Source organism: Streptomyces sp. NPDC048278 (assembly GCF_040652195.1).
In the GTDB taxonomy this organism is placed as follows: domain Bacteria; phylum Actinomycetota; class Actinomycetes; order Streptomycetales; family Streptomycetaceae; genus Streptomyces.
This window is the reverse complement of the sequence record NZ_JBEZLP010000022.1, coordinates 1-115,343: the sequence shown is the minus strand read 5'-3', so window position 1 is coordinate 115,343 and position 115,343 is coordinate 1. Positions and strand designations below refer to the sequence as shown.

At 71.4% G+C, this 115,343-nt stretch carries 90 protein-coding genes and 1 pseudogene (1 of these 91 running past the window's edge); 47 read left to right on the top strand and 44 right to left on the bottom strand.

Annotation, left to right across the window (positions count from 1 at the left end; all coding sequences use genetic code 11):
- Positions 1-366, top strand: partial view of a TIM barrel protein gene (locus AB0D74_RS32000; protein ID WP_362594725.1) — the end only. 1,416 nt of this gene lie to the left of the window's left edge; only the last 366 of its 1,782 coding nucleotides appear in the window; the start codon falls outside the window, past its left edge; its stop codon occupies positions 364-366.
- A 175-nt stretch (positions 367-541) separates the two neighbouring features.
- Entirely contained in the window at positions 542-2,413 is a 1,872-nt protein-coding gene (locus tag AB0D74_RS31995; protein ID WP_362594723.1) for a glycosyltransferase family 39 protein, read from the top strand.
- Between the two features lie 13 nt (positions 2,414-2,426).
- Here the strand turns inward: AB0D74_RS31995 and AB0D74_RS31990 are convergent, their stop codons facing one another.
- The 13 genes from AB0D74_RS31990 to tkt all read right to left on the bottom strand — a co-directional run bounded on the left by AB0D74_RS31990 (position 2,427) and on the right by tkt (position 20,925).
- Complete coding sequence (locus tag AB0D74_RS31990; protein ID WP_362594721.1) at positions 2,427-5,294, bottom strand: glycoside hydrolase family 2 TIM barrel-domain containing protein; 2,868 nt, start codon at positions 5,292-5,294, stop codon at positions 2,427-2,429.
- Between the two features lie 26 nt (positions 5,295-5,320).
- Positions 5,321-6,187, bottom strand: a complete 867-nt coding sequence (locus tag AB0D74_RS31985; RefSeq protein WP_362594719.1) for a carbohydrate ABC transporter permease — start codon at positions 6,185-6,187, stop codon at positions 5,321-5,323.
- On the bottom strand, positions 6,184-7,152 hold the full coding sequence (locus tag AB0D74_RS31980; RefSeq protein WP_362594717.1) for a sugar ABC transporter permease: 969 nt from the start codon (positions 7,150-7,152) through the stop codon (positions 6,184-6,186). Before AB0D74_RS31980 ends, AB0D74_RS31985 begins: the two co-directional genes overlap by 4 nt.
- 20 nt (positions 7,153-7,172) lie before the next feature.
- Positions 7,173-8,438, bottom strand: a complete 1,266-nt coding sequence (locus AB0D74_RS31975) for a sugar ABC transporter substrate-binding protein (RefSeq protein WP_362594715.1) — start codon at positions 8,436-8,438, stop codon at positions 7,173-7,175.
- Between the two features lie 260 nt (positions 8,439-8,698).
- Positions 8,699-10,549 (bottom strand): glycoside hydrolase, encoded by a 1,851-nt coding sequence (locus tag AB0D74_RS31970; RefSeq protein ID WP_362594713.1) that lies wholly within the window; start codon positions 10,547-10,549, stop codon positions 8,699-8,701.
- A gap of 11 nt (positions 10,550-10,560) precedes the next feature.
- Positions 10,561-11,808: an ROK family protein gene (locus tag AB0D74_RS31965; protein WP_362594711.1), complete on the bottom strand. Its 1,248-nt coding sequence runs from the start codon at positions 11,806-11,808 to the stop codon at positions 10,561-10,563.
- A gap of 222 nt (positions 11,809-12,030) precedes the next feature.
- Positions 12,031-12,624, bottom strand: coding sequence for a histidine phosphatase family protein (locus AB0D74_RS31960; RefSeq protein WP_362594709.1), 594 nt, complete (start codon positions 12,622-12,624; stop codon positions 12,031-12,033).
- A gap of 7 nt (positions 12,625-12,631) precedes the next feature.
- Complete coding sequence (gnd, locus tag AB0D74_RS31955) at positions 12,632-13,507, bottom strand: phosphogluconate dehydrogenase (NAD(+)-dependent, decarboxylating) (protein ID WP_362594707.1); 876 nt, start codon at positions 13,505-13,507, stop codon at positions 12,632-12,634.
- A 1-nt stretch (position 13,508) separates the two neighbouring features.
- Complete coding sequence (gene pgi / locus AB0D74_RS31950; RefSeq protein ID WP_362594705.1) at positions 13,509-15,155, bottom strand: glucose-6-phosphate isomerase; 1,647 nt, start codon at positions 15,153-15,155, stop codon at positions 13,509-13,511.
- Positions 15,148-16,083: a glucose-6-phosphate dehydrogenase assembly protein OpcA gene (gene opcA, locus AB0D74_RS31945; RefSeq protein ID WP_362594703.1), complete on the bottom strand. Its 936-nt coding sequence runs from the start codon at positions 16,081-16,083 to the stop codon at positions 15,148-15,150. The genes pgi and opcA overlap by 8 nt, the downstream gene beginning before the upstream one ends.
- Positions 16,080-17,648 (bottom strand): glucose-6-phosphate dehydrogenase, encoded by a 1,569-nt coding sequence (gene zwf, locus AB0D74_RS31940; RefSeq protein WP_362594701.1) that lies wholly within the window; start codon positions 17,646-17,648, stop codon positions 16,080-16,082. The genes opcA and zwf overlap by 4 nt, the downstream gene beginning before the upstream one ends.
- Positions 17,648-18,790: a transaldolase gene (tal, locus tag AB0D74_RS31935; protein WP_362594699.1), complete on the bottom strand. Its 1,143-nt coding sequence runs from the start codon at positions 18,788-18,790 to the stop codon at positions 17,648-17,650. The genes zwf and tal overlap by 1 nt, the downstream gene beginning before the upstream one ends.
- Positions 18,791-18,822: 32 nt before the next feature.
- Positions 18,823-20,925, bottom strand: a complete 2,103-nt coding sequence (tkt, locus tag AB0D74_RS31930) for a transketolase (protein ID WP_362594697.1) — start codon at positions 20,923-20,925, stop codon at positions 18,823-18,825.
- 145 nt (positions 20,926-21,070) lie between these two features.
- Here tkt and AB0D74_RS31925 point away from each other — a divergent pair, with 145 nt between their 5' ends.
- On the top strand, positions 21,071-21,967 hold the full coding sequence (locus AB0D74_RS31925; protein WP_362594695.1) for an AraC family transcriptional regulator: 897 nt from the start codon (positions 21,071-21,073) through the stop codon (positions 21,965-21,967).
- 80 nt (positions 21,968-22,047) lie between these two features.
- Here the strand turns inward: AB0D74_RS31925 and AB0D74_RS31920 are convergent, their stop codons facing one another.
- Positions 22,048-23,457 (bottom strand): glycoside hydrolase family 16 protein, encoded by a 1,410-nt coding sequence (locus tag AB0D74_RS31920; protein ID WP_362594693.1) that lies wholly within the window; start codon positions 23,455-23,457, stop codon positions 22,048-22,050.
- Positions 23,458-23,645: 188 nt separating this feature from the next.
- Positions 23,646-24,893, bottom strand: a complete 1,248-nt coding sequence (locus tag AB0D74_RS31915) for an Ig-like domain-containing protein (RefSeq protein WP_362594691.1) — start codon at positions 24,891-24,893, stop codon at positions 23,646-23,648.
- A gap of 356 nt (positions 24,894-25,249) precedes the next feature.
- Here AB0D74_RS31915 and AB0D74_RS31910 point away from each other — a divergent pair, with 356 nt between their 5' ends.
- Together AB0D74_RS31910 and AB0D74_RS31905 are read left to right on the top strand one after the other, a co-directional pair.
- A complete protein-coding gene (locus tag AB0D74_RS31910) occupies positions 25,250-27,919 on the top strand; it encodes an FAD/NAD(P)-binding protein (RefSeq protein WP_362594689.1) in 2,670 nt (889 codons plus the stop codon).
- Between the two features lie 319 nt (positions 27,920-28,238).
- On the top strand, positions 28,239-30,026 hold the full coding sequence (locus AB0D74_RS31905; protein WP_362594687.1) for a sulfatase-like hydrolase/transferase: 1,788 nt from the start codon (positions 28,239-28,241) through the stop codon (positions 30,024-30,026).
- Between the two features lie 50 nt (positions 30,027-30,076).
- Here the strand turns inward: AB0D74_RS31905 and AB0D74_RS31900 are convergent, their stop codons facing one another.
- Together AB0D74_RS31900 and AB0D74_RS31895 are read right to left on the bottom strand one after the other, a co-directional pair.
- A complete protein-coding gene (locus AB0D74_RS31900; RefSeq protein WP_362594685.1) occupies positions 30,077-30,850 on the bottom strand; it encodes an IclR family transcriptional regulator in 774 nt (257 codons plus the stop codon).
- Positions 30,847-31,266, bottom strand: coding sequence for a MarR family transcriptional regulator (locus AB0D74_RS31895; RefSeq protein WP_362594841.1), 420 nt, complete (start codon positions 31,264-31,266; stop codon positions 30,847-30,849). The genes AB0D74_RS31900 and AB0D74_RS31895 overlap by 4 nt, the downstream gene beginning before the upstream one ends.
- A gap of 230 nt (positions 31,267-31,496) precedes the next feature.
- Here AB0D74_RS31895 and AB0D74_RS31890 point away from each other — a divergent pair, with 230 nt between their 5' ends.
- Genes AB0D74_RS31890 through AB0D74_RS31875 form a run of 4 tightly spaced genes read left to right on the top strand, consistent with a single transcriptional unit; the run spans position 31,497 to position 35,272 of the window.
- Positions 31,497-32,414, top strand: a complete 918-nt coding sequence (locus AB0D74_RS31890; protein ID WP_362594683.1) for an SDR family oxidoreductase — start codon at positions 31,497-31,499, stop codon at positions 32,412-32,414.
- Positions 32,414-33,289: an amidohydrolase family protein gene (locus tag AB0D74_RS31885; protein ID WP_362594681.1), complete on the top strand. Its 876-nt coding sequence runs from the start codon at positions 32,414-32,416 to the stop codon at positions 33,287-33,289. The genes AB0D74_RS31890 and AB0D74_RS31885 overlap by 1 nt, the downstream gene beginning before the upstream one ends.
- A gap of 11 nt (positions 33,290-33,300) precedes the next feature.
- Positions 33,301-34,803 carry a long-chain fatty acid--CoA ligase gene (locus tag AB0D74_RS31880; protein WP_362594679.1) on the top strand — a complete coding sequence of 501 codons (1,503 nt, stop codon included), beginning with the start codon at positions 33,301-33,303 and terminating at the stop codon, positions 34,801-34,803.
- 13 nt (positions 34,804-34,816) lie between these two features.
- The gene (locus AB0D74_RS31875) at positions 34,817-35,272 is read left to right on the top strand and encodes a MaoC family dehydratase (RefSeq protein ID WP_362594677.1); all 456 of its coding nucleotides are present in this window, start codon (positions 34,817-34,819) and stop codon (positions 35,270-35,272) included.
- Between the two features lie 70 nt (positions 35,273-35,342).
- Here AB0D74_RS31875 and AB0D74_RS31870 read toward each other — a convergent pair whose 3' ends face one another.
- The 8 genes from AB0D74_RS31870 to AB0D74_RS31835 form a co-directional block, all read right to left on the bottom strand.
- Positions 35,343-37,010, bottom strand: a complete 1,668-nt coding sequence (locus AB0D74_RS31870; RefSeq protein ID WP_362594675.1) for a histidinol-phosphatase — start codon at positions 37,008-37,010, stop codon at positions 35,343-35,345.
- A 23-nt stretch (positions 37,011-37,033) separates the two neighbouring features.
- On the bottom strand, positions 37,034-38,878 hold the full coding sequence (locus AB0D74_RS31865; RefSeq protein WP_362594673.1) for a LamG-like jellyroll fold domain-containing protein: 1,845 nt from the start codon (positions 38,876-38,878) through the stop codon (positions 37,034-37,036).
- A 77-nt stretch (positions 38,879-38,955) separates the two neighbouring features.
- A complete protein-coding gene (locus AB0D74_RS31860) occupies positions 38,956-41,898 on the bottom strand; it encodes a glycoside hydrolase family 2 TIM barrel-domain containing protein (RefSeq protein WP_362594671.1) in 2,943 nt (980 codons plus the stop codon).
- Positions 41,895-42,824, bottom strand: coding sequence for an alkaline phosphatase family protein (locus AB0D74_RS31855; protein WP_362594839.1), 930 nt, complete (start codon positions 42,822-42,824; stop codon positions 41,895-41,897). The genes AB0D74_RS31860 and AB0D74_RS31855 overlap by 4 nt, the downstream gene beginning before the upstream one ends.
- Positions 42,825-42,954: 130 nt before the next feature.
- Positions 42,955-43,740, bottom strand: a complete 786-nt coding sequence (locus tag AB0D74_RS31850) for a carbohydrate ABC transporter permease (RefSeq protein ID WP_362594837.1) — start codon at positions 43,738-43,740, stop codon at positions 42,955-42,957.
- 104 nt (positions 43,741-43,844) lie between these two features.
- A complete protein-coding gene (locus tag AB0D74_RS31845) occupies positions 43,845-44,852 on the bottom strand; it encodes a sugar ABC transporter permease (protein ID WP_355713869.1) in 1,008 nt (335 codons plus the stop codon).
- Positions 44,853-44,854: 2 nt separating this feature from the next.
- Complete coding sequence (locus AB0D74_RS31840) at positions 44,855-46,132, bottom strand: extracellular solute-binding protein (protein WP_362594669.1); 1,278 nt, start codon at positions 46,130-46,132, stop codon at positions 44,855-44,857.
- A gap of 141 nt (positions 46,133-46,273) precedes the next feature.
- Positions 46,274-47,293 carry a carbohydrate kinase family protein gene (locus AB0D74_RS31835; RefSeq protein ID WP_362594667.1) on the bottom strand — a complete coding sequence of 340 codons (1,020 nt, stop codon included), beginning with the start codon at positions 47,291-47,293 and terminating at the stop codon, positions 46,274-46,276.
- Between the two features lie 128 nt (positions 47,294-47,421).
- Between AB0D74_RS31835 and AB0D74_RS31830 the strand changes: the two genes are divergently transcribed.
- From AB0D74_RS31830 to AB0D74_RS31810, 5 genes are all read left to right on the top strand, one after another.
- Positions 47,422-48,186: a DeoR/GlpR family DNA-binding transcription regulator gene (locus AB0D74_RS31830; RefSeq protein ID WP_362594665.1), complete on the top strand. Its 765-nt coding sequence runs from the start codon at positions 47,422-47,424 to the stop codon at positions 48,184-48,186.
- A 286-nt stretch (positions 48,187-48,472) separates the two neighbouring features.
- Entirely contained in the window at positions 48,473-49,810 is a 1,338-nt protein-coding gene (locus tag AB0D74_RS31825; protein WP_362594663.1) for a 6-phospho-beta-glucosidase, read from the top strand.
- A 45-nt stretch (positions 49,811-49,855) separates the two neighbouring features.
- Positions 49,856-52,906 carry a glycoside hydrolase family 38 C-terminal domain-containing protein gene (locus AB0D74_RS31820; protein WP_362594661.1) on the top strand — a complete coding sequence of 1,017 codons (3,051 nt, stop codon included), beginning with the start codon at positions 49,856-49,858 and terminating at the stop codon, positions 52,904-52,906.
- Between the two features lie 4 nt (positions 52,907-52,910).
- Positions 52,911-54,161 carry an alpha-L-fucosidase gene (locus tag AB0D74_RS31815; protein WP_362594659.1) on the top strand — a complete coding sequence of 417 codons (1,251 nt, stop codon included), beginning with the start codon at positions 52,911-52,913 and terminating at the stop codon, positions 54,159-54,161.
- A 191-nt stretch (positions 54,162-54,352) separates the two neighbouring features.
- Complete coding sequence (locus tag AB0D74_RS31810; protein ID WP_362594657.1) at positions 54,353-55,228, top strand: sulfotransferase; 876 nt, start codon at positions 54,353-54,355, stop codon at positions 55,226-55,228.
- A gap of 37 nt (positions 55,229-55,265) precedes the next feature.
- Here the strand turns inward: AB0D74_RS31810 and AB0D74_RS31805 are convergent, their stop codons facing one another.
- Positions 55,266-56,945, bottom strand: a complete 1,680-nt coding sequence (locus AB0D74_RS31805) for a carbohydrate binding domain-containing protein (RefSeq protein ID WP_362594655.1) — start codon at positions 56,943-56,945, stop codon at positions 55,266-55,268.
- A 198-nt stretch (positions 56,946-57,143) separates the two neighbouring features.
- Positions 57,144-58,265, bottom strand: a complete 1,122-nt coding sequence (locus AB0D74_RS31800) for an ATP-grasp domain-containing protein (protein WP_362594653.1) — start codon at positions 58,263-58,265, stop codon at positions 57,144-57,146.
- Positions 58,266-58,631: 366 nt separating this feature from the next.
- Between AB0D74_RS31800 and AB0D74_RS31795 the strand changes: the two genes are divergently transcribed.
- Together AB0D74_RS31795 and AB0D74_RS31790 are read left to right on the top strand one after the other, a co-directional pair.
- Positions 58,632-59,537, top strand: coding sequence for a metallophosphoesterase (locus AB0D74_RS31795; RefSeq protein ID WP_362594651.1), 906 nt, complete (start codon positions 58,632-58,634; stop codon positions 59,535-59,537).
- Positions 59,485-60,165, top strand: coding sequence for a 4'-phosphopantetheinyl transferase superfamily protein (locus AB0D74_RS31790; RefSeq protein ID WP_362594649.1), 681 nt, complete (start codon positions 59,485-59,487; stop codon positions 60,163-60,165). Before AB0D74_RS31795 ends, AB0D74_RS31790 begins: the two co-directional genes overlap by 53 nt.
- A gap of 13 nt (positions 60,166-60,178) precedes the next feature.
- Here the strand turns inward: AB0D74_RS31790 and AB0D74_RS31785 are convergent, their stop codons facing one another.
- Positions 60,179-60,406, bottom strand: a complete 228-nt coding sequence (locus AB0D74_RS31785) for a hypothetical protein (protein WP_362594835.1) — start codon at positions 60,404-60,406, stop codon at positions 60,179-60,181.
- A 244-nt stretch (positions 60,407-60,650) separates the two neighbouring features.
- Here AB0D74_RS31785 and AB0D74_RS31780 point away from each other — a divergent pair, with 244 nt between their 5' ends.
- A complete protein-coding gene (locus AB0D74_RS31780) occupies positions 60,651-61,673 on the top strand; it encodes an alpha/beta fold hydrolase (protein WP_362594647.1) in 1,023 nt (340 codons plus the stop codon).
- 14 nt (positions 61,674-61,687) lie between these two features.
- Here AB0D74_RS31780 and AB0D74_RS31775 read toward each other — a convergent pair whose 3' ends face one another.
- On the bottom strand, positions 61,688-62,251 hold the full coding sequence (locus AB0D74_RS31775) for a toxin-antitoxin system, toxin component (protein WP_362594833.1): 564 nt from the start codon (positions 62,249-62,251) through the stop codon (positions 61,688-61,690).
- 116 nt (positions 62,252-62,367) lie between these two features.
- Positions 62,368-63,024 carry a helix-turn-helix transcriptional regulator gene (locus AB0D74_RS31770; RefSeq protein WP_362594645.1) on the bottom strand — a complete coding sequence of 219 codons (657 nt, stop codon included), beginning with the start codon at positions 63,022-63,024 and terminating at the stop codon, positions 62,368-62,370.
- Positions 63,025-63,274: 250 nt separating this feature from the next.
- On the opposite strand from AB0D74_RS31770, the gene AB0D74_RS31765 reads away from it, so the two are divergent.
- Positions 63,275-63,943 (top strand): hypothetical protein, encoded by a 669-nt coding sequence (locus AB0D74_RS31765; RefSeq protein WP_362594643.1) that lies wholly within the window; start codon positions 63,275-63,277, stop codon positions 63,941-63,943.
- Positions 63,944-64,040: 97 nt separating this feature from the next.
- Here AB0D74_RS31765 and AB0D74_RS31760 read toward each other — a convergent pair whose 3' ends face one another.
- Positions 64,041-64,820, bottom strand: coding sequence for a cache domain-containing protein (locus AB0D74_RS31760; protein ID WP_362594641.1), 780 nt, complete (start codon positions 64,818-64,820; stop codon positions 64,041-64,043).
- 46 nt (positions 64,821-64,866) lie between these two features.
- On the bottom strand, positions 64,867-65,607 hold the full coding sequence (locus AB0D74_RS31755; protein WP_362594639.1) for a GntR family transcriptional regulator: 741 nt from the start codon (positions 65,605-65,607) through the stop codon (positions 64,867-64,869).
- A 123-nt stretch (positions 65,608-65,730) separates the two neighbouring features.
- Here AB0D74_RS31755 and AB0D74_RS31750 point away from each other — a divergent pair, with 123 nt between their 5' ends.
- From AB0D74_RS31750 to AB0D74_RS31735, 4 genes are read left to right on the top strand one after another with little or no spacing between them, the layout of a single operon-like run.
- A complete protein-coding gene (locus AB0D74_RS31750) occupies positions 65,731-66,762 on the top strand; it encodes an ABC transporter ATP-binding protein (RefSeq protein WP_362594637.1) in 1,032 nt (343 codons plus the stop codon).
- Positions 66,763-66,791: 29 nt separating this feature from the next.
- The gene (locus AB0D74_RS31745) at positions 66,792-67,982 is read left to right on the top strand and encodes an ABC transporter substrate-binding protein (protein WP_362594635.1); all 1,191 of its coding nucleotides are present in this window, start codon (positions 66,792-66,794) and stop codon (positions 67,980-67,982) included.
- A 3-nt stretch (positions 67,983-67,985) separates the two neighbouring features.
- Positions 67,986-68,849: an ABC transporter permease gene (locus AB0D74_RS31740; protein ID WP_362594633.1), complete on the top strand. Its 864-nt coding sequence runs from the start codon at positions 67,986-67,988 to the stop codon at positions 68,847-68,849.
- Positions 68,850-68,877: 28 nt separating this feature from the next.
- Complete coding sequence (locus AB0D74_RS31735) at positions 68,878-69,693, top strand: ABC transporter permease (RefSeq protein ID WP_362594831.1); 816 nt, start codon at positions 68,878-68,880, stop codon at positions 69,691-69,693.
- A gap of 74 nt (positions 69,694-69,767) precedes the next feature.
- On the opposite strand, the gene AB0D74_RS31730 is transcribed toward AB0D74_RS31735, so the two are convergent.
- Positions 69,768-70,511 carry an SDR family oxidoreductase gene (locus AB0D74_RS31730; RefSeq protein ID WP_362594631.1) on the bottom strand — a complete coding sequence of 248 codons (744 nt, stop codon included), beginning with the start codon at positions 70,509-70,511 and terminating at the stop codon, positions 69,768-69,770.
- 99 nt (positions 70,512-70,610) lie between these two features.
- Here AB0D74_RS31730 and AB0D74_RS31725 point away from each other — a divergent pair, with 99 nt between their 5' ends.
- The 6 genes from AB0D74_RS31725 to AB0D74_RS31700 all read left to right on the top strand — a co-directional run bounded on the left by AB0D74_RS31725 (position 70,611) and on the right by AB0D74_RS31700 (position 77,623).
- A complete protein-coding gene (locus AB0D74_RS31725) occupies positions 70,611-71,513 on the top strand; it encodes a LysR family transcriptional regulator (protein WP_362594629.1) in 903 nt (300 codons plus the stop codon).
- Between the two features lie 87 nt (positions 71,514-71,600).
- Positions 71,601-72,596 (top strand): LacI family DNA-binding transcriptional regulator, encoded by a 996-nt coding sequence (locus tag AB0D74_RS31720; RefSeq protein WP_362594627.1) that lies wholly within the window; start codon positions 71,601-71,603, stop codon positions 72,594-72,596.
- A 141-nt stretch (positions 72,597-72,737) separates the two neighbouring features.
- Positions 72,738-74,090, top strand: coding sequence for an extracellular solute-binding protein (locus tag AB0D74_RS31715; RefSeq protein ID WP_362594625.1), 1,353 nt, complete (start codon positions 72,738-72,740; stop codon positions 74,088-74,090).
- Between the two features lie 5 nt (positions 74,091-74,095).
- Complete coding sequence (locus AB0D74_RS31710) at positions 74,096-75,052, top strand: sugar ABC transporter permease (protein ID WP_362594623.1); 957 nt, start codon at positions 74,096-74,098, stop codon at positions 75,050-75,052.
- On the top strand, positions 75,049-75,930 hold the full coding sequence (locus tag AB0D74_RS31705) for a carbohydrate ABC transporter permease (protein ID WP_362594621.1): 882 nt from the start codon (positions 75,049-75,051) through the stop codon (positions 75,928-75,930). The genes AB0D74_RS31710 and AB0D74_RS31705 overlap by 4 nt, the downstream gene beginning before the upstream one ends.
- Before the next feature lie 148 nt (positions 75,931-76,078).
- A complete protein-coding gene (locus AB0D74_RS31700) occupies positions 76,079-77,623 on the top strand; it encodes a glycoside hydrolase family 13 protein (RefSeq protein WP_362594829.1) in 1,545 nt (514 codons plus the stop codon).
- A gap of 13 nt (positions 77,624-77,636) precedes the next feature.
- Here the strand turns inward: AB0D74_RS31700 and AB0D74_RS31695 are convergent, their stop codons facing one another.
- The 4 genes from AB0D74_RS31695 to AB0D74_RS31680 are packed head-to-tail and all read right to left on the bottom strand — an operon-like array spanning position 77,637 to position 81,024.
- Entirely contained in the window at positions 77,637-78,455 is an 819-nt protein-coding gene (locus AB0D74_RS31695; RefSeq protein WP_362594619.1) for an ABC transporter ATP-binding protein, read from the bottom strand.
- Between the two features lie 24 nt (positions 78,456-78,479).
- On the bottom strand, positions 78,480-79,256 hold the full coding sequence (locus AB0D74_RS31690) for an ABC transporter permease subunit (RefSeq protein WP_362594617.1): 777 nt from the start codon (positions 79,254-79,256) through the stop codon (positions 78,480-78,482).
- Positions 79,253-80,026, bottom strand: a complete 774-nt coding sequence (locus AB0D74_RS31685; protein WP_362594827.1) for an ABC transporter permease — start codon at positions 80,024-80,026, stop codon at positions 79,253-79,255. Before AB0D74_RS31685 ends, AB0D74_RS31690 begins: the two co-directional genes overlap by 4 nt.
- Before the next feature lie 32 nt (positions 80,027-80,058).
- Complete coding sequence (locus AB0D74_RS31680) at positions 80,059-81,024, bottom strand: ABC transporter substrate-binding protein (RefSeq protein WP_362594615.1); 966 nt, start codon at positions 81,022-81,024, stop codon at positions 80,059-80,061.
- A gap of 199 nt (positions 81,025-81,223) precedes the next feature.
- Here AB0D74_RS31680 and AB0D74_RS31675 point away from each other — a divergent pair, with 199 nt between their 5' ends.
- A complete protein-coding gene (locus tag AB0D74_RS31675; RefSeq protein ID WP_362594613.1) occupies positions 81,224-81,949 on the top strand; it encodes a helix-turn-helix domain-containing protein in 726 nt (241 codons plus the stop codon).
- Here the strand turns inward: AB0D74_RS31675 and AB0D74_RS31670 are convergent.
- Genes AB0D74_RS31670 through AB0D74_RS31660 form a run of 3 tightly spaced genes read right to left on the bottom strand, consistent with a single transcriptional unit; the run spans position 81,900 to position 84,075 of the window.
- Positions 81,900-82,838 carry a PDR/VanB family oxidoreductase gene (locus tag AB0D74_RS31670; protein WP_362594611.1) on the bottom strand — a complete coding sequence of 313 codons (939 nt, stop codon included), beginning with the start codon at positions 82,836-82,838 and terminating at the stop codon, positions 81,900-81,902. The two genes, AB0D74_RS31675 and AB0D74_RS31670, sit on opposite strands and share 50 nt — an antisense overlap.
- Entirely contained in the window at positions 82,835-83,014 is a 180-nt protein-coding gene (locus AB0D74_RS31665; protein WP_362594609.1) for a hypothetical protein, read from the bottom strand. Before AB0D74_RS31665 ends, AB0D74_RS31670 begins: the two co-directional genes overlap by 4 nt.
- Positions 83,011-84,075, bottom strand: coding sequence for an aromatic ring-hydroxylating dioxygenase subunit alpha (locus tag AB0D74_RS31660; protein ID WP_362594607.1), 1,065 nt, complete (start codon positions 84,073-84,075; stop codon positions 83,011-83,013). The genes AB0D74_RS31665 and AB0D74_RS31660 overlap by 4 nt, the downstream gene beginning before the upstream one ends.
- A 1,078-nt stretch (positions 84,076-85,153) precedes the next feature.
- Between AB0D74_RS31660 and AB0D74_RS31655 the strand changes: the two genes are divergently transcribed.
- The 4 genes and pseudogenes from AB0D74_RS31655 (at position 85,154) to AB0D74_RS31640 (ending at position 87,186) form a co-directional block, all read left to right on the top strand.
- The gene (locus tag AB0D74_RS31655) at positions 85,154-85,699 is read left to right on the top strand and encodes a hypothetical protein (protein ID WP_362594605.1); all 546 of its coding nucleotides are present in this window, start codon (positions 85,154-85,156) and stop codon (positions 85,697-85,699) included.
- Between the two features lie 685 nt (positions 85,700-86,384).
- Positions 86,385-86,505, top strand: a pseudogene (locus tag AB0D74_RS31650) (IS30 family transposase); the annotation flags it as partial.
- Positions 86,499-86,768, top strand: a complete 270-nt coding sequence (locus AB0D74_RS31645) for a hypothetical protein (protein ID WP_362594847.1) — start codon at positions 86,499-86,501, stop codon at positions 86,766-86,768. The pseudogene AB0D74_RS31650 and the gene AB0D74_RS31645, both read left to right, overlap by 7 nt.
- A gap of 133 nt (positions 86,769-86,901) precedes the next feature.
- Positions 86,902-87,186: a WhiB family transcriptional regulator gene (locus AB0D74_RS31640; RefSeq protein ID WP_362594825.1), complete on the top strand. Its 285-nt coding sequence runs from the start codon at positions 86,902-86,904 to the stop codon at positions 87,184-87,186.
- 392 nt (positions 87,187-87,578) lie between these two features.
- Here the strand turns inward: AB0D74_RS31640 and AB0D74_RS31635 are convergent, their stop codons facing one another.
- Positions 87,579-87,743 (bottom strand): hypothetical protein, encoded by a 165-nt coding sequence (locus AB0D74_RS31635; RefSeq protein ID WP_362594603.1) that lies wholly within the window; start codon positions 87,741-87,743, stop codon positions 87,579-87,581.
- 342 nt (positions 87,744-88,085) lie between these two features.
- Complete coding sequence (locus AB0D74_RS31630; RefSeq protein ID WP_362594601.1) at positions 88,086-88,637, bottom strand: DUF308 domain-containing protein; 552 nt, start codon at positions 88,635-88,637, stop codon at positions 88,086-88,088.
- A 444-nt stretch (positions 88,638-89,081) separates the two neighbouring features.
- Here AB0D74_RS31630 and AB0D74_RS31625 point away from each other — a divergent pair, with 444 nt between their 5' ends.
- Together AB0D74_RS31625 and AB0D74_RS31620 are read left to right on the top strand one after the other, a co-directional pair.
- The gene (locus AB0D74_RS31625; RefSeq protein WP_362594599.1) at positions 89,082-91,613 is read left to right on the top strand and encodes a lysylphosphatidylglycerol synthase transmembrane domain-containing protein; all 2,532 of its coding nucleotides are present in this window, start codon (positions 89,082-89,084) and stop codon (positions 91,611-91,613) included.
- Between the two features lie 128 nt (positions 91,614-91,741).
- A complete protein-coding gene (locus tag AB0D74_RS31620) occupies positions 91,742-94,483 on the top strand; it encodes an AAA family ATPase (protein WP_362594597.1) in 2,742 nt (913 codons plus the stop codon).
- 58 nt (positions 94,484-94,541) lie between these two features.
- Here AB0D74_RS31620 and AB0D74_RS31615 read toward each other — a convergent pair whose 3' ends face one another.
- Positions 94,542-97,313, bottom strand: coding sequence for an AAA family ATPase (locus AB0D74_RS31615; protein ID WP_362594595.1), 2,772 nt, complete (start codon positions 97,311-97,313; stop codon positions 94,542-94,544).
- A 141-nt stretch (positions 97,314-97,454) separates the two neighbouring features.
- Here AB0D74_RS31615 and AB0D74_RS31610 point away from each other — a divergent pair, with 141 nt between their 5' ends.
- Positions 97,455-100,190 carry an AAA family ATPase gene (locus AB0D74_RS31610; RefSeq protein ID WP_362594593.1) on the top strand — a complete coding sequence of 912 codons (2,736 nt, stop codon included), beginning with the start codon at positions 97,455-97,457 and terminating at the stop codon, positions 100,188-100,190.
- On the opposite strand, the gene AB0D74_RS31605 is transcribed toward AB0D74_RS31610, so the two are convergent.
- A complete protein-coding gene (locus AB0D74_RS31605; protein ID WP_362594591.1) occupies positions 100,121-100,510 on the bottom strand; it encodes a hypothetical protein in 390 nt (129 codons plus the stop codon). The genes AB0D74_RS31610 and AB0D74_RS31605 overlap by 70 nt on opposite strands.
- Before the next feature lie 264 nt (positions 100,511-100,774).
- Between AB0D74_RS31605 and AB0D74_RS31600 the strand changes: the two genes are divergently transcribed.
- The 11 genes from AB0D74_RS31600 to AB0D74_RS31550 all read left to right on the top strand — a co-directional run bounded on the left by AB0D74_RS31600 (position 100,775) and on the right by AB0D74_RS31550 (position 115,241).
- The gene (locus AB0D74_RS31600; RefSeq protein ID WP_362594589.1) at positions 100,775-101,254 is read left to right on the top strand and encodes a hypothetical protein; all 480 of its coding nucleotides are present in this window, start codon (positions 100,775-100,777) and stop codon (positions 101,252-101,254) included.
- 66 nt (positions 101,255-101,320) lie between these two features.
- Positions 101,321-103,210 carry an amidohydrolase gene (locus AB0D74_RS31595; protein WP_362594587.1) on the top strand — a complete coding sequence of 630 codons (1,890 nt, stop codon included), beginning with the start codon at positions 101,321-101,323 and terminating at the stop codon, positions 103,208-103,210.
- Positions 103,211-103,291: 81 nt separating this feature from the next.
- On the top strand, positions 103,292-103,954 hold the full coding sequence (locus tag AB0D74_RS31590; protein WP_362594585.1) for a hydrolase: 663 nt from the start codon (positions 103,292-103,294) through the stop codon (positions 103,952-103,954).
- Positions 103,955-103,990: 36 nt separating this feature from the next.
- Positions 103,991-104,515 (top strand): DoxX family protein, encoded by a 525-nt coding sequence (locus AB0D74_RS31585; protein WP_362594583.1) that lies wholly within the window; start codon positions 103,991-103,993, stop codon positions 104,513-104,515.
- Positions 104,496-105,233, top strand: a complete 738-nt coding sequence (locus AB0D74_RS31580; protein WP_362594582.1) for a DUF1275 family protein — start codon at positions 104,496-104,498, stop codon at positions 105,231-105,233. The genes AB0D74_RS31585 and AB0D74_RS31580 overlap by 20 nt, the downstream gene beginning before the upstream one ends.
- Positions 105,234-105,319: 86 nt before the next feature.
- Positions 105,320-107,269, top strand: a complete 1,950-nt coding sequence (locus tag AB0D74_RS31575; RefSeq protein WP_362594581.1) for an amino acid transporter — start codon at positions 105,320-105,322, stop codon at positions 107,267-107,269.
- 203 nt (positions 107,270-107,472) lie between these two features.
- Positions 107,473-110,160: a LuxR family transcriptional regulator gene (locus tag AB0D74_RS31570; RefSeq protein ID WP_362594579.1), complete on the top strand. Its 2,688-nt coding sequence runs from the start codon at positions 107,473-107,475 to the stop codon at positions 110,158-110,160.
- Between the two features lie 115 nt (positions 110,161-110,275).
- Complete coding sequence (locus AB0D74_RS31565; protein WP_362594577.1) at positions 110,276-112,942, top strand: ATP-binding protein; 2,667 nt, start codon at positions 110,276-110,278, stop codon at positions 112,940-112,942.
- Positions 112,943-113,086: 144 nt separating this feature from the next.
- Positions 113,087-114,052, top strand: a complete 966-nt coding sequence (locus AB0D74_RS31560; protein ID WP_362594575.1) for a LysR family transcriptional regulator — start codon at positions 113,087-113,089, stop codon at positions 114,050-114,052.
- A 154-nt stretch (positions 114,053-114,206) separates the two neighbouring features.
- On the top strand, positions 114,207-114,860 hold the full coding sequence (locus tag AB0D74_RS31555) for a BON domain-containing protein (RefSeq protein ID WP_362594573.1): 654 nt from the start codon (positions 114,207-114,209) through the stop codon (positions 114,858-114,860).
- Positions 114,861-114,971: 111 nt separating this feature from the next.
- On the top strand, positions 114,972-115,241 hold the full coding sequence (locus tag AB0D74_RS31550) for a hypothetical protein (protein ID WP_362594571.1): 270 nt from the start codon (positions 114,972-114,974) through the stop codon (positions 115,239-115,241).
- The last annotated feature ends 102 nt before the right edge of the window (positions 115,242-115,343 follow it).

The following is a 115,343-nucleotide window of genomic DNA, read 5'->3' as shown; positions in this document are numbered from 1 at the left end:
ATCGCCCTCGGGGTCGGCGCGGCCCCGGCCGACGACACCCTGCACGCCCAGCACATCGCCCTGGCCGTCCCGGACGTCGTCGCCGCGGCCCGTGCCTTCCGGGCGGCCGGCGGCGGCCTGCTGCCCATCCCCGCCAACTACCACGACGACCTCGCCGCCCGGTACGAGTTCGCCGACGGCGAGCTGGAGACGTACCGCGACCTCGGCATCCTCTACGACCGGGAGACGGGCGGGGTCTTCCGGCACTGCTACACGCGGACCGTCGGACGGGTCTTCTTCGAACTGGTCGAGCGGGACCCCGGATACCGCGGATACGGCGCCCAGAACGCCCCGGTGCGCCTCGCGGCCCAGCACACCCGGCGGTGAGACACAGGCGGGGTTCAGGATTCTTACAGCTTCCATGAGCAATACTCACGAACATCCTGAATGTTCCTTGACAACCCGGACGTGACGTTCGCCGGAATCCAGTCGTCCTACAGGCCGTAGCACTCCGGGGCGCTCTGGAAGCCCCGGACACCGGGAGTCCTGGAGGCCGTCCGCGATGCCGAGCCCTGTCAGCGCCGAGCCGCTCGTCCGAGTCGAGGGGCCGCCGCCCCCGCCGGCCCCGGCACGCAGCCGCACCCAGCGCTACGAGCGCCCGATCCTCGCCGGCATCGCCACCGTCGCCGCGCTGCTCTTCTTCTGGGGCATCTGGCACAGCGCGTACCACTCCTTCTACGCGAGCGCGGTCCGCAGCATGACCGACAACCCGGTCGCCTTCCTCTACGGCTCCTTCGACCCGGGCAACTCCATCACCCTGGACAAGCTGCCCGGCTTCCTGTGGCCGCAGGCCCTGTCGGCGCTGGTCCTCGGCTTCCACCCGTGGTCCCTGGTGGTCCCGCAGGCCCTGGAGGGCGTGGCCTCGGTGGTCCTGCTGCACGTGGTCGTACGGCGCTGGGCCGGCGTACCGGCCGGGCTGCTGGCCGCCGCCTTCCTCACCCTCACCCCGGTGACCGTGGGCCTGGGCCGCTCGGTCACCGAGGACGCGCCGTTCGTCCTGCTGTTGCTGCTGGCCGCCGAGGCCACCCAGCGGGCCACCGCCCGCGCCCGGCTGCGCACCCTCGTCCTCGCGGGCGTCTGGGTCGGGGTGGCGTTCCAGTGCAAGATGCTGGAGGCCTGGGCGGTGCTGCCCGCGCTGGCCGTGACCTACCTGGTGGCCGCGCCGACCACCCTGCGCCGCCGGATCCGGGACCTCGCCGTGTCCGGGGCGGTCACACTCGCGGTGTCCCTGTCCTGGATGCTGGTCGCCGGCCTCACCCCGGCCGCCGCCCGCCCCTACCTCGACGGCACCACCGACAACTCGCCGGTCGCCCTCGTCGTCGGCTACAACTTCCTCACCCGCTTCCAGGCGCTGGGCGTCGACGCGGCCGGCACCGGGAGCATCGTCGCCGGCCGGGCCCACGGCAGGGCCTCGGCGGGGATGGGGGAGACCGTCTGGAAGATGTTCAGCCCCGGACTGGCCAGTCAGACGGGCTGGCTGTACCCGCTGGCGGCACTGGGCCTGGCCGCCGGGCTGTACGGCCTGTGGCGCCGCCGCCCGCAGCGCACCGATCCCTTCCTGGCCGGGTATCTGCTGTGGAGCGTCTGGCTGGTGACGTTCTTCCTGGTCTTCAGCTTCGGCAGCGTGACCGGACACACCTACTACATGGGTGTGGTCGCGGTCGGCCTGTCCGCCCTGGCCGCGACGGCCGTGACCCGGGTGCGGCGCCGGGGCGTGCTGTGCGCGGTCCTCGCCGTCAACGTCGGCTGGTGCGCGGCCCTCACCCTGTACTACCCGGGCTTCTTCACCTGGTCGGTCGGGGTCGCCGCGGTGCTTGACCTGCCGGCGCTGGTCCTCTTCGCCGTCGGCGGGTCACGTCCGCGCAGGACCGCCCTGGCCGTCGCCCTCGCCGCGGTCCTGGTCGTCCCCACCGTCTGGTCCGCGTCCGCGACCTCCCTGCGCTACAACCAGCCCGGCGGGTTCGGCCGGATCGGCCCCGGCAGCATCGCCACCCGCAACGGCGCCTCCGCCCTGACCCGGGACCAGCAGCGGGTCCTCGCCTACCTCACCGCCCACCGGGACGGCGCCCGCTACCTGGCCGCCGTGCCCCGCTGGCAGATGGCGGCGCCGTACATCCTCTCGGACAACGCCGCCATCCTCCCGCTCGGCGGCTTCACCGCCCATGTGCCGTACCCCGCGCCCGGCACCTTCCACCACCTGGTCGACACCGGCCGGCTCCGCTACGTCCTGCTCTCCGCGGCCGACCTCACCCACCGCGCCCGGGGCGCGAAGACCCCGGGCCGGGCCCTGGTCCGCTGGGCCATCGGCCACTGCGCACCCGTGCACGTCTCGCGATACACGCTGTACCGCTGCGGACCGGGCCACGGCGGGTGACCGCGCCGAAGGATCAGCCGGTCTCCGTGAACACGAAGGAGAACTCGGCCGGTCCGGCGTGCAGTTGGTACTGCGGCAGGACGCCCGGCCCGCAGGACTGCGAGCCGATGCCGTGCTGGCCGTGGTCCAGGGTGACCCAGACGGTGTCACCAGGCGTCAGATCGGTGCGGTGAGCGGCGGCGTCCAGCTGCTCGGTGGTCCAGCGGCGGGCCGTGAACCAGAACTCCGGGTCGCCCTCGATCCGCAGCCCGCCGAGCTCCGCCCAGCGGACGTCCGCGCGGGCGCCGTTCTCCTGCGGACGGAGGTACGGCGTCTGCAGGCCGTCCACCGTCGACTCCCAACGGCCCACCACGGAAGCCGACCTGGTGTCCGGGTACGCCTCGCCAGGTCCGCCGCCGAACCACCGCACGCGGTCGGCCGCCGTCAGCCCGAGGCGGATACCGAGCCGGGGCAGCGGCACCGTCCAGTCCCCGTCCGGGGTCACGGACACGGTGAGCCGGAGGCGGCTGCCGTCCGTGGTCCACCGGTAGACCGTCCCCAGCCCGAACTCCCAGGCGGCCGGCGCCACCCGGGTCCGCACGGTCAGCGCGTCACCGGTCTGCTCCACCGCGTCCAGGCGGTGCCGCATCCGGTGCAGACCGAACTTCCGCCACAGCGCGCCGTAGCGGATGTCGCTCTGCCAGGCGGCACCGTCGTCGTTGTCGGTCGTCGCCCGCCACACGTCCAGCCGCAGTCCGGTCAACGCCACCGAGCCGATGCTCCTCAGCGCGCCGCTGCGCGCGTCGAAGACGGCCGGGCCGAGGGCGATCGACCCGTCGCCGGACACCACCGGCACGGTGGCGGCGGCGAAGGCCGGCAACTGCCGCCCCGAGACGGGGAACTGGCCCCAGGCCACCACGTGACCGCGCGGTCCCCAGCCCGCGTCGGCTCCCAGAACCGCGCGCACCGTCCACTGCGTCTCGCCGCTGCCGGCCGCGACCGGCGGTTCCGGCAGCTTCACCTCCGCCGACTCGCCGGCCGCCAGAGCCGGTACGGCCAGCGGGCCCGACTCGACGGTCTCGCCGCCGACCTGGTACGACCACTCGAAGTCCAGCGGCGACAGATCGGCGAAGTCGTACCTGTTGGTGACGCGCACCGTCCCGTCGGCGCCGTCGCCGTCGATCCGGACGGGCTCGATCACCTTCTTGTACTCCACCAGCCCGGGGGAGGGCTCCCGGTCGGGGAAGACCAGCCCGTCGCAGACGAAGTTCCCGTCGTGCAGCTCCTCACCGAAGTCGCCGCCGTACGCGTACCCGTACCGCTCGTCCTTGATGCCGTGGTCGATCCACTCCCAGATGAAGCCGCCCTGAAGCCGGTCGTACGACTCGAAGATCTCCTGGTAGTCGGCGAGGCCACCGGGGCCGTTGCCCATCGCGTGCCCGTACTCGCAGAGGATGAAGGGCAGTCGACGGCGCTTGTGGGTGCCCCCGTCCAGCTCGCGGCCGATCCGCTCGACCTCGGCGTGGCCGGCGTACATCCGGGAGTACACGTCCGTGTCACGGCAGTCGATGTCACCCTCGTAGTGCACGAGCCGCGACGTGTCCCGGCCGTGGATCCACTCGGCCATCGCGGTCAGGCCGCGCCCGGTGCCGGCCTCGTTGCCCAGGGACCAGATCACCACCGACGGGTGGTTCTTGTCGCGTTCGACCATCCGGGCGGCCCGGTCGAGCAGCGCCGGGGTCCAGCGGTCGTCGTCGACGGGGTTGTCCCGCCAGGCCTGCTCGGTGAAGCCGTGGGTCTCCAGGTCGCACTCGTCGATCACCCACAGGCCGTACTCGTCGCACAGGTCGAGGAAGGCCGGGTGCGGTGGGTAGTGCGAGGTGCGGACCGCGTTGATGTTGTGCCGCTTCATCAGCAGCACGTCCGCGAGCATGGTCTCCCGGTCGAGGGCCCGGCCCTTCTCGGGGTGCCACTCGTGCCGGTTGACGCCCTTGAGCAGGACCGCCTTCCCGTTGACCTTGATCAGGCCGTCGTCCAGGGCGACGGTCCGGAACCCGATCCGCAACGGCACCCGCTCGCCCCCGGTGGCCAGCACCCCGTCGTACAGCCGCGGGGTCTCCGCCGTCCACGCCTCCACCGGGACGGTGACCGGCTCGCCGGTGGCGACGTCGATCCCCAGCTCCGGCACGGTGACCCGGCCGGCCACGTCGGAGTCGACGCGCAGCGTGCCCGTACCGCCGACGTGGTCGTAGGAGGCGTGCACGAAGAAGTCGAGGGCGCTGCCGGCCGGGCGGTGCAGCAGGGTGACGTCCCGGAAGATGCCGGGCAGCCACCACTGGTCCTGGTCCTCCAGGTAGGAGCCGGCCGACCACTGGTGGACGCGGACGGCCAGCACGTTCCCGGCCGGCTTCAGCAACTGCCCGACCGCGAACTCGTGCGGCAGCCGGGAGCCCTTGAACTCGCCGATGTCCGTGCCGTTCAGCCACACCCGGGCGCAGGACTCGACCCCGTCGAAGCGCAGCACCGCCCCGCCGCCCGCCAGGTCCCAGCCCTCGGGCAGGTCGAAGAACCGCAGGTGGTCACCGGTGGGGTTCTCGGTCGGGACCCTGGGCGGGTCGACCGGGAACGGGTAGAGGTGGTTCGTGTAGATCGGCGCGCCATGCCCCTGGAGCACCCAGTGCCCCGGGACCGAGACCTCCGCCCAGCTTCCGGCGTCGTACCCCGGCTCGGCGAACGCGTCGTCCTCGGCGTCGGCCGTGGGCGACAGCCGGAAGCGCCAACTGCCGTTCAGGGAGAGGGACTCGGCGTCCGAGACGGGGTACCAGGCGCGGGGCGGCAGGGCCCCGGAGCCCGGTGAGACGTCCTCTACGTAGTCGACAGCCGTGGCAGAGCGGAAAGACATCGGTCTCCAGGTCGTGAGAGTGCGGCTCAGCCCTTGATGCCGGTCTGCGCGATCCCCTGGACCAGCCAGCGCTGGAGGAAGAGGAACACGAACACCAGGGGCAGGATGGAGATGGCGGTGGCCATGAAGATCAGGTGGAAGTTGACGGTCTGGTTGGTCATGAAGGAGGAGAGCGCGATCTGCACGGTCCAGGAGCTCGGGTCCTGGCCGATGACGAGCGGCCACAGGAAGGAGTTCCAGGCGCTGATGAACGTGATCGTGGCGATCGCCGCGAAGAAGTTCAGCGAGTTGGGCACGACGATCCGCCAGTACGCGCCCCAGTAGCCGAGCCCGTCCACGCGTGCCGCCTCCTCCAGTTCCTTCGGGAATCCGAGGAAGTACTGCCGGAAAAGGAAGCAGGTGAAACCACTGAACAGGCCGGGGATGATGAGTCCGCGGTAGGTGTCCACCCAGCCGAGGGACGAGACCAGCACGAAGCTGGGCACGAAGGTGACGGCGGTGGGGACCATCAGGGTCGCCAGGACCGCGTAGAAGACCTTGTTGGCGTGCCGGTACGGGATGCGGGCCAGGCCGTAGCCGGCCAGGGAGCACACCAGGAGCGTGCCGCTCGTGGTCAGGACGGCGACGACCAGCGAGTTCACCATGGACGTGCCGAAGTCGACCGTGGGGTCGCTGAACAGCTCGCTGATGTTGCCCCACTGGAAGGAGGGCAGCACCTTCCAGTTCTCGCCGGTGATCTCCAGGTCCGTGGAGAGGGCGTTGCGGACGATCAGGTAGAAGGGGATCAGGAAGAGCAGGGCGGCGATGCCGACGGCGACGTACAGCCCCGTGTTGCCGAGGACGCCCCCGCCCTTCCTGCGTCGCTTGCCGACCTGGGGCGTGGTGGTGGTCACTTGGACTCCTCCCCCCTTCCGAATCCCATGAACTTGCCCTGGACCAGGGTGACCAGGCAGATGAGCAGCGACAGGATGACGGCGCCTGCGCTGCCGGCGCCGTAGTCCTGGCTGGTGCCGAGGGCCGTCTTGTAGAGCTCCATGAGCGGTGTCTGCGCCCAGGTCGCCTTCTGCCCCACGATGTTGAAGAACTCGTCGAAGGCCTGGTACGCGGCGATGAGCAGGAGCAGGATCACCGCGGTCGACGTGGCGCGCAGCTGGGGCAGCGTGATGTACCGGAAGGTCTGCCAGCCCCGCTTGGCGCCGTCGATGGCGGCGGCCTCGTACAGCTCGCCGGGGATGTTCTGGAGCGCCGCCAGGAACAGGATCATGTAGAAGCCCGACTGGATCCACAGCCGCAGGGTCACGATGACCAGCCAGTACCAGGGCGGGGTGGGGTCGGACATCCAGGCGACGGTGTCGGCGCCGAACCAGCCGATGACCGTGTTCGCGAGTCCGAAGCGGACACCGCTGAAGATGGACATCTTCCAGATCAGGGCCGCCGCCACGTAGGAGACGGCGGTCGGCAGGAAGAACACCGACCGGAAGAACGCCCGCATGAACCGCAGCTGGTTCACGAGCAGTGCGAGCCCGAGCGACAGCGCCCAGGTGGTCGGCACGATGAACGCGGCGAACACGGTGAACGTCACCAGCGAGTCGGGGAACTCGCTGTTGGTCAGGATCTGCTTGTAGTTGTCGAAGCCGACGAAATGGCTCGGCGTGACGGTGTAGCGGGCGTCGAAGAAGCTGAGCCAGACGCTCCAGCCGATCGGCACGAAGACGAAGATCGCCAGGCCGATGAGGAAGGGCCCGGTGAAGAGCCAGAAGTTCACGGTCGGGTTGCCCCGCAGGCCCCGCCGCGGCCGGGCCTGGGAGGCCTTGGCCGGGGCGGGCTGGGCGACCCCGCGTGTGGTGGTGGTCGACATGTCGTGGTCTTCCCGGGGGCCTATCCGAACAGCTTCTTGAGCTCGACGTCGACCTTCTTGTCGCAGGTGTCGAGCGCCGCCTCGGGGTTGCCGTTCTTACGGACGGAGGAGGCGATCACCTCGGCGAACGCGGTCTGCATGGTCTGGTCGTAGGCGATGTTGTCGAAGTGGCCGTAGTCGGTGAAGAGCTTCACGCCCTCGGCGGCCAGGCCGGACTTGAGCTTGGTCGCCCCGCTGGCGATCGACGTGCGCGGCGGGATGTGGAAGCCGTACGAGGTGGCCCAGTCCTCCTGGTACTGCTTCTGGTCGATCCACAGCCACTTGACGTATTCCTTGGCCGCGTCGACGTTGCTGCCCTTGGCGTTGACGAAGATCGACCAGCCGCCGTTGTAGACGGACGGCTTGCCCGCGCTGCCGATCTTCGGGAACGGGAAGATGCCGAGGTCGTCGCCGAGCGCCTTCTGCATGGCCGGCATGGACCACATGCCGCCCCACTGGATGGCACACAGGCCCTGGTTGAGCGAGGACGGGTCCCAGAAGTCGGTCGGGGCGTCGAGCAGCACGTTGCCGCTGGTGAACAGCTTCCGGAGCGTCTTGAGACCCTCGACGACGCCGTCCGTGTGGTAGGCGATCTGGTTCTTGTCGTCGATGGTGTCGGCGCCGGCGGACCAGATGATGGGGTTCTGGATGGCGCTGAAGTCGTTGCCGAGGAAGGCGCCCTTGACCTTGCTGGTGGTCAGCTTGGCGGCGGCCTCGACCAGTTCGTCGAGGGTGGTGGGCACCTCGACCTTGGCCTTCTCCAGCATCGACTTGCGGTAGTAGAAGAACTGCGGGTCGTCGATCATCCGGATCCCGTAGATCTTCCCGTCGACCGTGTGGGACTTGATGTCGTTCGGGTTGAAGTCGTCCTTGACCGGGTCGATGATGTCGCTCAGGTCCGCCACCTGGCCGCTCTTGACGAGCTGGAGCTGCGGGTGGAACTCGAAGACGTCGGGCGCCTTCTTGGTGAGCAGGGCGGCGAAGAGCGCGGACTCGAAGTTGTTGCCGGTGATCCAGTTGGTGCTCACGTCGGCCTTCTTGTACGCCGCCGCGTAGCGCTTGAGGGCCTGCTCCGTGCCCGCCTCGCCGTAGGCGTGGAAGTACTGGGTGAGCTGCGTGCCCGACCCGCTGCCCCCGCCTCTGCCGTTGTTGCTGCCGCACGCGGCCAGCGTGCCGGCGGCGGCCATGCCCGCTGCCGCCCGGAAGAGCGACCGGCGAGACCAGTTGTTGTTGCTGAGTGCCGACATGGTGACGTCCTTGTCTGTCGAGTGCGGCTGTGGCGCTGCGGCTGTGGAAGGCCCTGAAAACCTCGCGAGCCGACTGGCTGAAAATGCGTCGCGGAGCGGGACGTTAACCTTCGGCTAATGCTTCGGCAAGAGGTTGGACGAAGTCTGCGCGAAACGTTGTACCCGGTTCGGGATGACGAACAGGTGGGAAAGCAGAGCAAGTTGAGGGCCGCCGGGTCAGGGGGTGGCCGGCGGCCCTCGGATGGGGTGGAGCCGGGCGGCTACTGCCTGGTCCAGGCCTCGTTGGCGCCGCCGTTGCAGCTGTAGAGGATCACTTTGCTGCCGTCGGCGGTGGCCTGCCCGCTGACGTCGAGGCACTTGCCGGACGCCTCGCCGAGGATCTGCCCGTTGGCGTTGAGCAGCCAGCGCTGGCTCGCGTCACCGGTCGGGTCCGCGGTGGCCGTCAGGCCGGAACCGGACGCCGTCAGATAGCCGTTCGGGCCCTTCAGGGTGCCGTCGGCGCTGTACGACCAGGACTGGTCCGCGGCACCCGTGCAGGTGGCGATCGCGGCCCCGGAGGCGTCCGCCGTCAGGCACTTGCCGGACTGCCGGCCGGCCAGCGCACCGGTGACGGCCGAAGTGCCGTGGCCCTTCCGGTCGAAGACGTACGTCGTGATCGAGCGGGCGGCGAGGGTGGCGGACACCGTCCCCGCGGTCACCGACGGTTTCGGCACGTCGGCCCAGTCCTCGGTGGCCGAGGTGCGCACCGCCTGCCTGGCCTTCACCGGTGTCGCGCTGTTGAAGTGCAGACTCAGCGGGGTGTCCGTGGTGTTGTGGTTGTTGACCACGACCACCCACCGGCCGCCGCTGTCGTACGCCGACACCTCGACCCCGTCCGGCGCCCCGGTCACGTTGTGCGCGACCGAGCCGGGCCTGACGAACTTGCTGTACTGGCCGAGCGCGTAGTACCGCTTGGTGAAGTACAGCGTCTGATTGCCGTTGGCCGCGTAGTCGGGGTCGTAGTAGACCAGGCCGTCGTTCCAGCCGACGTCGTTCTTCGCGTACGGGTCGGTGCCGTAGCCGCTGGCCAGCGCCACCCACCACTGGAAGGCCGAGTCGTGGGCGCTCGCGAAGTCCTTGTAGATGATCCGGGACATCAGCAGGGCGTTGTCGATGGACGGGTCGTACTCCTGGTTCCAGCCCGTCGAGCCCTTGCCGAAGCAGCAGATCTCCGAGGCCCAGGACTTCGTGCCGACCGACCTCGACGTCTCGTAGACGTTCCCCAGCTGGCCGTCGTTCGGGTTGTTGTACGTGTGGTGGGCCAGCGCGGACACGTACTGCGCGGTCCCGGGCTGTGAGATCCACTGCGGGAGCTCGGAGACGAACTGGGTGGTCTGGCTGGACTCGTCCGCGATGATCGACGTCTTCTGGTGCCTGGCCTGCTGCTCGGCGCCCAACGCACGCACGATGTCGTCGCGTTGGTCGACGGTGACCTGCATGCCCTCCTGGCCGCACGAACCGAAGTCGTTGTCCGGTTCGTTGAAGGGGCTGATGTAGTCCAGTTTCACGCCCTGGCGGGCGAAGTGGTCGGTGACGTCGGCGACGTACTTCGCGTAGTCGGTCTCGTTCTCCGTCTTCAACCGGCCGCCGCAGCTCTGCCCGTTGGTGGTCCATCGGGCGGGCGCGCTGTTGACGAAGCCGATCAGGTCCTGGACGCCGTACTTCGCCGCGTACGTCAGGAACGTCCGGCCGCCCTTGTCCCTGCTCCAGTCGTACGAGCCGTCGGCGGCCAGGAAGTCCTCGGCGACCCGGGCCGGGGTGGTGACCGCGGCCCCGCCACCGCCGATGTTGTAGCGGTACGAGCTGAGGTCCAGGCCCTGCTTGGAGAAGAGCAGTTTCGCCACCCGGGCCTGCACCTTGGGGGAGAAGTGCTGGAGGTCGTTGACCCACCAGGCGCCCGAGGCCCCGATGTCGTCGATGGTCTGGGCGGCGTGCGGGGAGACCTCGGCGGCCGGTGCCGTGGCGGTGGCGGCCGAGGTGGGCGGGGCGGACATCAGCGGTCCGGCGACGGCCAGCGCGGCTGCGGCCGTCAGGAGGACCGATCTCCTGCGAGGGGGGTGTGACACGTGCATCCCTTCCGTCGTCATGAAGGTGGTGCGGTACGGCTCCGTGCGGAGCCGGCGGTGCGTCTCGGGGTCCGCTGTCCCACCGACTGCAGGGCGCCCTCCAGCGCGAACGTGGCGGCGCCCAGGCAGACCGGGTCGGTGGGGACGGGGGAGAGGACGATCTCGGTGGCGGCGAACGGCCGCCGCAGCGCGTGCCGCCGGACGGCCTCGCGCACCTCGTCGAGCAGCGGTGCGCCCAGCCTCCTGGCGACCCAGCTGCTGAGCACGACCACTTCGGGGTTGTACAGGTTCACCAGGTCCGCGATGCCCGCGCCGAGATAGCGGGCGGTGCCGCGGACCACCTCGACTGCCAGCGGGTCCCCCGCGGCCACCCCGTCGGCCAGCGCGTCGATCGTGGCCGTCTGGTCCTCGGGGTGCAACAGCGGGGAGCGGGGGCTGAGTTCGCGCAGGTTGAGCATGATCCCGGGGGCGCCGACGTACGTCTCCACGCAGCCGTGGTTGCCGCAGTGGCAGAGCCGGCCGTCGAGCACGAGTGTCGTGTGCCCCCATTCGCCGGCGCTGTTGCTGACCCCGCGGTACAGCCCGCCGCCCAGGACCAGCCCGGCGCCGACCCCGGTGCCGAGGTTCACCACCACGGCGTCCTCGCGCCCGCGCACGGCCCCGAACCACAGCTCGGCCACCGCGCTCGCTCGCAGCGGGTTGTCGAGATACAGCGGATAGGCGATGTGGTCGGCGAGCAGGTCGAGCAACGGCACGTCGTGCCAGTCCCAGTTGGGCGCGTACTCGGCGATCCCGGTGGCCCGGTCCACCTGGCCCGGCACGCTCACCCCGACGCCCAGTACCCGGGCGCCCTCCACGCCGGCCTGGGCGACCACCGAGCCGACGGCCGTGGCCACCTGGCCGACCGCCTGCTCGGGCCGGCTCTCCCCGGGGCGCATGTCCTCCACCGCCCGGACCAGCACGTTCAGCCCCAGGTCGAACAGCTCCACCCGGACGTACGTCTCCGCCATGTCGACACCGATCAGCGCGCCGCCCGCCGGGTCGACGGCGACGAGCCCCCGGGGACGGCCGCCCGCCGAGTCCTCGAAGCCGACCTCCGTGATCATCCGGAGGTCGAGCAGCTCCCCGACGAGGGTGGCGACCGTGGCGACGCTCAGTCCGGTCGCGGCGGCCAGCGTCTGCCGGGAGGTGGGGGACCGGGCGATGATCTGGCGCAGCACCTCGTAGCGGTTGGCGGTGCGGATGTCACGCGATGTGCGCTTCACGCGGCTGCCCCTCCCATCCCATCCCGTCCCGGCCGGGCCGGGGCGTACGACGGCACCGGCGCGGCGTCAGGCTATGGGCTTCACAGGACTTTCGACAAGGGGTTAGGAAATGGGCCGTAGAAACAGTCCCGGCGGCCGCCCGGGGGCCACCCGTCGAGCCACCGGGGGCCAACACGGCAGAACGGCCCGCCAGTTGTCACTGGCGGGCCGTCGCGGCAGGCGTTACGGCAGTTCGTTCCACTCGGCGATCACGGGCCACCCGTGCTCGGTGGAGAGCCGGCTGACCGTCCCGGTCGCCAGCTGGAACAGCCGGCCCTCGGCGGGCGGCAGCCCCAGGCGGCGGGCGGTCAGCACGCGCAGGAAGTGGGCGTGGGCCACCAGGATCACGTCACCCGTGCCGGTGGTGAGCGCCGTCTCGACCTTCCTGAGCACCCGGTCGGCGCGTGCGCCGATCTGCTCCGGCGACTCGCCCGGGTGTCCCTCCGGGCCGGGCGGGACGCCGTCGGTCCACAGGTACCAGTCGGGGCGGCTGCGGTGGATCTCCGCCGTGGTGACGCCCTCGTAGCCGCCGTAGTCCCATTCGTGCAGGTCGGGGTCTGGTGCGACCCCGGTCAGACCGGCCAGTTCGGCCGTGCGTATCGCACGGTCCAGCGGGCTGGCCAGCGCCAGTGCGTAGGTCCGGCCGGTGAGCAGCGGGGCGAGGGACTTGGCCTGTTCCTCGCCGTGCTGGGTGAGGGGCAGGTCGGTCCAGCTGGTGTGCTGGCCCGACACGCTCCACTCCGTCTCACCGTGGCGGACCAGGAGGAGGTCCCCCACGGCACACCTACTTCGACTCGACGGCGTGGCCGCCGAACTGGTTGCGCAGCGCCGCGATCATCTTCATCTGCGGGGAGTCGTCCTGGCGGGACGCGAACCGGGCGAACAGGGACGCCGTGATCGCCGGCAGCGGCACCGCGTTGTCGATGGCCGCCTCGACGGTCCAGCGGCCCTCGCCGGAGTCCTGCGCGAAGCCCTTCAGCTTGTCCAGGTGCTCGTCGTCGTCCAGCGCGTTGACCGCGAGGTCGAGCAGCCAGGAGCGGATGACGGTGCCGTCCTGCCAGGAGCGGAAGACCTCGCGGACGTTGTCCACGGACTTGACCTTCTCCAGGAGCTCCCAGCCCTCGGCGTACGCCTGCATCATGGCGTACTCGATGCCGTTGTGGACCATCTTGGAGAAGTGCCCGGCGCCCACCTTGCCGGCGTGGACGTAGCCGTAGGGGCCCTCCGGCTTGAGCGCCTCGAAGATCGGGTGGAGCCGCTCGACGTGCTGCTTGTCGCCGCCGACCATCAGGGCGTAGCCGTTCTGGAGGCCCCACACACCGCCGGAGACACCGGCGTCGACGAAGCCGATGCCCTTGATGGCGAGTTCGGCGGCGTGCTTCTCGTCGTCCGTCCAGCGGGAGTTGCCGCCGTCGACCACCGTGTCGCCCTCGGACAGCAGGTCCTTGAGCTCGTCGACGACGGACTGGGTGGCGTGGCCCGCCGGGACCATCACCCACACCACGCGCGGCGCGTCGAGCTTCTCGACCAGCTCTTCCAGGTTCTTGACGTCGGAGACGTCGGGGTTGCGGTCGTATCCGATGACGGTGTGGCCGGCGCGGCGGATCCGCTCGCGCATGTTGCCGCCCATCTTGCCGAGGCCGATCAGTCCGAGCTGCATGTCACTTCACTTCCTTGAGCGTGCGGTACGTCGAGACGAGGGCGGTGGTGGACGGGTCGAGGCCGGGCACGTCGGTGCCCTCGGTCAGGGCGGGCTCGATGCGCTTGGCGAGCACCTTGCCCAGCTCCACGCCCCACTGGTCGAAGGAGTCGATGTTCCAGATCGCGCCCTGGGTGAAGACCTTGTGCTCGTAGAGGGCGACGAGCTGGCCGAGGACCGACGGGGTCAGCTCGCGGGCCAGGATCGTGGTGGTGGGGTGGTTGCCCTTGAAGGTGCGGTGGGCCACCTGCTCCTCGGCGACGCCCTCCGCGCGGACCTCCTCGGCGGTCTTGCCGAAGGCCAGCGCCTGGGTCTGGGCGAAGAAGTTCGCCATCAGCAGGTCGTGCTGGGCCTTGAGTTCACCGCTCAGCTCGGCGACCGGCTCGGCGAAGCCGATGAAGTCCGCCGGGATCAGCTTGGTGCCCTGGTGGATCAACTGGTAGTAGGCGTGCTGGCCGTTGGTGCCCGGCGTGCCCCACACCACCGGACCGGTCTGCCACTGCACCGGCCGGCCCTCCCGGTCCACCGACTTGCCGTTGGACTCCATGTCCAGCTGCTGGAGGTAGGCGGTGAACTTGGACAGGTAGTGGCTGTACGGCAGCACCGCGTGCGACTGGGCGTCGAAGAAGTTGCCGTACCAGATGCCCAGCAGGCCCAGCAGCAGCGGGGCGTTGGCCTCGGCGGGGGCGGTGCGGAAGTGTTCGTCGACCAGGTGGAAGCCGTCGAGCATCTCGCGGAAGCGGTCCGGGCCGATGGCGATCATCAGGGAGAGGCCGATGGCGGAGTCGTAGGAGTAACGGCCGCCGACCCAGTCCCAGAACTCGAACATGTTGTCCGGGTCGATGCCGAACTCCGTCACCTTGCCGGCGTTCGTGGAGAGGGCCACGAAATGCTTGGCCACCGCCTTCTCGTCGCCACCCAGTCCGTCGAGCAGCCAGGTGCGGGCCGAGGTCGCGTTGGTGATCGTCTCGATCGTGGTGAACGTCTTCGACGCGACGATGAACAGCGTCTCCGCCGGGTCCAGGCCGCGGGTCGCCTCGTGCAGGTCGGCGCCGTCCACGTTGGAGACGAACCGGAAGGTCAACTCCCGTGCGGTGAACGCCCGCAGGGCCTCGTAGGCCATCGCGGGACCCAGGTCCGAGCCGCCGATGCCGATGTTGACGACGTTCCGGATCCGCCTGCCGGTGTGGCCGGTCCACTCGCCCGAGCGGACCCGCTCGGCGAAGGCGCCCATCTTGTCGAGCACGGCGTGCACCGCCGGGACGACGTTCACCCCGTCGACCTCGACCACCGCGTCGCGCGGGGCGCGCAGCGCGGTGTGCAGCACCGCGCGGTTCTCGGTGACGTTGATCTTCTCGCCGCGGAACATGGCGTCCCGCAGCCCGGACACGCCGGTGGCGGCGGCCAGTTCCTGGAGCAGGGCGAGGGTCTCGTCCGTGATCAGGTGCTTGCTGTAGTCGATGTGCAGGTCGCCGACCCGTACGACGTACCGCTCGGCGCGCGCCGGGTCGGCCGCGAACAGCTCACGCAGGACGGGCTGTCCTTCGGCCCGGTGGTCCTCCAGGGCGGCCCACTCGGGCCGCCGGGTGAGCTCGGGGGTGTCAGGCATGGGAAGCGGTCTCCTTGGTGGCCTCGCCCCGCAGGGCGACGGCGTACATCTCGTCGGCGTCGAGGCGGCGCAGTTCCTCGGCGATGAGTTCGGAGGTGGGGCGGACCTTCAGGGCGAGGGTGCGCGGCGGCTGGCCCGGCAGGGTCAGGCTCGCCAGGGGGCCCTCGGGGCGGTCGATGCGGATCTCGCCGTTGGCGGTGCCGAGCCGTACGGCCGTGACCACCGGGCCGGGCGAGACCACGCGGTCCACCTTGACCTTCAGGCGCGCCTCCAGCCAGCGGGCGAGGAGTTCGGCGCTCGGGTTGTCCGCCTCGGCCTCGACGGCCGCCGAGGTCACGTCGACCCGGGCCTGGTCGAGGGCGGCGGCCAGCATGGACCGCCACAGGGTCAGCCGGGTCCAGGCGAGGTCGGTGTCGCCGGGCGCGTAGTTGCGGGCGCGGGTCTCCAGGACCTGCATCGGCCGGTCGACCGCGTACAGATCGGTGATCCGGCGCTGGGCGAGCGCGCCCAGCGGGTCCTTCGAGGGGGTCTCGGGGGCCTCCACCGGCCACCACACGACCACCGGGGCGTCCGGCAGCAGCAGCGGCAGCACCACCGAGTCGGCGTGGTCGGAGACGTCGCCGTACGTGCGCAGCACGACCGTCTCGCCGGTGCCGGCCTCGGAGCCGACCCGGACCTCCGCGTCGAGGCGGGAGGTGGTGCGGTCGCGCAGGGTGCGGGCGTGCCGCTTGATGACGACCAGGGTGCGCGAGGGGTGCTCGTGCGAGGCCTCCTCGGCCGCCTTGATCGAGTCGTAGGCGTTCTCCTCGTCCGTGACGATCACCATCGTCAGGACCATGCCCACGGCGGGCGTGCCGATGGCGCGGCGCCCCTGCACCAGCGCCTTGTTGATCTTGCTTGCCGTGGTGTCGGTCAGGTCGATCTTCATGGCCTGCGCCAGCTCCGTCCGTCTCGTGCGAGCATCTCGTCGGCTTCCTGCGGTCCCCAGCTGCCGGACTCGTACTGTGCGGGCTTACCATGCTTTGCCCAGTACGTCTCGATCGGGTCGAGGATCTTCCAGGACTCTTCCACTTCCTGGTGACGAGGGAACAAATTGGCGTCGCCGAGCAGCACGTCCAGGATGAGCCGCTCGTACGCCTCCGGGCTGGACTCCGTGAACGACTCGCCGTACGCGAAGTCCATCGTCACGTCCCGGATCTCCATCGAGGTGCCCGGCACCTTGGAGCCGAACCGGACCGTCATGCCCTCGTCGGGCTGGACGCGGATGACGATCGCGTTCGCGCCGAGCTCCTCGGTGGCCGTGGAGTCGAAGGGGGAGTGCGGGGCCCGCTTGAACACGACCGCGATCTCGGTGACCCGGCGGCCGAGCCGCTTGCCGGTGCGCAGGTAGAAGGGGACGCCCGCCCAGCGGCGGTTGTCGATGCCGAGCTTGACGGCCGCGAAGGTGTCGGTCTTCGACTTGGGGTCGATACCGTCCTCCTGGAGGTAGCCGATCACCTTCTCGCCGCCCTGCCAGCCCTCGGCGTACTGCCCGCGCACGGTGTGCCGGCCCAGGTCCTCCGGCAGCCGCACCGACTTGAGGACCTTCAGCTTCTCGGTGAGCAGCGCGTCCGCGTCGAACGCGATCGGCTCCTCCATCGCGGTGAGGGCCATCAGCTGGAGCAGGTGGTTCTGGATGACGTCACGGGCCGAGCCGATACCGTCGTAGTACCCCGCACGGCCGCCGATGCCGATGTCCTCGGCCATGGTGATCTGCACGTGGTCGACGTACGACCGGTTCCAGATCGGCTCGTACATCTGGTTGGCGAAGCGCAGCGCCAGGATGTTCTGGACGGTCTCCTTGCCCAGGTAGTGGTCGATGCGGAACACCTGGTCCGGGTCGAACACGTCGTGCACGACCGCGTTCAGGTCCTGCGCCGACTTGAGGTCGTGGCCGAACGGCTTCTCGATGACCGCCCGCCGCCAGGCCCCGGGCGGCGGGGTGGCCAGGCCGACCTTCTTCAGCTGCCGTACGACCTTCGGGAAGAACTTCGGCGGCACGGAGAGGTAGAACGCGAAGTTGCCGCCGGTGCCCCGGGAGCCGTCCAGCTCGTCGACGGCCGCCTTCAGCTGCTTGAACGCGGTGTCGTCGTCGAAGTCGCCGGGGATGAACCGCATGCCCTCGGCGAGCTGCTGCCAGACCTCCTCCTGGAACGGGGTCCGGGCGTGCTCGCGCACCGCGTCGTGGACGACCTGCGCGAAGTCCTGGTCCTCCCAGTCCCGGCGGGCGAAGCCGACGAGCGAGAAGCCCGGCGGCAGCAGGCCGCGGTTGGCCAGGTCGTAGATCGCCGGCATCAGCTTCTTGCGGGACAGGTCACCGGTCACGCCGAAGATGACCAGGCCCGACGGGCCCGCGACCCTCGGCAGCCGCCGGTCGCGCGCGTCGCGCAACGGGTTGTCCCAGTCGGCGGCGGGCACCACAGGTGCCCGCACCTCCTTGGCGGTCTCGCTCATCACACCTCAACTCCCTTGCTGTCCAGGGACTTCGCGACGGCGTCCAGCAGGTCCTGCCAGGCCACCTCGAACTTGGCGACGCCCTCGTCCTCCAGCTTGCCCACGACCTCGTCGTAGGAGATCCCGAGCTGCTCGACGGCCGCCAGGTCGGCGCGGGCCTGCGCGTAGCCGCCGGTCACCGTGTCGCCGTGGATGTCACCGTGGTCGGCGGTCGCGTTCAGCGTCGCCTCCGGCATGGTGTTGACGGTGCCGGGGGCCACCAGCTCGTCGACGTAGAGGGTGTCCTTGTACGCCGGGTCCTTCACGCCGGTGGAGGCCCACAGCGGGCGCTGCCTGTTGGCCTTCGCGGCGGCCAGCGCGGCCCAGCGGTCGCCGGTGAAGACCTCCTCGTACGCCTCGTAGGCCAGCCGGGCGTTCGCGAGCGCGGCCCGGCCCTTGAGCGCGAGCGCCTCGTCCGTCCCGATGACGGTCAGCCGCTGGTCGATCTCGCTGTCGACGCGGGAGACGAAGAAGGAGGCCACGGAGTGGATGGTGGAGAGGTCCAGGCCCTTGGCGGCGGCCTGCTCCAGGCCGGCCAGGTAGGCGGCCATGACCTCGCGGTAGCGCTCCAGGGAGAAGATCAGCGTGACGTTGACGCTGATGCCCTCGGCGACGACCGCGGTGATCGCGGGGAGGCCGGCCTTCGTCGCCGGGATCTTGATCATCACGTTGGGGCGGTCGACCAGCCAGAAGAGCTGCTTGGCCTCGGCGACGGTGGCGGCGGTGTGGTGGGCGAGGCGGGGGTCGACCTCGATGGACACCCGGCCGTCCGCGCCCCGTGATGCATCGTATGCAGAATGCAGGATGTCGGCGGCGGCCCGCACGTCCTGCGTCGTCATCATCCGCACGGCCTCCTCGACCGTGACCCCCCGCACGGCAAGGTCGGCGAGCTGCTCCTCGTAGCCCTCGCCGGAGCCGATGGCGGCCTGGAAGATCGACGGGTTCGTGGTCACGCCCACGACGTTGCGGTCGGCGACCAGCTCGGCGAGGTTGCCGGTGCTGATCCGCTTGCGCGACAGGTCGTCCAGCCAGATCGAGACACCCTCGTCGGAGAGGCGCTTGAGTGCTCCCGCGGTGGCGGTTGCTTCGGTCACAGTGATCATCTTCCCTTACTGAACTGTTTCTGGCTGGTGGATCAGGCGGTGCGGGCGGCGGCGAGGGACTCGCGGGCCGCGGCTGCCACGTTCCCGGCGGTGAAGCCGAACTCCGCGAACAGGGTCCCGGCGTCGGCGGAGGCGCCGAAGTGCTCCAGGGAGACGATCCGGCCGGCGTCGCCGACGAAGCGGTACCAGGTCAGGCCGATCCCGGCCTCGACGGCGACCCGCGCCTTCACGGCCGGCGGCAGGACGCTCTCGCGGTACTCGCGGGACTGCTCCTCGAACCACTCCACGGACGGCATCGACACCACGCGGGTGCCTACCCCCTCGGCTTCGAGCAGGTCACGGGCCTCGACGGCGAGGTGCACCTCGGAACCGGTGGCGATCAGGACCACCTCCGGGGTCTCGGTCGACGACTCGCGCAGCACATAGCCGCCCTTGGCCGCGTCCGGGTTCGGCGCGTACGTCGGCACGCCCTGGCGGGTCAGCGCGAGCCCGTGCGGGGCGGGGTGCGTGGCGTGCCTCTTCAGGATCTCGGCCCAGGCCGCCGCGGTCTCGTTGGCGTCGGCCGGGCGGACGACGTTCAGGCCCGGGATGGCGCGCAGCGAGGCCAGGTGCTCGACCGGCTGGTGGGTGGGGCCGTCCTCGCCGAGGCCGATGGAGTCGTGGGTCCAGACGTAGGTCACCGGGAGCTGCATGAGCGCGGCCATCCGGACGGCGTTGCGCATGTAGTCGGAGAACACCAGGAAGGTGCCGCCGTAGATCCGGGTGTTGCCGTGCAGGGCGATGCCGTTCATCTCGGCGGCCATCGAGAACTCGCGGATGCCGAAGTGGACGGTACGGCCGTACGGGTTCGCCTCGGGCAGCGGGTTGCCCTTCGGCAGGAAGGAGGACGTCTTGTCGATGGTGGTGTTGTTGGAGCCCGCGAGGTCGGCGGAGCCGCCCCACAGCTCGGGCAGCACCGGGCCGAGCGCCTGGAGCACCTTGCCGGAGGCGGCGCGGGTGGCGACGGCCTTGCCCTCCTCGAAGACGGGGAGCGACGACTCCCAGCCCGCGGGGAGCTGACCGGCCACGACCCGGTCGAAGAGCCGGGCGTGCTCCGCGTTCCCGGTGCGCCACTCGGCGATCCGCTTGTCCCAGGCCGCGTGGGCCTCGGCGCCCCGGTCCAGGGCCCGGTGGGTGTGGGCCAGGACGTCGGCGTCGACCTGGAAGCTCCGCTCCGGGTCGAAGCCGAGGACGCGCTTGGTGGCGGCGACCTCGTCGGCGCCGAGGGCGGAGCCGTGGGAGGCCTCGGTGTTCCGGGCGTTCGGGGCGGGCCAGGCGATGATCGTGCGCATCGCGATGATCGACGGCCGCTCGGTCTCGGCCTGTGCCGCCTTCAGGGCCGCGTACAGGGCGTGAACGTCGACGTCACCCTCGGCGGTCGGCTCGATGCGCTGGGTGTGCCAGCCGTAGGCCTCGTACCGCTTCAGGACGTCCTCGGAGAAGGCGGTCGCGGTGTCGCCCTCGATGGAGATGTGGTTGTCGTCGTAGACGAAGACCAGGTTGCCGAGCTTCTGGTGGCCCGCCATCGAGGAGGCCTCGGCGGAGACGCCCTCCTCCAGGTCGCCGTCGGAGACGATCGCCCAGATCGTGTGGTCGAAGGGGGAGGCGCCCTCGGCGGCCTCCGGGTCGAAGAGGCCGCGCTCGTAGCGGGCGGCCATGGCCATCCCGACGGCGTTGGCGACGCCTTGCCCGAGGGGGCCGGTGGTGGTCTCCACGCCGGCCGTGTGGCCGTACTCCGGGTGACCCGGCGTCTTCGAACCGTGCGTGCGGAAGGCCTTGAGGTCGTCCAGCTCCAGCTCGTACCCGGCGAGGAACAGCTGGGTGTAGAGGGTGAGCGAGGTGTGCCCGGGGGAGAGGACGAAACGGTCCCGGCCGGTCCACTCGGGGTCCGCCGGGTCGTGGCGCATCACCTTCTGAAAGATCGTGTACGCGGCCGGGGCCAGGCTCATCGCGGTGCCGGGGTGCCCGTTGCCGACCTGCTGCACGGCGTCGGCCGCGAGGAGGCGTGCGGTGTCCACGGCACGGCGGTCGAGGTCGGTCCACTCGAAGCCGTCGTCGGAGCCGTCGTCGAAGCCGGCTGCTGTCTGCGTGCTCATCTTCAAGAAGTCCTCGTTCGAAGCGTTCTGGCTGGCCTGACGCGTTCAAAAGTAAAAGTCTGACTTTTGGGAGGGAAGGTCGGAGTGTGTCAGCCTGTGGTGAAAGTGGGACACGGATCTTCGACAGGGACGGCACGAGAAGGACATGGCGGACAGAACGCCCAACGGGTCAGGCGACGGTGACGGAATCAGAACCTTCCCCTTCCCGGTGGATCTGAGCGTCGGCGGCGTCGGCATCCAGGTCGGCCCCATGGGCACGGAACGCCTGTGGCACGCCGACGCCCCCCTGGAGCGCGTCCACCGCATCGACTTCCACGTGGTCATGCTCTTCACCGAGGGCCCGGTCCGCCACATGATCGACTTCGCCGAGTACGAGGCACACGCCGGCGACCTGCTCTGGATCCGCCCCGGCCAGGTGCACCGCTTCTCACGGACCTGCGAGTACCGCGGAACCGTCCTGACCATGCAGCCCGGCTTCCTGCCCCGGGCCACCGTCGAGGCGACCGGCCTCTACCGCTACGACCTGCCGCCCCTGCTCCGCCCCGACGCCCCGCAGCTCGCCGCGCTCCGGGCGTCGCTCGCCCACCTGCAACGCGAGTACGAGGACACGGCGACCCTCCCCCTGAGCCTGCACACGGCCGTGCTGCGGCACTCCCTGACGGCGTTTCTCCTGCGCCTCGCCCATCTCGCGGCCAGCTCGGCGGAGGCGGCCCGCCGCCAGGCCGACACGACCTTCACCCTCTTCCGGGACGCGGTGGAGAAGGACTTCGCCGCCAACCACAGCGTCAGCGCCTACGCGGACGCCCTCGGTTACTCCCGCCGCACCCTGGTCCGCGCGGTCCGCGCCGCGACCGGCGAGACCCCCAAGGGCTTCATCGACAAGCGGGTCGTCCTGGAGGCCAAACGCCTCCTCGCCCACACGGACCTCCCGACCGGCCGCGTCGGCGCGGCGATCGGCTTCCCGGACGCGGCGAACTTCTCCAAGTTCTTCCACCTGCACACCGGACAGACACCGGTGGCGTTCCGGGCGGAGCTGCGCTGACCCGGAAGGGCCGGGCAGCGCGACGGCGCCGGAGGGGATCCCCCCCCGGCGCCGCCCGCCCGGTTCCGTGTACTCCGGTGTCAGTGACCGAAGTCGAACCAGTTCACGTTCACGAAGTCCGCCGACTGGCCGCTGGAGAAGGTCAGGTAGACGTCGTGGGTGCCCGTCACCGAGCTGATGTTGGCCGGGACCGTCGTCCAGGTCTGCCAGCCGCCGGTGTTGGCCACCGAGAAGCTGCCGACAGGGGCGTTGGAGGGGCTGTCCAGCCGGACCTGGACCAGGCCGCTCACCCCGGAGGCCGCGCCGCTCGCCACTCTCGCGTAGAACTGGGTGGCCGCCGTGGAGCCGAAGTTCACGCCCTTGTAAAGCGCCCAGTCGCCGTTGGCGACGTACCCGATGTCCTGGCCGCCGCCGGTGTCGGTGGTGGTCTCGGCGGTGACGCCGGACTGGCTGTCGTAGGACTCCGCCTGGATGGCGCTGTACGCGTCCCGGTTGCCGGTCGGCGGGGTGGTGGTACCGCTCCCACTGGCCGACAGCACCTGGACGTAGTCCACGACCATCGGGTGGCCGGACTCGGTGGCGCTGGTCGGGCCACCGCCGAACGCGGCCGGGAAGCCGCCGCCCATCGCCACGTTCAGGATCACGAAGAAGCCGTGGTTGGTGGCGTTCGCCCAGGTGGTGGCGTCGACCTGGCTGGCCGTCACCGTCTGGTAGTTGACGCCGTCGACGTAGAAGCGGATCGCCTCGGGGCTCACCGAGCGGTCCCACTCCATCGTGTAGGTGTGGAAGCCGGACTGGCAGGTGGTGTCGGGGCAGGCGGTCGAATTGCCCAGGCCCGTCGTCTCGTTGCAGGGGCCGCCCGGGTTGGTGCCGCAGTGCATGGTCGCCCAGACCTTGTTCAGGCCCTGCACGTTCTCCATGATGTCCAGCTCGCCGACGCTCGGCCAGTTCTGGTAGTTGCCCCGGTAGGGCGCGCCCAGCATCCAGAACGCCGGCCAGTAGCCGAGGGCGGCGTCGCCGGTGACGTTCGGCATCTGGATGCGGGCCTCGACGCGCAGCTTGCCGCCGGCCGGGGGCTGGAAGTCGGTGCGGGTGGTCTCGATCCGGCCCGACGTCCAGTTGCCGGCCGAGTCCCGCACCGGCGTGATCTTCAGGTTGCCGCTGCCGTCCAGGGCGACGTTGGCGGTGGACGAGGTCATCGTCTCGACCTCGCCGGTGCCCCAGTTGGCGGCGCCTCCGGGATACGAGGTCCCGGTGTCGTACTGCCAGTCGGACGTGTTGACGCCGGTGCCGGCGCTGCCGTTGAAGTCGTCGAGGAAGACCTGGCTCCAGCCGGACGGGACGGAGGGTGCCGAGGCGCTTGCGGGCAGGGTGGCGGTCGTGGCGGCTGCGACCGCCAGGCCCATGGTGGCGAGCGCGGCGAGGAGGGCGCGGCGGAACGAGCGCCCCCGTCTGTGGTCCGCGGGGGGTATACCGGAGGTTTCACTCATGGGGGTGCCTCTCGGGTACGGAGGGGGGTGCGCGGGTGGGTCTCCGAGAGCGCCGGGAGTGGCCGAGACCGATTGAGAGCGCTCTCAAAGTGGGCCCAATGTGCTCTCCGTGCCTGCGGCCGTCAAGAGTTAAAACAAAGAATCTCCTTGTTTCACAGGGGAGTTCACGCCCTGAAGCCGGCTGCTCGCTAGACCGCGCTGCCGGCCTTCCAGTCCGCCCAGGACAGGTTCCAGCCGTTGAGGCCGTTGGAGGCCTCGACGGTCTTCTCGCCGGAGTTCCTGACGATCACCACGTCGCCGAGGATCGAGCTGTCGTAGAACTTGTAGCCGTCCACCGAGGAGTCGCTCGCGCCCTTGGCGTCGTGCAGGCCGACACAGCCGTGGCTGGTGTTCTCGTGGCCGAAGACCGAGGTGGACGCCCAGTAGTTGCCGTGCACGAAGGTGCCGGAGGTGGTCAGCCGCTGGGCGTGCGGGACGTCGGAGATGTCGTACTCGTCGCCGAGGCCGACCGTGGAGGACTCCATCCGGGTCTGCTTGAACCGCTCGCTGATCACCATGATCCCGGACCAGGTGGTGTGCTGGGCGTTGCCGCCCGAGACGGGGTAGGTGGCCAGGGTGGCGCCGTCCCGCTTCACGACCATCTCCTTGGTCGACAGGTCGACGGTGGAGATCTGCTCGCGGCCGATGTGGAAGGTGACGTCCTTCGCCTGCACGCCGTAGACGCCGTCCGAGCCCTCCACGTCCTTCAGCTGCAGACTCAGCGTGATCTTGGTGCCCTTCGCCCAGTACGTCTCCGGGCGGAAGTCGAGGCGCGTGTCGCTGAACCAGTGCCCGACGATCTCGACCTCCGGCTCGGCGGTCACGGTGATCGCCTTCTGCACCGCCGCCCGGTCCGCGACCGCGTGCGTGAAGTTGATCGACACCGGCATGCCGACGCCGGAGGTGGAGTCGGCCTCGGGCGTGAAGTAGCCGATGAACGTCTCGCCGGGGGACTTGGTGGTGAAGGTGGCCACCGTCTCGTCGGTGGCGCCCTGCGCCTTCGCCGTCACCGTGTACTTCGTGCCGGAGTACGGGTTCTTCGCCGACGTCCACTTCGTCTTCGCGTCGTTGAAGGTGCCCGCCAGCGTCGACCCGTCGTTGCCCGCGACGGTCACCGAGGCCAGCGTGCCGTCGGCCACCGTGACCTCGACCGGGGTGGTGAAGTCGGCCTTCGCGGTGCCGGAGACGGGCGTGACCGTGATCGTCGCCTTCTTGGTCGCGGACTTCACGGAGGCCGTGGCACCCTTGCCGCCGGTGGTGGCCGAGGCGTCCGCGGAGGAACTGCATCCGGCCAGCGCCGCCCCCGCGGGCACCGCGCCGAGAACCGCGAGGATCCCGCGCCGGGACCACTTCCCCGGCTGCCGTCCGGACCCGTTCGATATGTGCTGGACGCCCACGACACGCCTTCCTGACTTGTCCACCTGTGTCAGGGCATCCTGCGCCGGTTGTATGGGTGGCTCCTTTGAATCACGGGGGTGCCCGCTGAGATTCCGATGAGGAGCCGGAGCCCACCCTGCGCGGTCACGGTCAATCCGGCGCGGACCGGGGCGAGTCGGCCGGAACCCGGGTTGCCCCGCCCGCCGATCGTGAACAGAGTATGAACGCCCGACCGGCGGCCTGAGTTTCCGGTGAGATCACCTGCCCGGCCTGGCTTCCCCACCTGCCCGATCGGAATAGTTCGGAATAGTTCGGAACAGTGCAGAGCAGTTCGGAACAGTGCAGAACCAGTAGGCCGACCCGCCGGAGGTATTCCGTGACCGACGTCCGCAAGCGGCACAACGTGGCCATCGTGGGAGCAGGGGCGGCGGGCACCCTCACCGCCGTCCAGCTCTGCGAGACGGCGCACCGCCGCCGGACTCCGCTCGACCTCGTCCTGATCGACCCGGCCCCGGAGGCGGGCCGCGGCACCGCCTACGCCACCCGCGACCCCCGGCACCGGCTCAACGTGCCCGCCGGCAACATGAGCGCCTACCCGGACGACCCCGGGCACTTCGTCCGCTGGCTCTGCCGGCACGGCGAACCCGCCGTCACCGGCGCCGACTTCGCCACGCGTTACCGCTACGGCGCCTACCTCGCCGACACCCTCGGCCAGGCCGTCGTCCGCGCCCACGGCACGGTCGCCGTGCGCCGGCTGCGCACCCTCGCGGAGAGCTGTACCGGCACCCCCGACGGCCGGGTGGCACTCCACCTCGCCGACGGGGGACCCCTCGCGGTGGACAGCGCGGTCCTGGCCACCGGCCCCGCCGCGGCGAGTGCCGGCTGGGCCCCGCCCGCCCTGCGCACCTCGCCCCGTTTCATCGCCGCCCCGTGGGTGCCGGACGCCCTGGACCCGGTCCGGGACAGCCCCGACGACGTCCTCCTGGTGGGCACCGGCCTGACCGCCGTCGACCTCGCCCTCACCCTCGACCGCCCCGGCCGCACCGTGCACGCCCTCTCCCGCAGCGGGCTGCTGCCCCAGCCGCACGCCCTCGGCCCGGCCGGCACCATGCCCGCCCCCGACGGCCTCGACGACACCTCGCTCGGCCGGCTCCGGCGCGCCGTCTACCGCCACGTGAGCCGCTCGGTACGCACCCACGGCGACTGGCGCCCCGGCCTGGACAGCCTCCGCCCGCACACCGCCCGGCTGTGGCGCAGCCTCACCCCCGAGGAGCGCGAGGAGTTCCTGGCCCGCGAGGGCGCCCTGTGGAACACCCACCGCCACCGCATGGCCCCCGCCACCGCCGAACACGTCTCCCGCGCCCGCACCGCTCGGCGCCTGCACGTCCGCACCGGCACCGTCGCCCGCGTCTCGGCCGCCGAGGACGGCTCCCTCGCCGTCGAGTTGTCCGACGGGCAGGTGCTGCACGTCGGTTGGGTGATCGACTGCACCGGACCCGGCCGCCGCCCCGACAGCCCGCTGTGGCAGGCCCTGTTCACCGCCGGTCTGGCCGCCCCCGGCCCGCTGGGCATGGGCGTGGCCACCCGCGAAGGACAGCTCGCCGACGTCCGGGGCCGCCTCGCCGGACCCCTGTTCACGCTCGGTGCCCCGCGCCGGGGCGAGTTGTGGGAGACCACGGCGATCCCCGAGATCCGCGTCCAGGCCGCCGAACTGGCCCAGCGGCTGCTGCCGTTCCCGGAGCGCCGGCGCGGCGCGCGGCGGCCGGCCGACGGGCAGGGGCTGCCCCTGTCCACGCACGCCGAGGCCGCCGCGGCGTACCGCAGCGGCCTGGACCGGGTGCTCAAGGTGCGCTCCGGCGCCGAGGACGCCTTCGCCCGCGCGGTCGCCCTGGACCCCGGCTTCGCCCTCGGCCACGCGGCCCTCGCCCTGCTGGGCCACGAGTGCGCCGCCGCCGTCGACGTGCCGCGCGCCCTCGCCGACGCCCAGCGCAGCGCCCGCGAACGCGCGGACGACCGCGAGCGGTCCTTCGTGGACGTGATCACCCGCCGGGTGACCGGCGACGACGGCGACGAGGCGCTCGTACGGCACCTGCGCGGGCACCGGGGCGACGCGCTGGCGCTCGCGGCGGCCGTGCCGACCATCGCGTTCTCCGGGGTCAGCGACCTCCAGGACGACGACGCCCTCCGGCTGCTCGACCTGACCTCGCCCGCGTACGACGGGCACTGGTTCCACACCTCGCTGCTGGCCTTCCTGCGCCAGGAGCAGGGCCGGCTGCACGAGGCGGGCGAGCTGGCCCACCGCGCGCTGGCCGCCGAGCCGGCCTCCGGGCACGCGGTGCACGCCCTGGCGCACGTCCACTACGAGTCCGGGGCGCACGAGGCGGGCCGGGACTGGCTCGACGGCTGGGTGTCCGGACGCGGCCGGGGCGCGGTGCACCGGGCGCACTTCTCCTGGCACATCGCCCTGCACGAACTCGCCCTGGACGACCCGGCCGCCGTCCGCCGGCGGTGGTTCGCGCAGCTCGCGCCGGGCCGGGTGGTGAGCGGGGTGCGGGCCCTGGTCGACTCCGGTTCGCTGCTGTGGCGGGCCCGGATGAGCGACAGCTGGCGGGGTGACCTCCCGGTCGCGGGGGTGCTGGAGGCCGTGGAACGCGACGTACTGGAGCGCCCGCAGACCGCGTTCACCGCCCTGCACGCGGCCGTGGCCCTCACCGCCGCCGGGGACCTGGCCGCGCTGCGCCGGCTGCGCGACCACGCGGCCGGCGCCGACAAGGTGCAGCGCGAGGTGGTCGTCCCGCTGTGCGAGGCGTTCGCCGCGCTCGTCGAGGAGCGGTTCCACGAGGCGGCCCGGGGCCTCGACGCGCTGCTGCCGGTGCTGCGCCGGGTCGGCGGCAGCGCGGCCCAGCGGGAGGTGGTGGAGGAGACCCTCCTGTACGCCCTGGTGTCGGACGGGCGGGGCGAGGCGGCCCGGCGGCTGCTGGACGCCCGCCTCGACCGCACCCGGGCCCCACGCGACCGACGACTGCGCGCGGGACTGGCCTCCTGAGCGACCGGGACCCGGGGCCGGGGCCGTCTCAGCGTCGGCTCGGCGCTGCGCGCCCTGCGGCCCCTGCGGCCCCTGCGGCCCCTGCGTCCTGGCGTGTCCCGCGCGGGGCGCCCGAACCGGCACCCGTGTGAGCGCGCCCCGCATCCGTCTGTGATCATTCTGACGTCGTGGAGCGGGAACCTCCGAGCCCGGAATTCCCTCTCACGAGTCGAGTCACGACTCGAAACAGAGCGTTCACAGCGTGTGCATGGTCCTGGGCCGACGGCCGTGACCACCATCGGTCCAGGACCACGCGCAGTCGTCACACCGGGGGACCCGTATGCCCAGCCGCCGCCGCTTCCTCACCGGGGCCGCCGCCGCGCCCGTCGCGCTCGCCGCGGTCGCGGGGTGCGAGGACGGCGACGCGGCGCAGCCGGCCGCCGGGCATCCCGGGCCCACCGTCAAGCCCGCCGTCGCGGCACCGGCCGCGCAGCACCCGTCGAACCGGCCCAACTTCGTCGTGATCCTCGCCGACGACCTCGGCTACGGCGAACTCGGCTCCTACGGCCAGCAGTTGATGCACACTCCGCGCCTGGACTCGCTCGCTGCCGAGGGGCTGCGCTTCACCCAGGCCTACGCGCCCGCCCCGGTCTGCGCGCCCTCGCGCTGCTCGATGCTGACCGGCCTGCACGGCGGGCACGCGACCGTGCGCACCAACCCGTGGGGACCCGGCGGCCAGGGCGCCCTCACCGAGAAGGACTTCACGTTCGCGGAGGCGCTCAGGGCGCTCGGCTACCGCACCGGCCTGATCGGCAAGTGGGGCTTCGGACCCAACGCCCCGGACCAGCCGAGCCACCCCAACGCCCGTGGTTTCGAGGAGTTCTACGGCTACCTCACCCACCACCACGCCCACGACTACTTCCCCGACTACCTGTGGCACAACGGCACCCGCGAGGAGATCCCGGCCAACAAGGGCGGTGCCCAGCAGGTCTACGCCCCCGACCTCATCTCCGAGCGCGCCCTCGGCTTCCTGCACACCCACCGCGACGAGCCGTTCCTGCTCTACCTCGCCCCGACCGTGCCGCACGCCCCCAGCAAGGACCCGCACGTCGGGTCGTACGCCGACCGCCCCTGGACCGGGCCGAACAAGCGGCACGCGGCCCAGGTGACCACCTTCGACACCCTGGTCGGCGACGTCACCGACAAGCTCACCGCGCTCGGCCTCGCCGACGACACCGTCGTCCTCGTCACCAGCGACAACGGGCCGCACGAGGAGGCGGGCACCGACCCCGACCTCTTCGACGGCAACGGCCCGCTGCGCGGCTACAAGCGGAACCTGTACGAGGGCGGCATCCGCGTCCCGTTCATCGCCTGGTCCCCGCGGCACGTCAAGGCCGGCACCACCGACCGGCCCACCCCGCTCACCGACCTGCTGCCCACCCTCGCCGAGCTCGCGGGCGCGCCCGCCCCCGCGGACGTGGACGGCCTCTCCCTCGCCCCGCTGCTGCGCGGCTCCACCGATGCCGCCCGCCACGACAGCCTCTACTTCTACCGCAACCACAACGGTGTCACCGCCCGCCAGAACGCGGTCGACCACGGCCGTGGCGACCGGCTCGCCGAAGCCCTGCGGCAGGGCGACCTCAAGGCGATCCGGTTCGCGCCCGGCCAGAGCCGCCGCGTCCCGGACGACCAGTGGGACGTGGAGCTCTACGACCTCGCCCGGGACCCCGGCGAGGAGCACGACCTGGCCGCCGCCCGGCCGGCCCGGGCGGACGCGCTGGTGAAACTGATGCACGCGTCCTGGGCGCCGGTGTACCCGCGCAGCCCCTTCGGCGTGACCCTCGAAGTCAGCGGCCCGGAACCGGAGTTCACGGTGACCGCCACGCTCGCCAACGGCTCGGCGCGCCCCTGGAACGCCGCCCGGCTCGCCCTCGACATCCCGAGCGGCTGGACCGCCCACGCCCGGGACACGGCCACCGCGCCCCGCCTGGACCCCGGCGAACGCCTCACGGTCCGCTGGCGCCTCACCCGCCCCCAGGTCTCCACCGCCACGACCCTCACCTGCCGGGGCACGGCCCACCACGGGGACGACGAGGTGACCTACACGGCCACGGCGACGGTCGGCTGACCGGCCCCGCCCCGGGGCCGTCCGCCGCACCGGCTCCGGCAGTCAGGGCTCTACAGGGGCCGGGCCGCCGTCGGGTCCGGCTGCCAGCCCAGTGCCCGGGAGATCCCGCGGGCCGCCAGCCGTACCGCCGGGACCAGTACCGGCACCTGGGCGTCGGCCTCGGGTACCACCACGGAGACGGCCGCGACCACCTGTCCGGTGGCCCCGCGCACCGGCGCCGCCACCGACAGCGCGTCGTCGGTCACCTGACGGCTGCTCACCGCGGCACCGGTGCGCCGGACTTCGGCCAGGGAGCGGCGCAACCGGGCCGGATCCGTGACGGTGTACGGCGTGAAGGACGCCAACCCGCCCGCGCAGTAGTCCTGCTGGAAGCCGGGCGCCTCGTGCGCGAGCAGGGCGAGCCCCACCCCGGTCGCGTGCAGGGGCCAGCGGGCGCCCACCCGGATGTGCACGCCCACCGCCGAACGCCCCGACAGCCACTCGATGTAGACGACGTCCGACCCGTCCCGCACCGCCAGCTGCACGTTCTCGTGCGTCGCCTCGTACAGGTCCTCCAGGTAGGGCAGCGCGATCTGGCGCAGCGCGAGACCGCGCGGTGCCAGCGCGGCCAGCTCCCAGAGCCGCAGCCCCACGTGGTAGAACCCGTCCGCGTCCCGTTCCAGCGCGCCCCAGGCGGTCAGCGCGCCGACCAGACGGTGCGCGGTGGTGAGGGTGAGCCCGGCCCGGCGGCCGATGTCCGTCAGGCTCAGCGCCGGATGCCCGTGGTCGAACGCGGCCAGGACCGCGAGCAGCCGGTCGGGTGCGGAGCGGGCGGCGGTGGTCATGGCCGGTCGGCGACGCGCAGCAGCAGGGCGTGGAGTGCCGCCCGCTCGGCGGGGTCGAGCGGGTCGAGGAGTTCGTTGGTCACGCGCCGGCCCGCCTCGTTGGTGTCCCGCAGGAACGCCCGGCCGGCCTCGGTCAGGACGACGATCCGGCTGCGGCGGTCGTCGGGGGCGGGGCGCCGCTCGGCGAAGCCCAGCTTCTCCAGGTCGTCGACCAGGCCGACGATCGCGCTCGGGTCGTAGCCGAGCCGGGTGCTCAGCTCCCGCTGGAGCGAGCCCGCCGAACCGGCCAGGAAGCGCAGCACCGCGTAGTGGCGCAGCCGCAGCCCCGACTCCTGGAGGAAGGTGTTGAAGACCTGCCCCGAGCGCAGCCCCAGGCGGTACAGCAGGTAGCCGGTGTCCGCGTGCAGCCCGCGCATCCACGGCTCGTCCGCGTCGATCGAGGTCGGGTTCTCGGTGTGCTGGCGGGTGATGGCGGTCTCCCTGGTCCGGGCCCCGGCGGCGGGGCGGTCTGTGGGACAGATTCCAGCATGAGGCACCCGTGGGTCGACAACAACTATTGACGACAACAATTATTGCTCTTAGCTTCGATCTCGAAAGCCGCAGGTGGCCCCACGGGCCGCCGCCGTCGTCTGCGAAGGGACCGACCGTGCCCACCATCGATCTCACCGGCAAGGCCGCCGTCGTCACCGGCAGTGGCCGGGGCCTCGGCCTCGCCTACGCCCACGCCCTCGCCGCCCACGGCGCCTCGGTGGTCGTCAACGACGTGGACGAGACCGTCGCCGAGCAGGCAGTGAAGTCCATCACCGCGGCCGGCGGCACCGCCGTCGCCGAGGTGGTCCCGGTCGGCACCGCCGAGGCCGCGGACCGGCTCGTGAACCGGGCCGTCGAGGAGTTCGGCGGCATCGACATCCTGGTCACCAACGCGGGCATCCTGCGCGACAAGGTGCTGTGGAAGATGACCGACGACGACTTCGACGCCGTGCTCACCACCCACCTCAAGGGCACCTTCACCTGCGCCCGCGCCGCCGCCGTCCGGATGCGCGAACAGGGCGGGGGCGGCACCCTGATCCTGGTCGGCTCCCCGGCAGGACAGCGCGGCAACTTCGGCCAGACCAACTACTCCGCCGCCAAGGCCGGCATCGCCGCGATGGCCCGCACCTGGTCGATGGAGCTGGGCCGGGCCGGGATCACCGTCAACGCGATCGTCCCGGTGGCCGCCACCGCCATGACCGAGACCATCCCCGCCTTCGCGCCGTACATCGAGGCCATGCGCAACGGCGAGCCGCTCCCGGGCTTCCTGCGCAAGGGCGAGGGCTTCGGCACCCCCGAGGACTGCGCGGCCCTCGTCCCCTTCCTCGCCTCCGAGGCCGCCCGGGGCATCACCGGCCAGGCCATCGGCATCGGCGGCGACAAGGTGGCACTCTGGTCGCATCCGCAGGAGATCAGCGCGGCCTACGCCGACGGCGGCTGGACCCCGGAAACCCTGGCCGACGCCTTCCCCACCTCGGTCGGCGCCGAACTCCAGACGGTCGGCATCCCGGCGCCCAAGCTTCCGGAGGCGTGATGGACATCGAGACCCTCACCGCGATCGACGTCCACACGCACGCCGAGGTCTCCTCCCGCGGGCACTCCTCCCTCGACGACGACCTGCACGACGCCTCCGCCGCCTATTTCAAGGTCGAGGGGAAGCGGAAGCCGACGATCGAGGAGACGGCCGCCTACTACCGGGAGCGGAACATGGCCGCCGTGATCTTCACGGTGGACGCCGAGTCCGCGACCGGCACCGCGCCCGTCCGCAACGAGGAGGTCGCCGAGGCCGCCGCCGCCAACGCCGACGTCCTGATCCCCTTCGCCTCCGTCGACCCCTTCCGCGGCAAGGCCGGCATCCGGCAGGCCCGCCGTCTGGTCGAGGAGTACGGGGTCAAGGGCTTCAAGTTCCACCCCAGCATCCAGGGGTTCTTCCCGAACGACCGCGCGGTGGCCTACGGCCTCTACGAGGTGATCGAGGAGACCGGCGCCATCGCCCTCTTCCACACCGGCCAGACCGGCATCGGCGCCGGCGTCCCGGGCGGCGGCGGGATCCGGCTGAAGTACAGCAACCCGCTGCACGTGGACGACGTGGCGGCCGACTTCCCGCACCTGAAGATCATCCTGGCGCACCCGTCGTTCCCCTGGCAGGACGAGGCCCTCGCGGTCGCCACGCACAAGCCGGGCGTGCACATCGACCTGTCCGGCTGGTCGCCGAAGTACTTCCCGCCGCAGCTGGTGCAGTACGCCAACACGCTGCTCAAGGACAAGGTCCTGTTCGGCTCCGACTTCCCCGTCCTCACCCCCGACCGGTGGCTCGCCGACTTCGCGAAGCTGCCGATCAAGGACGAGGTCCGGCCGAAGATCCTCAAGGAGAACGCCGCCCGCCTGCTCGGGCTGACCAAGCCATAAGGGGGCCGCAGATGCGCAACGAGGGACTGGGGTCATGGCCCGCACGCCGGGCCCGCAAGACCCCGCACCGCACGGCACTGATCTCCGGCGGGCAGCCGACCGACTACGCCACCCTGCACGCCCGCACCACCCGCCTGGCCCACGCCCTGCGCGCCCTGGGCATCCGCCGCGGCGACCGCGTCGCCTACCTCGGCCCCAACCACCCCGCCTACCTGGAGACCCTGTTCGCGGCCGGCGTCCTCGGCGCGGTCTTCGTCCCCCTCAACACCCGCCTGGCCGGCCCCGAGATCGCCTACCAGCTCGGCGACTCCGGCGCCAGGGCCCTCCTCTACGGCCCCTCGCACGCCGGACTCGTCGCGGGCCTGCCCGGCACCACCGACGTCCGGACGTACGTCGAGGTCGGCCCGGAGTACGAGGAGCTGCTGTCGGCCGCGCCCGACGACCCGATCGACGAACCGGTCGCCCCCGACGACACCTGCATCATCATGTACACCTCGGGGACGACCGGCCGCCCCAAGGGCGCGATGCTCACGCACGCCAACCTGACCTGGAACGCGTTCAACGTCCTGGTCGACACCGACCTGATCGCCGACGAACGCGCCCTCGTCTCGGCGCCGCTGTTCCACACGGCGGGCCTGAACATGCTCACCCTGCCGGTCCTCCTGAAGGGCGGCACCTGCGTCCTGGTCGAGGCCTTCGACCCGGAGGCGACCCTCGACCTGATCGAACGGCACCGGATCACCTTCATGTTCGGCGTCCCGACGATGTTCGAGCAGGTGGCCAGGCACCCGCGCTGGGCCGACGCGGACCTGTCCTCCCTCCGCATCCTGACCTGCGGCGGCTCCCCGGTCCCGACGCCCCTGATCGCCGCGTACCAGGAGCGCGGCCTGACCTTCCTCCAGGGCTACGGCATGACGGAGGCGTCCCCCGGCACGCTGTTCCTCGACGCCGAGCACGCCATCAGCAAGGCGGGCTCGGCCGGTGTGCCGCACTTCTTCAGCGACGTACGGGTCGTGCGGCCCGACCTGACCCCGGTCGAGGCCGGCGAGCCCGGCGAGATCACGGTCCGCGGACCCCACGTCATGCCCGGCTACTGGGGCCTGCCGGAGGAGACCGCGGCCTCCTTCGCGGACGGCTGGTTCCGCAGCGGGGACGCGGCCACGGTCGACGAGGACGGCTACGTCTTCGTCGTCGACCGCCTCAAGGACATGATCATCTCCGGCGGCGAGAACGTCTACCCCGCCGAGATCGAGGACCTGCTCCTCGCCCACCCCGACATCGTGGAGTGCGCGGTCATCGGCGTACCGGACGACAAGTGGGGCGAGGTGCCGCGCGCGGTGGTCGTGCCCCGCGAGGGCACCGTCCTCGACCCCGACCAGGTGCTCGCCTCGCTGGCCGGGCGGCTCGCCAAGTACAAGCTCCCCAAATCGGTGGTGCTCGCCGACGAACTCCCGCGCACCGCCTCCGGAAAGCTCCTCAAGTCCCGGGTGCGCAAGCGCTACGGCAACCAGTAAGGAACGGAACCCCATGGGCATCACCGTCAACGGCCTCGACGAACTGAAGAAGCTCGCCGGCGGCGACCTCGGCACCAGCGACTGGATCGAGGTCACCCAGGACCGCATCGACACCTTCGCCGACGCGACCGGCGACCACCAGTGGATCCACGTCGACCCGGAGCGCGCGGCCGAGGGCCCGTTCGGCGCCCCGATCGCGCACGGCTACCTGACCCTGTCGCTGTTCATCCCCCTGTTCACCGAACTCCTCGACGTCCAGGGCGTCACCACGAAGGTCAACTACGGCCTGAACAAGGTCCGTTTCCCGTCCCCGGTGAAGGTCGGCTCCCGCATCCGGCTGGCCGCCCGGCTCACGGAGGTCGAGGACGTGCCGGGCGGCGTGCAGATCGCCGTCGACGGGACGATCGAGATCGAGGGCGGTGCGAAGCCCGCGGCCGTGCTGCAGAGCCTGTCGCGGTTCTACGCGTAGTGGGGAACTGCGGGCCGGTGGGGGCCGGTCGCGCAGTTCCCCGCGCCCCTGACGGGGCGCTTCACTCAGCTCAGTTCATCACGTCCACGAAGACCGGGTTCGAGTAGAACCAGGTGTCCGCCCACGGGTCGCCGTTGCCCGGCTCGTGCGGGATCGGGCCGTGCGGGTCGATCGACGCGCCCAGGTAGCCCGCGCCGTTGCGCTTGCCGTCGCTGCCGCGCAGCCGGACGTAGAACGACTCGTCGCCCGCGGTGACCGGGAAGCGGAGCGTGTACGTGCCCTTGCGGCCGGAGACGTCCTTCGTCCGGACGACCCTGGTGTCCGGCGCCTGCCAGGTGTCGCGGTCGGCGACCGGACCGCGCACCGCGCCCCGGATGACGTCGACGTGCGCCAGCTGGGGCAGGATGCCGTGGGTGTTGGCCCTCGACGCGCTCGTCACCGTCACCTCGAGGGTGAGGCGCTCGCCCTTGCGGACCCGCAGCCGCCCGCCGAGGGTGACGCCCCGGCCGTGGTCGCAGTCCCGCTTCAGCCGGACGTCGAGGCCGTCCAGCAGGTGGCCGTGGTCCAGCCAGACCCGGCCCGCGCGAAGACCCGCCATCACCGCGCGGTAGCCGTACCCGGTGACGCCGACATGGGTGCGGCTGAACTCGCCGGGCCAGAAGTCGGAGCCGGGCTGCGTGGTGTCGGTGTCGACCGGGTCGGGCAGCTTGCCGGTGTTGTCGAAGTTCTGCCCGGCCGGCCAGTCGCCGTTCTTCCAGGTGTCGAAGACCGTGCGATGGTTGTCGGAGTTGGTGGTGATCGTGAACAGGCGGCCCTCGGAGAGCATCGCGTCCCACAGGCCGCCGACCGTCGCGGTCGCCCAGTCGAAACCGCCGTACGTGACGTAGGCGCCCGCGGGGAAGCCCGCCCAGGACTGGGCCGACTGGCTGTTCTGGTACTCGCCGCGGATCGCGTTCGTACCGCCCCAGCCCGGGATCGCCGCGCCCTGGGCGCCGGGCGCGCCCTCCATGCCGATCATGATCTCGGAGGCCGCGTCCCGCCAGTTGCGGATCTCGTGCGGGGAGTCGATGCCGAGCCGCAGCGGGTGGTTGGCGAGGACGAGGACGTCGTCCACGTAGCCGGTGCGGCGCTGCTCGGCCAGCCACTGGATGGCCTTGACGGCGTGCGCCTCGTTGCGGGCGGTGTCCGTGGCGCCGGCCGAGCCCTCGGTGTAGCCGAGGAGCTTGCCGTCGTAGGCCAGCTCGAACTGCGTGAGCAGGTCGGTCTCGTGCGGTCCCGGCGCGGCGAAGACCGTGCAGTGCTCGGCGGCCGGGATGTACCACTCCAGGCCCTGGAAGATCAGCTGGCGCGGGTTCTCGGCACGCGCCTTCAGGATCTCGGCGTGCTCCATCTTCGCGCCGTAGTAGGCGTGCCCGAAGTTGGAGTGCTCGTTGAACACCATCCAGTCCAGGCCGTACTTGGCGGCGGCCCGGGCCTGCTGGGAGAACGTGTACTTGGCGTCGTGGCTGTACACGGAGTGCACGTGGTGGTCGCCGACCAGGTAGGCGAGGCGCGGGTCCTCGCCGCCCAGGCCGCGGCCGGACGCGGCGAACGCGGGGGTGGCCGCGGAGCCGAGCGCGAACGCGGCGCCGAACAGGCCCGCGCGGCGCAGGAGTCCACGCCTCGACATGCCCTGGGCGTCCAGGTCGGCGGGGGAGACGGCAGGGTCGGCCCAGGTGGGCAGCTGCTGCTCGGTCATGAAGATGATCCTCGTAACGGGGGTCAGTGGGTCATGAAGGAGGAGACGGGCAGGGCCCGGGAGACGATCCGGACGTCGCCGAGGCGGCCGTGCAGGATCTGGTCGATCTTGTCGGCGTACTCGTAGCCGCCGAGCAGCCAGGGCTTCCCGGAGGAGGCGATGCCGACCGCGGCGGCGTGCGGGTTGCGGGCCACCGGGCAGCCCTGCACGTACATCGTGGTGTGCTTGCCGTCGTTGACGACGGCGACGTGCCACCAGATCTCCGGGTCGGTCTCGTCGCCCCAGTTGGTGACCAGCTGCTGCTGGTTGAGCGGGTGCATCGCCCACTGCGGGCCCGGACCGTCGGAGAGGGAGAGGGTCGCGAGCGGCTCGTCGGGGTCGTCGGTCACCGTGCCGACGGAGCCGTTGCGGCCGGTACGGCTCACCAGGCCCGACCAGGCGTTGTGCGAGGCGTCCCAGTCGGCGGGCAGCCGGTAGAACGCCTCGATGGTGTAACCGTCCTTGAACGTCGCCGAGTTGAGCGGGGCGCCGTCGACCGTCTTCAGGTAGGCGCCCTTCAGGGGCGACTTGTAACCCGTGAACTCCAGGCTGCCGTGGCCCGGCTGGTCCGGGTGGTGGTCCGCCGACCAGCCGAGGGTGCCGCCGCCCACCGAGACCACGGTGAGGTCGTTGCCGTTGCCGGACAGGTCACGGACCGTGCCGGAGACCGCCGAGTCGAACCGCCAGTAGGCGGCCGTACCCCGGACCAGCAGCTGCGAGGCGGGCCGCGCCGGGCGCACCGGCACCGGGTCGAAGCCCTCGAAGCGGGCCGCGAAGTCGATGTCGACGGAGAAGCGGTCGCCGTCGCCGCTCAGCTCCATCTCCTGCCGCTCCAGCTCGTTCAGGCCCTTCTTGGCCCGGCCGAGGATCCACGGCGAGACCGTCTCCACGTCGATGACGTCGCGGTCCAGGTCGAAGTGGTAGAGACGGATCATCGCCGCGCCGCCGAAGTACCGGTTCTGGTAGTTCGTCAGGTGCAGGTGCACGTCGTTGCCGGCCGCGTTCTTGCGGGTCGCGCGACCGGCCGGCCAGTAGTGGCCGTTGAGGGTGAGGAAGATCTGGTCGTGCTCGTCGACCAGCTGGTCCCACAGCTGCTGCCCGTACGACGACAACTCGTCGTCGTCCACGACCAGTTCGTGCGTGGTGAGGATGACCGGCGTCTTCGGGTGCGCGGCGATGACGTCCTTCGCCCAGGCGTATCCCTTGGCCGACAGCCGCCAGTCCAGCGCCAGCACGAGCCACTCCCGGCCGCCCGCCCGGAACAGGTGGTAGGTGTTGTAGCCGTCCGCGGAGGCCCCGCCGAAGGTCGGCTTGCCCTTGAAGCGCTGCGGCCCGAAGGCGTCCAGGTACGGCGTGGCACCGCGCTGGTCGTCCGTGGACGACCTGATGTCGTGGTTGCCGGCCAGCACGCTGTAGCCGACCCCGCGCCGGTCGAGGATCTCGAACGCCTTGCCGATCGCGGCGAACTCCTCCGCCGCCCCGTTCTGGGTGAGGTCGCCGAGGTGGGACAGGAAGACGATGTTGTCGTCGGACTCGCCGCCGTGCTCCAGGAGGTAGCGCAGCGACGCCTCGATGGGCGCCGGGTTGATGCTCGGCCCGTCGAACAGGTACTGGGTGTCGGGCATCACCGCGAGGGTGAAGCGGCGGCTCTCCGGGTCGGGCCGCCGGCCGGAGCCGGAGGACGACGCCTCGGCGACGGCAGGCAGCGCGACCCCGGCGGTGGCGGCGGCGCCCAGGAGCGCCGTGGCCCTGAGGAAGTTGCGGCGCCCGGCTCCGGCCTGCGCGGCCTCGGCGGCCTCGCCCTGCGGGTGGTCATGCGAAGTACACACGTGTGCTCCGTGGGTAAGCGGAAGTGACGGCGAAGGGCGTGGGGGGATCTCGGCAGACGGATCTCGGCAGACGGTTCTCAGAGCACGCGCAGGGTCCAGCTCCAGCGGTGGAGACCCGGTGCGACGAGGTAGGACGGGAAGGTGTCGGGGCCGCACGACGCCGTGCCGAGGCCCCGGTGCGCGGCGTCGATGTGGACCACGCAGCCGGCCCGCGGCACGAGTTCGTCGTGGTGGGTGACGGCGGTGAGGTCCTCGGCGCGGTAGCGGCTGACGGAGACCTGGCGGGGTTCGTCCAGCTCGACCGCGAGTCCGGTGGCGTCCGGCGCCGACAGCGTGAACCGCCGTACGCCGTGCCGGCCGCCGCTCTCCTGGGGCCGCAGATACGGGGTGAACAACGCGTCCACCGGCAGGGAGTGGTGGCCGACCGGGGCTCCGGCGGCACGGTCCGGGTACGACTCCCAGGGACCCTGACCGAACCACTCCAGCAGATCGAGCCCGGCCACCGTCTCGAAGACCGAGCCGACCCGGGCCACGTCCGCGAACTCCTCGGGCAGCTCGGCCGACTCGTCGACCCGGACGCCGCCCGCGACCGGCGTGAACTCCTGCCGGTGCCGTACCACCCCGACCGTCCCGGCGTACTCCGCGAGCACGGTCACCCGGGCGCCGTCGCGGCGGACCGAGACCACCTTGCGCACCAGCTGGTCCAGGCCCCAGGTGCGCCAGCGCAGCGCCATCCCGCCCAGCTCGTCGTTGTCGGTGGGCGCCCGCCACAGCGACAGCGCCGGCGCGGCGGCCAGCAGCGGATGCAGCAGCAGCCCCTCGCCGTCCACCTCGACGGCCGGGCCCGCCGGCACCGGCGGCCCGAGCGGGTCCGCCGCCCGGAGCCGGATCTGCGGCGTGCAGATCTCCGTACCGGCCGGCGCCCACGCCTGGTCCTCGGCGACCGTCACCCGCAGCGTCAGCCACGCCTCGCCGCCGTCCGCCGGCACCTCGAACGGCAGCGGTACGGCCGCCGTCTCGCCGGGGCACAGCTCGGGCAGCTCGGCCGGGCCGGTCAGGGTACGGCCGTCGGCGAGCGCCAGCTCCCAGGTACCGGCGAGCCAGTCGAAGCCCCGGAAGTGCTGGTGGTTGGCGAGCACGATGCCCTCGTGCCGGAAGCACCGGATGCGGACCGGCGCCGCGATCTCCCGGTGCTCGTACATCGCGGGCTTCGGGGTGCGGTCGGGGAAGACGACGCCGTCCGCGACGAACGCCCCGTCGTGCAGGGCCTCGCCGAAGTCGCCGCCGTACGCCCAGCGGTGGCCGGGCGCGGCGACACCGTTGTCGTACAGTCCGGCGCCCGTGCGCCCGACCGGTCTTCCGTCGCTCACCCGCTGGAGAATTCCGTGGTCCCAGAACTCCCAGATGAACCCGCCCTGAAGCCCCGGAGTGGACTCGATGGCGGCCCAGTGGTCGGCCAGCGTGCCGTTGCTGTTGCCCATCGCATGGGAGTACTCGCACTGGATCAGCGGTTTCGTCTGCTCCCCGGACAGGGCGTGGGCGACACAGTCCTCCAGCGCCGCGTACATCGGGCAGGCGATGTCGGAGGCCACGTCCGGGTCCGCCCAGCCGAGTTTGGCGGCCCCCTCGTACTGGAGGGGCCGGGTCGGGTCGTGCCGCCGCACCCAGCCGGCCGCCGCGTCGTGGTTGGCGCCGTAGTCGGACTCGTTGCCCAGTGACCAGATGATGATCGAGGGGTGGTTCTTGTCGCGCAGCACCATGCGTGAGACGCGGTCCACGAAGGCGTTCAGGTAGCGCGGGTCGTCGGCGATCTCGTGGGCGTGGTCGTGGGACTCGATGTCCGCCTCGTCCACGACGTAGAAGCCGAGTTCGTCGGCGAGGTCGTACAGCGCCGGGTCGTTCGGGTAGTGCGAGGTGCGGATCGCGTTGAACCCGAACCGCTTCAGCACCGCCAGGTCGGCGCGCATGTCCTCGTACGACACCGTCCGCCCGGTGAGCGGGTGGAAGTCGTGCCGGTTGACGCCCCGGACGAACACCCGCTCGCCGTTGACGAGCAGGTCCCGGCCGGTGATCTCGACGTCCCGGAAGCCGATGCGGTGGTACGAGGTGTCGGCGACCGTGCCGTCGGCGCGGTGCAGCCGGACGGTCAGCCCGTACAGCTCGGGCTGCTCCGCGTTCCAGGTGCGCACCTCGGGCACGGTGGCGCGGATGCGGGCCTCGCCGAGGAAGTCGGAGACCCGGTCGTCCTCGGTGTTGAGCCGGTCGAACTCGGCGTCCTGCGCGAGGGGTTCGCCGTCGAGGTCCCCGGTGACGTACCAGTCCGCGGGCAGCGCCCGGTCGCCCGCCGCGTTCCGCACCTGGCAGTCCACCCGCAGCTCGCCGTCCCGCCGTGCCCGCACGGTCACGTCCGCGAGCCGGAACGGGTCGGTCGCGTACAGCAGTACCGACCGGGTGATCCCGCCGTGCCACCACTGGTCCTGGTCCTCGACGTGCGTGGCGTCCGACCACTTGACGGCGGTGAGCCTGAGGAGCGACCGCGTGCCGGGACGGACGGCGTCCGTCAGGTCGAACTCGGCGGCCAGGTGCGAGTCCTTGGAGACGCCGACGGGTCGCCCGTCGACGTGCACCAGGAGCACGCTCTCGGCCGCGCCGACCTGGAGCACGATCCGGCGCCCGGCCCACTCGGCGGGCACGTCCAGCTCACGCTCGTAGACCCCGGTCGGGTTGGCGGCCGGCACCTGCGGCGGGAACTCGCGGAACGGCATGGTGACGTTCGTGTACTGCGGCAGGTCGTCGGTGTCCTGCACGGTCCAGGCGCCGGGGACGTGCGCCGTGGCCCAGGAGCCGCCGACCGGCGCGTCCGGAGCCGGCAGCAACTGGAAACGCCAGTCGCCGTCCAGGGGGAGCGCTCCGGTGCGCCGGTCGACGGCGTTCATGGGGAGCCGGCCCCAGGAGGTCAGCTCGGGGGCCTCCCAGGGGCGGAGGGCGAACAGCGGGTCGGTGGGAAGTTCGTCGGTCATGACCATTCCGAAGTCGGTGGGGTGGGGCTGGGCAGGACCCGCCCGGCCAGGCCCCAGTCCGGGTCGACGGGGATGCCGAGCCGGTCCAGGACGGTGGGGGCGATGTCGACGAGCCGGGGCGTGTCGAGCCGGGTGCCGGCGGGCGTGCCGGGCTCGGCGAGGACGACGAAGACCTCGCGCTCGGCGCGGGTGTCGCCGCCGTGGCCGCCGGTGTCGAGGTGCCCGTGGTCGGTGGTGACCAGCACGGTCCACCGCTCGGCGGAGGGCCGGGCGTCGAGCGCCGCGAGCAGCCGCCCCAGGTGGGTGTCCTGGGCGAGGAGGGCGTCGTCGTAGGCGGCGGAGAGGGGACCCGTGGCGTGGCCGGCCTCGTCGGTGGCGCCGAAGTACACGAACACCAGGTCGGGGTCGTGCTCGGTGAGCCAGCGCAGGGCGGTGCGGGCGACGAGGTCGTCCGCGGTCGCGTAGCCGTCGCTCTCGCCGTCGTGGTGCACCCGGCGCCCGATGGCGGGGCCGAGGACACCGCGGTGGACCAGCTCCGGCCAGGACACCACGGCCGCGGTGCGCAGACCGGGGCGGGCGGCGACCGCGCGGCTGAGGAAGTCGGGGTGGCGGGTGTAGTCGGCGCCCGCGAAGTCGTTGCCGGTGACCCCGTGCCGGTCGGGCCAGACCCCGGTCAGCACGCTCGACCAGCCGGGCCCGGAGTCGGTGTAGGCCATGCTCGTCCACGGCCCGCCCTCGGCCTGCCCGTCGGCCTCGCCGTACGGCAGCAGGCTGGTGCCGTACGCGCCCGCAGCCATCAGGCCGTGCAGGACGGGCGCGTGGGCGGCGGAGAGGGCGAGCCGGTCGGGGCGCAGCCCGTCCATGCCCACCACGAGCACCTTGCCGTGCTCGGTGCCGTGTTCGGTGCCGTTCCGGCCCGGGGGCACGGCACGGCGCCGGGCGAACGGCAGGCGGGCGGAGGGCCCCGCACCCTCCGCTGCCCGCGTCCGCCCGGCGTCGGCGTCCGTCACCGGATCCCTCCTCTGTCTCACGTGCGCGTCCCGCACGTGGTGCGGGTCAGGTGCCCTGTACCGCGCCCTCGGTGGCGCCCGCGATGAAGCCGCGGGCGAAGACGGCGAAGACCAGCACCAGCGGGAGCGATGCCATCAGCACCCCGGCCATGACCATGCTGTAGTCGGTGGTGTGGCCGACGTTGAGCTGGGCCAGCTCCACCTGGAGGGTCACGTGGTCGGGGTTGGTGAGCACGATGAGCGGCCAGACGTAGTCGTTCCAGGCTCCGACGAAGGCGTAGATGGCGAGGAAGGACAGCGCGGGCCGGATCATCGGCAGCGCGATGTTCCAGTACTGGCGGAAGAACCCGGCGCCGTCGATGCGTGCGGCGTCGAGGAGTTCGTCGGGCACGCCGTTCTCGATGTACTGGCGCAGCCAGAAGATGCCGAAGGCGTTGGCCAGGGCGGGCGGGACCAGCGCCTTGAGCATGCCGACCCAGCCGATGTTCGACATGAGGATGAACTGCGGCAGGATCGCCAGCTGCAGCGGCAGCATCATGAACAGCAGCAGCGTGCCGAACAGCACCTTGCGGCCGGGGAAGTCGAACTTGGCGAAGGTGAAGGCCGCCAGCGAGTCGATGAACAGCACCAGGACGGTGGTGACGGTCGCGACGATGACCGTGTTGAGCATCGACCCGAAGAAATCGATGGTGTTCAGCACGTGCCGGATGTTCTCCAGCAGGTGCGAGCCGAAGGTGAACTTCGGCGGGCTCTTGTAGATGTCCTGGGTGGTGTTGGTCGCCATGACGATCGTCCACACGAACGGGAAGACCGAGAGCAGGACGGCCGCCATGAGGATGAGGTGCGCGGTCAGGCCCTTGGGGCGGCGCAGCCGTCGCGGGCGCGGGGCCGGCCGCGTCGGGTCGGCGGTCGTGGCGGCCGTGGTGTCGGCTGTGGTCACGGCTTCCTCCCTCGTTGGGTGATGCGCCAGTTGACGGCGACGAGGACGATGATCAGCAGGAAGAAGGCCCACACGATGGCGGCGCCGTAGCCGTAGTCGTTGTTGAGGAAGGCCGACTGGTAGAAGTACAGCAGCGTGGTCAGACCGGCCTGTCCGGGGCCGCCGAGGTTCGCGTTGGCGGCGTTGCTGGCGAACAGCACCTGGGGCTCGCTGAAGCTCTGCAGACCGTTGATCGTCGAGATGATGACGGTGAACAGGATGATCGGCCGCATGATCGGGACGGTGATCTGGAAGAACGTGCGGACCGGGCCGGCGCCGTCCATCTTCGCGGCCTCGTAGATCGAGGTCGGGATCGCCTGGAGACCGGCCAGGTAGATGATCATGTTGTAGCCGGTCCACATCCAGGTCATCAGCAGCGAGATGACCACCTTGATGAGCCACGGGTTGCTCAGCCACGGCACCGGCGAGATGCCGACCGTGCCCAGGATCGCGTTGACCAGGCCGAAGTTGTTGCTGAACACCGCGCCGAAGAAGATCGCCACGGCCACGATCGAGGTGACGTTCGGCACGTAGAGGGCGATCCGGTAGAAGCCCTTGAAGCGGCGCACCGAGTGCAGCAGCGTGGCCAGCACCAGGGCGCCCAGCAGGGTGGGCACCGTGGACAGCACCCAGATCACCAGGGTGTTGCGGATCGACAGCCAGAAGACCGGGTCCGACCAGAGGAACCTGAACTGCTGGAGGCCCACGAACTGCATGTCGCCGAGGCCGTCCCAGCGCTGGAAGGCCAGGTACAGCGAGTAGAAGACCGGGAAGAACGAGAACGCCGCGAAGATCAGGTAGAACGGCGAGATCGCCAGGTACTGGCGCCAGTACGCCAGCGGGCCGCGCCGCTTCGGCCGGACGGTGCCCGCGGGCGTGGCGCGCCGCGGGCGGAACCGGGCCGGGCCCGGCCCGCCGCGGTGTTCGGGCACCGCGGCGGGACCGGTCACCGGAGGTGACGTCATGCTCAGTTCACCCCCTGCCGCCGGGCGATCTGCTTGGCCTGGCTGACCGCGTCGTTCCAGGCGTCGTCGGGCTTCTTGCCCTTGGCCTCGATGTTGGTCAGCTCCGTCATGTACGGGGCCATGACGGCGGCGTCCGCCGGCGCCTCGTAGCTGTCCGGGATGGCCTTGGCGGCCGGGCCGAACACCTCGATGATCTTCTGCCCGCCGAAGAAGGCGTCCGGGCCCGTCATGGCCGGCATGGCGTACGCGGCCGGGGCGGCCGGGAAGATGGCCGCGTCGGTGAAGCCGCGGGCGTCGTTGGCCGGGCTGAGGATCCAACTGATGATCTTGAAGGCCTCTTCGGGGTTCCGGCACTGCTTGGGCAGGGCCAGGTAGGAGCCGCCCTGGTTGGACGGTCCGACCGGGTTGGCGCAGACCCGCCACTTGCCCTTGGTCTGCGGCGCGGCCTGCTCGATGTCCAGCGCGTGCCAGGCCGCGCCCAGCTCGGTGAGCAGGTTCTTGCCGATGGCGGCGTTCCAGCTGTTGTCGTTGATCTTGGCGTCGATGCCCAGGGTGTAGGGGCGGACGGCCGTGGTCCACGCCGCGCGGATGTGGTCCTGGTCGCCGATGAAGTGGTTGTTCTTGTCGATGAACCGCTGGGTGCCCTGGCCGACCACCACGGTGAAGACGGAGCTGATGTTGTTGACCAGGAAGCTGCCGGGGTTCTTCTTCTGCAGCTCGGTGCCGAGCGCGAAGTAGTCGTCCCAGGTCTTGACCAGGGCGGCGACCTTGTCGGGGTCGGTGGCCACGCCCGCCTTGGCGAACAGGTCCTCGCGGTAGAAGAGCGCGGTGGGGCCGATGTCGATCGGGAAGCCGATCTGCTTGCCGTCGCTGGTCTGGGCGAGCTTGGTCTTCCAGCCCAGGTACTGCGAGGAGATCTTCTTGAAGCCCAGGTCGTTCAGGTCGAGGAAGCGGGAGGCGTTGGGCAGGAAGGACGCGATGTCCTCGCCCTTGATGCCGGTGATGTCGGGCACGGAGGAGCCGCCCGCGGCGAGGGTGGTGGTGAGCTTCTGCTTGAAGTCGCCGCCGATGGACGACGCAGTCAGCTTGACCGAACCGCTGAAGTGGGTCTTCGCCTCCGCGACCACCTTGTCGCTGAGCGCACCGCCCCAGTACCACAGGGTGAGGTTCTTGCCGTTCTTGGTACCGCCCGATCCGGAGCCGCCGCATGCGACGGTCAGGCCGGACGCGGCCGCGGTGAGTGCGGCGGCCTGGAGGAAGCCTCTACGTGAAAGGTCCACGGGTCACTCCTGTTGTTCCTGTTCGTGGTACTGAGGGGCGTTTGTTCTGTGGAGCGTGGGGGCTGTGGGGCGTCGTGCTGTGGGGCTGTGGGGCTGTGGGGCCGTCGGGCCGCGGGGCCGTCGGGCTGCGGGCGGTGCGGGTCAGGGGAGCCGGGCGGGCGGGGTGACCGGGGCGTGCCGCACCGGGGGGCCCACGTCCGCCGGCAGGCGGTCGGCGAGGAAGCCGTAGGTCTTCTTCAGTTCGGGATCGGCCAGTGAGCGCCACCAGCGGTCGACGCCGTACCAGCCGGGGGCCGCGAGGGCGCCGCCGTGGTGCTGTACGGAGAGCCCGGCCGCGAGGACCGCGAACCGCAGCCGCTCGGCCAGCGGCCAGCCCCCCAGGGAGGCGGTGACGAAGCTCGCCCCGAACACGTCCCCGGCGCCCGTGGCGTCCAGGACGTCGACGTCGAGGGCCGGGACCTCGGCGTACTCGCCGGTGGTCTGGTCGACGGCGACCGCGCCGTCCCCGCCCCGGGTGACGACCGCCACCGGCACCAGCTCGGCGAGGGTGCCGAGGGCAGCGACCGCGCTGTCGGTGCGGGTGTAGGCCATCGCCTCGGTCTCGTTCGGGAGGAAGGCGTGGCACAGGGCGAGCTGGTCGAGGAGGTCGCGGGACCACTCCTGGGTGGGGTCCCAGCCGACGTCGGCGTAGACGTGGGTGCCGTTGGCGGCTGCCTTGGCGATCCACTCGCGCGGTTCGGCCTCGATGTGCACGAGCGCGGTGCGCGCCTCGGGCGGGTCGCCCATCAGCGTGTCCTGCGAGTACGGGGGTTCCTGGCCGTGCGTGACGAGGGCCCGGTCGTGGCCGGCGGCGAGCGAGACGGTGACGGGGGTGGGCCAGCCGTCCGCGGTGCGGGAGAGCGAGAGGTCGATGTCCTCCTGGTCGCACAGGACGTCCCGGCAGTACTCACCGTAGAAGTCGTCCCCGAAGACCGTGGCCAGCGAGGTGCGCAGGCCGAAGCGGGACGCGGCCACCGCGAGGTTCGCGATGCCGCCGGGGCCGCAGCCCATGCCGGCCGTCCAGATCTCCTCGCCCGGCGTCGGCGGCTTGCCGAGCCCCGTGAGGACGAGGTCGTAGAAGAGCAGCCCGGTCAGCAGCACATCGGGCCTGTCGTCGTCCACGTGCGCAGCCTCTCGTCAAAACTCGTCATTTTCGATGACGGGAATCGTGCGCTGCTCGGAGAGATTGGTCAATACCCGAGCAGAACTGAGCATGGATTTGATTGAAGATGACGAGTAGTGTTCGCCGCGTGCTGGCAGAACGACGACACCAACTCATCCTGCGGGCCCTGCGCGCCGGTGGCCCCGCTTCTGTGACCGACCTCTCCGAGCAGCTGAGCGTGAGTCCGGCCACCATCCGGCGCGACCTGGTCAAGCTGGAGGAGGACGGGCTGCTCACACGTGTCCACGGCGGCGCCGTCGTCGAGGAGGGCGACCAGCCCTTCGCCGAGGTCGCCGAGGTGCGGGTGGCCGAGAAGGACGCGATAGCCGCGTGCGCGGCGGCGCTGGTCAAGGACGGCCAGTCGGTGCTGCTCGACATCGGCACCACCGCCTTCCGGCTCGCCCGCCAGCTGCACGGCCGCCGGCTCACCGTGATCACCAGCAACCTGGTGGTCTACGAGGAGCTCGCCGACGACGAGGGCATCGAACTGGTGCTGCTCGGCGGCATGCTCCGGCGCGAGTACCGCTCCCTGGTCGGGTTCCTCACCGAGGACAACCTGCGCCAGCTGCACGCCGACTGGCTGTTCCTCGGCACCAGCGGGGTGCGGCCCGGCGGGCAGGTGATGGACACGACGGTCGTGGAGGTGCCGGTCAAGCGCGCCATGATCGGGGCGAGCGACAAGGTCGTGCTGCTCGCCGATGCCGCCAAGTTCCCGGGCACGGGCATGGCGAAGGTCTGCGGTCCCGGGGACCTGGACATGGTGGTGACCAACGCGCCGGTGGATCCGGCGACGCGGGCCTCCTTTGAGGAGGCCCACGTCGAGGTCGTACTGGCAGGAAAGGCTCAAACTTGAATCCTCTCCCCCGGAGTCGAAGGAGATTCCTGGCTCACGCTGCTCAACCGCTCAGCGAGCGATCGAGTCTTCCGCGATCAGCACCAGCCGGGTTGAGACCAGCCCGGGTTCCTGGAGCAAGTGCAAAGACACGGTGCGTGCTTGGTTCTCGCGACGCACTGAGCAGATCTTATCCGTTCATGTGGGCAGAGATCCGCCGAACTGGCGCATCTCCGTCCCTCGATCCGTTCCGTGAAGGCTCGATCGCTTCGTGGCCTGAACGCGTGGGCATCCTTGGAGGAAGCCGGTGAAACTGACGATTCTTGGCGGCGGCGGGTTCCGCGTGCCGCTCGTGTACGGCGCACTGATGACGGACCGGGCCGAGGGGCGGGTCACCGAGGTCGTGCTGCACGATCTCGACGCCGGCCGGCTGTCCGCGGTCGCCCGGGTCCTGGCCGAACAGGCGGCGGGCGTCCCGGACGCCCCCGCCGTGACCGCCACGACCGACCTGGACGAGGCCCTCACCGGCGCCGACTTCGTCTTCTCGGCGATCCGGGTCGGCGGCCTGGAAGGCAGGGCGAACGACGAGCGGGTGGCCCTCGCCGAGGGCGTCCTCGGCCAGGAGACGGTCGGCGCGGGCGGCATCGCCTACGGCCTGCGGACCGTGCCCGTCGCCGTCGACATCGCCCGCCGGGTGGCCCGGCTCGCCCCCGACGCCTGGGTCATCAACTTCACCAACCCCGCGGGTTTGGTCACCGAGGCCATGTCCCGGCACCTCGGCGACCGCGTCATCGGCATCTGCGACTCCCCGGTCGGCCTCGGCCGCCGGATCGCCCGGGTGCTCGGCGGGAACCCGAAGGAGGCCTGGATCGACTACGTCGGCCTCAACCACCTCGGCTGGGTGCGCGGCCTGCACATCGAGGGCCGCGACGAGCTCCCGCGCCTGCTCGCCGACCCCGACCTGCTCGGCTCCTTCGAGGAGGGCAAGCTCTTCGGCGTCGACTGGCTCCAGTCCCTGGGCGCGATCCCCAACGAGTACCTGCACTACTACTACTTCAACCGCGAGGCCGTCCGCGCCTACCAGCAGGCCGAGAAGACCCGCGGCGCCTTCCTCCGTGACCAGCAGGCGCACTTCTACGAGGCGGTCGCCGCCCCCGGTTCGAAGGCCCTGGACGTCTGGGACCGCACCCGCGCCGAGCGCGAGGCCACCTACATGGCCGAGAACCGGGAGACGGCCGGCGCCGGCGAACGCGACGCCGACGACCTCTCCGGCGGCTACGAGAAGGTCGCCCTGGCCCTGATGCGGGCCATCGCCCGCGACGAGCGCACCACCCTGATCCTCAACGTCCGCAACCGCGGCACCCTCTCGGTCCTCGACGGCGAGGCCGTCATCGAGGTGCCCTGCCTGGTCGACGCCAACGGCGCCCACCCGGTCGCCGTCGCCCCGCTGCCCGACCACGCCACCGGCCTGGTCTGCGCGGTCAAGGCGGTCGAGCGCGAGGTGCTCGCCGCGGCCGAGTCCGGCTCCCGTACGACGGCCGTGAAGGCGTTCGCGCTGCACCCGCTGGTCGACTCGGTGAACGTGGCCCGCCGGCTGGTCGAGGGGTACACGGGGGTCCACCCCGGCCTCGCGTATCTTAAGTAGTCAGCCGTCCGGAAAGCGCTTTCCATCCTTCTTCTGGAGACTTCCATGCACGACGAACGCCGCCGGATCGAGGAGCGCGTAGAGCGCCTCCAGAACCAGCGCATCAAGCCCGCGGTCTACGCGGCCACCGTCCCCTTCGAGGTGTCCGCCTGGCAGGCCCCGGGGGAGCCGGTGCCCTTCGAGGAGGCCGCGGCTGCCGCCTACGAGCCGTTCGCGATGGACACCCCGTGGGGCCCGCCCTGGGGCACCACCTGGTTCCGGATGCACGGCACGGTCCCCGAGGAGTTCGCGGGCCGCCGCGTCGAGGCCGTCATCGACCTCGGCTTCGTCGGCGACTGGCCGGGCAACCAGGCCGAGGCCCTGGTCCACCTCGCCGACGGGACTCCGCTGAAGGCGGTCAACCCGCTCAACCAGTACGTGCGGATCGCGAACCCGGCCACCGGCGGTGAGGTGATCGACTACCTGGTCGAGGCCGCCTCCAACCCCGACATCCTCGCCAACGACTTCCGCGAGCCCACGCCCCTCGGCGACGTGCTGACCGCCGGCGACCAGCCGCTCTACACCTTCAAGCGCGCCGACATCGCCGTCCTCGACGAGGACGTCTGGCACCTCGACCTGGACATCCAGGTGCTCCGCGAGCTGATGCTGGAGCTCGGCGAGCACGACCCGCGCCGGCACGAGATCGCGCACTCCCTCGACCGCGCGATGGACCTGCTCGACCTGGACGACATCTCCGGCTCCGCCGCCGCCGTCCGCGAGGCCCTGAAGCCGGCGCTCTCCAAGCCCGCGCACGCCAGCGCGCACATCGTCTCCGGCGTCGGCCACGCGCACATCGACTCGGCCTGGCTCTGGCCGATCCGCGAGACCAAGCGCAAGACCTCCCGCACCTTCTCCAACGTCACCTCGCTCGCCGAGGAGTACGACGAGTTCGTCTTCGCCTGCTCGCAGGCCCAGCAGTACGAGTGGGTGCGCGACAACTACCCGCAGGTCTGGGCCCGGATCCAGGAGTCGGTCAAGAAGGGCCAGTGGGCGCCGGTCGGCGGCATGTGGGTGGAGTCCGACGGCAACCTGCCGGGCGGCGAGGCGGTCGCCCGCCAGTTCGTGCACGGCAAGCGGTTCTTCATGGAGCACTTCGGGGTCGAGACCAAGGGCGTGTGGCTGCCGGACTCCTTCGGCTACAACGCGGCCTACCCGCAGATCGCCAAGCTCGCCGGCAACGACTGGTTCCTCACCCAGAAGATCTCCTGGAACCAGACCAACAAGTTCCCCCACCACACCTTCTGGTGGGAGGGCATCGACGGCACCCGCATCTTCACGCACTTCCCGCCCGTCGACACCTACAACGCCCGCTTCAGCGGCGAGGAGATGTCCCGCGCGGTCCGCAACTACGCCGAGAAGGGCGGCGCCACCCGCTCCCTCGCCCCCTTCGGCTGGGGCGACGGCGGTGGCGGCCCCACCCGCGAGATCATGGAGCGGGCCCGCCGCCTGAAGGACCTGGAGGGCTCCGCGAAGGTCGAGGTCGAGCACCCGGACGCCTTCTTCGCCAAGGCCCGCGCCGAGTACGAGGACGCCCCCGTCTGGGTCGGCGAGCTCTACCTGGAGCTGCACCGCGCCACCTACACCTCGCAGGCCCGCACCAAGCAGGGCAACCGGCGCAGCGAGCACAAGCTCCGCGAGGCCGAGCTGTGGGCGACCACGGCCGCCCTGCACGCGCCCGGCTACACCTACCCGCACGAGAAGCTCGACCGGCTCTGGAAGACGGTCCTGCTCCACCAGTTCCACGACATCCTGCCCGGCTCCTCGATCGCCTGGGTGCACCGCGAGGCCGAGGCCGAGTACGCCCGCGTCGCCGGGGAACTGGAGGCGCTCACCACCGAGGCGGTCACCGCCCTGGGCGGCGGCGCGGCCCGTGTCTTCAACACCAGCCCCTACGGCCGTGCAGAGGTCGTCCGGGACGCCGCGGGCACTCCCGTGTACGTCGAGGTCCCCGCGGGCGGCAGCGCCCCGCTGACGGCCGCCGCCGAGGCCCCGCGGCCGGTGACCGTCGAGGGCCGCGTCCTCGACAACGGGCTCGTCCGGGTGGAGATCGCCGAGGACGGCACCCTGTCGTCGGTGTACGACCTCCGCGCGAACCGCGAGGTCCTCGCCGGGCAGGGCAACCTGCTCCGCCTGCACACCGACCTCCCCAACTACTGGGACGCCTGGGACGTCGACAAGCACTACAAGAACCGCTACACCGACCTCCTGGACCCCTCGGAGATCACGGTCGCCGACGCGGACCCGCTGCTCGGCTCGATCCGGATCACGCGCCCCTTCGGCAACGGCTCGACGATCACCCAGACGGTCACCGTGCGCGCCGGCAGCCCCCGGATCGACTTCGAGACGGACATCGACTGGCACGAGGCCGAGAAGTTCCTCAAGGCCGGCTTCCCGGTGGACGTCCGCGCCGCGCACTCCTCCGCGGAGATCCAGTTCGGCCACGTCCAGCGGCCCACGCACACCAACACCAGCTGGGAGGCGGCCCGCTTCGAGGTCTCCGGCCACCGCTGGGTGCACATCGGGGAGCCCGGCTACGGCGTCGCCGTCCTCAACGACTCGACGTACGGCCACGACGTCTCCCGCACGGTCCGCGAGGACGGCGGTACGACCACCACGGTCCGCCTCTCCCTGGTGCGCGCCCCGCGCATCCCGGACCCGGGCGCCGACCAGGGCCGCCACCGCATCACGTACTCCCTGCTGCCCGGCGCCACCATCGGGGACGCCGTCGCCGAGGGCTACGCGCTCAACCTCCCGCTGCGGGTGGCCGACGCGGCGGGCGAGCCGCGGCCGGTCGTCGCCGTGGACGGCGACGGCGTGACCGTCGAGGCCGTCAAGCTCGCCGACGACGGCTCCGGCGACGTCGTGGTCCGCCTCTACGAGTCCCGCGGCGGCCGTGCCCAGGGCGTCCTGCGCACCGGCTTCCCGCTGGCCGGCGCCCAGGTCACCGACCTCCTGGAACGCCCCCTGGAGGACGCCGACGCCGACGTGGACGGCGACACCGTCTCCGTGGCGCTGCGCCCCTTCCAGATCCTCACCCTCCGGCTGCAGAGGAGCTGACCGGATGGCCATGCAACCCTGGTTCACCGACGCCAAGCTGGGGATCTTCGTGCACTGGGGCATCTACGCCGTGGACGGGGTCCAGGAGTCCTGGTCCTTCTACGACGACATCGTGCCGCACGACCAGTACATGTCCCAGCTCGGCCGCTTCACCGGCGCCAGGTACGACCCGAAGGCGTGGGCGGACCTGTTCGCCCGCGCCGGCGCCAAGTACGCCGTCCTCACCAGCCGCCACCATGACGGTGTCGCCCTGTGGGACACGGCGTACGGCGACCTCAACCTCGGCAAGGACTACCTCGGCCCCTACGCCGAGGCCCTGCGCGAGCACGGCCTCAAGGTCGGCCTCTACTACTCGCACTCCGACTGGAACCACCCCGACTACGCCTCCACGCGCAAGCCGGGCCGCCCGCCGGAGCTGGAGGACAACCGGTACTCCGAGGTGGCGGCCGAGCACGAGGACCTGGCCGCCTGGGAACGCTTCATCGCCTACCGGGACGGCCAGATACGTGAGCTGGCCTCCCGCTTCCGGCCGGATCTGATGTGGTTCGACGGGGAGTGGGACCGCAGCGAGGAGCAGTGGCGGATCCCCGAACTCGCCGCGCTGATCCGCTCCTACGTCCCGCACGTCGTCTTCAACGCGCGCATGCTCGGCGAGGGCGACTACGCGACCCCGGAGCAGGGCGCCCCCGTCGTGCCCCCGGAGGGCCCCTGGGAGCTGTGCCTGACGATCAACGACTCGTGGGGGTACCAGCACCACGACCACAACCACAAGTCCCTCGCCCAGCTGATCCGCTACTTCACCGAGACCATCGGGGGCGGCGGCAACCTGCTCCTCGACGTCGGTCCCATGGAGGACGGCACCATCCCGCAGCCGCAGGTGGAGCGCCTGGAGGGGCTGGGGGAGTGGATCCGCAGGCACGCGGAGGCGGTGTACGGGACCGGGCGCGGCCTGCCGGCCGGGCACCACTACGGCCCGAGCACCCTCTCCGCCGACCGGCGCACTCTCTACCTCACCCTGTTCGACGTCCCGCGGGCCGAGATCGGCGTCCGGGGCCTGGCGACCAAGGTGAACAGGGTCACCGTGCTCGGCACCGGCACCGAGCTCGGCCACCGGGTGGTCGGCGGGCTGCACGAGGCGGTCGGCGTCCTGTGGATCGACCCGCCGGCCGCGGCCGACCTCGACCCGTACGCCACCGTCCTCGCCGTCGAGCTGGACGGGGAACTGGAGCTGTACCGGGGATCCGGCCGCTTCTGACCCGGTTCGGGTCACAAGTCTGGATTTCTCATATGAAGAATTAAGAGAACGGTAAGTAGGCAGGTCACGGCGGCTTTTCGGGTCGCCGTGACCCTGTTGGTTCTCCTTCTGGACACCTTGAGTTCGCCTGACACCCCTGGGATGCGGGACGGCAGGGACGACAGAAAGGCATCACCGTGCGAGACCCGCGAATGTCAGCGATCGCCAAGGGGCTCAAGCGCCGGGGCCGGCTCATGGCACAGGCGGTGAGCCCGCCGCGCAAGACCCTGGACGCCATCCCGACCCAGCGCCCCGCCGAACGGCCGCAGCAGGCCGCCCCCGACTTCACGGCGCCGCTCGCCCCGCGCCTGGTGGAGTCCCCGGCCTTCGTGCTCTCCTCGGTGCGCTCCGGCTCCACGCTGCTGCGGGTCCTGCTGAACAGCCACAGCCGCATCCGCGCCCCGCACGAGATGCACCTGCGCACGGTCCACGTCCGCATGTCCCGGGAGTTCACCGCGGACGCCATGAAGGAGCTCGCCCTCGACCGCGAGGAGCTGGAGCACGTGCTCTGGGACCGGGTGCTGCACCTGGAGCTCAGCCGCAGCGGCAAGGACGTCATCGTCGACAAGACGCCGCCGAACACCCTCATCTGGCCCCGGCTGCACCGATGTTGGCCCGAGGCCCGGTTCATCCTGCTGCTGCGCCACCCGGGCGCCGTCATCCAGTCCCTGACCAGCCGCCGCGCCGACCCCGACCACGAGGCGATCCGCGCCGAGGTGCTGAGCTACGCGGAGAAGCTCGAAGAGGCCCGTCAGAACCTCACCGGCGCCCACGTCATCACGTACGAGGACCTCACCGCCGACCCCGAGGGGGTCACCCGCGGTCTGTGCGCATACCTCGGCGTCCCGTGGGAGAGCGGCATGCTCGACTACGGCAAGCAGGACCACGGCACGTTCAAGCCGAAGCTCGGCGACTGGAGCAAGGAGATCAAGTCCGGCAAGATCCAGGCCGCCCGGCAGGCCGATCCCACCGCCGAACTCCCGCCCCGGCTCGCCGAGATAGCGAAGGCGTGGGGATACCCGGTCTAGGCATCCCCACGCCTCGGCACGCGGCCGGTCCCGATGCTCAGCCGGTGAAGCCGGCCGTGATCGAGGTGAACTGCCAGTCGCTCTGGCTGATCCCGGAGCAGTTGCTCACCACGCCGCCGCCCGCGCAGCCGCGGTCCCGGTTCGCCGCCCAGAACGCGAGCCGGGCGATGTGGTGCGCGTTCCCCCAGTCACGGATCTGCGTCCAGATCGCCGGAGTGGTGTTCTCCTGCTGGTCGGACAGGCCGTTCATGCCGGAGATCCCGATGTGCGCGTAGGCCGTCGCGTCGTCCCAGCCGAACGTGGACTTCAGCTTGGTCTTCAGTCCCTCGGCCGCGGCCACGGTGTTGCCGTACATGTCGGAGCCGCCGCCGAAGTCGAACGGCATGATCGTGAAGACGTCGATGTCGGCGCCGATCGACTGGGCCTGCTCGATCAGCCGGTTGCCGTAGTACGTCGGCCCGGTGGTGGACGTGCCGAACGTGACGATCGTCTTCAGGCCGGGGTTGTTGGCCTTGACCGTCTTCAGGGCGGTCAGGATCCTCGCCTGCACGGCCTCGTTCTCGAACTCGTCGGTGTTCTCGATGTCCATGTCGACCGACTTCAGGCCGTAGGCGCTGACCACCTTCTGGATCGCCCCGGCCAGCGCGCTCGCCGAGGAGCAGTTGGCGCCGAGCTTGCTGCCCTGCCAGCCGCCGAAGGACGGGGTGACGTCACCGCCGGCCGCCCGGATCTGGTTGATCGCGGTCTGGTCGACGCCGCCGGTCAGGGCCCGGCTGCCGTCCCAGGCCGGGTTGCAGCCGCCCGAGTCCAGCACGAAGGCCATGGTGAAGTTCTTGATGCCGGTCGCGTTCATCACGGTCGACGGGCTCGGCGGGTCGCCCCAGCCCTCGTAGAGGTAGGGCGCGGCCTGCTTGAAGCCGGTCCCGCCGCCGCTGCCCGCGCTCGTCGTCACCGACACGGAGTTGGAGGCGGCCGACACGTTCCCGGCCGCGTCCCGTGCCTTCACCGTGAACGTGTACGCCGTACTGGCCGACAGTCCGCTCACCGTGGCGGAGGTCCCGGAGACGCTCGTCGCCAGGGTCGACCCGCGGTAGACGTCGTACGCCGCCACCCCGACGTTGTCGGTCGCGGCCGACCACGACAGGGACACGCTCGACGAGGTCTTCCCGGTGGAGGTCAGGTTCGCCGGCGCGGTGGGCGCCTGGGTGTCGGAACTGCCGCCGGGCCCGTCGAGGCTGATGTCGTCGGCGTAGTACGTCCCCTGGGCGTACCACCCGTGGACATAGATCTGGGCGCTGGTCTGCGAGGCCCCCGTGGTGAAGGAGACCGTCAGCTGGCTGTACTGGGACGCCGAGGTCGTCCAGGTGGACGCGCCCCCGGTCACCCCGAGATAGACGTACGAACCGCGGACCCAGCCGCTGAGCGAGTACGTCGTGTTGGGCTGCACGGCGACGGTCTGCGTGCACTGGGCGTTGTCACTGGCGCTCGCGGCCCCCGCGAGCGCCTTGGACCCGCCGTGCACGGGCGAGGACACGACCGAGCCGAGGTTCCCGGAGCAGGACCACGGCGAGAGGCTCCCCGACTCGAAGCCGGGGTTGGACAGGACGTTGGCCGCCTGCGCGGTACCGGGCAGCGCGATGGCCCCGGCGAGCGCGAGAGCGGCGGACCCGAGCAGGGCGAATATCCGACGTCTGGAACGTCTGAGCGAGTTGCGCACGCGATCTCCCTGAAGGAATGGGGGTGTTCGGGAGTTGCACGAAGGTGCAAGGAGGTGCGCAACAAATTTGGTCTGGACCAATCCACCTGTCAAGAAGGCGAACGTGAATTGGTCCATACCGGTGAGGTGAAACGCGCCCCGAAAGGGGCGCGGGGAACTGCGCGATCAGCCACAACGGACCCGCAGTCGGCCGACAACCTAGAGCGGCAGCACCGCAGCCGCAGCGTCAACCGACTCCACTTCCACGGGCAACGCCGGCGCCAACACCACGTCGGCCTCCTCCCGTGCCGTCGGCACGGACGGCAGTACCGGCTTCGGCCCGGACACCACCGCGTAGTCCTGCCCCAGGAACGGCGGCTCGATCACCCCGGGGTCCTCGCCCAGCGCCAACTGCACGGCCGCCCAAGGCGCGTTGACCCCGCACAGCGACAGCTGGTGCAGCCCGCCCGCCGGCCGCGTGTTCACGTCGAGCAGCACCGGCTGGTCCCCGTACATCCGGAACTGGATGTTGGACAGGTAGTGCAGCCCGAACCCCTCGGCGATGATCCGCGCCGGCTTCAGCCACTGGTCGTCGAGGGTGAACCCGCGCCGACGCCCGTTCTTGGTACGGCCGACGGCCATCCGGAGCTGGTTGTCCGGCCCGGTGAGGCAGTCGACGGACACCTCCGGCTCCTCCAGACGGGGCATCACCAGCCAGTCCACCGGCTGGTCGGCGCGGCGCAGCGCGTCCACGACCAGGTCGAGCTGGACGTACGGACCGGGGAACCCGTTCAGGTGAAAGAGCGAGAAGGGGGCGCGTGTGATCACCCGGAAACCCACGCCACCCGCGCCGGCGGCCGGCTTGAAGCAGGCCTTGTGCCCGCCGGCCTCCAACTCCTCGACCGCGGCGATCAGTTCGTCCGCCGTGCGGACCCGTGACCACGGCGGCACCGGGACGCCCACCGAGCTCACCGCCTCGTACGCGGTCGCCTTGTCCTCGAAGACGGCGGTCGCCTCCGGCGTCGGCGCCAGCAGGGCCGTGCCGATCGCCTCGAAGTCGGCCCGGTGGGCCACGATCGTCGACTGGTGCAGCCGGGGCACGAAGACATCGATGCCACGGCGCTGGCACTGGTCGAGGGCGTACTCGACGTAGGCGGCCGGGGACAGGCCTTCCGGCTCCAGGTCGGCGGTGTCGGCGGCGGCCAGCACGGGGGAGTCGGCGTCACCGTGCGTCGCATGGATCTCGACCGCCCGGTCGCTGGGATTTCTCCGCAGCTGATCCATGAAGAACACGTTCTCCGCGTACGTGCGGTTGAGCCAGACGCGTACGCGAGAGCGCATTAAAGCCGCCTTTCGGGGTTTTCGGGCAGGGCTCAGCGGGCCCGTGCCCGGGCAGGGTGGTTGGAGGGACACCAAACCGCCCTGGGCGAAGGGGCGTTCGTGGCGGTGGTGTTGGGGGGATCATACGGCTTTCGAGGGGCCCCGCGTGCAACGCGAGTGTTACGGATTTCCCCGTACTGTCCACGCGCGTTTTCCTGCACCGTCCGCGCCGGTTTCCTTGACGGCTCCGATCCCGGCCTCGATCCCGCACCGATGCCGCCCCGATCCGATCCCGATCCCGGTCCCGCGCCCGGCGGGGTGCCCTTGTTCCCGGCCCCCGAAGTGTGTTGTGGTGGGGGCCGACGACATGATCGGAAGGGGTGCGCGGTGGAGTCCACGGCCGGTGCCGGGCAGTTGCTGGCCATCAGCGACCTGCACATCTCGTACCCGGAGAACCGCGAGCTCGTCGAGAAGATGCGTCCGGAGACGGACGAGGACTGGCTGATTGTCGCCGGTGACGTCGCGGAGACCGTCGCGGACATCCGCTGGGTGCTTCAGACCCTGGCCGGCCGCTTCCGTAAGGTGCTGTGGGCGCCCGGCAACCACGACCTGTGGACCCACCCCAAGGACCCGGTCACCCTGCGCGGAGTCGCCCGCTACGAGCACCTCGTCGGCCTCTGCCGCGAACTGGGCGTGCTCACCCCCGAGGACCCCTACCCCGTCTGGGAGGGCCCGGGCGGCCCGGTCGCCGTGGCACCGCTGTTCCTGCTGTACGACTACTCCTTCCTGCCGGCCGGCTGCACCACCAAGGAGGAGGGCCTCGCCTACGCGCACGGCACCGGCATCGTCTGCAACGACGAGTACCTGCTGCACCCCGACCCCTACCCGACCCGCGAGGACTGGTGCCGGGCCCGGGTGGAGGAGACCGAGCGCAGGCTCGCCGAACTGCCCGAGGAACTGCCCACCGTGCTGGCCGGGCACTACCCGCTGGACCGGCACCCCACGGACGTGCTCTGGTACCCGGAGTTCGCCATGTGGTGCGGCACCACCCGGACCGCGGACTGGCACCGCCGGTTCCGCGTCGCCACCATGGTCTACGGCCATCTGCACATCCCCCGGACCACCTGGCTCGACGGGGTCCGCTTCGAAGAGGTCTCCGTGGGATACCCCCGCGAGTGGCGCAAGCGGTCCGGGGACCCGGGCAGGCTGCGCCGCATTCTGCCGATGGAGGTCGGAACCGGTGATCGAGGAGCTGCTCCCGGAGTCGGTGGTGGCCGTGGAGATGCTCGGTGACGAGGCGATCCGCGAGGCCCCGCTCTACCCCGAGGAGGCGGCGCTGGTCGCCCGCGCCGTGCCCAAGCGCCGCCGCGAGTTCGCCGCCGTCCGCGCCTGCGCCCGCAGCGCCATGGAGAAGCTCGGAGTCCCGCCGCAGCCCGTCGTGAGCGGTGCGCGCGGCGCCCCGCAGTGGCCGGACGGGCTGGTCGGCAGCATGACCCACTGTGAGGGCTACTGCGCCGCCGCGCTGGTCCGCGCCACCGACCTGGCCTCCCTCGGCATCGACGCCGAACCGCACGCCGCGCTCCCCGAGGGCGTCGCCGAGGCCGTCCTGCTGCCCGCCGAGCGGGAGCGGCTCGGCCTGCTCGCGGCCGAACGGCCCGGCGTGCACTGGGACCGGCTGCTGTTCAGCGCCAAGGAATCCGTCTACAAGGCGTGGTTCCCTCTCACCGGGAAGTGGCTGGACTTCATGGAGGCCGACATAGAGCTCGTCCCGGAGCCCGGTGAACGGCCGCACGGCCTCCTGCGCGCCCGCCTGCTGGTCCCCGGACCGGTGCTCGGCGGGCGGCGCCTGGAGGTCTTCGAGGGCCGCTGGAGCGTGGGGTACGGCATGCTCACCTCGGCCGTGGTCGTGCCGCACCCCTGACACGCCGCCGGAGTCAGGTGGGTGGGCACCAGTCGTGCAGCAGCTGGAAGAACGCCTCCTCGTTGCCCGTCAGGCCGGCGCCGGCCAGGGCCTGTTCGGCCTCGGCGAGCACGGCGGGCGGCACCACGAAGGGGCGCGGGGCGTCGGGCGGCCCGTCGAAGGCCGCGCGCACGGTGTGCAGCAGCCGCAGATAGGCCTGGACGGCGGCGCGTTCACGGTCGGTCAGTACGGCGGTGTGCATCGGTCGGCTCTCCCCGTCGGTCGTCGTGGTCACGCGCCCGGACGGCGCGGGCACACCGGGTGTACGGTGCGCACCCCCCAGCTTGCCGGTCGCCACTGACAACGCCCCCGTGCCGGGCTCCGGTTCGCTCGCTTAGCCGAGGCGAAACCTCACCGAAACGCCCTGGGGAAATGTCTTCCTACCCTGGAAGGAGTGGATTCCGGCCGGGCCTGGCAGGCCCGGGGACAGCGGGGGAGGCCCAGCCGTGCCAGAAGCGGTGCCCAGCCGTCCGCAGCGCGCCGCGCACCTGCGCCCGGTGGGCGACGGCGAACTGGAGGCGCGCCACCGGGTCGTGCACGGCTACCGGCGCGCCTACCGCATCGCCGGTGACGGACCCGCCCTCGTCCTCATCCACGGCATCGGGGACTCCTCGGCGACCTGGGCACGCCTCATCCCCGACCTCGCCCGCACCCACACCGTGATCGCCCCTGACCTGCTCGGCCACGGCGAGTCGGACAAACCGCGAGCCGACTACTCGGTCGCCGCCTACGCCAACGGGGTGCGGGACCTGCTGACCACCCTGGGCATCGAGTCCGCGACCCTCGTCGGGCACTCGCTCGGCGGCGGCGTCGCGATGCAGTTCGCCTACCAGTTCCCCGAGCGCACCGAGCGGCTCATCCTGGTGAGCGCGGGCGGGGTGGGCCGCGAGGTCAACCCGGTGCTCCGGCTCGTCTCGCTCCCCGGCGCCCATCTGCTGCTGTCCGCGCTGCGGCTGCCCGGCATGCGGCTCCAAGTGGGCCTGGCCGTACGCCTGCTGAGGCTTCTGGACACCGGCCTCGGCCAGGACGCCCCGGAACTGCTCACCCTGGTCGACGCGCTCCCCGACGAGACCTCCCGCAACGCCTTCGTCCGCACCCTGCGCGCGGTCGTCGACTGGCGCGGCCAGGTCGTCACCATGCTGGACCGCTGCTACCTCACCGAGGGCATGCCGACCATGCTCCTGTGGGGCGACCGTGACAGCGTGGTCCCGGTCCGGCACGCCCACCGCGCCCTGGAGGCGATGCCCGGCGCCCGGCTGGAGATCTTCGAGGGTGCAGGGCACTTCCCGTTCCACGCCGACCCGGCCCGGTTCGTCGCCCTGGTGCAGGAGTTCACGGCGGGTACCGCCCCGGCGGACTGGAGCCGCGAGCACTGGCGCGCCCTGCTCCTCGACGGCCGCCCCGGCACCGGCCACGACCCTGCCGAGCAGCAGGACCTGCGCGAGGCGAGCGAACGCAGCGCCACCTGAGCCGGCGCCGCGTGTCACCTGCCCAGGTACCCCAGCGAGGCCTCGATGCGGCCCGCCACGTCGTGCCGTCGCACCGGCCCGCGCAGCGCCGAACCCGCGAGCCGGGTACGGCACTTGCTGGCCAGCAGCAGCCCGAAGGTCTCCGCGTCCCGCTCCTCGGCCCGGTCGAAGCGGGTGCGCGCGGCCACCCGCTGGACGGCGGCCTCCAGCGCGGCCCGGTCGGCCTCGCCGCCCGCGTCGGAACCGGTGCCGGTGGCCGCGCCGAGGAGCCGCGCGGCCACCCCGACCCCGTCCATGTCGTGGCCGCAGTGCTCGGCGTGCATGTGCCACAGTTCGTGGCCGAGGATCACCAGCTGGTGGTCGGGCACGGTGCGTTCCTCGACGACGACCAGGTCGCGGTCGGCCAGGTCGAGCCAGAGCCCGCTGGCCGTGCCGGGCGGGAAGACGGCCGTACGGAACTGGACGGGGCGGCCCCGGCGGCGGCCCAGGGCGTCGCACAGCGCCCGGTACAGCTCCTGCGGCGGGGCGGGGGTGGGCAGGGTCAGTTCCCCGACCAGCTCACCGCTCAGCCGGCGCATGTCCCTGCCGATGCCCACTGTCCTCCCTCGGCTCACGACTGGCGGCTCACGACCGGTGGCTCACGACTGCCAGCTCACGACTGTCGGCTCACGATTGGCGGCTTACGACTGCCGGCTCACGACGCGGGCCGTTTGACGCTCTCCAGGAGCATGTCCAGCCATTCCGCGACCTTGTCCCGGTGCTGGTCGGTGGGCAGCTGGGCGGCCCGCCAGGCGATACCGCGCACCCCGTGGTCCTGGAGCAGCCGTTCCAGCGGGTCCTCGGCCGCCTCCGCCGCGGCCCGCTCCCGGTCGGCCAGCTTCTGCAACAGCTCCTGCTCGACGCGCTGCAGGGCACCGGCGAGCGCCTCGGGGTCCTCGGCGGTGAGGAACCCCGCGTGCACGCGGAAGAAGCGCTGGAGGGCGTCACAGTGCTCCATGGTCGGCCGCCGGTCACCGTTGATGAGGGCGCCGGCCTGCTGCCGGGACATCCCGGCGCCGTCGGCGATCTCCTGCTGGGTGTGCTTGCGGCCGTTCGGCTTGAGCCGGGTGCGGCGCAGCAGGTCGAGGCGTTGCAGGAAGCGGGCCTGGACGTCGGGCTCGCCCGCCGGGCGGCCGGTCAGCAGGGCCCGGACCACGGGCTCGGGAACACCTGAGGCGTGGGAGAGCCGTCCGACGTGGAGGACCTCGGCGTGCGGGACCCCGAGCCGGTCGGCGAGCGCGGTGACGCGGGCGACGGCGGCCGGCAGCTGGGCGGTCGCCGCGGCGCCCGGATCCTCGTAGCCATCCGTCACCGACAGAACTCCTACGTCTCTCAGGGGAATCACGGGCTTCTCACAAGGTGTCCCGGAAATCTCCGGCACTCGCGCGAACCCCCCGGAGAGTAGCGGGTCGTTCGAACTCACATCCAGGTCTCGCCACAACTGTGGCCAATTTCGGACGTCAACAGGCATGAAATGCCACGATAGTTGACATGACTCAGGGTGGGGCAGCAGGATCACATCGCCGCGAGAAGGCCGCATAGGCAAGAGGGGTGACCTCCCGATGGCATATCAGGCAGGTGGGCGGCGGCCGGCGCCGCGGCCCGTCCCCGAGAGCCTTGAGGCCCAGGCGTACCTCCAGGACTACGCGCTGCTGCTGGACGCCGTTCCCTTCCCGTCCCTGGTGGTGGACCACCGCTGGGACGTGGTGCTGGCCAACGACGCGTTCGAGACACTTTTCCGGGCCGTCGCCCCGCATCCCACCGCGATGCCCGGCGACAACTTCCTGCGCTTCGTCCTGTTCCACCCGGACGCCGGCGCGGTCCTCGGCGGCCACGAGGCGGGCTGGTGCCTGCCGCTGCTCGCGCAGTTCAAGACCGCCCTGGAGAGCTACGGCCACGACCACGAACTCCAGGCGATCCGCCGGGAGATCGCCCAGGACCCCATCATGGAGGCCGCCTTCCGGCAGGGCCTGCCGCACTGGCTGCGTGCGGTCGGCGAGGACGGCGCGCAGCTCGACGGAGCGGTCCGGACGCTGCTGCACCCGGACCCGCGGCTGGGCGCCACCGAGTGCCGGGTCGTCGGCGAGACCCCCAAGACCCTTCAGGACATGGGCTACGCGCGTTACACCCTGGTGCTGCGCGCCGCCCCCCGCCCCGCCGCCCCGCGCCGCTCCCGGCGGCCCGGCGGCCTGGGCGCCCATCTGACCGTCGTCCCGGCCCCCGAAGGCTGACCCGGCACCGTCGGCGTTCAGGTCGCCGACGGCGCCGGGCCGGACGCCGGCCCCGTCCCGGCGGCTCGGCCCGCGCTCGGCCCCGTCCCGTCCCGCGTCAGCCGCCCGCCACGACCAGGACCAGCGGCACGCCCCGGCACGGCACCAGCCGCAGCCCGCCGAACGCGCCCGGCCGGCCGCTCTCCAGCACCGCCGAGAAGTCCGGCCCCCTGTCCAGCGAACCGGCCAGCCGGGCCGGGTCCGCCGACGCCGCCACCCGGCCGCGGGCGTTGACCAGCCGCGCGGGTCCGGGCAGCTCGCGCAGCAACGGCAGCGCAGCCGCCTCGAAGTGCCGCAGGTACACGTCGGCGGCGGCCACGCCGAGGAACCGGCCGCCCACCTCCACCGGCGCGGACAGCGTGAGGCTGTACTCGTCCGAACAGAGGTAGTCCACGTACGGCCCGGCCACCGCCCGCCGCCCGGTGTCCCGGGGCAGCGCGAACCAGTCCCAGTGCGTGTAGTCGGAGTAGGCCGAGGTGCGCGGGTCCAGGTCGAGGAGGAGCGGCCGTACGTCCCCGGACGCGTCGCTCTGCCACCACTCCAGCCAGGCCGGGACGTCGGCCAGTGTCCCGGGCGCGGCCACGAACCCGACGCCGGAGACCAACTCCTGCCGGGTCAGGCGCAGATGAAGGCCGGGACGGAGTGCGGCGAGGTCGGCGGTCACCGGCCGGCGGTCCTCGGCGGCCACCCGGGCCAGCAGCGCGGCCGTGTCGGCGCGGGTGGCCGCCACGGCGTCGAACACCGCTTCCAGGGCGTGCCCGACCCGCGCGGCCACGTACTCCTCGGCGGCGTCGAGCGTGGCCGCCGCCGGACCGGAGGGGGCGGTGCTGCGGCTCATGGTGTCCTCCGGCGGACGGGGGAGCGAGTGCGCGGGAACGGCGCGGCTACAGGGCCAGCCGCAGGGCGATGAGCCGTGCCGTCGAGTCCCGTACGCACCGCTCGGCCAGCTCCCTGGCCGATGTGTGCGCCCCATCCTGCACGGCCGAGATTACGGACCGGTGACGGTCCGCCACCTCTTCACGATATTCGTCGTCCCCCAGCACAAGGCAGAGCAGCGCACCGATCTCCGCCTGCAGCGCGACCTGTTCCCGGGTGAGCCGGGCCGACTGCGCGGCGGCGGCCAGCTCCACGTGGAAGCGGCCGTACACCCGGCTGCGCGTCGCCGCGTCCGGCGCCCCGCGCAACTCCTCGGTGGTCCGGCGGAGCTGGTCGAGGTCGTGGTCCTCGGTGCGCTGCGCGGCGAGGTCGGCGGCGGTGCCCGACAGGGCCGCCCAGTGGTCGCCGAGGTCGCGCAGCTCCTCGGGGCTCCAGCCGCGCAGCCGGGCCGTGAGCCGCTCCCGGTCGGGCACCTCGGGGGAGGCGACGAAGCTGCCGCCGCCCCGGCCCCGGCGGGTGACCACCAGGCCCCGCTGGCGCAGGGCCATCAGCGCCTCCCGCAGGGTCACCGTGGAGACCCCGAGCTGTCCGGCGAGTTCGGTCTCGCCCGGCAGCTGCTCCCCGTCGGAGAGCAGGCCGAGCTCGATGGCGTCGCCGATCCGGCGGACCACGGCGTCGACCCGGGCCCCGCTGTCCACCGGGGCGAAGACGGCCTTTCGGGCGCCGCCCACCGTCTGGTGCTGTCTCACGGCCCACCACCCTATGCGTTGACCCAACCTTTACCTCGGAAGGGTCTTGAGCTTTGAACTATGGCTTCATATCTTTCCGGTCACCAGGTGCAACGCACGAGAACGGCAGAGAGGTTCCCGCCCATGGAGGCCAGCGCGATCCGGTTGCGGGATCTGCGGAAGTCGTTCGGCGACACGAGCGCCGTGGCCGGGGTCGACCTGGACATCCGCGACGGCGAGTTCTTCTCGATGCTCGGCCCCTCCGGCTCCGGCAAGACCACCGTGCTCCGCCTGATCGCCGGCTTCGAGACCCCCACCTCGGGCACGATCGAACTCGCCGGGCAGGACGTCACCCGCCGCGCCCCCTTCGAACGGGACGTGCACACCGTCTTCCAGGACTACGCCCTGTTCCCGCACATGACCGTCGAGCAGAACGTCGCCTACTCCCTCAAGGTCCGCGGCGTCCCCAAGGCCGAACGCCTGGTCCGCGCCCGCAAGGCCCTCGCCGAGGTCCGCCTCGACGGCTACGGCACCCGCCGCCCGTCCCAGCTCTCCGGCGGCCAGCGCCAGCGCGTCGCCCTCGCCCGCGCCCTCGTCGGACGCCCCCGCGTCCTGCTCCTCGACGAACCCCTCGGCGCCCTCGACCTCAAGCTGCGCGAGCAGATGCAGATCGAACTCAAGGCCCTGCAACGCGAGGTCGGCATCACCTTCGTCTTCGTCACCCACGACCAGGAGGAGGCCCTGACCATGAGCGACCGCGTCGCCGTCTTCCACCGGGGCCGCATCGAACAGGTCGGCGCCCCCGCCGAGATCTACGAACGCCCCGAGACCTCGTTCGTCGCCTCCTTCGTCGGCACCTCCAACCTGCTCACCGGCGAGGCCGCCCTGCGCGTCCTCGGCGAGAACGGCACCCACAGCGTCCGCCCGGAGAAGATCCGGGTCCTCGGCGAGACGGCCGAACCGGACCCGGAAGGGCACGTCGGCGCCCTCGGCACCGTCGCCGAGGTGGTCTACGTCGGCGACGCCACCCGCTTCCTCGTCGACCTGGACGGCGGCGGCCGGCTCACCGCGCTCCAGCAGAACCTCGACACCTCCGCCGAGGACGTCGCCGCCTACCGAGGCACCCGCGTCCGGCTGCGCTGGCAGCGCCGGCACACCGTCCACGTCCCCGACTGACCCGCCGTCCCTCACGTATGGAGTACGCCGTGCGCCTCACCCGACCCCTCACCGCGACCGCGGTCGCCGCGCTGCTGCTGGCCGCCTCCGCCTGCGGCTCCTCCGGCTCCGGCTCCTCGACCGGCCTCAACCCGCCCGACCTCGAACCCCTCGCGAAACTCGGCAAGTCCGAGGGCGAGGTCAACCTGATCGCCTGGGCCGGGTACGTCGAGGACGGATCCGACGACCCCAAGGTCGACTGGGTCACCGACTTCGAGAAGCAGACCGGCTGCCAGGTCAACTCCAAGGTCGCCGCCAGCTCCGACGAGATGGTCAAACTGATGAAGACCGGCCAGTACGACGCCGTCTCCGCCTCCGGCGACGCCTCCCTGCGCCTGATCGCCTCCGGCGACGCGGCCCCGGTCAACACCAAGCTCGTACCGAACTACAAGGACGTCTACAGCGGCCTGAAGAACGGCGCCTGGAACTCGGTCAAGGGCCAGATGTACGGCATCCCGCACGGCCGCGGCGCCAACCTGCTGATGTACAACACCCAGAAGGTGAGCCCCGCGCCCACCTCCTGGTCGGCCGTCTTCGACGACGCGTCCAAGTACAAGGGCCATGTCACCGCCTACGACTCGCCGATCTACATCGCCGACGCGGCGCTCTACCTCAAGGCCACCAAGCCCGAGTTGAAGATCAAGGACCCCTACGCGCTCGACCAGAAGCAGTTCGACGCGGCCGTCGCCCTGCTCAAGCAGCAGAACGCGGACATCGGCGAGTACTGGAGCGACTACCTCAAGGAGATCTCCGCCTTCAAGAGCGGCGACTCCGTCATCGGCACCAGCTGGCAGGTCATCGCCAACCTCGCCGCCGACGAGGGCGCCGAGGTGAAGGCCTTCGTGCCCAAGGAGGGTTCGACCGGCTGGTCCGACACCTGGATGGTCTCCGCCAAGGCCAAGCACCCCGACTGTGCCTACCAGTGGCTGAACTGGATCGTCTCCCCGAAGGTCAACGCCGAGGTCGCCGAGTACTTCGGCGAGGCCCCCGCCAACGCCAAGGCCTGCGCCCTGACCGCCGACAAGAACTTCTGCACGACCTACCACGCGGCCGACGAGAGCTACTGGAAGAACATCGCCTTCTGGAACACGCCCATCGAGCAGTGCCTGGACGGCCGCACCGACGTCACGTGCGTGCCGTACGCCAAGTGGGTGCAGGCCTGGACCGAGATCAAGGGCTGACCCATGGCCCTGTTCACCCGGACCGCGGGGGCGCTGTACCGGCGCCCCCGGCTCCGCCTCGCCCTGCTGCTGACCGCCCCGCTGCTGTGGCTCGCCGTGCTCTACCTCGGCTCGCTGGCCGTGCTGTTCGTCTCCGCGTTCTGGACGACGGACTCCTTCACCTCCGAGGTCGTCAAGGTCTGGTCGACCGACAACTTCCACGAGCTGTTCACGACCCCGGTGTTCCGGCAGGTGATCCTGCGCAGCGTCGGCGTCGCCCTCGCGGTGACCGCCCTGTGCGCGGTGCTCGCCTTCCCGGTCGCCTTCTACACCGCCCGGATCGCCAAGCCCAGCCGGCGCCCGCTGCTCGTGGTCGCCATCCTCACGCCGCTGTGGGCGAGTTACCTGGTCAAGGTGTACGCGTGGCGGCTGATCCTGTCGGAGGGCGGGCTCGCCGACTGGCTGCTCAAGCCCTTCGGGCTCAGCGGGCCCGGCTTCGGCCTCCCGGCCACCGTGCTGACCCTGACCTACCTGTGGCTGCCGTACATGATCCTGCCGATCCACACCGCGCTGGAGCAGCTGCCCGACAACCTCCTCGACGCGTCGGCGGACCTGGGCGCCCGCGCCGGGCGGACCCTCCGGTCCGTGGTGCTGCCGATGGTGCTGCCGTCGGTCGCCGCCGGATCGGTGTTCACGTTCTCGCTCAGCCTCGGCGACTACATCACCGTGCAGATCGTCGGCGGCAAGACCCAGCTCATCGGCAACCTCGTCTACGCCAACATCGAACTCAACCTGCCCATGGCCGCCGCCCTCGCCACCGTCCCGGTCGTCGTCATCGTGCTGTACCTGCTGGCGATGCGGCGGACGGGGGCGTTGAGCAGCCTCTGACACCAGGGTGCTACGTCACATGTCACACATGACACTCTCCCGCCCCGCGCGCATCGCCGTCCGCCTCGCCGCCGCCCTCGGCTTCGCGGTGATCTACGTCCCCCTCCTCCTCGTCCTCGTCAACTCCCTCAACCCCGACCGCAGCGCGAGCTGGCCCCCGCCCGGCCTGACCACCCGCTGGTGGTCGGCCGCCTGGCACAGCTCCGGCGCCCGCGACGCCCTGTGGACCTCGGTGAAGGCCGGGCTCGGCGCCACCGCGATCGCGCTGGTGCTCGGCACGCTGATCGCCTTCGCGGTCGCCCGGTACCGCTTCTTCGGCCGGGACGCCCTGTCCTTCGTGGTCGTCCTGCCGATCGCGCTGCCCGGCATCGTCACCGGCATCGCCCTCAACTCGGCCTTCAGCACGGTCCTGGAGCCGCTCGGCGTCGGACTCGGCCTGTTCACCGTGGTCGTCGGACACGCCACCTTCTGCGTGGTGATCGTCTTCAACAACGTCGTCGCCCGGCTGCGCCGTACCTCGGGCACCTACGAGGAGGCCGCCGCCGACCTGGGCGCCGACACCTTCCGGGCCTTCGTCGACGTCACCTTCCCGCTGGTGCGCTCGGCGCTGCTCGCGGGCGGACTGCTCGCCTTCGCCCTCTCCTTCGACGAGATCGTCGTCACCACCTTCACCGCCGGCCCGGGCGTCCAGACCCTGCCCCTGTGGATCTTCGACAACATGACCCGCCCACAGCAGGCGCCGGTGGTCAACGTGGTGGCGGCCGTACTCGTGCTGCTCTCCGTCGTCCCCATCTACCTCGCGCAACGGCTTTCGGCGGACACGGCGACCGGCAGCCGGGTCTGACACGGGCCCTCCACGCCTGCCCCGCCCCTTGCCGGCGCGGTCCGAACGACCGGCGAACCCGCGCGGTCAGAGCGCTAGAGTTGCGACGCCCCTCCGTCGACAGGGAACTCCGTTCCCGTCGAGAAGGTCGCACCGAACGCCAAGTAGGCCACCGCGGCGGCCACTTCCTCGGACATCCCCAGCCGCTGCATGGGGATGGTGCTCCGGTAGGTGTCCTTCATCGTCTCGACGACGTCGGCGGGCAGGGAGCGGTCCAGGATGCCGCTGTCGATCGGGCCGGGGCTCACGGCGTTGACGCGCACCTTGCGCGGCAGCAACTCGCGGGCCAGGGTGCGTGTCATCGACCGCAGGGCCGCCTTGCTCGCCGAGTAGACACTGAGCGCGTCGAGGCCCAGGACGTTCACCACCGACGTGGTGAGGACCACGCCGCTTCCCTCGCGCAGAAGCGGCGCCAACGCCTGCACCGTGAAGTACGGGCCCTTGGTGTTGATGCCGAACACGGCGTCGTACATCTCCTCGGTCGTCGCGTCGAACGGCGCGGAGGCAGTGACCGCGGCGTTGACGAACAGTGCGTCCACGGCGCCGAAGTGCTCCCTGACCGTGTCGGCCAGTGCCTCGATGTCCTTCAGGTCGGCGGCGTCGCTGCGCACGGCGACCGCCTTGTCCCCCAACTGCTCCAGCGCGGTGTCCAGGGTGGACCGGGTGCGGCCGGTGATCAGTACGTGCGCCCCGCCGTCCGCGAACAACCGGGCCGTCGTCAGGCCGATACCGCTGCTTCCCCCGGTGATCACGATCTTCTTGCCGTCATAAGTGCTCATGCCCCCAACCCAAATATCCACCCGTACCCCCTGTCCAAGACCTGTTCCGCATGCCGCCATGTCCCGGGCGTATGACGACACGCGACGTACGCTGGGCGAATGGACGTCGATCTGCGGCTCGTGCGCTATTTCACGGTCGTGGCGGAGTACGGCAACTTCGGCCGGGCCGCCACCAGGCTGCACCTGGCGCAGCCGTCGCTGAGCCGTCAGATCCAGCGGCTGGAGGCCCAGCTCGGTGTCCGGCTCTTCGACCGTTCGCCGCAGGGCAGCAGCCTCACCGACGCCGGTCGGGCATTCCTGCCCAGGGCCCGGATCCTCCTCCAGGAGGCCGAGCGCGCCGCTCGCACGGCCAGGGCAGCCGCCCAGCCCCGCACCGTCACCATCGGCTACGCCGAAGGACTGGTCATCACCGCCTGGGTGCAGGAACTGCGCCGCCGGCACCCTGACGCCCAGGTCCGCACCCGGCACCTCGACTGGCGGGACGCGCGCGCCCTCGCCGAGGGGCGGGTCGACGCCCTCGTCGCGTACAGGCCGCTGTCCTTCCCCACGGACGGCCTTCGGGTGACCGAGCTCCATGAGGAACCGCGGGTCCTCGTCACGTCGGCCGGACATCGTCTGGCGAGGGAGAAGGCCGTCAGCCTGCGGACTCTGTCGGCCGAGGAACTCGTGGCCTGCGTCAGCACTCCGGTTCTCTGGAGCACGCCCAGGCCGGTCGGCGACCGCCCGGCACCGCCCCCGCCGGCGATCGACGACAGCTTCGAGGACAAGCTGGAACTCATCGCCACCGGCCACTGCGTCGCGATCCTCCCTGCGGGCGACCGACGAGCCGCCGTGCGCGAGGACATCGCCCTGGTGCCGGTCATCGACATCGATCCGTGCGAGCTCGTACTCGTCACGCGCGCAGACGACCCCAACCCGCTGCTCGGACCACTGGAAGACGTCGCACGTGCATGGCTCGGCACGACCTCCCGAGGGGAGAACAGCGGACTGCGGGTCGACTGACCCCCACTGCCCCTGCGAGGTGTTCCCTCCTCCGGCTCCTCGTCCCTTACGCAAACAGCTTGCGTAACTTGCGCTACCCTTGCGTCCATGACGCGACGACTTGCGGAAGTAGCCAAGAAGGTCGGGGTCAGCGAGGCCACGGTCAGCCGGGTGCTCAACGGCAAGCCAGGGGTCTCCGAGGCCACCCGGCAGGCGGTGCTCTCGGCCCTGGACGTGCTCGGCTACGAGCGCCCCACCCAACTGCGCGGTGAACGCGCCCGGCTCGTCGGTCTGGTCCTGCCCGAGCTGCAGAACCCCATCTTCCCGGCGTTCGCCGAAGTCATCGGCGGCGCCCTGGCCCAGCTCGGGCTCACCCCGGTGCTGTGCACACAGACCAAGGGCGGGGTCTCCGAGGCGGACTACGTGGAGCTGCTGCTGCAACAGCAGGTCTCCGGCGTGGTGTTCGCCGGCGGGCTCTACGCCCAGGCCGACGCGCCGCACGACCACTACCGGCTGCTCGCCGACCGCAACATCCCGGTGGTGCTGGTCAACGCGGCCATCGAGCACCTCGGCTTCCCGGGCGTGTCCTGCGACGACGCGGTGGCGGTGGAGCAGGCCTGGCGGCACCTCGCCTCGCTGGGCCACGAGCGCATCGGCCTGGTCCTGGGTCCCGGCGACCACGTGCCCTCGGCCCGGAAGCTGGCGGCGGCGCGGGCGATCGGCGACGTGCCCGACGAGTTCGTGGCACGGGCGATCTTCTCCATCGAGGGCGGCCATGCGGCGGCGTCCCGGCTGATCGACCGCGGTGTCACCGGCATCATCTGCGCCAGCGACCCGCTCGCCCTGGGCGCCGTCCGGGCGGCCCGCCGCAAGGGGTACGAGGTGCCCTCCCGGGTCTCGGTCGTCGGCTACGACGACTCGGCGTTCATGAACTGCACCGAGCCCCCGCTCACCACCGTCCGGCAGCCCATCGAGGCCATGGGCCGGGCCGCCGTCGAACTCCTCAACGCGCAGATCGGCGGCACGGCCGTACCGGCGGAGGAGCTGCTGTTCGAGCCCGAGCTGGTCGTCAGGGGGTCGACCGCGCAAGCGCCGAAAGCCTGAGGCCCAGGAGATCCCCTCCTCTGTCGAATAATTACAGATTCTGCGTGACATCTTGCGCGGCGGTGCTGCCGGTGCTTGAGTGTGCGGCGCCCACCGGTCCCGGTGCGGCGCCCAACTGCTCCTGTTCTGGGGGGTCCACCGATGTCCAGCACCGGGTTCCGCCGTGCTCTCGTCGCGTTCGGCGTCTGTTCCTCACTCGCGCTCTCCGCCACCGCCTGCGGGTCGGGCGACTCCGACGCGGGCAGCGGCAAGACGCGCATCACCGTCAACTGCGAGCCGCCGAAGAGCGCCAAGGTCGACCGGTCGTTCTTCGACCAGGACATCGCCGACTTCGAGAAGAAGAACCCGGACATCGACGTCGTCGCGCACGACGCGTTCCCCTGCCAGGACCCGAAGACCTTCGACGCCAAGCTCGCCGGCGGCCAGATGGAGGACGTGTTCTACACGTACTTCACCGACGCCAGGCACGTCGTCGACATCAACCAGGCGGCCGACCTCACGCCGTACCTCAAGGAACTGAAGAGCTACGACACCATCCAGCAGCAGCTGCGGGACATCTACACCGTCGACGGCAAGGTCTACGGCATCCCGCGCACCGGCTACTCGATGGGCCTGATCTACAACCGCAAGCTCTTCCAGCAGGCCGGTCTCGACCCCGACCAGCCGCCGACGACCTGGGACGAGGTCCGCGCCGACGCCAAGAAGATCGCCGCGCTCGGCAACGGCACCGTCGGGTACGCCGACTACAGCGCGCAGAACCAGGGCGGCTGGCACTTCACCGCGGAGCTGTACGCGCAGGGCGGAGACGTGGTGTCCGCCGACGGCAAGTCGGCGACCGTCGACACCCCCGAGGGCCACGCGGTCCTGCAGAACCTGCACGACATGCGCTGGACCGACGACTCGATGGGCAGCAAGCAGCTCCTCATCATCAACGACGTCCAGCAGATGATGGGTTCGGGCAAGCTCGGCATGTACCTCTCGGCGCCGGACAACATCCCGATCCTGGTGAAGGAGAAGGGCGGCAACTACAAGGACCTCGCCCTCGGCCCGATGCCCGGCGGCAAGGGCACGCTCATCGGCGGCGACGGCTACATGTTCAACAAGAAGGACACCCCGGCCCAGATCCGCGCCGGCCTCAAGTGGCTCGACTCCATGTTCCTCACCCCCGGTGACGGCTTCCTCGGCGACTACGCCCGCGCCAAGAAGAACAACGCGCCCGTCGGCCTGCCCGAGCCGCGCCTGTTCACCGGCGCCGCCGACGCCAAGGACCAGGCGGTCAAGAAGGCCAACGCCAACGTGCCGGTGGAGAACTACCAGGCGTTCCTCGACGGCAACCAGTCCCTGCAGATGAAGATCGAGCCGCCGGACGCCCAGCAGATCTACTCCGTCCTCGACGGCACCGTCTCCGCGGTCCTCACCAAGAAGGACGCCGACATCGACCAGCTCCTCAAGGACGCCAACGACAAGATCGACGGCATCCTGGCCCGGGGCTGACCGCGATGACCAAGACGGCCGAGCGCCGACCCGCCCCCGCGGCGGTCGGCGCCCGACAGGCCCCGGCGCCGCCCCCGGCAGGGGACCGGAGGCGGCGCCGGTTCACCGACCAGGCCCGTGCCTACGGCTTCCTGCTCGGCGGACTGATCTGCTTCGCCCTGTTCTCCTGGTACCCGGCGATCCGCGCCGTGGTGATCTCCTTCCAGAAGTACACGCCGGGCTCGTCCGCCGAGTGGGTCGGCACCGCCAACTTCACCCGTGTCCTGCACGACCCCGAGTTCTCGGCGGCCTGGCGCAACACCCTCACCTTCACGCTGCTGGCCCTGCTGATCGGCTTCGCGATCCCGTTCGTCCTCGCCCTGGTCCTCAACGAACTCCGGCACGCGAAGGCGTTCTTCCGGGTCGTGGTCTACCTCCCGGTGATGATCCCGCCGGTGGTCAGCGCCCTGCTGTGGAAGTGGTTCTACGACCCCGGGGCGGGCCTCGCCAACGAGACGCTGCGCTTCCTGCACCTGCCCACCTCGAACTGGACCAACGGCACCGGCACCGCGCTGATCTCCCTGGTGATCGTGGCCACCTGGGCCAACATGGGCGGCACCGTCCTGATCTACCTGGCCGCCCTCCAGTCCATCCCCGGCGAGCTGTACGAGGCCGCCGAACTCGACGGCGCGAACCTCCTCCAACGCGTCCGGCACGTGACGATCCCCCAGACCCGCTTCGTCATCCTCATGCTGATGCTCCTTCAGATCATCGCCACCATGCAGGTGTTCACCGAGCCGTTCGTCATCACGGGCGGCGGCCCGGAGAACGCCACGGTCACCGTGCTCTACCTGATCTACAAGTACGCCTTCCTCTACAACGACTTCGGCGGCGCCTGCGCGCTCAGCGTGATGCTCCTGGTGCTGCTCGGCACCTTCTCCGCCGTGTACCTGCGGCTGACCCGGTCCGGGGAGGACGGATGAGCAGCGCGACCCGCACCCTGATCTCCCCGGCGACGCTGGCCCGTCCGCGCGGGAAGGCGGTCTACTGGACGGTCTTCACCGGGGTGGTCGTCCTCTTCGCCCTCGCCTTCCTGTTCCCCGTGTACTGGATGGTGACCGGGGCGATGAAGTCCCCGGACGAGATCGCCCGGACCCCGCCCACCGTCATCCCCGAGCACTGGCACCTGTCCGGCTACACCGACGCCTGGGACCTGATGCAGCTCCCGGAGCACCTGTGGAACACGGTCGTGCAGGCGGCCGGCGCCTGGGCCTTCCAGCTGGTGTTCTGCACGGCCGCCGCCTACGCCCTGTCGAAGCTGAAGCCGGCCTTCGGCAAGGTGGTCCTCGGCGGCATCCTGGCCACCCTGATGGTGCCGGCCCAGGCCCTGGTCGTGCCCAAGTACCTGACCGTCGCCGACCTGCCGCTCCTCCACACCAGCCTGCTCAACGACCCGCTCGGCATCTGGCTGCCGGCCGTAGCCAACGCCTTCAACCTGTACCTGCTCAAGCGGTTCTTCGACCAGCTGCCCCGCGACGTGCTGGAGGCCGCCGAGATCGACGGCGCCGGGAAGCTGCGCATCCTGTGGTCCGTGGTCCTGCCCATGTCCCGCCCGGTCCTCGGCGTCGTGTCGATCTTCGCCCTGGTCGCGGTCTGGCAGGACTTCCTGTGGCCGCTGATGGTCTTCTCCGACACGGACAAGCAGCCCATCAGCGTGGCCCTGGTCCAGCTGTCGCAGAACATCCAGCTCACCGTGCTCATCGCCGCCATGGTGATCGCCAGCATCCCGATGGTCGCGCTGTTCCTCGTCTTCCAGCGGCACATCATCGCCGGGATCAGCGCGGGCAGCACCAAGGGCTGACGGCCCTTCCTCCGACAGAAAGGTTCGCCCAGTGGGACAGCCCAGCCATGCCCCGAAGGACCACGAGGACCACGAGGACCGTGAGGACCGTGAGGACTATGAGGACCACGCGGACCGCGACTGGTGGCGTTCGGCCGTCATCTACCAGGTGTACGTGCGCAGCTTCGCCGACAGCGACGGCGACGGCACCGGCGACCTCGCGGGCGTCCGCGCCAGGCTGCCGTACCTCGCCGAACTCGGCGTCGACGCGCTGTGGTTCAGCCCCTGGTACCCGTCACCCATGAAGGACGGCGGATACGACGTCGCCGACTACCGGGCCATCGACCCGGCCTTCGGCACCCTCGCCGAGGCCGAGAAACTCATCGCGGAAGCCAGGGAGCTGGGCATCCGGACGATCGTCGACATCGTCCCCAACCACGTCTCCGACCAGCACCCCTGGTTCCGGGCGGCGCTGGCCGCCGGTCCCGGCAGCCCGGAGCGTGAGCTGTTCCACTTCCGCCCCGGCCGCGGCCCGAACGGCGACCTCCCGCCCAACGACTGGCCCTCGCAGTTCGTCGGCTCCACCGAACCGGTCTGGACCCGGCTGCCCGACGGCGAGTGGTACCTCCACCTCTTCACGCCCGAACAGCCCGACCTCAACTGGGCCCACCCGGCCGTCCACCAGGAGCACGAGGACATCCTGCGCTTCTGGTTCGAGCGGGGCGTCGCGGGCGTCCGCATCGACTCGGCCGCCCTGCTCGCCAAGGACCCGGACCTGCCCGACCTGGCCTCGCACCCGCACCCCCACCCCTTCGTCGACCGCGACGAACTCCACGACGTCTACCGCTCCTGGCGCGCGGTCGCCGACGCCTACGACGGTGTCTTCGTCGGCGAGGTCTGGCTCCCCGACGCCGAACGCTTCGCCCGCTACCTGCGCCCCGACGAACTCCACACCGCCTTCAACTTCTCCTTCCTGTCCTGCCCCTGGGACGCGGCCCGGCTGCGGACCTCGATCGACACCACCCTCGCCGAGCACGCCCCGGTCGGTGCCCCCGCCACCTGGGTGCTGTGCAACCACGACGTGACCCGCACCGCCACCCGGTACGGTCGTGAGGACACCGCCTTCGACTTCGCGGCCAAGGCGTTCGGCACCCCGACCGACCCGGAGCTGGGGAAGCGCCGGGCCCGCGCCGCCGCCCTGCTCTCCCTGGCCCTGCCCGGCGCGGTCTACATCTACCAGGGCGAGGAACTGGGCCTGCCCGAGGCCGACATCCCGCGCGACCGCATCCAGGACCCGATGTATTTCCGGTCGGGTGGCACCGACCCCGGCAGGGACGGCTGCCGGGTGCCGCTGCCCTGGGCGGCCGGGGCGCCGTACGCGGGCTTCGGCTCGCGGGAGGAGCCGTGGCTGCCGCAGCCGGCCGGCTGGCCGTCGTACGCCGTCGACCGCCAGCGGGACGACCCCGACTCCATGCTCGTCCTCTACCGGCGCGCCGTCGCCCTTCGCCCGCGCTTCGGCGACGGCCCGCTGACCTGGCTGGCCGCCCCCGAGGGCGTGCTCGCCTTCACCCGCGCCGACGGTGTGACGTGCGTGGTCAACCTGGGCGCCACCCCCGCCGAACTCCCCGCCCACTCCGAACTCCTGCTCACCAGCGGCCCGTTGGACGACGAGGGCCGGCTGCCGCAGGACACGGCGGCCTGGCTGGCGGACTGAGCGGCCGGTCGGCTCAGTGCGGTGGAGGCGTGTCCGACGTCGTGACCGGGTCCTCCCCCCGGGGAACCCCGCGCTTCGCCGCCTGGATCTGCTCGTAGACGTGGGTCCGCAGTTCGGCGAAGCGCGGGGCGACCCGGGTGTGCAACTGGTCGCGCTCGTCCGGCAGATCGACCTTCAGCTGCTCCTGGACGACGGTCGGCGAGGCGGACAGGACGATCACCCGCTGGCCCAGGTAGACCGCCTCGTCGATGTCGTGGGTGACGAACAGAACGGTGATCCCGCGCTCCCGCCACAGCCCCCGGACCAGGTCCTCCAGATCGGCCCGGGTCTGGGCGTCGACGGCGGCGAACGGCTCGTCCATGAGCAGCACCCGGGGCTCGTAGGCGAGGGCGCGCGCGATCGCCACCCGCTGCTGCATACCGCCGGACAGCTGCCACGGGTAGGCGCCGGCGGCGTCCGCGAGACCGACCGAGCCGAGCGCGTCGGCGACCAGCTCCCTGCGTCGTTCGCGCGGCAAGTGCTTCTGTTTCAGCGGGAGTTCGACGTTCTGGGCGACCCGCATCCAGGGGAACAGGCTGCGGCCGTACTCCTGGAAGACGAACGCCATCCCGGGCGGCGGCCCGGTCACCTTCCGCCCCTCCAGGAGGACTTCGCCGCCGGACGGGGTGAGCAGGCCGCCCATGCACTTCAGCAGGGTGGTCTTGCCGCAGCCCGACGGCCCGACCAGACAGACGAGTTCACCCGCCGCCACGGTGAAGGTGAGGTCCCGCACCGCCTCCACGCGGCGGCCGGATCCGTCGTAGACCTTCTGCAGGCCGCGTACGTCGAGCATGGACCACCCCTTCGCGAGGTTCATTCAGGACCGCCGGGTTGTCGCGCGCAGCCCGTGGTACCAGCCGAGCACCCGCCGCTCGACCACCTGGAAGACCACCGACAGCACGAAGCCGAGCAGGCCCAGCAGCAGGATCCCGGTCCACATGCCGGGGATCGCGAACTCGCGCTGGAACTGCACGATGGTGAAACCGAGCCCGTTGCTGGCCGCGAACATCTCGCTGATGACCATCAGGATGATCCCGATCGACAGCGCCTGCCGCAGGCCCGCGAAGATCTGCGGACTCGCCGAACGCAGTACCAGCGTACGCAGCCTCGCCGCGCCCGTGATGCCGTAGGAACGGGCCGTCTCCGCCATCACCGGGTCGACCGCCCGCACCCCCTCGACGGTGTTGAGGAGGATCGGCCAGACGCAGCCGCTGGCGATCACGATGATCTTCATGCCGTCGCCGATGCCCGCGAACAGCATGATGACCGGCACGAGCACCGGCGGCGGCACCGCCCGCAGGAACTCCAGGACCGGTTCGCACACCGCCCGCACCCGCCGGTACGAGCCGATGACCGTGCCCAGGGCCACGCCCACGACGGCCGCCGACGCGTACCCGGCGAGCAGCCGCAGCACACTGCGCAGCAGGTCGTCGCGGAGCCGCTGACCGGTCCAGACGTCCGGGAAGGTCCGCAGGATCGTGCGCAGCGGCGGCCAGTAGACGTCGGTGCTGCCCGCGGAGGCCAGCCACCACAGCGCGACCAGGACGGCGGGCAGGGCGAGGAGGTACCCGGCCTTCAGCAGTACGGCCCTCACACCGCCACCTCCCCGCGCACCGACTGGTGCCAGGCCAGCGCCCGCCGCTCCACCGACCGGGCGCCCACGTTGACGACCAGCCCCAGCAGCCCGGTCACCACGATCAGGGCGTACATGTCCGGCACCGCCTGCGAGGCCTGGGCGACCGCGATCTGCTGCCCCAACCCCGGAGACCCGATGACCAGTTCGGCGGTGATGGTGAGGATCAGCGCGACCGCGGCGGCCAGCCGGACGCCGGTCATCACGTACGGCAGCGCGGTCGGCCACAGTACGTGCCGGACCCGGGCCCAGGTGCCCAGGCCGTACGACCGGGCCGTCTCCTCGGCGACCGGGTCGACGTCCTGGACGCCGTACATCACCTGGATCAGCACCTGCCAGAACGAGGCGTAGACGACGAGCAGGAGGACCGAGCGGAGTTCGGTGCCGTAGAGGAGGATCGCGAGGGGGATCAGGGCGACCGAGGGGATCGGGCGGAGGAACTCGATGGTGGAGGCGGTGGCCGCGCGCAGGTGCGGGACGACCGAGAGGACGACGCCGGCCGCGATGCCGGCGCCCACCGCGACCGCCAGGCCCACCGCCCAGCCGGTGAGGGTGTCGCCGAGCGCCGACCAGAAGGCCCCGTCGGCGAGTTCGGTGCCGAGGGCGCGGGCGATCCGGCTGGTCGGCGGGAAGTAGTCCGCCTTGACCAGGCCGAGCCGCGGCACCGCCTCGCCGAGGGCGAGGAAGGCCGCGAGTCCGGCCGCGCCGAGCACGGCGTTCAGCCCCTTCACGGGACCCTTCACGGGTTTGGCCGCGGGTTCGGTCACGGCAGCAGCTTGTCCAGGTCGGGGGCCGTCTTGAAGAGGCCGTCCTGCTCGCTGAGCTTCTCCAGCGTCTCGATTGACGAACGGTTCGCCTCGGCGGGCCACTTGGGCAGCGTCACCTTGGCCAGCACGTCGGCCGGGGTCTTGGTGTAGGTGGTGACGATCTGCCGGACCTCGTCCGGGTGCGCGTCGGCGTACGACAGGGACTCCGCGACGGCCTCCTGGAACTTCTTCACGACGGCCGGGTTCTTCTGCGCGTACGACGTCGAGGTGAAGTACATGGCCACGGTGAGGTTCTGCGCCACGTCGACCAGCGGCGAGGCGATCTCGGCGGCGCCCTGCAGCTTCATGGTGGCGAGGGCCGGTTCGACGGCCATCGCCGCGTCGATCTGGCCCTTGTCGAGCGCGGCCGGCATCTGGTCGAAGGCGAGCTCGACGAAGTCCACCTTGTCCGGGTCGCCGCCCGCCTTGCGCACGGACTCGCGGACCGCGGTCTCGTTGATGTTCTTCAGCGTGTTGACCGCGACCTTCTTGCCCTCCAGCTGCTTCGGCGACGTGATGCTGCTGCCCTTCTTCACGACCAGCCCGCCGAAGTCCTTGCCGGCCACACCGGTCGAGGCCACGCCGTTGGCGATCGCCTGCACCGGCACGCCGTTGGACCGGGCGATCATCAGCGAGGTCATGTTGCTGAAGCCGAACTGGAACTGACCGCTCGTCACACCGGGCACGATGGCCGCCCCGCCCTGCGCGAGGGTCGTCGACAGCTTCAGGCCGCGCTTGCTGAAGAAGCCCTCCTTCTGGCCGAGATAGAGGGGGGCCACGTCGACGATGGGGATGATCCCCACCTTGACCGTGGTGGTGCCGCCCGACGAGGTGGCGGTCGACGACGAGCCCCCGGAGGAGCCGCAGGCCGCCGTGGCGAGCAGGAAGGTGCCGGTCGCGAGACCGGCGAGCAGACGACGCATGGCTCCTCCTGTGCAGACAACGGTGTTCCGACAGGCTGTGCGCACTGCGCACAGTGGTGCTCGATCAGGGGGTGCTGAGCGGGACGGTAGAACCGGCCGGAGGACCGGGTCAATGGGGTTGGCTGACAAAATTGTTGACAGTTACCGAACCGCGCTCTCACCGTGTTCCGGGTATCGGCCATGGAGGACCGGGAAGGCGATGAGGCCCGTGAACGCCCGCGCACCGCACTTCGTGAGGTCCTTCGAACGCGGCCTGGCCGTCATCCGCGCCTTCGACGCCGAGCATCCGGCGCGCACGCTCAGCGAGGTGGCCCGCGCCTGCGACCTGACCCGCGCCGCCGCCCGCCGCCTGCTGCTCACCCTCGCCGATCTCGGATACGTCCACTCGGACGGCCGCCTGTTCCGCCTCACCCCGCGCGTCCTGGAACTCGGCTACGCCTACCTCTCCGGCCTCGACCTGCCCCGCCTCGCCGCCCCGCACCTGGAGCAACTCACGTCACTGGTGAAGGAGTCGGCGGCGCTGTGGGTCCTGGACGGGGACCACGTCGTCTGCGTCGCCCAGGTCCCCGCCCGCCGGGTCATGGCCGCGGCCGTCGCGGTGGGGGCGCGCTTCCCGGCGCGCGGTACGGCGGCGGGCCGCGCGATGCCGGCCTCCTCGCCGCACGCCGATGGCACCGAGGACCATGTGCTGCTCGACGGCGACCCCGAGGACGGCGTGACGACACTGGCCGCCCCGGTCCGGGACCGGAGCGGCCAGGTGGTGGCCGGGGTGAGCCTCGCGGTGCACTCCGGGCGGATGTCCGCCACGAGGGTCCGCCGCGATCTGCTGCCGGGTCTCCGGGCGACCGCGGCGGCGATCGAGGCGGACCTGCGGATCACAGATCCAGCACCAGCCGCGCCCCTCGGCACCGCGACACGCAGATGAGCATGGTCTCCCCGGCCGCCCGCTCCTCCTCGGTGAGCACCGAGTCCCGGTGGTCCGGGTCGCCTTCGAGGACATCCGTCTCACATGTCCCGCAGGTCCCCTCGGTGCACGAGTAGAGCACCTCGACCCCGGCGGCCCGGACCGTGTCGAGCACGGAGACACCGGGCGCCACGGTGAGGGTACGACCGCTCTGCGCGAGGACCACCTCGAACTCCCGCTCCTCGCCCGCAGGTTGCTCCTTCGGCCGGAACCGCTCCACACGCAGCACATCCGCCGGACAGCGCGCCTCCACCGCGTCCAGCAGCGGCCCCGGACCGCAGCAGTACACCAGGGTGCCCGCCGGGACGTCGTCCAGCACCGCGCCGAGCTCCAGCAGCCCCGACTCGTCCTGCGGGGCGACGGTGACCCGCTCCCCGCCGTACCGCGCCAACTCGCCGGTGAACGCCATGGACCGCCGGGTCCGGCCGCCGTACAGCAGCGTCCACTCGGCGCCCGCGGCCTCGGCGGCGGCGAGCATCGACAGGATCGGGGTGATGCCGATACCGCCCGCGACGAACCGGTAGCGGGGTGCGGGTTCGAGCCGGAAGTGGTTCCGCGGTCCGCGCACCCGCACCTTGCCGCCGACGCCCAACTGCTCGTGGACATGGGCGGATCCGCCTCGCCCGTCCGGTTCCCTGAGGACCGCGATCCGCCAGTGGGACCGGTCCCCGGGATCGCCGCAGAGCGAGAACTGCCGTTCCAGCCCGGGCCCGAGCAGCACATCGACATGTGCCCCCGGCTCCCAGTCCGGCAGTTCCTCGCCGAGGGGATGCCGAAGGGTGAGGGCGACCACGCCGTCGGCCGCCGACTCCCGTTCGCTCACGACGAGTTCGGCTTCGTACAGGCTCATGAGGTGCGCTCCGGGGGGTGGTGGCCTTCGGGGTGGCCGAGCATCCACTCCCACATCCCGACCGGGTCCTGGGCGGTGTGCTCGGCGCCGCAGTGGCAGGTGCCGTGCAGGACGTCGGTGCCCGGCAGCCAGTCGATGCGGTAGATCTCCCCGGTCCGGCCGGTGGGTGCGCTCACAGGACCTTCTCCACGGGCTTGTCGCCCTCCTCGACCAGCCGGGCCAGGATGCGGCGGGCGGCGAGACCGCCGGTGTCGATGTTGATGCTCAGCTCCTGGTAGCCGGCCCGTTCCGAACCCAGCGTCCGCTGGAGGAGGTTGAGGGCGTCCACGTCCTGCATGACCACCGTGTGGTTGTTGCTCCGCAGGAACTCGGTGACCTCCGCGTCGTCGGTCGCCCAGTCCCGGGAGACCATCCAGAAGTCGTACACCTTGCCGTCCGAGGACGGGGTGATCGCATAGGTGATCTCGGTGTGGAAGCCGTTCGGGTCACTGCCGTCGGCCTCCGGCACCACACCGGTCGGCGCGATCCGGCTGTGCAGCAGATACAGGCACGGCGCGTGGTACTCGATGTCCTGCCAGCGCGTGATCCGGCCCTCGATCCCGGTCGAACGGGCGTAGAACGGCGGGCACTCGGCGTCGTCCATGTGCCGGCTCACCCGCACGATCCCCGCGCCCTCGTCGACCTCGGTGGTGATGGGCGTCTCGGCGACCTCGGGGGTGCCTATGTAGCCGCCGTGCAGATAGGTCTCGTGGGAGAGGTCGAGGAGGTTGTCGACGAGGAGGCCGTAGTCGGCGTCGATGGGCTCCATGCCGCGCACGGTCAGCCAGCCGGGGGAGTCGAGGTGCCGGGCCCGCGGGACGGCGCCCGCGTCGGCGAGCGCCGGGTCGCCGACCCACACCCACACCAGCGAGTCCTGCTCGACCACCGGGTAGGAGGCGACCCGGGCGGTGCGCGGGACGCGTTTCTGCCCCGGCACGTACACGCAGGCCCCGGTCCGGTCGTAGGTGAACCCGTGGTACCCGCACACGATCCGGTCACCGTCGAGACCGCTCTCCGACAGCGGGTAACGGCGGTGCACACAGCGGTCGCTGAGGGCGACGGGTGTGCCGTCCTCCGCCGACCGGTAGAACACGAGGGGTTCCCCGAGGATCGTCCGCCCGAGCAGCTCACGCCCGACCTCGTGACTGTAGGCGGCGACGTACCACTGGTTCCTGGCGAATGCGGTGGTGTGCGGCATGGCGGTTCCCGTCCCTGTCGGCGGGGCGTCCTCGCCCCGCGTGCCGTGGTTGGAATCAGGGTCGTGAGGCCTGCACCGACTCGGCAAGACGGCTTCTGCCAGGCGGAAGAACTTCTGTAAAGAGGCTGGTCAGAGCCTTGTTCTCGCAGTCCCTAGGCGCCAGGGTGGAGTGCCGCGTGCTGTGGCCGTTCGGTTCGCGCTCAAGGGCGCCGGAGGTGGCGAAAGCGAGTGCTACTACTCGCAGGGTGGGCGTTAATCGCCCAGTAATATCCACTTAGTTGCAATTAATGATGCTCCTTTGTCGGCGGATGCTCGGTACAGCGGCAAGAATCAGCATCACTGCAGGTCAAGTACTGTTCGTTTTGGAGTCTGGGGCCCTCGGGGCGAATCCGGGTCGAATCCGCACCCTTTCAGGCTGTTGAGCATGTTGCCGCTGGTCAGGGTGGTGTGAGGTCGCGTGCTGGTTCGCCTTGCGGATGGGGGTGGCGCGGCGAGCAGTCGGGCCGATGAGCCGCTGAAGAGGCACTGATGGGCGGTGGCCGGCTGCCAGGGGCTTGGGCTGACCAGCGGATTCTTCGCCGCTGGTGGCGGTCGCCTTTCGTGATCATGTCCTGCGGAAATGTCTTCAGGCGGGACGGCTGATGTGTGACGGCCCGGGAATGGTGGTTCCTGGCCGAAGCTGACCTGCCGAGCGTTTCAGGGGCCGTCCAGGAGCCGCGCGGTGGTCGGGCCATGTGGCAGAGGCCCCGCTGCCTCGCGCGGCAGCCGGCGCTCTCGCACCATCCGGTACACCACCGGAACTGCCATTCCCCGGCGCCGACATCAGCACAGCCTCGGTCGGCTCGCCGTCACCAACGCCGAACTGGAAAATCTTGGTACCGCGACGAGTTCATGGGTCCGCGAGGCCCCTTGAGCGGCGCTCATGGAAGTCCTGCTCCCGGCTGGGCAGTTGGGCGGCACACCTTTCGGCGGCCCGTAGAAGTCCCCACGTACAGCCAGCTTGATTCCCCAACCGGCAGTCACACTCAGTAGCCTCGGTGCTGGCTATGGGGACCTGGCGCATGAAGGGGTTGTGATCGTGGCACGTACCTGGCTGTCCATCCGGTTGGAGTTGGTCTCCGGGCACGGTGCAGACCTGTGGCCTCGCCCCGGCCGCGTCTTCGGCGCCGCGCGCTCGCACTCCTTCGCTCAGTTGGCCACGGCCGTCGATCTCGCCTTCGGCCGCTGGGATTTGGCCCACCTGCACCTGTTCACGTTGGCCGACGGTGCCCGGGTCAGCCCCCTGGGCTGGTGGGGCGACGAGGCCCCGGACGGCACCGTGGATGGCCATGCGACCAAGCTGAGCAGGCTGCAGGCCGGCGAGCAGTTCGCCTATGTCTTCGACATGGGCGACGACTGGGCCCACCTGTGCACGGTGGCGGAAAAGCGCATCGATCCCCTCGATGAACTCGGCGAGGCGCCCGACCGCCCGGTTCCCTACCGGGGCTGGGGCAGCCTCCCGGACCAATACGCACGCCGCTGGGACGGGGGCGACGGGGAATCACCGATGCCGAAGCGGCCGGCCCGCGGGCTCAGCGACCTGCCTCCGATCCTGCCGTGGTGGGGCGAGCGCCGCCGAGGATGACCTCACGCTGCGTATGCGCGGTGGTGGGCTGTGCCCCAGCGGCGTTCATTCGTGCCGCCTACCCGAGCGCGACACGCGTGACGCGAGGCGGCCGGGTTGTGTTCCGCCTGACGTGTCGCTCCCGGATAGTTGACGGATACCGAACGCAGGTCTTCTCCATCTCGAACAGAACCCGGCGTACAGCCCGACTCGTCTGCCGCTCTGTATTTCCGCAGGTCAGAGGCCATGTTTTCTGGCTGAACAAACTGTCCGGGTCGAGTCCGGGGCGAATCCGGAGTGTTTTCGGACCTGTGTGTCGTCCGCTCTGTCCGATCTGTCGGAGTGTAAATAGGGCAGTCCGGGTGTATTTGGTGGGTGCTGGAGTCGTCGGAAGTCCTTGGCGGTGAGCAAGAAAGGCTCGGACGCACTTCAAAGTATCGTCCGGCGTGTCCCCTTGCGAAGCGGACTGATGTCGGTCTGGAGGGTGAGGTCGGATTCCTCTGCTGGGCCTGCCCGAGGGCTGAGCACCGAGCGGGCCGACGGATTGGCTCAGGCCATCCTGGCAGCCAACACGGCGAACTATCACGGGGATGGCTCGGCAATCTGCCCGATCGTCATGCCCTCCACCGTCGATGGCCGCCCTGCACAGGTCACCGACCCCCTCACCAATGACCAGAACTGGGCATCTGGTGCTCTGGATGTGCGCCATGGACTTCCCGGCCAGTACTTCCCCCACGGGCACCGGCCTGTCGCGATGGCAGGCCGACGAACTCCGGGCCGTTGTGCCGGCATTCAACAACAGGCTCCGCAAAACCCTCGGTTGGAAAGGCGTGGCGGTCTGCACCTGGGCGTGGACTACTGCCACGCCACCAGCGGCCCGGTCACGTTCGAGCGGCTGGCGGGCACCTTCGTCCTCATCATCAACGCGGTGGGCGCCAAGCTCGACGCCGACGCCTACCTCTCCCTCCTGGCCCGTGGACATTCGTACGCCGCTCGCGGGTCTGTACCGCAAACGCGCCGGCGCCGGCAGCCCTGCTCGCCTCCCCCTCGCGTGTACGCCCGGCGGCCCACTCGCTGGGTCCTGCGCTGACTGCACCCGGCCTCCCGGATGTACGCAAGGCGTTCAGTCATCTCACACAAGACCGTTCCTGGATGAATTCCTACTGTGGCGCAGAACGGAGCGATGTGGCGGACCGCCACCGACCTCGAAGGAGACCCGGAGCGTGAGCACACACCTGACGACAGCGGCGACAGGCCCGCTGATCTCTGGCAGCACCACGACGCCGGTCACGGGCTGGCGAAAGCGGGCGGCTTGTAGCGGCACCGATGTCGAGACGTTCTTTCCGCTCCCCGGCGACTGGGCCGGCAGGCGGCGCGCACTCGAGATGTGCGGCCGATGTCCGGTGCTGACTCAGTGCCGCCAGTACGCGACCGGTCACGGGGAACGGCATGGAATCTGGGGCGGGCTGACCGAGGAGGCCCGCGAAAGAATGATGCGCCGGAAGTGACATGCCCCGGCACCGCACACGGTGCGGTCTCGTCCTCAGCCGGATGGCAGACGCCTAGTCCCGGGGGCGGAGGGAGTCTGGGACACGTCCCGTTCAGCTTCGGACCCAAGGAGCAGGTGCGGACTCCGCGGTGAGCGTTGCCGGCATCTACTGATCGTCGACCGGGACCGTCCCCGAACTCGCCAGAGCGGCAGCTACGGCCGCCGAGAAGGCGCGCGCAGAGGTACGGCTGCGAAAGGTGCGCGAGCCGGTGCCGGACGAGGCCTTCGGAGCCGACCAGGGCTGAAGCGAGCGCTGGCCCGCCGCCCCGCACATAACCGTTGCGGGCCTCCCGTCGCCTGGCTCGACGACCTGGAGTGGGTCGATCCGATCCTGCTCGGCTCGCCCACCCGCTACGGACTGCCCGCGGCCCGGCTCAGGAAGTTCATCGACACCACCGGTCCGTTGTGGGCGCAGGGACGGCCGGTGAACAAGATCTGCTCCGTGTTCACCGCGACCGGGACGGCCCACGGCGGCCAGGAGCCGACGATCCTGGCGATCGACGAAACTTCCGTCACTGGGGCGCGATCATCGTTCCGCCCGGCTACGCCGAACCCATCCAGTTCCAGGCAGGCAGCCCCTATGGCACCAGCCACGTCTCCCCGGAACGGCGAGATCCCGCCGGGACCGGTCGAACCGGCCGCCATGGACTTCCAGGCCTGCCGCGTCGTGGACATCGCCCGGCGTGTGCGCCCGCAACCGCCCATGTGGCCCGGCATCCCGGCATCCCGAAGGACGAGAGCCCGGGCCTGCTGCCGGGGTGGGTACAGCGCTGATCCCGCGTTCCGCCGAAGCGCCCCACCCGTACTCATGTCGGGTGGGGCACTTCGTCGGTCGCGGGGTCCGGGGCCTTGCCCGGCTCAGACGCCCACCGGCTCTGCGCCGCCGACGTCCTGCAGGACGCGACGTTCCTGGAAGGACGCGGTGATGCCCCCGATGCCGTAGACGATGCTGAACAGCCCGAAGACGGTGGCCAGCGAGACCGCACCGATGTCCGGCCGGACGAACAGCACGAAGGCCAGCGCGACCGACACCAGGCCGGTCAGGATGAACAGGGCCCGCTCACCCGGCTTCTCTCCGCGCTGGAAGGCCAGGCCGATCTCCAGGCCACCCGTCAGCAGGGCATACGCGGCGATCCAGATCGTGAGGGCCATCGCGGTGATGCCGGGCCAGGCCAGGGCGACCACGCCGGCGACGACATCCAGCAGGGCAAGGAGCAGCCAGCCGAAGACTGGACCCATCCGGTCGCTGCTGAAGGCGCGCATGGTGTCCGTCGCCGCGCCCATGAACGCGTAGACGGCGAACAGGATGACGAAGGCGCCGATGGTGATGCTGGGCCACACTACGGCGACCACTCCGACGGCAACCGCCAGCAGACCGCGCCAGAGCAGTGCGTTGGGCGAACTGAGCATGATGATCTCCCACTCGATGAAAGTCTCGCCTGGGTCCGGACGCGAAGCGAGGGATGCCGGTGGTGCCGTCCGGCTCTGCTCGAGTCGTGTCGTCCACCCTGAACGCTAGGGCGGCCGGCCTTGCTGCTGATCCGTCATCCGACTGCGTTCCCTACTTCATCCCAGGGGGCGGATCGAGCCGTGTCCGGGCCTGCTGCGGACATGCAGGATGCGGTGCAGTCATGTGACGGAAGCCCGGGCCCGCGCCCCGGCGAGAGCATCGGTGCTGTCCGCGCAGCAAGGAGTCCACATGGTCACAACAGCGCCAGTTCGTCCGGGTGTCGAGGACCGATGGCGCCGCTCGGCATCGCCGCTGCGGTCGCGGCAGTCCGCCCGGGGCCGAGGGGAGAGCCTTCGCTCTGCGGACATGGGCGAGCGCATGGGTGATCCGACCGGCGGCCGACCGTGATCGAAGGCCGACGCATCCACCTCGCCACGGACGTCGTCAGCCACTCCGCCGCGGGCGCCTCGCAGGGCCCGCCGGATCCGGTGATCGACGCCCCGCAGCAGCAACCGGTCCGCCGGGCGGCCGACCTGTGGCGGCTGCTGCTGTCCCTCGCCGCGCTCACGGCGACGGTGCTGCTCGCGGTCGCGACGCGGGATTTCGCCCGGTCCGCGCAGGAGGGGCTGCTCAGCGCGGCGACCGCGCTGCCGCCCGGGCTGCGCGACGGTCTGGTGGGACTGGTGCAGGGGTGCGCTCTGCTCGCGCCGACCTCCGCACTGGCACTGTGGGGTACGCGGCGGCGGATCGACCCGGTCCAGCGGGTGGTACCCGCGGCGCTGCTGGGCGCGCTGACCGCATGGTCCCTCACGCACCTCGCGCTGGCGCGCAGCAGGCCGGATCTGTGGCCGGAGGTACTGGCCGGCCGGGCCGGTCTGGTGCACGCGGGCTGGCCCTCGGCGGTCTACCTGGCCGCCTGCGCGGCGGCGGTCGTCGGGGCGGGTCCGTGGCTGGGGCCCCGGGCCCGGCGGGCGTTGTGGTCGCTGACCGCCGCGTGTGCGGTGTTGAGCGTCGCGGCCGCCGCGATCGTGCCCCTGGACGCCGTCGCGGCGCTCGCCGTGGGTGGCGCGGCGGGGTCGGCCGTGCTGTTGCTGGGCGGAGCCCCGACGGACCGCCCGGCGGCACAGGCGGTCGCCGACGCCCTGGTCGCCAGCGGAATCCCGGTCTCCACCCTGCGTGAGCTGCCCTCGGACGACCAGCGTCCCGGTGCGGGGACCGTCTACCACGCCGAGACCGCCTCCGGTTCCCGGTTGGCGGTACGGGTGCTCGCCGCCGAGGACCACAACCGCGATCTGTTCCACCGGCTCGCCCGTCGGACGCTCCTGCGCCACCCGGCCGACGCGACAGCCCGGTCACCGCTCGGGGCGGCCGAGCACGAACTGCTCATGCTCGTCTTCGCGGCCCGGACCGGCGCCCGGGTGGACGAGCCCGTGATGGCGTATCCGGTGGCCGGGGGCGGCGCGCTCGTGGCGACCGTCGAGAAGGGCTCCCGTGTGCTGTCCTCGCTGCCGGACTTGGAGCTGACCGACGACGTGCTGGAAGGCGTGTGGACGTCCGTGGCCCGACTCCAGGAGCACCGGCTCGGTCACCGGGCACTGCGCCCGGAGCACGTCCTCGTCGAACCGGGCGGCGAGTCCCGGCTCTTCGCGTTCGCGCGCGCCCAGCTCGACGCTCCCCCCGAGGTGCTCGGCAGCGACATCGCCGAACTGCTGGCGACGACCGCGATACGGGTCGGCCCCCAGCGCGCCACCGTGTGTGCGCTCGCCGGCCTAGGACCGGACCTGCTGGCGACCGCCCTGCCCTACTTACAGCCGCTCGCCCTGATCGGCCCGGCGCGGCACGACGTCGCCCGGTACGACCAGGCCCGCGCACGCGCCGCCAGGGAGGGTGCCCGCCGACGGCGGACGCTGCGTGCCGGCGGCCGTCCGAGTCTGCTGCGTGATCTCGCCGCCGAGGTCGAAACAGCCAGTGGTGCGCCGGCGGCCGCGCCGGCGCATCTCGCGCGCTTCACCTGGAAGAGTGTTCTGGGCCTGCTGGGCGCGTTCCTGGTCCTCCACCTGGTGCTGCCCCAGTTCGCGAACGCTCCGGCGGCCCTCGACGCGCTGCGCGACGCCAACTGGTGGTGGGTGCTCGCGGTGCTGCCCGTGACCTTCGTCTCGCAGGCGTTCTCGACGTGTCTGCAACTGGGCACCATCCCCGACCGGCTGCCGTTCCTGCCCACGTACTGGGTGCAGTTCGCCAGTTCCTTCCTGAACCGGATCACCCCGGGCAACGTGGGCGGCATGGCGCTCAACCTGCGCTATCTGCAGAAGACGGGGATCGAGACCGGTGCCGCCACGGCCTCCGTCGGGCTGCAGAGCCTGGCCGGTGCGGTCTCCAACGCGGTTGTCGCCGCGGTCTTCTTCGCCTTGGCGGGGCAGCACCAAGGCGGAGTGCGTCCGGACCTGCCCTCCGGCCAGAAGGTGCTGTGGGCCATCGCCCTGACGCTCGCCGCCGGGAGCCTGCTCGCGCTCACCCGGCCCGGCCGGCGCTTCCTGGGCGAGAAGGTCTGGCCGTTCCTGCGCGCGGCCGGGTCGACCATTGCCGGGATCGCTTCCCAGCCGGCCAAACTCGCGGTGGGCGTCACCGGCGCGCTCGGCCTGCCTCTGGTCCAGGTCGTCGGTATGGCGCTGAGCGTTCACGCGTTCGGCGGCGGGCTTGCCTTCCTCCAGGTCGGTGCCGCGTACATGGCGGCCCGCCTGATCGCCGGCGCGGCTCCCGTGCCGGGCGGTCTGGGCGCCCTGGAGGCCGGTCTCATCGCCGGTCTGACCACGCTGGGCATGGCGGCCGGGGCGGCCACGTCGGCCGTCCTCGTCTACCGGCTCCTCACGTTCTGGCTCAACGTCCCCATCGGCGCGGCGGCGCTCGGGGACGTGCAACGCCGGAACTACGTCTGAAAGAAGACTCGAGTACGCAGAACGAGCAGCCGATACCGTCGCCCACGCTGCTGTTCAGGACGCGGGCCCTTCGTGCCCACCGGACCGGAGCGGCTCCCGCGAGGATGTCGCTCGTAGGAGGGATGAACATGGCTGGGCTGATCGGTCGTGACTCCGAGACGGCTCAGCTGGAGTCGCTGTTGGACGGCGCGTCGGCCGCCTCCCCGGCCGGCGGGGCACTGCTGGTGCGCGGCGAACCCGGGATCGGGAAGTCCGCGCTGCTGGAAGAGGCGGCCGGCCGGGGACGGGACCGCGGGATGCTCGTGCTGAACTGCTCGGGCGTGAGCGGTGAGGCGCATCTCGCGTTCGCCGGTCTGCACCAGATGCTGTGGCCGGTGCGTGCCGATGCGGACGCGCTTCCCGCCGTTCAGCGGAACGCGCTGTTCGCCGCACTCGGGCTCGTCGACGCGCCCGTCCCCGGCATCCACCTCGTGGGGCTGGCCACGCTCGAGTTGCTGACCGAGTGTGCCCGGCGGGCTCCGGTGCTGATGGTGGTCGACGACGTCCATTGGCTGGACCGGCCGACGTCCGAGGTGCTGGCGTTCCTCGCCCTCCGGCTGCACGCGGATCCCGTCGTCCTGGCGGCCGCGTGCCGCGACGGCGAGGGGGACGCCGGTCCGCTCGACACGGCAGCCCTGCGGGAGCTGCGGCTCGGGCCGCTCGACCCCGCGGCGGCAGCCGCCCTGCTGGACTCCTACGGCAGGCTCGACCCTCGGACGCGCCGGCGCGTACTGGAGGTGGCGGTCGGCAACCCGCTGGCGCTGGTGGAGCTGCCCACGGCGCTGCGCGGCAGGCCCGATGACACCGACCCGCCCGCGTGGCTGCCACTGACGGCCCGGCTGGAGCGGGCGTACGCCGACCGGCTGGCCGGGTTGCCGGAGGCGAGTCGGACCGCGTTGCTGGCCGCCGCTCTCGGCGGCGACGCGCTGGCCGAGGTGCTCGACGCGGCAAGCCGGGTGGCGGGCACGGAGGTGTCCGCGGCGGATCTGGCCCCCGCCGTGGCGGCGGGGCTGGTCGAGATCGACGCGGCTCGGGCGCGGTTCCGGCACCCGCTGGTCCGCTCGGCGGTCCACGAGGCGGCGAGCGCGGCACGGCGCGGGCAGATGCACGCCGTGCTCGCCGAGGTGCTCGCCGACGCGCCCGACCGCGCGGTCTGGCACCGGGCGGCGGCCACGGTGGGTCCGCACGAGGAGGTGGCCGCCGATCTGGCACGGGCCGCGGCGAGGGCGCAGCTCCGCGGCGCGACGTCGGTGGCGGCAGCGGCCCTCGCGGAAGCGGCCCGGCTCACCGCGCAGCCGGCGAGGCGTGGGCATCTGCTGCTCCGCGCCGCGGAGCAGAGCCATGAACTCGGCCAGTGGCAGACCACGCTGAGGCTGCTCGACCAGGCGGAAACACTGGAGCTGGACCTGGGGGATCAGATCCAGCTGCGCTGGTTCCGCGAGGTCCTCAGCCCGGCCAGCAGCACCGGCACGCCGCCGCTCGCGGATTTCGCCGACATGGCCGACCGGATGCGTCGGGCCGGGGACACCGAGTTGGTGCTGGACGCGCTGCTTCGCGTCGTCATGCGCAGTTGGTGGTCCAGCCCGGAACCGGAGTCCTACCGGCGGCTGGCCGTGGTGGCCGAGGCGAGCGCCGCGTACGACGCCGATCCGCGCCTGTTGAACATCATGGCGCTGGCGGATCCCCTCGGGCGCGCCGCGGAGGTGCGCAGCCGGCTGAGCGACTGCCCGCCCGCCGTCGTCTCCGCCGCCGGCTACCTCCTCGGTCTCGCCGCCCAGGCCGCCGGGGCCACCGACCAGGCTCTCGCGTTCCACACCGCCGCGAGCGCGACGCTCCGGGAGCAGGGTCAGCTTGGGCTGCTCGGCGAGTGCCTGCTCGCCAAGTCGTGGGTGGCCCTCCTGCTCGGCCGGCTCGACCTCGCCCTGGCGGCGGCGGACGAGGGCGGCCGGCTTCTCGCCGAGACCCGCATCCCGTTCTGGGCGACCGGCACGCAACTCGTGACGGCGATCGTGGCCGGCCGGCGGGGCGATGCCACGACCGCCGCCGACCTGACCGGCCGGGCCGAGCGGGTGCTCGCGACCGCCGGCATACCGTCCATGCTGACCCAGGTCCACATGGCCCGCGGCGCCGCGGCTCTCGACGCGGGCCGCTTCACCGAGGCCTACGAGCAGCTGGCGCGCGTCTTCGACCCCGACGACATCACCTACCATCCGCAGATGCGGGCCTGGGCGCTGGCCGAATACGTCGTCGCGGCGAGTCGCAGCGGCCACCAGGACGCCGCTCGCGCGCGCTGCGCCGAACTCAGCGAGGTCGCGGCCGCCACCGGCTCCCCGCTGCTGCGCGCAGGCCTCACCATCGCCGCGCCGATGCTGGCCGATGACGACGCCGCCGGGGCGCTGTTCGACGAAGCGCTGCGCGCCGACCTGAGGGCGTGGCCGCTGCATCGCGCCCGCCTCCAGCTGGCGTACGGCGCCTGGCTGCGCCGCCACCGCAACGTGGTCGAGTCCCGTACGCCGCTGCGCGCGGCCCGTGACATGTTCGACGCACTCGGTGCCACCGTCGAAGGAGAGCGCGCCCGCCAGGAGTTGCGCGCCTCGGGCGAGGAGAGCGGCGGGCGCGTGCCCGGCGTGCTGGACCGGCTGACGCCGCAGGAGTGGCACATCGCCCGGCTCGCGGCGCAGGGTCTGTCCAACCGGGAGATCGGCCAGCAGCTGTACCTGTCGCACCGGACGATCAGCAGCCACCTGTACCGGATCTTCCCGAAGCTCGGCATCACGTCGCGTGCGGAACTGGCCGCCGTCCTGGCGACGGCCCCGGACGCGGAATCATGACGTCGGATCACGGCGTCGGATCACGACGTCGGCCTCGGCCACGACCGCTGGGACGCGCTCACCGACCGGGGTCGCTCGCCGCCAACGCTTCGCGGAGCTGTGCGCGTGAGGTGATGCCGAGCTTGGGAAAGATGTTGTACAGGTGTGAGCTGATGGTCCGGTGCGACAGGTACAGCTGCTGGGCGATCTCCCGGTTGGAGAGCCCCTGCGCCGCGAGCCGGGCGATCTGCCATTCCTGTGACGAGAGTTGCGGCGTGCCCTGCGCCCGGACGCGCTTCGTCTTCAGACCGGTGGCCCGCAGCTCACGGCCGGCCCGAGCCGACCAGGCCGCGGCGCCCAGTGTGTCGAACACGCTGAGCGCGGAACGCAGCGTGGTGCGCGCCTGAACCATGCGCTGCCCGCGGCGAAGCCACGCACCGTAGGCGAGGTCGAGCCGGGCCCGGTACCACGGGGAGGCCGCCGCGCTGATCTCGAACGCTTCCCCGAACAACTGCTCGGCGTCGCCGTCGTCGGCGAGCGCCACCCGCGCGTAGTACATCGCGCGCATCACGCCCCCGGCGGGTGTACTGTCCAGCACCGGCTCCAGTCCCGCCAGGATCGTCCGGCCCTCCGCCACGTTCTCGCTCGCGGCGGCCGCCTCGGCGAGGTAGTCGATCGCCCAGACCTGCTGCACCGGGTGGTAGGCGTGGTCGCCCTCGTCCATCATGCGCCGGAGCTGGTGGAAGGCGTTCTCGGGCTGCTGACGGCCGAGCTCGATGAGTCCGTGGGAGAGCTGGGCGCCGTTGATGACCGCCTCGTTGCCGCTGAGGAGGGCGACCCGCTCCGCTTTCGCCAGCAGCCTCTCGGCCTCCTCGGTCTGGCCGCGGAGCCCGGCGAGATTGGCCCGGCCGAGCGCCGCGCACGCCTCCCACACCGGCTGCCGGGTCTCGGCGGCCAGCCGCTCGGCCTCCTCCGCCGCCGGACCGGTGAGGTCCCAGCGGCCGAGGTACATGGCGGCGAACGTCTGCAGGACGAGGACCTGGGCCAGCAGCCCCAGCCGTCCCTGCAGGCGCAGACCGTCCAGGGCGGGGCGGGTGAAGCGCAGGGCCCGGCTGAACTCGCCGCTGACGAACGCCGCACGTGCGAGCAGCCCGGTGGCCGCGGGGTCGACGTCGTCGCGCTCGGCCCACTCGGCAAGGCTGTGGACGACATGGCGGTGGCGGGCGAACCCGCCGCCCACCGCCCATGAGGCCAGCAGCCGGGGGTCCGCGTCGCCCAGCGGCAGGCTGCCGGTCAGGCTGTCGGCCGTGGTCACCACGTCCGTGCGGATGGCTTGTCCCGGCTCGGACCACCAGCAGCGGATGGTGGCACCGACCAGCAGATCGGCGGCCAGGTCGAACTCACCGTCGCCCCGTGCGCGGACGGCCGAGGCCAGCAGCCGCCGGACGCCGGCCACGTCACCGGGGGTGCCGTCGTCGAAGGCGCTGTCAAGCCAGTTGAGGCGAGCCTTCGCGGCGGGGTCCAGCCTGAGGGCACGGGCCCGGTCGATGAGCTGCTGAACGCTGTCGGGGCGACCGCGTTCGAACGCGATCTCCGCTGCCCGCAGCAGCCTTCCGCCGCGGTGGCCGTCGTCCGCGGACAGTTCGGAGGCCCGCTCGAGCCACGTCTCGGCCGAGGACGGCGCGCCGCGTTCCAGCGCGCGCTCCGCGGCGGCGTCCAGCGCCTCCGCGACCTCCTCGTCGACTCCCGTCGTGGCCGCCGCCAGGTGCCAGGCGCGGCGGTCCGGATCTGCGCCGAGAGCCTTCGCCAGGGCCCGGTGAGCGGCGCTCCGCTCCTGCGGAGTCGCGGACTGCCAGACGGCCGAGCGGACCAGCGGGTGCCGGAACTCCACCCGCGGGCCGTCGACCTTCAACAGGTCCGGCCTGATGTCGAGTACAGCCTTGTCCGACGCGGCCCCAGGCCCCGCGAGGATCTTCGCCGCGGCGTCGAGATCCCTGACCCGGTCGCCGTCGTTCACGGCCGCGAGCAGGAGCAGCCGCCGGGCTTCGGGACCGAGTTCCGTCAGCCGGGCGGCGAACGCCCGCTCCAACTGCGTGGTGAGCGGCAGTACGTCGAACGCGCCCGTGGGGTGTCCCTTGAGAGCGAGCGGCAGTTCGACGAGTGCCAGCGGGTTGCCCTTCGCCTCGTCCAGGATGCGCCGTTCGACCACGGGCGACAGGCTCGGGGCATGCAGCGCGAGCAGCCTGCGTGACGCCTCCGGGTCCAGCCCTTGCAGGACGCTGACGCCGACAGCGGGATCGCCCAAGGTGCGGTCCTGGTCCTCGGGCACCGGTCGCGACGCGATCAGGAGGACGACGGGTTCCGAGTCCAGCCGCCGGGCCAGGAACTCGATGGTGTCCCGGCTCGCGGCGTCCACCCACTGCATGTCGTCCACGATCAGCAGCAGCGGTTGCGCCGAGGCGGCGTCGGCGATGAGTTCGAGGGCGGCAAGAGCCACGAAGAACCGCTCCGGCGCCTGTTTCGAAACGCTCATGCCGAAGGCGCCCAGCAGTGCTTCCCGGTGACCTTCGGACAGCGCGTCCGCCTTCGGCAGAACTTTCCGCAGGAGATCGTGCAGGGCCGCGTAGGGAAGATGGCGTTCGGACTCCGCACCCCGGGCGGTCAGCACGGTCATGTCGCGGCGCCGCGCCTGAGTGGCCGCGGCCGCCAGCAGTGAGGTCTTGCCGATGCCCGCCTCGCCCCTGATCACGTGGGTGCGACCCCGGTCGGAGACGGTGTCCAGCAGGCCCGTCACCATGCCGAGATCGGCGTCGCGGCCCACCAGGTTCTGGCTGCGTGAGCTCTCGGTCATCGCGCGCATCGCCGCCCTTCGCCGGGGCCCGCAAGGCGCCCACCGCACATCTTCAGTATTTCTTCAGTCACCTTACTGAGGACAGGACGTACTGATCTTCATATCTTCACCACAGGTCGGATCGGGAAGTTGGGGGCTCGGATGGTCGACTTTGATCTCGCTGGCCGGACCACCGAGCTCACGGCATTGCGGGACCGGATCCACCGACTTCCCTCCCAGGGCGGCGCACTTGTGGTTCGCGGCGAGCCGGGGATCGGCAAGTCCTCTCTGCTGGATGCGGCGGCGCGGCTGGCCGAGACGGTGGGGCACCGCGCGCTTCAGGCCACCGGGTTCGAGTCGGAGGCCAGGATTCCGTTCGCCGGGCTGCACCAGTTCCTGAGGCCGGTGATCCATGCGGCGGATCGGTTGCCCGCGACCCAGCGGCAGGCGCTGCTGTCGGCGCTGGGTGTCGACGACGGGCCGTCTCCGGAGCTGTTCAAGGTCGCTCTCGCGGTGCTGAACCTGCTCGCTGAGCTGGCCACCGAGCGTCCGGTCGTGGTGGTCGTCGACGACGTCCACTGGCTCGACCAGTCCAGCCAGGACGTGCTGACGTTCGTCGCCCGCCGGGTCGACCGCGACGCCGTTCTGGTCGTAGGGGCGATCCGCAACGGTCACGCGAGCCCGTTCGCCGGGGCCGGACTGCCCGAGTTCGAGGTGGCCGCGCTGGACGACGCGGCCGCGCGCGAGGTGCTGGCCACGCGGGCCGCCGATCTGAGTGCCGCGGACCGGGACCGCATTCTGCTGGAGGCGCGGGGCAACCCGTTGGCGCTCGTGGAACTGCCGGAAGCCTGGCGGTCGTTGGGAACCGAGGGCAGGCAAGCGCCCCTGTCGACGGTGCCGTTGACCGCGCGGCTGGAGCGGGCGTTCGCGGGCCGGGTCGGCGACCTGTCCGGCGATGCTCGTGACGCCGTCCTGGTTGCCGCCGTCGACTATGACAACGATCTTTCCGAGATTCTGGCGGCGACCTCGGTCCTGTCCGGGCGGGCAGCGGACGTCGGCGTGTTCCACGCCCCGATCCAGGCCCGGCTCCTGACGGTCGACGGAACACAGGTGCGGTTCCGCCACCCGCTGGTCAGGTCCGCCATCCTGCAGGAAGAACCTCTGGCGCGTCGGCTCGCGGCCAACGCGGCTCTCGCGAAGGCGCTGGACGCCGACCCCTACCGGCGCACCATGCACCGGGCCCAGTCGATCCTCGGCCCCGACGACGAGGTCGCCGACGAGCTCGAGGCCACGCACACCATCTCCCTCAGGCGCGGTTCGGTCACCTCCGCGATCTGGGCGCTGGAGCGTTCGGCGCAGCTCACCACCGACTCGGCGACGCAAGGCAGGCGACTGCTGCTGGCGGGGGAGCACGCGTTCGGGCTGGGACGGGCGGACATGGTCGACCGGCTGATCACGGCCGCCGCGCGCACCGAACTGTCGGAGCTGGACCGGGCCAGGATGGAATGGCTCAGGGAGATCTTCAGCGACGGTGTCCCGGGCGACGCCGGGCGCGTGCTCGAACTGTGCGAGATCGCCGAGCGATCGGCGTCCGCAGGCGACTTCGACCTGGTGCTCAACCTGCTGCTCGGCGCCGCACTGCGATGCTGGTGGGCCGATACGGGTCCGCAGGCACGGGCGCGGGTGGCCGCCGTCGCCGAGGCCCTTCCCGTACCCGCGACCACCCCGCGCCGCCTTGCGGCCCTCTCGGTCGCAGAACCGGTTCTGCGCGGTGCCGTGGTCCACGACGTGCTCTCCCGGATGTCACCGGCGGGCGACTACGACGCCGACGCCCTGCGGCTGCTCGGCATGGCCGCACATGCGGTGGGCGACGCCGTCCGCGCCGTCGACCTGCTGAGCAGGTCAGCACAGAAGCTCCGGGAAGAAGGCCGGCTCGGCCTGCTGTCGCACGTGTTGACCATGCAGATCAACAACTATCTGTGGATGGGCGACTGGGACCGCGCGCTCGTGGTCTCGGAGGAGGGCCACCGGATCGCGGCGGACACCGGGCAGCCGGTGTGGACCACCGGGTCGATGAGCCAGGAGGCGATCCGCTTCGGGCTGCGCGGCGAGACCGAGCGGGCGCTGAAGATGGCGGCACAGGTGGAGGCGGAGGCCGGTCGGGACCGGCTCAACGACCTGCTCTGCTGTGTGCAGCTCGCGCGTGGCCTGGCGTGGCTCAGCTCCGGGCAGTACGAGTTGTCGTACGAGGCGCTGCACAGGCTCTACGACCCTGCCGACCCCTCCTACCACCCGCGGGAGTCCTTCGACGGAGTGATGTTCTTCGCCGAGGCCGCCGCGCACAGCGGCAACCGGCAGGACGCCGCACCGGTCCTGGCCGAACTGGAGCGCGTCGCCCGGATCACGCCCTCACCGCTCCTGCACATCCATCTGCTGTACGCCCGTGCGGTACTCGCGGAGGACGCCGATGCCGAGAAGTTGTACGCCACCGCGCTCGGCCACGATCTCAGTCGGTGGCCGCTCGTCCGCGCCAAGCTCGAACTGGCCTACGGCGAGTGGCTTCGCCGGCACCGAAGGGCGGCCGATTCCAGGACCCCGCTGCGCTCGGCCCTGACCACCCTCAAGCTCATCGGCGCCACCGCCTGGGCGGAGCGGGCCCGCGCGGAGCTGCGGGCATCCGGCGAGCGCATGTCCGAGCGGCAGGCCTCGGCCCTCGACGAGCTCTCGCCGCAGCAGCTCGAGATCGCCAGGCTCGCGGCCGACGGCCTGTCCAACAAGGAGATCGGGGAACGGCTCTACCTCTCCCCCCGGACCGTCGGCTCCCATCTCTACCGGATCTTTCCCATCCTCGACATCACCACCAGGGCACAGCTCGCGGCCCGGCTGGAGGAGAGGTGAGCGGGCGGGAGGAAGAGCCGCCCTCCCCGGGCAGCGTTCCTTGAGAAGCCGCCCAGGGCGCACGTTGCGCGGGGCGCCGGTGCCGCCATGCAGCCCCAGGTCCTGCCGAACACGCCGTCCATCAGCAGCATCGCCGTGTCGCAGCGCACGCCGTCGGCCTGTTCGCCGATCGGCCCCGGCGTGTCCACCGCCACCGTCCACGGCTCGTCGCTGACGGCGTTCAGCTGGACCACGTCCGGCCAGGGCGGGGAGTACGGGTCCCGGCCGCGGGCGTAGACCTGGCCGCCGGCCTCGATCGATCCGCCGATACGACGCCTCACCGAAGCGGCGTATGCGGGCAGCGGGTGCGCCGCCTTCGTCAACCGACCGTGGACGACACGGCCGCACAGGCAGGCGGAGGCGGCCGTGGGCGTACTGCAGACGCCGCCCCAGTCGTTTGACCGAAGCCGTGGGCCCGTACCCCCGGCAGGGTGAAGGCGGTTCGGTCCCCGCCCGCACCGCCGGAGCGGGGACCGGGATCCGCCCTGCTCACCCCGCACGTCGTGCCGGCGAACGGCACACGTCCGTCGACGAAGGGACGCACCATGGCCGACCAGGTGCCTCAGACTCAGCCCGCACCACCCGCTGCCGAGAAGGGCGGCGCCACGGGCCGCCTCGCCGAACTCTCCCAGAAGGCCCAGGAAGCGCAGCGGACGGTGGAGGCGAGCGTCGCCGAGGACCGGCAGAAGCTGTCCGCGGCCGTGTCCGCCGCGAAGGACAAGGCCGAGCAGGGCGCCCAGAAGCTGCAGGCGGGCGGCAAACAGGCCGAGGAGAACGTCGTCGGCAGCTGGAACCAGGTGCAGACGTCGTGGCACGAGCATGTCGCCTCGACCCGCAAGAAGATCGAGGAGCGCAAGGAGGAGCGGGATCTGAAGCGCCTGCAGCGGGCCGCCGACGACGCCGAGGACTACGCCGTCGACGCGATCGCCTTCGCGATCGCGGCCGTCCAGGAGGCCGAGTACGCCGCCCTGGACGCCGTTCTGGCCAGGGCGGACGCGGACGACGCGGCGGGCGGCTCGCAGTGAGCCGCTGACCGGCCCCGAACGCCGGCGGACAGCGAAGACGCCCAACCCCGAGGAGGTCCGGCGAACATGTCTGCAATTCCGGTCGGCGGCCTGGTCCCCCAGGCCACCGACGATCCCGCTGAACTCGTCGTCCGCAACGCGAAAGTCCACACGGGGGACCCGGGCCGCCCGCAGGCCGAGGCCCTGGCCGTCCGCGGCGGCGTCATCACGGTCGTCGGTGACGACACGGACGTCGCCCCGCACATCGGGCCGGCCACCAAGGTCGTGGACGCCCTCGGCCGGCGGATGGTCCCGGGCCTCAACGACGCGCATCTGCACGTGATCCGCGGCGGGCTCAACTACGTGCTGGAGCTGCGCTGGGACGGGGTGCGTACGCTGGCCCAGGGCCTGGCGATGCTGCGGGAACAGGCCGCACGCACCCCGAAGGGCCAGTGGGTGCGGGTGGTGGGTGGCTGGTCGGCCGAGCAGTTCGCCGAACAACGGCTGCCGACCGTCGCGGAGCTGAACGCCGCCGCCCCCGACACACCGGTGTTCGTGCTGCACCTGTACCAGTCGGCGATCCTCAACCGGGCGGCGCTGAACGCGGCCGGATTCGGCAAGGACACGCCCGACCCGAAGGGCGGACAGATCGTACGCGGCCGGGACGGGGCACCCACGGGCATGCTGCTGGCCGCGCCCAGCGCCCTCATCCTCTACTCGACCCTGGCCAAGGCGCCGGTGCTGGAGGGCGCCGACCGGAAGACCTCGACCCGTCACTTCCTGCGCGAACTCAACCGGTTCGGACTGACGTCGGCGATCGACGCCGCCGGCGGCTTCCAGAACTTCCCCGACAACTACGCCACCGTCATCGAACTCGCCGAGGCCGGGCAGCTGTCGCTGCGCATCGCCTACCACCTGTTCCCGCAGACCGCGGGCCAGGAGATCGACGATCTCACCCGCTGGATCTCCATGGTCCGCCCCGAGGACGGCGACGCGTGGCTGCGGCTGAACGGGGCGGGCGAGAACCTCACCTGGGCGGCGGCCGACTTCGAGAACTTCACCGAGCCGCGTCCGGAGCTCGCCTCCGGCTACGAGGCCGAGTTCGAGAAGGCGGTGCGCCTGCTCATGGAGAACGGGTGGGGCTTCCGGCTGCACGCCACGTACGACGAGACCATCCGCCGCGATCTCGCTGTCTTCGAGAAGCTCGCCGCGGAAGGACTCTTCCCGGCCGGGAACCGGTGGCTGTTCGACCACGCGGAGACCGTCTCCGCCGACAGCCTGGACCGCATCGCCTCCCTCGGCGGCGCGATGTCCGTCCAGAACCGCCTGTCGTTCCAGGGCCGGGCGTTCCTGCGCCGCTACGGACCCGGTGCCGCCGCCGACGCCCCTCCTGTCCGGGCCATGCTGGACCGTGGCCTGACCGTCGGCGGCGGCACCGACGCCACCCGGGTCTCGTCGTACAACCCGTGGGTCGCGCTGCACTGGCTGGTCAGCGGCCGGAACGCCGGCGATCTGGTCCTGCGCCCGCCGGCGAACCGCGTCGACCGGCAGACCGCGCTGGCGATGTTCACCCGCGCGGGCGCCGCGCTGACCGGAGAGGAGCAGGTCAAGGGCGTCCTGCGGCCGGGATGCCACGCAGACCTCGCGGTCCTGTCCGACGACTACTTCACCGTGCCCGAGCCTGCGATCGCGCACATCGAGTCGCTGCTCACGGTCGTCGGCGGCCGGATCGTCTACGCCGCCGGCGAGTACGAAGGCCTCGACGAGGAGCTGCCGTCGATCAGCCCCGCCTGGAGTCCGGTGGCGCACTTCGGCGGCTACCAGGCGGCCCAACCGGCCGCCGTCGCCGGCGCCCGCCAGGCGGAGCTGCTCGGGCAGGCCGTGGCCGAGTCGGAGCAGCATCGCCGGTGGCGCGTGGCGCGCGGTCTCGCACCGGACGGCCCGAGTTCGGTCTTCGACCCCTGCTTCGCCGTCTGAACTCCCCGGGACGGGCCTGGCGTTCGAGCCGCCCTTCCGGGAGACCGATCACCGGCTCCCCACCCAGAAAGGTCCACCCTCATGGTAGATATCGCCGAGGTCACCGCGGCTCCCAGCCCCGACCTGCTCACCCCCGACAACTGCGCGGTGCTGTTCGTGGACCACCAGCCGCAGATGTTCTTCGGCACCGGAAGCGGCGACCGCACCGCCATCATCAACGCCACGGTGGGGCTGGCCAAGTCCGCCAAGGCGTTCGACGTGCCGGTCGTGCTGAGCACGGTGGCCGCCGAGTCCTTCTCCGGCCCGATCATGCCGCAGCTGCCGGCGGTCTTCCCCGACCAGAAGATCATCGACCGCACCACGATGAACGCCTGGGAGGACGTCTCCTTCGTCGCGGCCGTCAAGGCGACCGGCCGCAAGAAGCTCGTCATGGCCGGGCTGTGGACCGAGGTCTGCGTCGTCCTGCCGGTGCTCTCCGCACTCGCCCAGGGCTACGAGGTCTACGTGGTCACCGACGCGTCCGGCGGCGTCAGCCCGCAGGCCCACGAGCACGCGATCCAGCGCATGGTGCGCGCCGGGGCCGTCCCGGTCACCTGGCTGCAGGTGCTGCTGGAGCTGCAGCGGGACTGGGCCCGCACCGAGACGTACGGCGCGGTGACGGACGTGGTGAAGGAGAACGGCGGGGCGTACGGCCTCGGCATCGTCTACGCGCAGGCCGTCTTCGGCGCCCACGCCGCCGGCTGACCGGGACACGCGGACGTCAGGGACGGGCAGGGCGCGATGGACGCCGGACTGTTGGTGCTCCGGCTGGTGGTGGGGCTGCTCATCGCCGGCCACGGGGTACAGAAGGTGAGCTTCCGGCTCGGGGGCAACGGCTTGGCGGGCGGGACCGAGGAGTTCCGCCGCGACGGGTTCCGCGGTGGTCGGCTGACCGCGCTCGTCGCGGGCGTCAGCCAGCTCGGCTCCGGCCTGTTCCTGGCGGCGGGCCTGCTCACACCGCCGGCCGCGATGGCCGCCATGGGCGTGATGACGGTCGCGGCCACCGTGAAACGGCCCCATGGCCTGTGGGTGCAGCACGACGGCTACGAGTACCCGCTGGTCCTTGTCGCCGTCTGCGCCGCGCTGGCCCTCACCGGGCCCGGTCGCTGGTCCCTCGACCACGTGCTGGGCCTCACACCGTGGCCGGTGTGGGTCGCCCTCGCGGCGATCGTGACCGGCCCCGCGAGCGGACTGCTGACCCGCCTGGTACTGCACCAGGAAGCCACCGCACCGGAGGGGGTGTCCCATGCGCAGGCTGCTGACTGACGCCGCCCGCACGCTCGCGCCGCCGACGGGGGACCGCCACGGCCCGCTGCCTCCGCTCCTGCTGACGCTGACCGTGGTCACCGGGCTGGTCGACGCGGTGAGCTATCTGGGGCTGGGGCACGTCTTCGTCGCCAACATGACCGGAAACGTGGTGTTCCTCGGTTTCGCGCTGGCGGGCGCCCCCAGCCTGTCCGCGCTCGCCTCCGTCGTCGCGCTGGCGGCGTTCCTCCTCGGCGCACTGGCCGGCGGCAGGCTGGGAGGCCGGTACGCCGCGAACCGCGGACGCCTGCTGACGGCGACCACCGGCGCGCAGACGCTCCTGGTCGCCGTCACCGTCGCCGTCACGGCGGCCACGGACGGCGAGGTCACCACCGCCGTCAAGTACACGCTGATCATGGCCCTCGGGCTCGCCATGGGACTGCAGAACGCGGTGGCGCGCCGCCTCGCCGTCCCCGACCTCACCACGACCGTGCTGACGCTGACGCTGACGGGGCTGGCCGCGGACTCGGTCCCGGGGCCCGACGCGGCGCCGCGCCAGGGCCGGCGGATCCTGTCCGTGCTGGCCATGCTGGTCGGCGCCCTGGTCGGCGCGGCGCTCCTGCTGCACGGACATCTCGTGCTCGTCCTGGGCCTTGCCCTGCTGCTCCTGGCGCTCACCACGGCGGTGACCCGGCGTCTGTCCGCCACCGGCGCGCCATGGACCCGGCCGCCGTCCTGAGGCTCACGCAGTCTTGACCCCGTTCGGACAGAGGCGCCGTCCTCCCCGACGGGCTGGACCTGTCCCTCACCCGCCAGGAGCTCGTGATGTCCGCGCCCGCCCCCACTCGTACGAATCGACTTCACGCATGGCTCCTGGAAGGCCTGTCGGACATGGCCAGGCAGCAGACGGGGCCGCAGGCGGAGAAGCGCAGCGCCCACCAGGGGCAGCCCTGGTGGCGGGTGATGTGCCTCACCGGCGTCGACTATTTCTCAACCCTCGGCTACCAGCCCGGCATCGCCGCCCTCGCCGCGGGGCTGCTGTCGCCCGTGGCGACCATCGTGCTGGTCCTGGTCACCCTGGCTGGCGCGCTTCCCGTCTACCGCCGGGTGGCCGAGGAGAGCCCGCACGGTCAGGGCTCGATCGCCATGCTGGAGCGGCTGCTGCCCTTCTGGAAGGGCAAGCTGTTCGTCCTGACGCTGCTCGGCTTCGCCGCGACCGACTTCCTCATCACGATCACCCTGTCCGCGGCGGACTCCTCCGTCCATCTGCTGGAGAACCCGCATGCGCCGCACTGGCTGCACGGCCGGCAGATGCTCGTCACGCTGCTGCTCATCGCGCTGCTCGGGGCGGTGTTCCTCAAGGGGTTCCTGGAGGCGATCGGTGTCGCCGTCGCCCTGGTCGGCGTCTATCTGACGCTGAACGCGGTCATCATGGTCACCGGCCTGTGGCAGCTGGCGACCGAAGAGCACGTGATCACCGACTGGACCACGGCGCTCACGGCGGAACACGGCAACGTCCCGGCCATGATCGGCGTGGCGCTGATCGTCTTCCCCAAGCTCGCACTCGGCCTGTCCGGGTTCGAGACCGGCGTCGCGGTCATGCCGCACGTCGAGGGCGACCCGGGCGACACCGAGGAGCGGCCGAGCGGCAGGATCCGCGGCGCCAAGAAGCTCCTCACCACGGCCGCGCTCATCATGAGCGGGTTCCTGATCGCCTCCAGCTTCATCACCACCCTGCTCATCCCGGCCGAGGAGTTCCAGCCCGGCGGCGCCGCCAACGGACGGGCGCTGGCGTATATGGCGCACGACCATCTCGGCAGCGCCTTCGGCACCGTCTACGACGTCGCCACCATCGCGATCCTCTGGTTCGCCGGCGCCTCCGCCCTGGCGGGACTGCTCAACCTGATGCCGCAGTACCTCCCCCGCTACGGAATGGCTCCGCACTGGGCCCGCGCGGTGCGGCCCATGGTCATCGTCTTCATCCTGGTGGCGTTCCTGGTCACCTGGATCTTCGACGCCGACGTCGACGCCCAGGGCGGCGCCTACGCCACCGGCGTGCTCGTGCTCATCTGCTCCGCGGCCGTCGCGGTGACCATCGCGGCCCACCGGGCCGGACAGCGCAACCGGACCGTCGCGTTCGCCGTGATCTCGGTGGTGTTTGTCTACACCACCGTCGTCAACGTCGTCGAGCGGCCCGACGGCGTCAAGATCGGCGCCTGCTTCATCGCGGGCATCATGATCCTCTCCCTGGCCTCCCGGCTGGCCCGCGCCTTCGAACTGCGGGTCACCGGCGTGTCGTTGGACCCGATGGCGGAACGCTTCGTCCGCGACACGTCGCACCGCACCATCCGTTTCATCGCCAACGAGCCCGACGAACGCGACGCCGCCGAGTACCGGGACAAGATCCAGCAGATCAGGGCCGACAACGAGGTCCCGCCGGAAGACGACCTGATCTTCGTCGAGGTCACCGTTCCGGACCCCTCGGAGTTCGAGGCGTACCTGACCGTACGCGGCGACGTCCTGCACGGCCGCTACCGCGTGCTGACCGTGGAGCACTCCGCCGTCCCCAACGCCCTGGCCGCGTTCCTCCTGCACGTCCGCGATCTGAGCGGCCGACGCCCGCACATGTACTTCGAATGGTCCGAGGGCAACCCCTTCGCCAACTTCCTGCGCTTCTTCCTCTTCGGCCAGGGCGAGGTCGCCACCGTCACCCGCGAGGTCCTCCGCGAGGCGGAGCCCGACCGGGCGAAGCGCCCTCGCGTCCACGTCGGCTGAGCGCCGCCTCGGGCAGTGGCCGAGGCCGGCCGCGTGCAGAAGCGGGACGAACGTCGCCGGGCAGCATCGCCGGCGACGACGCCTCGGCGTTCACGTCGGAGTACGGGCATGCTCCGGCAGTCATTTGACTCAAGGCCCGCCGCTGAAGAACTTCTACGATTCCTGGAGAAGGGCGGAGCGTACCGGGAAGACTGGGGGGACGCATGCACGAGGCCGAACTCCTTGGACGCGACGGAGAGTTGAGGATCCTGCGGGAACTGACCGGGAGGCTGCCCGGTTCCGGTGGCGCGTTGGCGCTTCAGGGCCGCCCCGGCGTCGGCAAGTCCGCGTTGCTGCGGGCCGCCGCCGACCATGCCCGGTCCACGGGATGGCAGGTGATCGGGGCGGCGGGGCGCGCCGGTGGCGCACCCTTCAGCGGCCTGCGTGAACTCCTGCAACCGGTGCTCGGCTCGGCGGGCTCACTGCCCGCGGGACAGGACAGGGCCCTGCGGTCGGCGTTCGAGACCGGGTCGGCGCCGCCGCCGGAGACGTTCAGGGTGGCGCTGGCCGCGCTGAACCTCATCGCCGCGAGGGCGGCCGAGCGGCCCGTGGTGCTGATCGCCGACGACGTGCAGTGGTTCGACAGGCCCTCCCAGGAAGTACTGGCCTTCATGGCGCGCCGGGCCGATCACGACCCGGTCGTCATCCTCGCGGCCCTCCGCAGCGGATGGACTCTTCCGGGCATGCCGGTGCTGGACGTGCCGGTGCTGGACGAAGCCTCGGCGCGGCGGCTGCTCGCCCGCCGTGCGGCCGCGCTTCCCGCCGCCGTGCGCGAGCGCATGCTCGGGGAGGCACTCGGCAACCCGCTCGCGCTGGTGGAACTCCCCGCGGCATGGCACCCGGCCGGCCCTCCAGGCGCATGGGCCCACCTGCCGGTGAACTCCGCCCTGACCACGGCGTTCGCGGGCGGGCTCGGCGCACTGCCGGACCAGGCGCGGGACGCCCTGGTGATCGCGGCCGTCACCCACACGGGAGAACTCTCGGAAGTCCTGGCGGCCGCCTCCGTTCTGACCCGTCGGCCGGTGCCGGTGGACGCCCTCGACAGCGCGGTCGCAGCCCGTTTGATACGGCTCGACGGGACGAAGGTCCACTTCCTTCATCCAGTGGTCCGGTTCGCGGTGCTGGATGCCGAGGCCCCGGCCAGGCGGCGAGCCGCCCATGCCGCTCTGGCGCAGGTGCTGGCCGACCATCCGGACCGGTGCACATGGCATCGTGCCCAGTCCGTCAACGGCCCCGACGACGAACTGGCGGACGAACTGGCGGATGCCCACGTTCCCCTGCTCCGGAGTCACGGAGTCGTGGCGGCCATCTGGGCGCTCCAGCGATCGGCGCAGCTGACCACGGACTCGGCCACCCGGGGACACCGGTTGCTGGGTGCGGCCGAGCACGCGTACGGCCTCGGCCGCACACGCCTGACCCACGCTCTGATCGACGAGGCCGAACGCCAGCAGCTCGGCGGCACGGACCGGGCGAAGGCCGGGTGGCTGCGCGACATCTCCGAGGCAGGCCCGCAGGCGGAGCCGGTCCCGGCGCGCGCGCTCGACATCACCGAGCCCACGGCCGGCGATCCCGGCCTGGCTCTCGACCTGCTGCTGAGTGCGGCGCTGCGGGCACAGGGGGCGGATGCCGGCTCCGCCCGGCGAGCCGGCATCGTCGCGGCCGCCGACCGGCTGACGGCCACGGGCGACCCACGCCACATCGCGGCTCTCGCGCTGACCGAACCCGTGCTCCGCGGCCGGGCGGTGGCCGGCCGGCTGCCGTCGACCGCGGCGGTGTCGGCTCTCCCCGACGCGGACGGGCTGCGGCTGCTCGGTATGGCCGCGCACGCGATCGGCGACCCGATCCGCGCGGTCGACCTGCTCGGCCGGGCGGAACCGGTCTTCCGCGATCAGGGCCGGCTCGGCCTGCTGTCGGCCGTGCTCCTCACCCAGGCCGCCGACCTGCTGCTGCTGGGGGACTGGCCGCGTGCGGCGACCCTCGCCGACGAAGCGCGCCGGATCGTCGCCGAGACCCGGCAGCCGGGCTCCATCGCCGCGCTGACCGGCTTGGACGCGGTCGCCGCCGGGCTGCGCGGGGAAAAGGAGCGGGCATTGGAGCTGGCCGACACCGTGGCCGCATGGGAGCGCGCCGATCTGGTCCCGGGGCTGCGGCTGGCCCGCGGCCACGCACGGCTCGGTGCCGGGCAGTACACCGAGGCGTACGACGAGCTGAGGCCGCTGTTCGACCAGCCCCGTGAGCGTCTGACGTGGCAGAGCTTCACCGCGCTGATGCCGTTCGCCACGGCGGCGGACCGCAGCGGCGCCCGCCGTGACGCCGCGGACGTGCTCGCGGAGCTCGAGGAGGTCGCGCGCATCACCCCCGCCCCGCTGCTGCACGTCCAACTGCCGTACGCACGGGCCGTGCTCGCTCCCGAGTCCGCGGCCGAGGAGCTGTACATGGCGGCGTTGGGCCAGGATTTGGCCCGCTGGCCGCTCGTCAAGGCCCGGACGGAACAGGCGTACGGACTGTGGCTGCGGCGCCGGCGCCAGTCCGCCGAGGCGCGCCCGATGCTGCTCGCGGCGCGGACCACGTTCGAACTCGTCGGGGCCTGCGACTGGGCCGGGCACAGTGGCACTCAGGGAGCCGACGGCCCGCTCCCGTCCGTCGTGGACCTGTTGTCGCCGCGGGAGAAACTGATCGCCGGCCTGGCCGCGGAAGGGCTCTCCAACCGGGAGATGGCGGAACGACTGCACCTGTCGCCCCGTACGATCGCGGCTCATCTCTACCGGGTCTTCCCCAAGCTCGGAATCAGGTCGCGCGGTGAGCTGGGGTCCGTGCTGGAGCGGCCGGAGACGGCCGTGACCGACGGCTGAGACCAGCCCCGCGCCGCAGCACCGGATGAGCACCCGGGATCAGTCGGATGACCCAAGCCGCCGACCGCGCCGGGTGCTTACCGTGGCCGCACTGAGGGGTCGTCGGAAGGAAGCCATGGGTACGGCGATGCTGGTCGGAAGGCGGCGGGAGATCGCGGTGCTGACGGGGCTCCTCGACCGTACGCCGCCGCGGAGCGAGGTGCTGCTGATACTCGGGGATCCGGGCATCGGCAAGTCGTCGCTGCTCAACGAGGCGGAGTCCCAGGGGCGGGACCGGGGCTTCCGGATACTTCGGCTGGTCGGCGTGGAGGCGGAGGCAGGTTTCCCGTTCGCGGGACTGCACCAGATGGTCCGTCCGGTCCTCGACCGGGTCTCGCTGCTTCCGCGGAACGAGAGCGATGCCCTGTCGGCGGCGTTCGGGCTGGCCGAGGGCCCGCCGCCGGAGCCGTTCCTGATCTCCATGGCGGTCGTCAACCTGCTGGCGGCCGTGGCGGAGGACGAGCCGGTGCTGGTCCTGGCCGACGACGTGCAGTGGCTGGATCCGCAGTCGCACGAGGTGCTGACGTTCGTCGCGCGGCGCGTGACCGGAGCAGTAGTGATCATCGCTGTGATGCGCACGGGCCACACGGGCCCGTTCCTCAACGCCCGTTTTCCGCAGCTGGACGTCGGCGGCGTGGACGACGACGCGGCGGCGCGGATCCTGGCGGATCACGCCCCCGGGCTGGGTCCGGCCGAGTGGCGGCGCATCCGGGACGAGGCACGCGGTAATCCGCTGGCGCTGCGGGAGTTGCCGGTCGCCATGACGGCTCTGCGGCCGGGCGGCGGCGCCCGGCTCGTCGCGGACGCCGGCCTGCGTCCGCTGAGCCTGTCCGACCGGCTGGAGCACGCGTTCGCGGGGCGCGGTGCCGAGCTGCCCTCGGCGACCCGGGACGCCTTGCTCGTCACGGCCGTCGATCCGACCGACGAGCTCACCGAAATCATCGCGGCGGTCTCGGTCCTGCGCTCGGACGAGGTCACCCCCGAGGTGTTCGCCCCGGCGCAGGCGGTCGGGCTGGTGACCGTGCGGGACGGCCGCGTCGCCTTCCTGCATCCCCTGATGCGGTCGGGCGTCCTCCAGGCCGAAACCCTGGCCCGGCACCAGTCGGCCCACAGCGCGCTGGCCGATGTCATGGCCGATCCCTACCGGCGGACCTGGCACCGGGCCCAGTCGATCGTGGGCCCGGACGACCGGATCGCCGACGATCTCGAGGCCAACGCCGCCCAGGCCCTGCGCCGGGGCGCGGTGATAGCGGCGATCACCGATCTGGAGCGGTCGGCACAGCTGACGAGCTGGTCGGCGCGGCGCGGACACCGGCTGCTGATGGCCGCCGAGCACGCCTTCGGACTGGGCCGTGGCGACATGGTCAACGCGTTGCTCCAGTCGGCGGCTAGGACCGATCTGACCGACCTGGACCGGGCTCGCATGGAATGGCTCCGCGAGATCTTCGACGACGGCATCCCCGGCGACGCCGTCCGTGTCAGCGAGCTGTGCGACATCGCCCTGCGGTCCGCCGCCGCGGCCGATGCCGATCTGGCGCTCAACCTGTTGTTGGGGGCGGCCCTGCGCTGTTGGTGGGCCGACACCGGGCCGGCCGCCCGGGAGCGTGTGGCCGACTGTGTCGACCAGCTGCCCGAGGCCGCGGACGACCCGCGCTGCGTCGCGACCCTGGCGGTGGCGGAACCGGTACTGCGTGCCCGGCAGGTCATGGACGCGCTCAACGCGGCGGACCCCGGCGACGACGCCGACGTCCTGCGGGTCCTGGGCATGGCGGCGCACGCGGTGGGGCACGAGGCCCTGGCGGCCGAACTGCTCGTGCACTCCGAGATGACGTTGCGCGAGCAAGGCCGTCTGGGTCTGCTGTCCCAGGTGCTGTCCATGCAGGTGATGATCCACCTGGTGCTCGGGGACCTCGTGCGGGCGGCCGCCGCGGCCGAGGAGGGCGAGCGGCTGGCCGTGGAGACCGGGCAGCCGGTGTGGCGGACCGGGACGCTGGTGTGCGACTCCGTCCTGAAGGCGCTCCTCGGCGACACACAGGAGGCGCTGCGGCTGTCCGCCGAGGCCGAAATGGAAGCGGCCCGCCGCCTCCTGAACGACCTGCTGTCCTGCGTTCAACTCGCCCGCGGGGCCGCGTACCTGGCGGAAGGCCGGAACCGGGACGCGTACCGGATGCTGCGGCGGGCGTTCGATCCGGAGGATCCGAGCTTCCACCAGCGGGAGAGGTTCACCAGCCTGATGTTCCTGGCGGACGCGGCTGTACGCGCCGGCCACCGCGAGGACGCCCGCACCGTGGTGGCCGATCTGGAACTCCTGGCACAGGAGACGCCGTCACCGATCCTGCACGTCCACCTGTCGTACGCCCGCGCTGTCCTGGCCGCCGACGAGGACGCCGAGGACTTCTACCTGGCGGCGTTGCGGAAGGACCTGTCGAGCTGGCCGTACGCCCGCGCGAAGATCGAGCTGGCCTACGGCTCCTGGTCGCGCCGCCTGGGGCGGCTCGACCAGGCACGGTCGCTGCTGCTCTCGGCGCAGTCCGCCTTCGACCGGATCGGCGCGCTCCCGTGGGGCGACGAGGCGCGGCTCGAACTGCGGGCGGCCGGAGCCCCGCTCGTCTGGCCCGACGCGTGCGCAGCCCGGTTCGCACAGATCACCGAGCTGGCCGCGCTGCGGCTGACCGACGACGAGATAGCGCAGCAACTCAGCCTGCCCACCGCGGTGGTGACGATGTACCGCGGCGGAACATGATCCGGCGACCGCGGCGGTGAAGACACCGCGGCAGTCGGATGACGCAAGCCCGGCGCCCCGGCTTCCGGCACCATGACAGGAGTCCGCTTCTCACAAGTCGCCGGATGTGACCGCATGGAAACAGCCGAGAACGGATCGGATTTCTTGCTCGATTCCGAGGATTCGGCGCCCCAGGGCATCGAACTCCGCCATCTGCGCTATTTCGTGGCGGTTGCCGAGGCGGGCACCTTTACTCATGCCGCGGAACGCATGTATGTAGGGCAGCCGACACTGAGTCAGCAGATTCGGCGCCTGGAGGAATTCGTCGGCACACCGCTGCTGCAACGACGGCGGGAAGGCGTACGGCTGACCGAGGCCGGCATCGTACTGCTGGAGGAATCCCGGGCCGTCCTCTCCCTGGTCGATCACGGAGTGAGCAGGACCCGGCGGGCGGCCGGTCTCGGCCGGTCCCGCCTGCGCTTCATCGTCCAGCCGCACCTGCCGTCCACGCTCGCCGCGGAAGCCGTCTCCAGACTGCGCTCCGCCGCCGCCGATGTCGACGTGACGTGGCTGGAGACGGCGCTGGACGCGGAGTTCTCCTCGATCCTCGACCGGCGGGCCGACGCCGCTCTGGGCTGGATGAGCCCGGCCGACCGCACGCTGCCGGACCCTCTCGACGTCATGGAGATCGGGGTCTTCGAACCCGAGGTCTGGGTCCCGGAACAGCACCCGGCGGCCGCGCACGGAGGCATCGGCCTCGACGATCTCGCCCGCATGGACATCATCCACGGGCCGCGCCGCCTCGATCCCGGAACGTACGACGCATGGCGCACCGTGCTGCGGACCGGCAACCCGCGCTTCGACTTCACCGACCCGCCGTTCAGACAGTCGCTGCCCATGACGCTGGCCTTCGCCGCGACCGGGAGCCGGCCCAGCGCCGTCCTGACGGGCCCGTGCCACCGCGTGGGGAGCGAGGCACGGCCGGCGACCGACGCCGCGTGCCACCAGATGGTGCCCGTCCGCGTCGAGCGGTCCCGGCTTTCCGCCACCGCCGGTCTGGTGTGGAGCGCGGACCTGCCCCGTGAAGTGCAGCAGATGCTTTTCGACACCGCGGAAAACATCGCCGTCTGAGCCGGAGTCCCAACCGCAACCGCGGAACACGAAATCCATAGAGCCGACCAATACCAGTATCGTCGGGATCGCTTTCACGGACACCGGGGTTTCGCGGTGAACTGATGACGGCGCAGAAATGCGCGGCCCTCACCCGGAACGGAAGGATCCCCCGATGGGTAAGACCAAGGACATCCACCAGGCGGTCGACGCGGAACTCGCCTTCGACCCGTTCGTGGACGCGACGGACATCACCGTCCACAACCTGAACGGCGAGGTGAGGCTCACCGGCACCGTCCCGAGCTACCTGCAGTACGTGGAGGCCGCCGACGCGGCGCGGCGCGTCGCGGGTGTGACCAAGGTTCACAACCACCTGGAGGTGGTGCTGCCGCCCGAGCACTACCGCGACGACGCGACGCTGGCCGCGACGGCGAACAACGTGCTCCTGATGAACATCGCCGTGCCGCTGGGCGTCGAGGCGACCGCCAACGACGGCAATCTGACGCTGACGGGCATCGTCCGGTACGGCTCCGAGCGCGGGGCCGCCGAAGACGCGGTCTCCGGGCTCACCGGCGTGCGCAACGTCAAGAACAAGATCGACATCGCCGACGACGCCGACCCGGTCGACGTCACCCTGCTGGTCCAGGACGCGCTGGACCGCAACGCGCTGATCCTCGACGACAGCGACGTCGGCATCACCACCAACGAGAACACGGTCGTCCTCACCGGCCATGTCCGCACCTGGGCGGAGCACGACGCGGTGATAGCGGCCGCCTGGATGGCCCCGGGCGTCTACGACGTCCAGGACGACCTCTACATCACCGGCTGACACCCGGTCGGCGAGAGGGCTGCACCAGGGCCGGTTCCCCGGGAACACACCGTGGGACCGGCCCGCTCTCTTCGCCGGCCGTCCGACCAGGACGACAGGAGGAAGCACACCATGCACGACACCGCGCGATCCCGGGCGAAGGAGTCGAAGGACCACGGCTGGTTCCGCGAGCCGGGCACCGATCTCGAACACCTGCTGCGGGACGCTCTCGCGCTGATCGCCGGCACCAAGCCGGTCTCCCGCGAACCCGAGCACCATCACCGGTTCCACGACGCCCCGCGCCACAGGCTCGCCCGTTCCGCGGGGCACCTGGCCGGCTACACCCTGCTCGGCTACATCATCGTCCACCAGCGGCGAAGCCTGAGGCACCTGGCCGACTGAGCCGGTGTGCCACGTCCCGGCGCGGCCTGCAGGCCGCTGCTGCACCTTGTGGTCCGGTCCCTTGCGGACGACCAGGGTGGCCCGGCCGCGGGTGGGGGCGAT

Bases quoted from the DNA above. Each gene is read 5' to 3' on its own strand.
- AB0D74_RS31570 (WP_362594579.1), top strand. From the start codon at position 107,473: ATGCACGAGGCCGAACTCCTTGGACGCGACGGAGAGTTGAGGATCCTG.
- AB0D74_RS31550 (WP_362594571.1), top strand. From the start codon at position 114,972: ATGCACGACACCGCGCGATCCCGGGCGAAGGAGTCGAAGGACCACGGC.
- AB0D74_RS31595 (WP_362594587.1), top strand. From the start codon at position 101,321: ATGTCTGCAATTCCGGTCGGCGGCCTGGTCCCCCAGGCCACCGACGAT.
- AB0D74_RS31565 (WP_362594577.1), top strand. From the start codon at position 110,276: ATGGGTACGGCGATGCTGGTCGGAAGGCGGCGGGAGATCGCGGTGCTG.
- AB0D74_RS31850 (WP_362594837.1), bottom strand. From the start codon at position 43,740: ATGGCGGCCGTCCTGCTCTCGGTCTTCCCGTTCGTGTGGACGATCGTC.
- AB0D74_RS31585 (WP_362594583.1), top strand. From the start codon at position 103,991: ATGGACGCCGGACTGTTGGTGCTCCGGCTGGTGGTGGGGCTGCTCATC.
- AB0D74_RS31600 (WP_362594589.1), top strand. From the start codon at position 100,775: ATGGCCGACCAGGTGCCTCAGACTCAGCCCGCACCACCCGCTGCCGAG.
- zwf (WP_362594701.1), bottom strand. From the start codon at position 17,648: ATGAGCGAGACCGCCAAGGAGGTGCGGGCACCTGTGGTGCCCGCCGCC.
- AB0D74_RS31715 (WP_362594625.1), top strand. From the start codon at position 72,738: ATGTCCAGCACCGGGTTCCGCCGTGCTCTCGTCGCGTTCGGCGTCTGT.
- AB0D74_RS31580 (WP_362594582.1), top strand. From the start codon at position 104,496: ATGCGCAGGCTGCTGACTGACGCCGCCCGCACGCTCGCGCCGCCGACG.
- AB0D74_RS31705 (WP_362594621.1), top strand. From the start codon at position 75,049: ATGAGCAGCGCGACCCGCACCCTGATCTCCCCGGCGACGCTGGCCCGT.
- AB0D74_RS31620 (WP_362594597.1), top strand. From the start codon at position 91,742: ATGGCTGGGCTGATCGGTCGTGACTCCGAGACGGCTCAGCTGGAGTCG.
- AB0D74_RS31895 (WP_362594841.1), bottom strand. From the start codon at position 31,266: ATGCGCGGGCTGCACGCGGACACCGGCTACCTGCTGTACCGCCTGGGG.
- AB0D74_RS31990 (WP_362594721.1), bottom strand. From the start codon at position 5,294: ATGTCTTTCCGCTCTGCCACGGCTGTCGACTACGTAGAGGACGTCTCA.
- AB0D74_RS31970 (WP_362594713.1), bottom strand. From the start codon at position 10,549: ATGCACGTGTCACACCCCCCTCGCAGGAGATCGGTCCTCCTGACGGCC.
- AB0D74_RS31670 (WP_362594611.1), bottom strand. From the start codon at position 82,838: ATGAGCCTGTACGAAGCCGAACTCGTCGTGAGCGAACGGGAGTCGGCG.
- AB0D74_RS31660 (WP_362594607.1), bottom strand. From the start codon at position 84,075: ATGCCGCACACCACCGCATTCGCCAGGAACCAGTGGTACGTCGCCGCC.
- AB0D74_RS31870 (WP_362594675.1), bottom strand. From the start codon at position 37,010: ATGACCGAGCAGCAGCTGCCCACCTGGGCCGACCCTGCCGTCTCCCCC.
- AB0D74_RS31995 (WP_362594723.1), top strand. From the start codon at position 542: ATGCCGAGCCCTGTCAGCGCCGAGCCGCTCGTCCGAGTCGAGGGGCCG.
- AB0D74_RS31750 (WP_362594637.1), top strand. From the start codon at position 65,731: ATGGAGGCCAGCGCGATCCGGTTGCGGGATCTGCGGAAGTCGTTCGGC.
- AB0D74_RS31675 (WP_362594613.1), top strand. From the start codon at position 81,224: ATGAGGCCCGTGAACGCCCGCGCACCGCACTTCGTGAGGTCCTTCGAA.
- AB0D74_RS31760 (WP_362594641.1), bottom strand. From the start codon at position 64,820: ATGAGCCGCAGCACCGCCCCCTCCGGTCCGGCGGCGGCCACGCTCGAC.
- AB0D74_RS31575 (WP_362594581.1), top strand. From the start codon at position 105,320: ATGTCCGCGCCCGCCCCCACTCGTACGAATCGACTTCACGCATGGCTC.
- AB0D74_RS31735 (WP_362594831.1), top strand. From the start codon at position 68,878: ATGACACTCTCCCGCCCCGCGCGCATCGCCGTCCGCCTCGCCGCCGCC.
- AB0D74_RS31920 (WP_362594693.1), bottom strand. From the start codon at position 23,457: ATGAGTGAAACCTCCGGTATACCCCCCGCGGACCACAGACGGGGGCGC.
- AB0D74_RS31785 (WP_362594835.1), bottom strand. From the start codon at position 60,406: ATGCACACCGCCGTACTGACCGACCGTGAACGCGCCGCCGTCCAGGCC.
- gnd (WP_362594707.1), bottom strand. From the start codon at position 13,507: ATGCAGCTCGGACTGATCGGCCTCGGCAAGATGGGCGGCAACATGCGC.
- AB0D74_RS31555 (WP_362594573.1), top strand. From the start codon at position 114,207: ATGGGTAAGACCAAGGACATCCACCAGGCGGTCGACGCGGAACTCGCC.
- AB0D74_RS31860 (WP_362594671.1), bottom strand. From the start codon at position 41,898: ATGACCGACGAACTTCCCACCGACCCGCTGTTCGCCCTCCGCCCCTGG.
- AB0D74_RS31800 (WP_362594653.1), bottom strand. From the start codon at position 58,265: ATGCGCTCTCGCGTACGCGTCTGGCTCAACCGCACGTACGCGGAGAAC.
- AB0D74_RS31725 (WP_362594629.1), top strand. From the start codon at position 70,611: ATGGACGTCGATCTGCGGCTCGTGCGCTATTTCACGGTCGTGGCGGAG.
- AB0D74_RS31590 (WP_362594585.1), top strand. From the start codon at position 103,292: ATGGTAGATATCGCCGAGGTCACCGCGGCTCCCAGCCCCGACCTGCTC.
- tkt (WP_362594697.1), bottom strand. From the start codon at position 20,925: ATGAGCACGCAGACAGCAGCCGGCTTCGACGACGGCTCCGACGACGGC.
- AB0D74_RS31925 (WP_362594695.1), top strand. From the start codon at position 21,071: ATGGCGGACAGAACGCCCAACGGGTCAGGCGACGGTGACGGAATCAGA.
- AB0D74_RS31740 (WP_362594633.1), top strand. From the start codon at position 67,986: ATGGCCCTGTTCACCCGGACCGCGGGGGCGCTGTACCGGCGCCCCCGG.
- AB0D74_RS31845 (WP_355713869.1), bottom strand. From the start codon at position 44,852: ATGACGTCACCTCCGGTGACCGGTCCCGCCGCGGTGCCCGAACACCGC.
- AB0D74_RS31615 (WP_362594595.1), bottom strand. From the start codon at position 97,313: ATGACCGAGAGCTCACGCAGCCAGAACCTGGTGGGCCGCGACGCCGAT.
- AB0D74_RS31765 (WP_362594643.1), top strand. From the start codon at position 63,275: ATGGCATATCAGGCAGGTGGGCGGCGGCCGGCGCCGCGGCCCGTCCCC.
- AB0D74_RS31695 (WP_362594619.1), bottom strand. From the start codon at position 78,455: ATGCTCGACGTACGCGGCCTGCAGAAGGTCTACGACGGATCCGGCCGC.
- AB0D74_RS31730 (WP_362594631.1), bottom strand. From the start codon at position 70,511: ATGAGCACTTATGACGGCAAGAAGATCGTGATCACCGGGGGAAGCAGC.
- AB0D74_RS31980 (WP_362594717.1), bottom strand. From the start codon at position 7,152: ATGTCGACCACCACCACACGCGGGGTCGCCCAGCCCGCCCCGGCCAAG.
- AB0D74_RS31710 (WP_362594623.1), top strand. From the start codon at position 74,096: ATGACCAAGACGGCCGAGCGCCGACCCGCCCCCGCGGCGGTCGGCGCC.
- AB0D74_RS31900 (WP_362594685.1), bottom strand. From the start codon at position 30,850: ATGACCACCGCCGCCCGCTCCGCACCCGACCGGCTGCTCGCGGTCCTG.
- AB0D74_RS31905 (WP_362594687.1), top strand. From the start codon at position 28,239: ATGCCCAGCCGCCGCCGCTTCCTCACCGGGGCCGCCGCCGCGCCCGTC.
- AB0D74_RS31885 (WP_362594681.1), top strand. From the start codon at position 32,414: ATGGACATCGAGACCCTCACCGCGATCGACGTCCACACGCACGCCGAG.
- AB0D74_RS31875 (WP_362594677.1), top strand. From the start codon at position 34,817: ATGGGCATCACCGTCAACGGCCTCGACGAACTGAAGAAGCTCGCCGGC.
- AB0D74_RS31720 (WP_362594627.1), top strand. From the start codon at position 71,601: ATGACGCGACGACTTGCGGAAGTAGCCAAGAAGGTCGGGGTCAGCGAG.
- opcA (WP_362594703.1), bottom strand. From the start codon at position 16,083: ATGAAGATCGACCTGACCGACACCACGGCAAGCAAGATCAACAAGGCG.
- AB0D74_RS31610 (WP_362594593.1), top strand. From the start codon at position 97,455: ATGGTCGACTTTGATCTCGCTGGCCGGACCACCGAGCTCACGGCATTG.
- AB0D74_RS31630 (WP_362594601.1), bottom strand. From the start codon at position 88,637: ATGCTCAGTTCGCCCAACGCACTGCTCTGGCGCGGTCTGCTGGCGGTT.
- AB0D74_RS31775 (WP_362594833.1), bottom strand. From the start codon at position 62,251: ATGCGCCGGCTGAGCGGTGAGCTGGTCGGGGAACTGACCCTGCCCACC.
- AB0D74_RS31880 (WP_362594679.1), top strand. From the start codon at position 33,301: ATGCGCAACGAGGGACTGGGGTCATGGCCCGCACGCCGGGCCCGCAAG.
- AB0D74_RS31975 (WP_362594715.1), bottom strand. From the start codon at position 8,438: ATGTCGGCACTCAGCAACAACAACTGGTCTCGCCGGTCGCTCTTCCGG.
- AB0D74_RS31810 (WP_362594657.1), top strand. From the start codon at position 54,353: ATGTCAGCGATCGCCAAGGGGCTCAAGCGCCGGGGCCGGCTCATGGCA.
- AB0D74_RS31680 (WP_362594615.1), bottom strand. From the start codon at position 81,024: ATGCGTCGTCTGCTCGCCGGTCTCGCGACCGGCACCTTCCTGCTCGCC.
- AB0D74_RS31815 (WP_362594659.1), top strand. From the start codon at position 52,911: ATGGCCATGCAACCCTGGTTCACCGACGCCAAGCTGGGGATCTTCGTG.
- AB0D74_RS31820 (WP_362594661.1), top strand. From the start codon at position 49,856: ATGCACGACGAACGCCGCCGGATCGAGGAGCGCGTAGAGCGCCTCCAG.
- tal (WP_362594699.1), bottom strand. From the start codon at position 18,790: ATGATCACTGTGACCGAAGCAACCGCCACCGCGGGAGCACTCAAGCGC.
- pgi (WP_362594705.1), bottom strand. From the start codon at position 15,155: ATGCCTGACACCCCCGAGCTCACCCGGCGGCCCGAGTGGGCCGCCCTG.